Annotated in this window: 100 protein-coding genes and 1 pseudogene (1 of these 101 only partly in view); 48 read left to right on the top strand and 53 right to left on the bottom strand. The window is 58.1% G+C overall.

Annotation, left to right across the window (positions count from 1 at the left end; genetic code table 11):
* The first annotated feature begins 252 nt into the window (after positions 1–252).
* Positions 253–2,208 carry a choline BCCT transporter BetT gene (betT, locus tag KP808_RS24040; protein ID WP_206743391.1) on the top strand — a complete coding sequence of 652 codons (1,956 nt, stop codon included), beginning with the start codon at positions 253–255 and terminating at the stop codon, positions 2,206–2,208.
* A 167-nt stretch (positions 2,209–2,375) separates the two neighbouring features.
* Here the strand turns inward: betT and KP808_RS24035 are convergent, their stop codons facing one another.
* Entirely contained in the window at positions 2,376–3,422 is a 1,047-nt protein-coding gene (locus KP808_RS24035) for a LacI family DNA-binding transcriptional regulator (RefSeq protein WP_230017062.1), read from the bottom strand.
* Between the two features lie 173 nt (positions 3,423–3,595).
* Between KP808_RS24035 and KP808_RS24030 the strand changes: the two genes are divergently transcribed.
* The 4 genes from KP808_RS24030 to mgrA all read left to right on the top strand — a co-directional run bounded on the left by KP808_RS24030 (position 3,596) and on the right by mgrA (position 9,438).
* Complete coding sequence (locus KP808_RS24030; protein WP_230018966.1) at positions 3,596–5,911, top strand: TonB-dependent receptor; 2,316 nt, start codon at positions 3,596–3,598, stop codon at positions 5,909–5,911.
* Positions 5,912–5,946: 35 nt separating this feature from the next.
* A complete protein-coding gene (locus tag KP808_RS24025) occupies positions 5,947–7,272 on the top strand; it encodes an LLM class flavin-dependent oxidoreductase (protein ID WP_230017061.1) in 1,326 nt (441 codons plus the stop codon).
* A gap of 111 nt (positions 7,273–7,383) precedes the next feature.
* Complete coding sequence (locus KP808_RS24020) at positions 7,384–8,319, top strand: sulfonate ABC transporter substrate-binding protein (RefSeq protein WP_230017060.1); 936 nt, start codon at positions 7,384–7,386, stop codon at positions 8,317–8,319.
* 81 nt (positions 8,320–8,400) lie between these two features.
* The gene (mgrA, locus tag KP808_RS24015; RefSeq protein WP_058401835.1) at positions 8,401–9,438 is read left to right on the top strand and encodes an L-glyceraldehyde 3-phosphate reductase; all 1,038 of its coding nucleotides are present in this window, start codon (positions 8,401–8,403) and stop codon (positions 9,436–9,438) included.
* A 177-nt stretch (positions 9,439–9,615) separates the two neighbouring features.
* Here the strand turns inward: mgrA and ntrC are convergent, their stop codons facing one another.
* The 7 genes from ntrC to glnA all read right to left on the bottom strand — a co-directional run bounded on the left by ntrC (position 9,616) and on the right by glnA (position 16,336).
* Positions 9,616–11,052, bottom strand: coding sequence for a nitrogen regulation protein NR(I) (gene ntrC, locus KP808_RS24010; protein ID WP_002555721.1), 1,437 nt, complete (start codon positions 11,050–11,052; stop codon positions 9,616–9,618).
* Positions 11,049–12,134, bottom strand: a complete 1,086-nt coding sequence (gene glnL, locus KP808_RS24005; RefSeq protein WP_002555720.1) for a nitrogen regulation protein NR(II) — start codon at positions 12,132–12,134, stop codon at positions 11,049–11,051. Before glnL ends, ntrC begins: the two co-directional genes overlap by 4 nt.
* 283 nt (positions 12,135–12,417) lie before the next feature.
* Positions 12,418–13,035 carry a DUF4124 domain-containing protein gene (locus KP808_RS24000; protein WP_057402282.1) on the bottom strand — a complete coding sequence of 206 codons (618 nt, stop codon included), beginning with the start codon at positions 13,033–13,035 and terminating at the stop codon, positions 12,418–12,420.
* Between the two features lie 11 nt (positions 13,036–13,046).
* Positions 13,047–13,589, bottom strand: a complete 543-nt coding sequence (locus tag KP808_RS23995) for a DUF4124 domain-containing protein (protein WP_326839567.1) — start codon at positions 13,587–13,589, stop codon at positions 13,047–13,049.
* Between the two features lie 78 nt (positions 13,590–13,667).
* Positions 13,668–14,225, bottom strand: a complete 558-nt coding sequence (locus KP808_RS23990; protein WP_230017058.1) for a chorismate mutase — start codon at positions 14,223–14,225, stop codon at positions 13,668–13,670.
* 126 nt (positions 14,226–14,351) lie between these two features.
* Positions 14,352–14,765, bottom strand: coding sequence for a cupin domain-containing protein (locus KP808_RS23985; RefSeq protein ID WP_230017057.1), 414 nt, complete (start codon positions 14,763–14,765; stop codon positions 14,352–14,354).
* 164 nt (positions 14,766–14,929) lie between these two features.
* Positions 14,930–16,336, bottom strand: a complete 1,407-nt coding sequence (gene glnA, locus KP808_RS23980; protein WP_002555716.1) for a glutamate--ammonia ligase — start codon at positions 16,334–16,336, stop codon at positions 14,930–14,932.
* A 335-nt stretch (positions 16,337–16,671) separates the two neighbouring features.
* Between glnA and thiI the strand changes: the two genes are divergently transcribed.
* Both thiI and typA read left to right on the top strand, forming a co-directional pair.
* On the top strand, positions 16,672–18,126 hold the full coding sequence (thiI, locus tag KP808_RS23975; RefSeq protein WP_058409204.1) for a tRNA uracil 4-sulfurtransferase ThiI: 1,455 nt from the start codon (positions 16,672–16,674) through the stop codon (positions 18,124–18,126).
* A 144-nt stretch (positions 18,127–18,270) separates the two neighbouring features.
* Positions 18,271–20,091 (top strand): translational GTPase TypA, encoded by a 1,821-nt coding sequence (gene typA, locus KP808_RS23970; RefSeq protein ID WP_002555714.1) that lies wholly within the window; start codon positions 18,271–18,273, stop codon positions 20,089–20,091.
* Between the two features lie 112 nt (positions 20,092–20,203).
* Here typA and KP808_RS23965 read toward each other — a convergent pair whose 3' ends face one another.
* The 3 genes from KP808_RS23965 to KP808_RS23955 all read right to left on the bottom strand — a co-directional run bounded on the left by KP808_RS23965 (position 20,204) and on the right by KP808_RS23955 (position 23,278).
* On the bottom strand, positions 20,204–21,025 hold the full coding sequence (locus tag KP808_RS23965) for a DeoR/GlpR family DNA-binding transcription regulator (protein WP_002555713.1): 822 nt from the start codon (positions 21,023–21,025) through the stop codon (positions 20,204–20,206).
* A gap of 123 nt (positions 21,026–21,148) precedes the next feature.
* A complete protein-coding gene (locus KP808_RS23960; RefSeq protein ID WP_230017056.1) occupies positions 21,149–21,922 on the bottom strand; it encodes an L-iditol 2-dehydrogenase in 774 nt (257 codons plus the stop codon).
* Between the two features lie 39 nt (positions 21,923–21,961).
* On the bottom strand, positions 21,962–23,278 hold the full coding sequence (locus tag KP808_RS23955; RefSeq protein WP_058409201.1) for an ABC transporter substrate-binding protein: 1,317 nt from the start codon (positions 23,276–23,278) through the stop codon (positions 21,962–21,964).
* 281 nt (positions 23,279–23,559) lie between these two features.
* Between KP808_RS23955 and KP808_RS23950 the strand changes: the two genes are divergently transcribed.
* On the top strand, positions 23,560–24,459 hold the full coding sequence (locus tag KP808_RS23950) for an AraC family transcriptional regulator (protein ID WP_122258828.1): 900 nt from the start codon (positions 23,560–23,562) through the stop codon (positions 24,457–24,459).
* On the opposite strand, the gene KP808_RS23945 is transcribed toward KP808_RS23950, so the two are convergent.
* Both KP808_RS23945 and KP808_RS23940 read right to left on the bottom strand, forming a co-directional pair.
* Positions 24,460–25,719, bottom strand: coding sequence for a cation:proton antiporter (locus tag KP808_RS23945; RefSeq protein ID WP_005733888.1), 1,260 nt, complete (start codon positions 25,717–25,719; stop codon positions 24,460–24,462).
* A 279-nt stretch (positions 25,720–25,998) separates the two neighbouring features.
* Entirely contained in the window at positions 25,999–26,328 is a 330-nt protein-coding gene (locus KP808_RS23940) for a DUF2790 domain-containing protein (protein ID WP_004663292.1), read from the bottom strand.
* Between the two features lie 217 nt (positions 26,329–26,545).
* On the opposite strand from KP808_RS23940, the gene KP808_RS23935 reads away from it, so the two are divergent.
* Positions 26,546–26,770 carry a hypothetical protein gene (locus KP808_RS23935; protein WP_004663296.1) on the top strand — a complete coding sequence of 75 codons (225 nt, stop codon included), beginning with the start codon at positions 26,546–26,548 and terminating at the stop codon, positions 26,768–26,770.
* Between the two features lie 456 nt (positions 26,771–27,226).
* Positions 27,227–28,552: an OprD family porin gene (locus tag KP808_RS23930; protein ID WP_230017055.1), complete on the top strand. Its 1,326-nt coding sequence runs from the start codon at positions 27,227–27,229 to the stop codon at positions 28,550–28,552.
* Positions 28,553–28,805: 253 nt separating this feature from the next.
* On the opposite strand, the gene KP808_RS23925 is transcribed toward KP808_RS23930, so the two are convergent.
* The 11 genes and pseudogenes from KP808_RS23925 to KP808_RS23875 form a co-directional block, all read right to left on the bottom strand.
* The gene (locus KP808_RS23925) at positions 28,806–29,183 is read right to left on the bottom strand and encodes a hypothetical protein (protein WP_058401844.1); all 378 of its coding nucleotides are present in this window, start codon (positions 29,181–29,183) and stop codon (positions 28,806–28,808) included.
* A 1,388-nt stretch (positions 29,184–30,571) separates the two neighbouring features.
* The gene (locus KP808_RS23920) at positions 30,572–30,919 is read right to left on the bottom strand and encodes a hypothetical protein (protein ID WP_080396341.1); all 348 of its coding nucleotides are present in this window, start codon (positions 30,917–30,919) and stop codon (positions 30,572–30,574) included.
* A gap of 363 nt (positions 30,920–31,282) precedes the next feature.
* Positions 31,283–32,359, bottom strand: a pseudogene (locus KP808_RS26265) (RHS repeat domain-containing protein); the annotation flags it as partial.
* Between the two features lie 636 nt (positions 32,360–32,995).
* Entirely contained in the window at positions 32,996–33,409 is a 414-nt protein-coding gene (locus KP808_RS23910; RefSeq protein WP_230017054.1) for a hypothetical protein, read from the bottom strand.
* A gap of 156 nt (positions 33,410–33,565) precedes the next feature.
* Positions 33,566–34,036: an SMI1/KNR4 family protein gene (locus KP808_RS23905; RefSeq protein WP_230017053.1), complete on the bottom strand. Its 471-nt coding sequence runs from the start codon at positions 34,034–34,036 to the stop codon at positions 33,566–33,568.
* A gap of 157 nt (positions 34,037–34,193) precedes the next feature.
* A complete protein-coding gene (locus KP808_RS23900) occupies positions 34,194–34,844 on the bottom strand; it encodes a hypothetical protein (protein WP_058402570.1) in 651 nt (216 codons plus the stop codon).
* A gap of 92 nt (positions 34,845–34,936) precedes the next feature.
* Positions 34,937–39,067: an RHS repeat-associated core domain-containing protein gene (locus KP808_RS23895; RefSeq protein ID WP_230017052.1), complete on the bottom strand. Its 4,131-nt coding sequence runs from the start codon at positions 39,065–39,067 to the stop codon at positions 34,937–34,939.
* Between the two features lie 112 nt (positions 39,068–39,179).
* The gene (locus tag KP808_RS23890) at positions 39,180–39,767 is read right to left on the bottom strand and encodes a hypothetical protein (protein ID WP_230017051.1); all 588 of its coding nucleotides are present in this window, start codon (positions 39,765–39,767) and stop codon (positions 39,180–39,182) included.
* Positions 39,768–40,059: 292 nt separating this feature from the next.
* Entirely contained in the window at positions 40,060–43,209 is a 3,150-nt protein-coding gene (locus tag KP808_RS23885) for a CusA/CzcA family heavy metal efflux RND transporter (RefSeq protein WP_230017050.1), read from the bottom strand.
* Between the two features lie 24 nt (positions 43,210–43,233).
* Positions 43,234–44,490 carry an efflux RND transporter periplasmic adaptor subunit gene (locus tag KP808_RS23880; protein ID WP_122258835.1) on the bottom strand — a complete coding sequence of 419 codons (1,257 nt, stop codon included), beginning with the start codon at positions 44,488–44,490 and terminating at the stop codon, positions 43,234–43,236.
* A gap of 67 nt (positions 44,491–44,557) precedes the next feature.
* On the bottom strand, positions 44,558–45,784 hold the full coding sequence (locus KP808_RS23875; RefSeq protein ID WP_122258836.1) for a TolC family protein: 1,227 nt from the start codon (positions 45,782–45,784) through the stop codon (positions 44,558–44,560).
* Positions 45,785–46,050: 266 nt separating this feature from the next.
* Here KP808_RS23875 and KP808_RS23870 point away from each other — a divergent pair, with 266 nt between their 5' ends.
* The 3 genes from KP808_RS23870 to KP808_RS23860 all read left to right on the top strand — a co-directional run bounded on the left by KP808_RS23870 (position 46,051) and on the right by KP808_RS23860 (position 48,629).
* The gene (locus KP808_RS23870; RefSeq protein ID WP_004654919.1) at positions 46,051–46,725 is read left to right on the top strand and encodes a heavy metal response regulator transcription factor; all 675 of its coding nucleotides are present in this window, start codon (positions 46,051–46,053) and stop codon (positions 46,723–46,725) included.
* Positions 46,722–48,113: a heavy metal sensor histidine kinase gene (locus tag KP808_RS23865; RefSeq protein WP_219170488.1), complete on the top strand. Its 1,392-nt coding sequence runs from the start codon at positions 46,722–46,724 to the stop codon at positions 48,111–48,113. The genes KP808_RS23870 and KP808_RS23865 overlap by 4 nt, the downstream gene beginning before the upstream one ends.
* A gap of 114 nt (positions 48,114–48,227) precedes the next feature.
* Positions 48,228–48,629, top strand: a complete 402-nt coding sequence (locus KP808_RS23860; protein WP_058402397.1) for an MAPEG family protein — start codon at positions 48,228–48,230, stop codon at positions 48,627–48,629.
* 47 nt (positions 48,630–48,676) lie between these two features.
* Here the strand turns inward: KP808_RS23860 and KP808_RS23855 are convergent, their stop codons facing one another.
* A complete protein-coding gene (locus KP808_RS23855) occupies positions 48,677–49,087 on the bottom strand; it encodes a DUF1090 domain-containing protein (protein WP_005746924.1) in 411 nt (136 codons plus the stop codon).
* A 39-nt stretch (positions 49,088–49,126) separates the two neighbouring features.
* Positions 49,127–50,812: an NAD-dependent DNA ligase LigB gene (gene ligB, locus KP808_RS23850; RefSeq protein WP_230017049.1), complete on the bottom strand. Its 1,686-nt coding sequence runs from the start codon at positions 50,810–50,812 to the stop codon at positions 49,127–49,129.
* A 1,048-nt stretch (positions 50,813–51,860) separates the two neighbouring features.
* On the opposite strand from ligB, the gene KP808_RS23845 reads away from it, so the two are divergent.
* Positions 51,861–52,481, top strand: a complete 621-nt coding sequence (locus KP808_RS23845) for a LysE family translocator (protein WP_122259530.1) — start codon at positions 51,861–51,863, stop codon at positions 52,479–52,481.
* A gap of 81 nt (positions 52,482–52,562) precedes the next feature.
* Here the strand turns inward: KP808_RS23845 and metK are convergent, their stop codons facing one another.
* Together metK and KP808_RS23835 are read right to left on the bottom strand one after the other, a co-directional pair.
* Positions 52,563–53,753 (bottom strand): methionine adenosyltransferase, encoded by a 1,191-nt coding sequence (metK, locus tag KP808_RS23840; RefSeq protein ID WP_002555698.1) that lies wholly within the window; start codon positions 53,751–53,753, stop codon positions 52,563–52,565.
* A gap of 20 nt (positions 53,754–53,773) precedes the next feature.
* Positions 53,774–54,769 (bottom strand): ArsR/SmtB family transcription factor, encoded by a 996-nt coding sequence (locus KP808_RS23835; RefSeq protein WP_057454833.1) that lies wholly within the window; start codon positions 54,767–54,769, stop codon positions 53,774–53,776.
* 259 nt (positions 54,770–55,028) lie between these two features.
* Here KP808_RS23835 and tkt point away from each other — a divergent pair, with 259 nt between their 5' ends.
* The 7 genes from tkt to fba all read left to right on the top strand — a co-directional run bounded on the left by tkt (position 55,029) and on the right by fba (position 61,525).
* Positions 55,029–57,026, top strand: coding sequence for a transketolase (gene tkt, locus KP808_RS23830; protein WP_011169753.1), 1,998 nt, complete (start codon positions 55,029–55,031; stop codon positions 57,024–57,026).
* A 170-nt stretch (positions 57,027–57,196) separates the two neighbouring features.
* Positions 57,197–58,240, top strand: a complete 1,044-nt coding sequence (gene epd / locus KP808_RS23825; protein WP_122259531.1) for an erythrose-4-phosphate dehydrogenase — start codon at positions 57,197–57,199, stop codon at positions 58,238–58,240.
* A 22-nt stretch (positions 58,241–58,262) separates the two neighbouring features.
* Entirely contained in the window at positions 58,263–59,426 is a 1,164-nt protein-coding gene (locus KP808_RS23820; RefSeq protein WP_230017048.1) for a phosphoglycerate kinase, read from the top strand.
* A 27-nt stretch (positions 59,427–59,453) separates the two neighbouring features.
* Positions 59,454–59,684 carry a putative periplasmic lipoprotein gene (locus tag KP808_RS23815; RefSeq protein WP_044318367.1) on the top strand — a complete coding sequence of 77 codons (231 nt, stop codon included), beginning with the start codon at positions 59,454–59,456 and terminating at the stop codon, positions 59,682–59,684.
* Between the two features lie 85 nt (positions 59,685–59,769).
* Positions 59,770–59,967: a hypothetical protein gene (locus KP808_RS23810; protein WP_004654900.1), complete on the top strand. Its 198-nt coding sequence runs from the start codon at positions 59,770–59,772 to the stop codon at positions 59,965–59,967.
* Positions 59,968–60,019: 52 nt separating this feature from the next.
* On the top strand, positions 60,020–60,346 hold the full coding sequence (locus KP808_RS23805) for an MliC family protein (protein WP_058408337.1): 327 nt from the start codon (positions 60,020–60,022) through the stop codon (positions 60,344–60,346).
* Between the two features lie 114 nt (positions 60,347–60,460).
* Positions 60,461–61,525, top strand: coding sequence for a class II fructose-bisphosphate aldolase (gene fba, locus KP808_RS23800; RefSeq protein WP_004654897.1), 1,065 nt, complete (start codon positions 60,461–60,463; stop codon positions 61,523–61,525).
* Positions 61,526–62,361: 836 nt separating this feature from the next.
* Here fba and KP808_RS23795 read toward each other — a convergent pair.
* Both KP808_RS23795 and KP808_RS23790 read right to left on the bottom strand, forming a co-directional pair.
* Positions 62,362–62,781: a DUF3010 family protein gene (locus KP808_RS23795; RefSeq protein ID WP_002555669.1), complete on the bottom strand. Its 420-nt coding sequence runs from the start codon at positions 62,779–62,781 to the stop codon at positions 62,362–62,364.
* A 55-nt stretch (positions 62,782–62,836) separates the two neighbouring features.
* Positions 62,837–63,247 (bottom strand): lysozyme inhibitor LprI family protein, encoded by a 411-nt coding sequence (locus KP808_RS23790; RefSeq protein ID WP_058408336.1) that lies wholly within the window; start codon positions 63,245–63,247, stop codon positions 62,837–62,839.
* A gap of 228 nt (positions 63,248–63,475) precedes the next feature.
* Between KP808_RS23790 and KP808_RS23785 the strand changes: the two genes are divergently transcribed.
* From KP808_RS23785 to etfB, 6 genes are all read left to right on the top strand, one after another.
* Positions 63,476–64,453 (top strand): dipeptidase, encoded by a 978-nt coding sequence (locus tag KP808_RS23785; protein ID WP_004663330.1) that lies wholly within the window; start codon positions 63,476–63,478, stop codon positions 64,451–64,453.
* 84 nt (positions 64,454–64,537) lie between these two features.
* Positions 64,538–65,068: a DUF5943 domain-containing protein gene (locus KP808_RS23780; protein ID WP_005613912.1), complete on the top strand. Its 531-nt coding sequence runs from the start codon at positions 64,538–64,540 to the stop codon at positions 65,066–65,068.
* A 15-nt stretch (positions 65,069–65,083) separates the two neighbouring features.
* Complete coding sequence (gene dgcA, locus KP808_RS23775; protein WP_044320870.1) at positions 65,084–67,144, top strand: dimethylglycine demethylation protein DgcA; 2,061 nt, start codon at positions 65,084–65,086, stop codon at positions 67,142–67,144.
* A gap of 116 nt (positions 67,145–67,260) precedes the next feature.
* Complete coding sequence (gene dgcB / locus KP808_RS23770) at positions 67,261–69,222, top strand: dimethylglycine demethylation protein DgcB (protein ID WP_230017047.1); 1,962 nt, start codon at positions 67,261–67,263, stop codon at positions 69,220–69,222.
* A complete protein-coding gene (gene etfA / locus KP808_RS23765) occupies positions 69,222–70,442 on the top strand; it encodes an electron transfer flavoprotein subunit alpha (protein WP_230017046.1) in 1,221 nt (406 codons plus the stop codon). Before dgcB ends, etfA begins: the two co-directional genes overlap by 1 nt.
* Entirely contained in the window at positions 70,432–71,229 is a 798-nt protein-coding gene (gene etfB / locus KP808_RS23760) for an electron transfer flavoprotein subunit beta (protein WP_230018964.1), read from the top strand. The genes etfA and etfB overlap by 11 nt, the downstream gene beginning before the upstream one ends.
* 872 nt (positions 71,230–72,101) lie before the next feature.
* Here etfB and KP808_RS23755 read toward each other — a convergent pair.
* On the bottom strand, positions 72,102–74,510 hold the full coding sequence (locus KP808_RS23755; protein WP_230017045.1) for a fibronectin type III domain-containing protein: 2,409 nt from the start codon (positions 74,508–74,510) through the stop codon (positions 72,102–72,104).
* Positions 74,511–74,713: 203 nt separating this feature from the next.
* Positions 74,714–76,012, bottom strand: coding sequence for a glycine-betaine demethylase subunit GbcA (gbcA, locus tag KP808_RS23750; protein WP_002555658.1), 1,299 nt, complete (start codon positions 76,010–76,012; stop codon positions 74,714–74,716).
* 309 nt (positions 76,013–76,321) lie between these two features.
* Between gbcA and gbcB the strand changes: the two genes are divergently transcribed.
* From gbcB to KP808_RS23735, 3 genes are all read left to right on the top strand, one after another.
* Positions 76,322–77,422, top strand: a complete 1,101-nt coding sequence (gene gbcB / locus KP808_RS23745) for a glycine-betaine demethylase subunit GbcB (RefSeq protein WP_005758176.1) — start codon at positions 76,322–76,324, stop codon at positions 77,420–77,422.
* A gap of 137 nt (positions 77,423–77,559) precedes the next feature.
* Positions 77,560–77,754, top strand: a complete 195-nt coding sequence (locus KP808_RS23740) for a hypothetical protein (protein ID WP_058408330.1) — start codon at positions 77,560–77,562, stop codon at positions 77,752–77,754.
* A gap of 108 nt (positions 77,755–77,862) precedes the next feature.
* Positions 77,863–78,039 carry a hypothetical protein gene (locus KP808_RS23735; RefSeq protein ID WP_160329158.1) on the top strand — a complete coding sequence of 59 codons (177 nt, stop codon included), beginning with the start codon at positions 77,863–77,865 and terminating at the stop codon, positions 78,037–78,039.
* A gap of 224 nt (positions 78,040–78,263) precedes the next feature.
* Here the strand turns inward: KP808_RS23735 and KP808_RS23730 are convergent, their stop codons facing one another.
* Positions 78,264–78,530, bottom strand: coding sequence for a hypothetical protein (locus tag KP808_RS23730; RefSeq protein WP_058408329.1), 267 nt, complete (start codon positions 78,528–78,530; stop codon positions 78,264–78,266).
* Positions 78,531–78,652: 122 nt separating this feature from the next.
* The gene (locus KP808_RS23725) at positions 78,653–78,883 is read right to left on the bottom strand and encodes a DUF6124 family protein (protein WP_230017044.1); all 231 of its coding nucleotides are present in this window, start codon (positions 78,881–78,883) and stop codon (positions 78,653–78,655) included.
* A 380-nt stretch (positions 78,884–79,263) separates the two neighbouring features.
* On the opposite strand from KP808_RS23725, the gene KP808_RS23720 reads away from it, so the two are divergent.
* Entirely contained in the window at positions 79,264–80,100 is an 837-nt protein-coding gene (locus KP808_RS23720) for a 23S rRNA (adenine(2030)-N(6))-methyltransferase RlmJ (protein ID WP_230017043.1), read from the top strand.
* A 232-nt stretch (positions 80,101–80,332) separates the two neighbouring features.
* Here KP808_RS23720 and msrA read toward each other — a convergent pair whose 3' ends face one another.
* The 6 genes from msrA to KP808_RS23690 form a co-directional block, all read right to left on the bottom strand.
* Positions 80,333–80,980 carry a peptide-methionine (S)-S-oxide reductase MsrA gene (gene msrA / locus KP808_RS23715; RefSeq protein ID WP_230017042.1) on the bottom strand — a complete coding sequence of 216 codons (648 nt, stop codon included), beginning with the start codon at positions 80,978–80,980 and terminating at the stop codon, positions 80,333–80,335.
* Positions 80,981–81,127: 147 nt separating this feature from the next.
* The gene (locus tag KP808_RS23710; protein WP_230017041.1) at positions 81,128–83,821 is read right to left on the bottom strand and encodes a sensor domain-containing phosphodiesterase; all 2,694 of its coding nucleotides are present in this window, start codon (positions 83,819–83,821) and stop codon (positions 81,128–81,130) included.
* Positions 83,822–84,072: 251 nt separating this feature from the next.
* Positions 84,073–85,485, bottom strand: a complete 1,413-nt coding sequence (gene mdtD / locus KP808_RS23705; protein WP_058401179.1) for a multidrug transporter subunit MdtD — start codon at positions 85,483–85,485, stop codon at positions 84,073–84,075.
* 9 nt (positions 85,486–85,494) lie between these two features.
* The gene (locus KP808_RS23700; RefSeq protein WP_230017040.1) at positions 85,495–86,820 is read right to left on the bottom strand and encodes a TldD/PmbA family protein; all 1,326 of its coding nucleotides are present in this window, start codon (positions 86,818–86,820) and stop codon (positions 85,495–85,497) included.
* Positions 86,820–88,262, bottom strand: coding sequence for a TldD/PmbA family protein (locus tag KP808_RS23695; protein ID WP_230017039.1), 1,443 nt, complete (start codon positions 88,260–88,262; stop codon positions 86,820–86,822). Before KP808_RS23695 ends, KP808_RS23700 begins: the two co-directional genes overlap by 1 nt.
* A gap of 125 nt (positions 88,263–88,387) precedes the next feature.
* Positions 88,388–89,428 (bottom strand): threonine aldolase family protein, encoded by a 1,041-nt coding sequence (locus KP808_RS23690; protein ID WP_058408322.1) that lies wholly within the window; start codon positions 89,426–89,428, stop codon positions 88,388–88,390.
* Positions 89,429–89,527: 99 nt separating this feature from the next.
* On the opposite strand from KP808_RS23690, the gene KP808_RS23685 reads away from it, so the two are divergent.
* Entirely contained in the window at positions 89,528–90,274 is a 747-nt protein-coding gene (locus KP808_RS23685) for a TraX family protein (protein WP_230017038.1), read from the top strand.
* 108 nt (positions 90,275–90,382) lie between these two features.
* Here KP808_RS23685 and KP808_RS23680 read toward each other — a convergent pair whose 3' ends face one another.
* Complete coding sequence (locus KP808_RS23680; protein ID WP_005744093.1) at positions 90,383–91,579, bottom strand: class I SAM-dependent rRNA methyltransferase; 1,197 nt, start codon at positions 91,577–91,579, stop codon at positions 90,383–90,385.
* 81 nt (positions 91,580–91,660) lie between these two features.
* Positions 91,661–92,200, bottom strand: coding sequence for a type 1 glutamine amidotransferase domain-containing protein (locus KP808_RS23675; protein WP_005735018.1), 540 nt, complete (start codon positions 92,198–92,200; stop codon positions 91,661–91,663).
* Positions 92,201–92,438: 238 nt separating this feature from the next.
* On the opposite strand from KP808_RS23675, the gene KP808_RS23670 reads away from it, so the two are divergent.
* The 3 genes from KP808_RS23670 to KP808_RS23660 all read left to right on the top strand — a co-directional run bounded on the left by KP808_RS23670 (position 92,439) and on the right by KP808_RS23660 (position 94,543).
* Positions 92,439–93,251, top strand: a complete 813-nt coding sequence (locus KP808_RS23670; protein WP_172680529.1) for an HDOD domain-containing protein — start codon at positions 92,439–92,441, stop codon at positions 93,249–93,251.
* Between the two features lie 42 nt (positions 93,252–93,293).
* A complete protein-coding gene (gene mutM, locus KP808_RS23665) occupies positions 93,294–94,106 on the top strand; it encodes a bifunctional DNA-formamidopyrimidine glycosylase/DNA-(apurinic or apyrimidinic site) lyase (RefSeq protein ID WP_058408319.1) in 813 nt (270 codons plus the stop codon).
* A 98-nt stretch (positions 94,107–94,204) separates the two neighbouring features.
* The gene (locus KP808_RS23660; protein WP_004663352.1) at positions 94,205–94,543 is read left to right on the top strand and encodes a hypothetical protein; all 339 of its coding nucleotides are present in this window, start codon (positions 94,205–94,207) and stop codon (positions 94,541–94,543) included.
* An 8-nt stretch (positions 94,544–94,551) separates the two neighbouring features.
* On the opposite strand, the gene KP808_RS23655 is transcribed toward KP808_RS23660, so the two are convergent.
* Positions 94,552–94,803, bottom strand: coding sequence for a YfhL family 4Fe-4S dicluster ferredoxin (locus KP808_RS23655; protein ID WP_003316325.1), 252 nt, complete (start codon positions 94,801–94,803; stop codon positions 94,552–94,554).
* Positions 94,804–94,901: 98 nt separating this feature from the next.
* Complete coding sequence (gene coaD, locus KP808_RS23650; RefSeq protein ID WP_002555639.1) at positions 94,902–95,381, bottom strand: pantetheine-phosphate adenylyltransferase; 480 nt, start codon at positions 95,379–95,381, stop codon at positions 94,902–94,904.
* A 314-nt stretch (positions 95,382–95,695) separates the two neighbouring features.
* Here coaD and KP808_RS23645 point away from each other — a divergent pair, with 314 nt between their 5' ends.
* Together KP808_RS23645 and KP808_RS23640 are read left to right on the top strand one after the other, a co-directional pair.
* Positions 95,696–96,358, top strand: a complete 663-nt coding sequence (locus KP808_RS23645; RefSeq protein ID WP_005744091.1) for a TetR/AcrR family transcriptional regulator — start codon at positions 95,696–95,698, stop codon at positions 96,356–96,358.
* 54 nt (positions 96,359–96,412) lie between these two features.
* The gene (locus KP808_RS23640; RefSeq protein WP_058401185.1) at positions 96,413–97,270 is read left to right on the top strand and encodes a sulfurtransferase; all 858 of its coding nucleotides are present in this window, start codon (positions 96,413–96,415) and stop codon (positions 97,268–97,270) included.
* 16 nt (positions 97,271–97,286) lie between these two features.
* Here KP808_RS23640 and KP808_RS23635 read toward each other — a convergent pair whose 3' ends face one another.
* The 6 genes from KP808_RS23635 to KP808_RS23610 form a co-directional block, all read right to left on the bottom strand.
* The gene (locus KP808_RS23635) at positions 97,287–98,312 is read right to left on the bottom strand and encodes a hydrolase (protein ID WP_230017037.1); all 1,026 of its coding nucleotides are present in this window, start codon (positions 98,310–98,312) and stop codon (positions 97,287–97,289) included.
* Positions 98,313–98,422: 110 nt separating this feature from the next.
* Positions 98,423–98,716, bottom strand: coding sequence for a HigA family addiction module antitoxin (locus KP808_RS23630; protein ID WP_058401186.1), 294 nt, complete (start codon positions 98,714–98,716; stop codon positions 98,423–98,425).
* Between the two features lie 12 nt (positions 98,717–98,728).
* Entirely contained in the window at positions 98,729–99,007 is a 279-nt protein-coding gene (locus tag KP808_RS23625) for a type II toxin-antitoxin system RelE/ParE family toxin (RefSeq protein WP_058401209.1), read from the bottom strand.
* A gap of 264 nt (positions 99,008–99,271) precedes the next feature.
* A complete protein-coding gene (rsmD, locus tag KP808_RS23620) occupies positions 99,272–99,856 on the bottom strand; it encodes a 16S rRNA (guanine(966)-N(2))-methyltransferase RsmD (RefSeq protein ID WP_230017036.1) in 585 nt (194 codons plus the stop codon).
* Positions 99,856–101,349 (bottom strand): M16 family metallopeptidase, encoded by a 1,494-nt coding sequence (locus KP808_RS23615; protein WP_230017035.1) that lies wholly within the window; start codon positions 101,347–101,349, stop codon positions 99,856–99,858. Before KP808_RS23615 ends, rsmD begins: the two co-directional genes overlap by 1 nt.
* On the bottom strand, positions 101,346–102,698 hold the full coding sequence (locus KP808_RS23610; protein ID WP_002555633.1) for a M16 family metallopeptidase: 1,353 nt from the start codon (positions 102,696–102,698) through the stop codon (positions 101,346–101,348). Before KP808_RS23610 ends, KP808_RS23615 begins: the two co-directional genes overlap by 4 nt.
* 256 nt (positions 102,699–102,954) lie before the next feature.
* Between KP808_RS23610 and ftsY the strand changes: the two genes are divergently transcribed.
* From ftsY to rpoH, 4 genes are all read left to right on the top strand, one after another.
* Positions 102,955–104,451 carry a signal recognition particle-docking protein FtsY gene (ftsY, locus tag KP808_RS23605; RefSeq protein WP_230017034.1) on the top strand — a complete coding sequence of 499 codons (1,497 nt, stop codon included), beginning with the start codon at positions 102,955–102,957 and terminating at the stop codon, positions 104,449–104,451.
* Positions 104,448–105,119, top strand: a complete 672-nt coding sequence (gene ftsE, locus KP808_RS23600; protein WP_002555631.1) for a cell division ATP-binding protein FtsE — start codon at positions 104,448–104,450, stop codon at positions 105,117–105,119. Before ftsY ends, ftsE begins: the two co-directional genes overlap by 4 nt.
* Positions 105,116–106,150 carry a permease-like cell division protein FtsX gene (ftsX, locus tag KP808_RS23595; protein ID WP_122281760.1) on the top strand — a complete coding sequence of 345 codons (1,035 nt, stop codon included), beginning with the start codon at positions 105,116–105,118 and terminating at the stop codon, positions 106,148–106,150. The genes ftsE and ftsX overlap by 4 nt, the downstream gene beginning before the upstream one ends.
* A 118-nt stretch (positions 106,151–106,268) precedes the next feature.
* Complete coding sequence (rpoH, locus tag KP808_RS23590; protein ID WP_002555629.1) at positions 106,269–107,123, top strand: RNA polymerase sigma factor RpoH; 855 nt, start codon at positions 106,269–106,271, stop codon at positions 107,121–107,123.
* 136 nt (positions 107,124–107,259) lie between these two features.
* Here rpoH and mtgA read toward each other — a convergent pair whose 3' ends face one another.
* Complete coding sequence (mtgA, locus tag KP808_RS23585; protein WP_230017033.1) at positions 107,260–107,970, bottom strand: monofunctional biosynthetic peptidoglycan transglycosylase; 711 nt, start codon at positions 107,968–107,970, stop codon at positions 107,260–107,262.
* Between the two features lie 80 nt (positions 107,971–108,050).
* On the opposite strand from mtgA, the gene KP808_RS23580 reads away from it, so the two are divergent.
* The 4 genes from KP808_RS23580 (at position 108,051) to trmB (ending at position 110,339) form a co-directional block, all read left to right on the top strand.
* A complete protein-coding gene (locus KP808_RS23580) occupies positions 108,051–108,431 on the top strand; it encodes a DUF423 domain-containing protein (protein WP_230017032.1) in 381 nt (126 codons plus the stop codon).
* A 115-nt stretch (positions 108,432–108,546) separates the two neighbouring features.
* The gene (gene thiS / locus KP808_RS23575) at positions 108,547–108,747 is read left to right on the top strand and encodes a sulfur carrier protein ThiS (RefSeq protein ID WP_230017031.1); all 201 of its coding nucleotides are present in this window, start codon (positions 108,547–108,549) and stop codon (positions 108,745–108,747) included.
* Between the two features lie 52 nt (positions 108,748–108,799).
* Positions 108,800–109,594 (top strand): thiazole synthase, encoded by a 795-nt coding sequence (locus KP808_RS23570; protein WP_230017030.1) that lies wholly within the window; start codon positions 108,800–108,802, stop codon positions 109,592–109,594.
* 97 nt (positions 109,595–109,691) lie between these two features.
* Entirely contained in the window at positions 109,692–110,339 is a 648-nt protein-coding gene (gene trmB, locus KP808_RS23565) for a tRNA (guanosine(46)-N7)-methyltransferase TrmB (RefSeq protein WP_227447952.1), read from the top strand.
* 61 nt (positions 110,340–110,400) lie between these two features.
* On the opposite strand, the gene KP808_RS23560 is transcribed toward trmB, so the two are convergent.
* Both KP808_RS23560 and KP808_RS23555 read right to left on the bottom strand, forming a co-directional pair.
* Complete coding sequence (locus KP808_RS23560; protein ID WP_024661887.1) at positions 110,401–111,459, bottom strand: HAD family hydrolase; 1,059 nt, start codon at positions 111,457–111,459, stop codon at positions 110,401–110,403.
* A gap of 190 nt (positions 111,460–111,649) precedes the next feature.
* Positions 111,650–112,162, bottom strand: a complete 513-nt coding sequence (locus KP808_RS23555; RefSeq protein WP_054071412.1) for a dihydrofolate reductase — start codon at positions 112,160–112,162, stop codon at positions 111,650–111,652.
* Between the two features lie 109 nt (positions 112,163–112,271).
* Here KP808_RS23555 and KP808_RS23550 point away from each other — a divergent pair, with 109 nt between their 5' ends.
* The 3 genes from KP808_RS23550 to betI form a co-directional block, all read left to right on the top strand.
* Positions 112,272–113,651, top strand: coding sequence for a DUF2868 domain-containing protein (locus tag KP808_RS23550; protein ID WP_230017029.1), 1,380 nt, complete (start codon positions 112,272–112,274; stop codon positions 113,649–113,651).
* A complete protein-coding gene (locus KP808_RS23545; protein WP_230017028.1) occupies positions 113,644–115,032 on the top strand; it encodes a DUF3482 domain-containing protein in 1,389 nt (462 codons plus the stop codon). Before KP808_RS23550 ends, KP808_RS23545 begins: the two co-directional genes overlap by 8 nt.
* A 298-nt stretch (positions 115,033–115,330) precedes the next feature.
* Positions 115,331–115,343 carry the 5' end (the start) of a transcriptional regulator BetI gene (gene betI, locus KP808_RS23540; protein WP_057403222.1) on the top strand. Its footprint extends 581 nt past the window's final position, so only the first 13 of its 594 coding nucleotides appear in the window; its start codon is at positions 115,331–115,333; its stop codon lies beyond the right edge, outside the window.

The following is a 115,343-nucleotide window of genomic DNA, read 5'->3' as shown; positions in this document are numbered from 1 at the left end:
GAGGATGGGAACGATCCCGCTCAAGCATGCGTCATACCCAAGCCTGAGCGAGCATTCACTGGCCCCCGATTAGTCTTTACGGGCACTTTCATGTTTAAATTGAACGCTCGTTCAAGTTAAACCGGTGGTTCGCTGCCCGCTCACAACAGGAGGCTTACCCTTGCCGTATCCGCTTTTTGCAGTTGGTTTTATCAGTCCGGAGGCACGCAACCGATGAGTTCTCCGAGTACTTCTTCAAGCGGCAACGTCCGCATGAACGCTCCAGTGTTCTACTTCGCTGCGAGCTTTATTCTGATTTTCGGCATCGTTGTCATTGCCTTCCCGCAAGCCAGCGGAGAATGGCTGCTGGCGGCGCAAAACTGGGCGGCCAATACGGTCGGCTGGTACTACATGATGGTCATGACCCTGTATCTGGTCTTCGTGGTGGTCACCGCCTTGTCGGGCTTCGGCAAGATCAAGCTCGGTGCCGACCACGACGAACCCGAGTTCAGTTACCTGTCATGGGCCGGCATGCTGTTCGCCGCGGGGATCAGCATCACGCTGTTCTTCTTCTGCGTTTCAGAACCGCTGACACACCTTCTGCAACCGCCGCAGGGCGAAGGCGGTACGGCTGAGGCAGCGCGTCAGGGCATGCAGTTGCTGTTTCTGCACTGGGGCCTGCATGGCTGGGGCGTGTTCGCCTTTGTCGGCATGGCGCTGGCCTACTTCGCTTATCGCCACAACCTGCCGCTGGCCCTGCGTTCGGCGCTGTACCCGCTGATCGGCAAGCGCATCAATGGCCCTATAGGCTATGCAGTCGATGGCTTCGGCATCATTGCGACCATCTTCGGCTTGGGCGCAGACATGGGTTTCGGGGTACTGCACCTGAATTCCGGTCTGGATTACCTGTTTGGCGTGGCGCATACCCACTGGATTCAGGTCGGTCTGATTACCCTGATGATGGGCGCGGCGATTCTGGTCGCGATAGCCGGTGTAGACAAGGGCGTGCGCGTCATGTCCGACATCAACATGCTGCTGGCCTGTGCGCTGCTGCTGTTCGTGCTGTTTGCCGGCCCGACTCAGCACTTGCTCAACACGCTGGTGCAGAACATCGGGGACTACCTGGGTGCGTTGCCGAGCAAGAGCTTCGACGTCTACGCCTATAACGAGCCGAGTGACTGGCTGGGCGGCTGGACCGTGTTCTATTGGGCCTGGTGGATTGCCTGGGCGCCATTCGTGGGCCTGTTCATTGCGCGTATTTCCCGTGGCCGGACCATTCGCGAGTTCGTCTTCGGCGTGTTGTTGATTCCGCTGGGCTTCACCCTGGCGTGGATGTCGATCTTCGGCAACAGCGCCATCGATCAGGTGCTCAACCACGGCATGACTGCGCTGGGCCAGTCGGCTATCGATGATCCGTCTATGACCTTGTACCTGCTGCTGGAAACCTATCCGTGGAGCAAGACCGTCATTGCGGTCACGGTATTTATCAGCTTTGTGTTCTTCGTGACGTCGGCCGATTCGGGCACTGTGGTGCTGTCGACGCTGTCAGCCAAAGGCGGCAACCCTGACGAAGACGGTCCGAAATGGTTGCGGGTGTTCTGGGGTGTAGCGACTGCACTTATCACCAGCGGCCTGCTGTTCTCGGGCAGTATCGATGCGCTGAAATCGGCGGTGGTGCTGACGTCGCTGCCGTTCTCGCTGATCCTGCTACTGATGATGTGGGGCCTGCACAAAGCGTTCGTCATGGAATCCCAGCGCCAGATTGCGCAACTGTATTCGTTGGCGCCAGTGTCCGGTTCACGACGTGGCGGCTGGCGTCAGCGCCTGAGCCAGGCTGTGCATTACCCGTCGCGAGACGAGGTGTATCGCTTCCTTGACCAAACCGTGCGTCCGGCCATTGATGAAGTGACGGCAGTGTTTGTCGAGAAGGGCTTGAGCGTGGTCAACGTACCTGACCCGTCCAACGACTCGGTGACTCTGGAAATCGGTCACGGCGAAGAGCGTCCGTTCATCTATCAGGTGCAGATGAAAGGCTTCTTCACCCCTTCGTTCGCCCGTGGCGGCATGGGCTCCAAGCAATTGAACAACCGCCGCTACTACCGTGCTGAGGTTCACTTGAGCGAAGGCAGTCAGGACTACGACCTGGTGGGCTACACCAAGGAACAGGTCATCAACGACGTGCTCGACCAGTACGAGCGGCATATGCAGTTTCTGCATCTGGTGCGGTGATAGGGACGTGGGGGGCGATTATAACTATCGTCCCTCACGCTCTGCGCTGCGCCTCATGTTCAGGAGAGGACGCAGAGCGTCCAGAACGGCATGCGACGCGGAGCTTCGCACGATGGCTGACGTCATCGTTCTCCACGCTCCAGCGTAGGCGCGAGATTGTTTCGGGCTCATGTACTCTCCCGCTCCACCAATCTGCACTCCAGCAAATTCAGCCGTTGTATCTCTCCCTCCACCGGCAACACGCCAAGGCTTTCAAGCACACGCGTTGCGGCCAGTACGCCGATCTCCAGTGCTGGCGGTTTGATGGTGGTCAGGCTGGGTAGCATCATTTCTGCGAAGGCGTAATCGCCAAAGCCCATCACGGCACAATCCTTCGGTATATGCAGGCCTGCGCGCTGACTGGCGAGCAGGGCGCCGGCTGCCAGGTTGTCGTTGGCGAAGAAGATCGCGTCAGGGCGGGGCTCTTGGTTCATCAGGGTGTCCATCGCCTGTTTGCCTGCCTCGAATGGCGCTCGGTCCGCGTCCGGGACGAAGACCCACGGCGTGATACCGAGCCCTTCCAGAGTCGCAGCGTAGCCGTCACGCCGCTCCAGTGCGCTGAAGTCGCCTGCGATGCTGTTCTGCACGAACGCTATGCGGCGGTAGCCCTTGCCGTACAAATAGCGGGCTGCCGTGACGCCGACGTCATAGTGAGAAAAGCCAATCTGGATCGGGCTGCGTTCGGGCTGGTGGTCCCAGGTTTCGATCACCGGGACATCGGTCTGCTCGATCATTTTCTCGGTAGCCGGGCTGTGGAAACGACTGGTCAGCACCAGTGCTGCCGGTGACCAGCCCAGAAACGCCCGCACTGCGCTTTCTTCCTGTTCAGCGGAAAAGTAGCTGGAGGCCAGCAGCAACTGGAAACCGTGCTGGCTCAGGGTGTCGCTGAAACCCTGAATGGTGTTGGCGAAGATCGGCCCGGAGATGTTGGGAATCACCATCGCAACCACCCGGCTGCGCGCCGACGCCAGGCCGCCTGCCACTAGATTGGGCACATAGCCCAGCGCATTGACCACGGCTGCAATCCGCTCACGCAGTTCGGGCGAGACTTGCTCCGGCTGATTGAAATAGCGCGACACGGTAATGGCCGAGACACCGGCCTCACGCGCCACTACCGTGATCGTCACCCGGCCTGCGCCTCGGCGTTTGCGTGTCGCAGGTTTCTCGTCGGCCATGCTCGATCACTTCGTATAAAAGTAAAAAGAATATAAAACTAATTTTTCAGTATTGGACGATCTATTCGCCGTTTCCTGATACTGGCGATGTTAGCGCTAACAAAGATGGTTTGTCTGCTACTCGCCACCGCGAATGCCCGGACCCCGGTTTAGCCAGCAATCAACAGGCGCCAGTGCGTATCGCATTGTCGGATCAGGGCATATTTCAGGTAGGCACGCAGATGCACACAACACATGGGGATGGCGTCAAACACACAATTCTGGCGCAAGCCATCGATCAGGCTCATGCGGCGCGGGGGCGTCGTTATGGCTGGCTGTTGATGGGGCTTGCGGCGTTGCCGTGGGTTCCGGCGATGGCAGATAACGCAGCAACGCAGAGCACTGAAACGGTAGCGCTGGAGTCCGTCACCGTAACGGCCACGCGCCGTGAAGAGTCGCTGCAAAAAGTACCGGTCGCAGTTTCGGTGATTCAGGGCGAGCAACTGGAGCGGGACAATCGTAACGGCGTGGCCAGCATCGTGCAGCAAGTGCCTTCGCTGAATTTTCGTACCGGTGCGTCCAACAAGGACACCTCGCTGTTCATTCGCGGTGTCGGCACCATTTCCACCTCGCCGGGTGTCGAGCCTACAGTGGCGACAGTCATCGATGGCGTGGTGTACGCGCGTCCGGGCCAGGCCACGCTGGACCTGCTCGACCTTGAGCGCATCGAAGTGCTGCGCGGCCCGCAAGGTACGCTGTTCGGCAAGAACGCCTCGGCTGGCGTCCTGAACGTCACCACCAAGGCGCCGACCGAAGAGACCCACGGTTACATCGATCAGTCGTACTACAGCGGCAACGAAAGCCGCACCCGTTTCGGCATCGGCGGCAGTCTGATTCCGCAAACGCTCAAGGGCTCGATTACCACGCTGTTCGGCAGCTATGACGGCAACGTCGATAACAAGCTCAACGGTCAGGAGGTCAACGGTTACAACCGCAAGGGCGCACGCGGCAAGCTGGAATTCACGCCCAATGACGACATCACTTTCACCCTCGCAGCGGACTACATGCAGTCCCATGACGACGCGCCCAACGGCGTGGTGAGCAAGGCGCTGACCCCGGCGTTCGCCAGTGCGCTGTCACCGGTACGCGCCGACAGTGACAACCGCAACGTGCTCAGTGATTACCGCAGCCATGTCGAGGACGTCAACAAGGGCCTGTCCGGCCAGCTCGACTGGCAACTGGGCGATTACACCCTGACTTCCATTACCGCCTGGCGGGGCTGGGATAACACCCAGTATCAGGATGGCGACCGTCTTGGCACTGTCACCGCTGCCTTCCCCGGCACCGAAGATAAAGGCGATCTGGAGTTCAACCAGTATTCCCAAGAGCTACGTCTGGCGTCGCCGAAAGGCCAGTTTTTCGAATACGTGGGCGGTCTGTTTTACATGCACGGCAAGAGCGACGAGACCTATCAGCGCACGCTGATAACGCCGACGACTCAGGATCGCGGCATCGCCGACTACAGCACTACCACTGACAGCTACTCGGTATTCGGCGAAACCACCTTCAACTTCACCCCGGACTTCCGTGCGATTGCCGGGGCACGCTGGACCCACGACGATCTGGAATACGATCATCGCCGCGTATCGACATCGGCTACGACCGTCAGCGGTATTCAGCCTGCGACCAGCAGTTCCGGTTCGGTGGACGAGGACGGCAAGTCCGGTCGGCTGGGTCTGCAATATGACCTGAGCGACAGCGTGATGACCTACATCACCTACTCGCGCGGCTATAAAGGCCCGGCCTACAACGTGTTCTTCAACATGCAGCCGCGTGACACCGAGGCCTTGAAACCGGAGACCTCGAACACCTGGGAAGTCGGCGTCAAGGCCACCACCTGGAACAATCGCCTGACCACCAACCTGGCGGTGTTCCACAGCGATTACGACAACTATCAGGCGAACTTTTTCGACAGCGTTGCCGGGCAGGTTGTCACGCGCCTGATCAACGCAGGCAGTGTCAGCACTGAAGGCGTCGAGCTGGATTACGCCTTGCAGGCCACCCGTAACCTGAAGTTCTCTGGCGCGCTGTCCTACACCAAGGCGCGCATCGACAGCTTTGCCTGCCCGGCCGGTGCAGCGGCGTCGTGCAACGTCGATGGCAAAACCCTGCCGTATAGCCCTGACTGGAAAAGCTACGTTCGTGCCGACTACACCATCCCGCTGGACAACGGTCTGGATATCGAGCTGGGCACCGATTACAGCTGGCAGAGCGAAGTGCAGTACGACATCAGCCAGAACCCGGACACCAAGCAAGGCGCTTACGGCATCTGGAATGCCAGCGTGGCATTGGCCGATTACAACAGTGGCTGGCGCGTGGCGCTGCTCGGCAAGAATCTGGCAGACAAGTCCTATTCGCCGATGCTGGCCACCGGTGGTAGCTATGTTTACCGGTCTGTACCGCGTGATGACGAGCGTTATTTCGGCGTACAGCTACGCAAGGATTTTTGAGTCGTGGCACGCGGTAACACAGTAAGGAGTGAAGAATGAGCACGACTGCTCGACAGATGAAACTCGGCGCTTTTCTGATGGCCACCGGGCACCACGTTGCGGCTTGGCGTCACCCTGATGTGCCTGCCGATGCAGGGCTGGATTTCAAGCACTATCGGCACGTGGCCAAGGTCGCGGAAGCGGCAAAATTCGACACGTTGTTCGTGGCCGACAGCGTGGCTGCCGCCACCGGCGATATCGCCAGCCGCATGGCCCGCTCTGATCATTTCGAGCCGCTGACCCTGCTCTCGGCGTTGAGCGCGGTGACCGATCACATCGGTCTGATCGCGACGGCGACCACCACCTACAACGAGCCGTATCACGTTGCTCGCAAGTTCGCCTCGCTGGATCACTTGTCCGGTGGGCGAGCGGGCTGGAATCTGGTGACCTCCGATGCCGCCGCCGAAGCGCAGAACTTCGGTCGCGCCGAGCATGTGGGGCATGCCGAGCGTTATAGCCGCGCACGGGAGTTTCATCAGGTGGTGACCGGTCTGTGGGACAGCTGGGCAGATGACGCGTTTACCCGCGACAAGACCAGCGGTGAATATTACGACCCGGCCAAATTACATGTGCTCAATCATCACGGTGAGCACTTCAGTGTCAAAGGCCCGCTGAACGTGGCGCGTTCGCCGCAAGGGCAGCCCGTGGTCGTGCAGGCGGGTTCCTCTGAAGTCGGCCGCGATCTGGCGGCGCAGACCGCGGAAGTGGTGTTCACCGCACAGACCTCGCTGGCCAGTGCCCAAGCGTTTTATGCGGACATCAAGGGCCGCCTTGGCGCCTACGGACGTGACGCAGATTCGCTGAAAGTCATGCCCGGCGTGTTCATTGTCGTGGCCGAAACCGAGGCGTTGGCGAAAGCGAAATTCGAGTCGTTTCAGGAGCTGGTCGAACCTCAGGTTGGTGTCGCGCTGTTAGGCCGTATGCTGGGCAATTTCGACCTGTCGGGCTACCCGCTGGACGGCCCGTTGCCAGAACTGCCGCTGACTGATAGCGGCCAGCGCAGCCGGCAGAAACTGCTCACCGAACTGGCCGATCAGGAAAACCTGACCCTGGCGCAACTGGGACGGCGGATTGCCGGTGGGCGAGGGCATTACAGCCTGATCGGTACGCCCGAGCAGATCGCTGATGAGCTGCAAACCTGGTTCGAACACGGCGCGGCAGACGGCTTCAACGTGCTCGTGCCGCATTTGCCGGGAGGCCTGGAAGACGTCGCGCAATTGCTGGTGCCGGAGCTGCAGCGGCGCGGGCTGTTTCGTACTGAATATGAAGGCACAACGTTGCGCGAAAACCTGGGGCTGCAGCGGCCTGCTTATGGATTTTGATAATTCCCGTACCAGATACCGAGCCTGGCTGCAGAGAGGTGACGCGCAGCGTCACAGGATGCATGCCAACGCGGAGCATTGGCACGAGAGTCGACCGAGAAAGGATTACCCATGAAACCATTCACCTTCATCGCCGCCATTCTGGCTTTCAGCGGCTTGCTCAACACAGCTTCTGCCGACGAACCTGACGCGCTACGCATCGGCTATCAGAAGGGCTCGATCACGCTGGTGCTGGCCAAGGAACATGGCCTTCTGGAGAAGCGCTTTGCTGCTACAAAGGTCAAATGGATCGAATTCCCGGCCGGGCCGCAGATGCTTGAGGCTTTGAATATTGGCAGTCTGGACATTGCGTCCACCGGTGACATCCCGCCGATCTTTGCTCAGGTCGCAGGCGCAGACCTGGTCTACATCGGCGCAGAACCGGCCAAGCCACAGGCGGAAACCATACTGGTGCGCAACGAAAGCCCGCTGCACAGCGTGGCAGAGCTGAAAGGCCGCAAGGTCGCACTTCAGAAAGGCTCCAGCTCGCATAACGTGGTGTTGCGCTTGTTGAACAAGGCAGGGTTGACGTTCAAGGATATTCAGCCGATTTACCTGACCCCCGCCGATGCCCGCGCCGCCTTTGAAAACGGCAGTGTCGATGCCTGGGCAATCTGGGACCCGTACTACTCCATCGCCCTGAACGAAGGCCATAGCCGCCTCTTGGCCAATGGAGAAGGACTTGGACTGTCCGGGCCGTTCTATACCGCACGCCGGGCTTTTGCCGAGAAAAATGCGGCGTTTGTGCAGCAGGTTCTCGACGAACTGACGGTGGCCGATGGGCTGACTCGCTCGCAACGCAACGAAAGCATTCAGATCCTGGCGCGCAGCATGGGCTTGTCCGAAGCGGTCATCACTCAGTATCTTGACCATCGGCCTGTATCACCCAGCCTGCCGATCACGCCGGAGATCGTAAGTGCGCAGCAGGCGACCGCTGATCTGTTTTACGACAACCACTTGATACCCAAGCGGGTCGACATTCAGCAGGTTGTCTGGCAAAAGCCATGATTCCGGCGTTGCGAACAGGCGTCGCCTGTTCGCAAACGCAATCAAGACGCCTCGAATATCCCCCAGACAAGAGAGGATTCAATGACCTACATCGCTGCCGAAAATCGTTACGAAGACATGCCTTATCGCCGTACCGGCCGCAGCGGGCTGGTGCTTCCGGCACTGTCTTTGGGCTTGTGGCACAACTTCGGTGACAGCACGCCGATCGACACCCAGCGTGCCATGCTGCGCACGGCGTTCGATCTGGGCATCAACCATTTCGACCTGGCCAACAACTATGGCCCGCCGTACGGCAGCGCCGAGATCAACTTCGGCCGTCTGCTGCGCGAAGACTTCAAGCACTACCGTGATGAACTGATCATCTCCAGCAAGGCTGGCTGGGACATGTGGCCAGGGCCGTACGGGCAGGGCGGTGGTTCGCGCAAATACGTGCTCGCCAGCCTCGATCAGAGCCTGCAGCGCATGGGCCTGGATTACGTCGATATTTTTTACTCGCACCGCTTCGACCCGGACACCCCGCTGGAAGAAACCGCCAGCGCGCTGGCTACGGCAGTGCAGCAGGGCAAGGCGTTGTATATCGGCATCTCGTCGTATTCCGGGGCCAAGACCCGCGAAATAGCGGCGTTGCTCAAAGAGTGGAAAGTGCCGTTGCTGATTCACCAGCCGGCTTACAACCTGCTCAACCGTTGGGTTGAGAAAGACCTGCTCGACGCTACCGAAGAGCTGGGCGCGGGCGTGATCGCCTTTACCGCGTTGGCCCAAGGGCTGCTGTCGGACAAGTACCTGAACGGCGTGCCCAAGGATGCGCGGGTCAATCGTCCGGGCGGCGGCTCGTTGCAGGCTTCGCACCTGTCCGAGCAGAACATCGCCCACGTGCGTGCGCTCAACGAAATCGCCCAGCGTCGTGGTCAGAGCCTGGCACAAATGGCCCTGGCCTGGACGCTGCGTGACCCGCGCGTGACGTCAGCGTTGATTGGTGCGAGCCGTCCCGAGCAGATCATCGAAAACGTCGGCGCACTGAAGAACCTGGCGTTCAGCCCGGAAGAACTGGCCGAGATCGACAGCTTTGCGGTGGAAGGCGGAATCAACCTTTGGGAAAAACCATCACTGGCTGAGTGATGCGGTGCTGAGCTGCGCGTTACACGCAATTCCTGAGATGACTATCGTTCCCATGCTCCGCGTGGGAACGCAGTTCTGGACGCTCTGCGTCCTGCCTTGAATAGTAGGCGTGGCGCAGAGTGTTTCGAAATGCATGCCAATGCGGAGCATTGGCACCAATGACCATCATATAACCACTCAGCCCTCATCAGCCTCGTCGTCATCCCCGCCATCGACCTTCATGCCCAGTTCCTTGATCTTGCGGGTCAAGGTGTTGCGGCCCCAGCCCAGCAGCACGGCGGCGTCGCGGCGGCGGCCGGCGGTGTGCTTGAGGGCGGTTTCGATCATGATCCGCTCGAAAGTCGGTACAGCGCTGTCCAGCAGGCTGGACTGACCGCGAGACAAGGCCTGGTCGGCCCACTGACGCAGCGCCTGTTCCCAGTTGGTGACCGGGGCGGCGTCCTGCGGCAGGCTCAGCAGCTCCGGTGGCAGATCGCTGATGTGCACTTCACGACCCGAGGCCATGACCGTGATCCAGCGGCAGGTGTTTTCCAGCTGACGCACGTTGCCAGGCCACGGCAGATGCTTGAGGTATTCCTCGGTCTCGGCCTTGAGCAGCTTGGGTTCGACTGCCAGTTCCTGTGCGGCACGGCTGAGGAAGTGCTTGGCCAGGGTCGGGATGTCTTCGCGACGGTCCGACATGCGCGGAATGTGGATGCGGATCACGTTCAGGCGATGGAACAAGTCCTCACGGAACTTGCCGGCCTGCACCAGGGTTTCCAGGTTCTGGTGTGTCGCGGCAATGATCCGCACATCGACCTTGACCGGCGTGTGCCCGCCTACCCGGTAGAACTCGCCATCGGCCAGCACGCGCAGCAGACGGGTCTGGGTGTCGGCTGGCATATCGCCGATTTCATCGAGAAACAGCGTGCCGCCGTCGGCCTGTTCAAAACGACCGCGACGCAGGTTGGCCGCGCCGGTGAATGCGCCTTTTTCGTGGCCGAACAGCTCTGACTCCATCAAGTCCTTGGGAATCGCCGCCATGTTCAGTGCAATGAACGGCGAGGCCGAACGCGGGCTGTGGCGGTGCAGTGCATGAGCGACCAACTCTTTACCGGTCCCCGACTCACCGTTAATCAGAACAGTGATGTTGGAGTGGCTCAGGCGCCCGATAGCGCGAAACACTTCCTGCATCGCTGGCGCTTCGCCAATGATTTCAGGGGTGCGGGTCAGGGTCGGTGCGACGTCCAGGCCTTGCTGTTCCTGGGCGTGCTGATTGGCGCGTTTGACCAGCGAGACGGCTTCATCGACGTCGAACGGCTTGGGCAGGTACTCGAAAGCGCCACCCTGATAAGACGCCACGGCGCTGTCCAGGTCCGAATGGGCGGTCATGATGATCACCGGCAGACGTGGATGCTGCTCGCGAATCCGCGCCAGCAGGTCCAGACCACTGGCACCGGGCATTCGGATGTCGGAAATGATCACGTCCGGCTGCTGACGGGCCAGACGGCTCATCACCCCGTCGGCGCTGTCGAAGCTCTGCGTGGTCATGCCTTCCTGTTGCAAGGCCTTTTCCAGTACCCAGCGGATAGAACGATCGTCGTCTACGATCCAGACAGTTTCACTACGGCTCATGTCGAAGCTGCTCCTTGTTCCAGCGGCAGGAAGATCGAGAACGTGGTGTGGCCGGGATGGCTGTCACACTCGATCAGGCCCTGGTGCTGGCTGATGATGTTCTGGGTAATGGCAAGACCTAGCCCTGTGCCATCCGGGCGGCCACTGACCATCGGGTAAAAAATGGTTTCCTGAAGTTCGGCCGGAATACCGGGGCCGTTGTCGATGATTTCGATCTTGCTGACCAGCCGATGGCGAACGTGGCCGATAGTGAACTGGCGCATGGCGCGGGTGCGCAGGGTGATTCGTCCCAGGCGCAATTCGTTCTGGCCGCTGATGGCCTGCATGGCGTTGCGCACGATATTGAGCACGGCCTGGATCATTTGCTCGCGGTCGATCAAGACGTCGGGAATGCTTGGGTCATAGTCGCGCACCAGCGTGATGCAGCCCTGACTTTCGGCCTCGACCAGGCTGCACACTCGTTCAAGCACTTCGTGCACGTTGGTCATCGCCAGCGACGGCAGCTTGTTGGAGCCCAGCATACGGTCGACCAGATTACGCAAACGGTCGGCCTCTTCGATGATGACGTTGGTGTAATCCTTGAGGCTTTCTTCAGGCAGCTCGCGGGCCAGCAGCTGTGCGGCGCCGCGAATGCCGCCCAGCGGGTTCTTTATTTCGTGAGCCAGGCCACGCACCAGCATCTTGGTGGTTTCCTGCTTGGACAACTGGGCTTCTTCCTTGGTAATGCGCAGCAACCTGTCACGTGGGTGCACTTCAAGCAGCAGCAGGGTATCGCCCTTGCTGAGAATCGGCGTCACGGCATAGTCAACCGTCAGTGTCTGACCGGTCAGTGCGGTGAGCATCGCTTCGCGCTTGGTGAAAGGATGAGCCTGTTCCACTGCCTGACGCAGCGAACTCAGTGCCTCAGCCGACTCGGTGAACAGCTCGCTGATGAATTGCCCATGGCTGCGCTGCCCGCTAATGGCGAGCAGCATTTCCGCTGCCGGGTTCATGTACTCAAGTCGCAGGTCGGCGTTGAGCAGAATGGTGGCAGTGGTCAGGTTATCCAGTAACAGTCTGTGCAGCGCGTCGCTGATAGTCATGAATCGTGTTGACCTCTTTTGGCACATTGCAGTTGCGCAATGCTGGTGCTGGTTGGTCTGCGCCAGCAGGAGCAAGGCCACCAATACGGTGCTGTCTCAGTGAAGTTGCAAAAACCAAACCAAGGCTCCGAAAAGAAGCGCTTTATCTGCAAAATCGGGCCGTTTTTCGAGCGAGTGCCCGCATACGGCGCTACTTTCAGTGCGTTCCTGAACCAAATTGGACTGTATTGTTGCGCAGGCGTGCAGGTGGCGCACCAAAAAGGTGCTTCTGCGTTGTCGAGGATCAGAAGAAAGGCAGGATGCTGCTTTTAGGCTCGGGCTTGTCCTTGAGCGGACACTCCGGGCGCACGCCGTAGTCATCATCCTTGCAGGGATGAATCGCGCGCTTTTGCGCGAGGGAAATGCGCTGCACGTGAAACGGCTGGTTCGGCGTTTTTTCCAGGACACGGCCAAGTTCGTCGAAAATCTCTACCGATAATTGATGCGTGCCCCGATCCACATTGCTCAGCGGGAAGACAGGGCTGCGTCCGGCCTCGCCGACGGCAACGCCATCCAGCAATAGCCGGTAGCTGTGACCCGGCTGTAAAACCGGTTCGCTGGTGACGGTAACGATCAGATCGCCACTGGGATTGACCAGCGTGGCGTCCGGCTCGGGCACCAGAATTCTCAGCAGCTGATAATGAAACATTGGCTGCACGGCGGGTTTGGCAGGGTGTGCTTTCAAGGTTCGGGTTGGCGGGGTGCCGGTCATGTTGTTGCTGGGTGGAACATCAACGCGTGTGGCGTTCTTGCGCGGCTGGTCGGTAAACACCCGATTGCCTTGCGCGTCGATGTAGGTATAGACGTCGGCAGCGGCTGGCAGCGCTATCAGCAGCAGCAAGCAGATCAGCGCGCTGTGCATTGTGTGTCTGTTCATGGTTTGCCGAGGTGCACGCGTTGAATGGTCAGCGTAATGGTCTCGCTCTGCTGAATAATCCGCTCGCCGTCTTTCACCACTACCGCGAAACTGTGCTCGCCACGATCGATGTTGACCACCTGAAAGCGCGGCAGGTTGGAGGGCTGCCCATACAGATTGCCGTCCAGCAACAATTGCAGGCGATGGTTCTGTTGCAGGCGTGGCTGAATCTTCACGCCGATAATGAACGTACCGTTGTTGGCACGTAATGCTTCATCGGCTGGCAGGTCCGTCAGTTCCAGCACGTCATAGGCCGTCTGTGGCTGTGATTGTGGCTGAGGTTGTGCAGGGGCCGGTTGCGGCGTGCTGTTGACGACCGGCCTGGCGGGTGTCTGCCTTTCGATGCTGTTGAGCGGCGGCAGCTCGACCACTTCGGTTTTGGTGCCGTTGGGTGGCTGATTGCTGAACGCAGTGTTGCCGTTCGCGTCGGTGTACTTATAGATCTGCGCCAAGGCAGGCAGGCTGATCAACAGCAGCAGGCAAATCAGGCTTTGACGCATGAGACTCTCGACAGCAATGGCACAATTGGCCGTCAGCATAGAACACATCGCCCTATGCTGCGCTATCCGCCTGATGTGTCAGAGGTTTGCCGAGCAAAGATCGGCGGTGGCCAGTACCAGTGCCTGATCATGAATCGGGTCGGTCTGATAGCGCTTGAGCGCCATATCCAGCTTGATCCTGCAGTCTTCGGTCTTGCGCAGTGGCTGGAAGTCGGCATATGCCTGCAGCAGCTGGGTTTGCAGCCGGTCGAGTTTCGGGCGGATATCGTCCACCAGGCTCAGCCTGGTCGTATCAGGGGCTTTGCCCGCTGCATGCCATTGGGCAAGCAGTGCATTCTGTATTTGCTTGTTGGCTTCGATCTGCGCCTTGAATAAGCGTTGAACGTCGTCAGGGTTCAGCTTGAACTCGGCAGCGCGGGCCTGCGCTGCGCTGATGACTTGCAGCTCGCGCGGCGGGTCCTCGACGGCTTTGCCGCTGTCCCATTTGCTCAGGGCAACCTGATCGGCGATGGACAGGCGCTCGCTGATGGCTTGCAACAGCGGCTCGATAGAAGAGGGCTTCTGCTCGGCGGCGAAGGCGAAGCAGGAAGACATGCACGTCAGGGTCAGCAGGGAAGTGGCCAGAAGCAGGCGCATATTCAACTCCATATTGATCGGGGCGGGTTCAGAGTTAAGCCCGATTCTTGGGTATGCAGCCAGTGCCCGGTGGTGAAAAGAATTTCACGTTGCAAGGCTGCATTCCGCGTACGTGCTGGTGAGAGCTTATTGCGACAACGGCGTTGCTTCTGTCGCGGCGTAGAAGACGATAAGTTCGACCGGTGTGTCGCCCGTCTTGCCGCGGTGCACGATATCAACCATCTCTGCGAGTGCGTCGCCTTTTTTCAGGCGGATTTCCTTGTTGCTGTCCCGTTTTTCGACGGTGATTTCTCCTGAGGCCACGTAGGCGGCGTTGGGGATCGGATGGCTATGCCATTTCAGCGCGGTGTTTGCAGGAATGTTGATTTTCAGAACGGTCAGCTCGGGCTGGCCTTTGGGGTAGGCAATGTAAGGCGTGCCATCCCAGGAAGTTTTGCTTTTCAGCAGAACACGGGATTCGACGGTGGGGCTTGCCTGTTGGGCAACGGCGTTGTCTGTCAGTGCTATCAGGGCAGCTGTGATCAGAAGTCTGTAGGGCATGTCGGGATGGCCTTGCTGGCTGAAATTCGAGCCAGAAGTTTGCCCGGTATTTTTTTTCTGATGCGGTATCCCGTTATTGCACAAAATAAAAAATCGGTCCTCAGAAACAAAGAAACCTCCCGAAGGAGGTCTCTTGTTACGCCATCAACGCTGGCGCGGCTGGATTAGCAGCTGTAATACAGCTCGTATTCCAGTGGGTGTACGAAGGTACGAACGCGGATTTCTTCTTCGCTTTTCAGTGCGATGTAAGCGTCGATGAAGTCGTCGCTGAACACGCCGCCTTTGGTCAGGAACGCACGGCCCTTGTCCAGTTCTTCCAGCGCTTCTTTCAGGCTGCCGCAAACTTGTGGGATCTCTTTGGCCTCTTCAGGTGGCAGGTCATACAGGTTCTTGTCAGCTGCGTCGCCAGGGTGGATCTTGTTCTGGATGCCGTCCAGGCCAGCCATCAACAGAGCCGCGAAGGCCAGGTACGGGTTGGCCGAAGGATCCGGGAAGCGTGCTTCGATACGGCGGCCGCGTGGGCTGTTGACGTAAGGAATACGGATCGAAGCGGAACGGTTACGCGCCGAGTAGGCCAGCATGACCGGTGCTTCGAAGCCTGGAACCAGACGCTTGTACGAGTTGGTGGACGGGTTGGTGAAGCCGTTCAGCGCCTTGCCGTGCTTGATGATGCCGCCGATGAAGTACAGAGCGAGGTCGGACAGACCGGCATAGCCTTCACCTGCGAAGGTGTTCTTGCCATCTTTGGCGATGGACATGTGCACGTGCATGCCTGAACCGTTATCACCGTACAGAGGCTTTGGCATGAAGGTCGCGGTGCGGCCGTAAGCGTCAGCAACGTTGTGAACAACGTATTTCAGGGTCTGAACTTCGTCAGCCTTTTTAACCAGCGTGTTGAATTTCACGCCGATTTCGTTCTGGCCAGCGGTCGCCACTTCGTGGTGGTGAACTTCAACGGTCTGGCCCATTTCTTCCAGAGCGTTGCACATGGCGGTACGGATTTCGTGGTCATGGTCGAACGGCGGAACCGGGAAATAACCGCCTTTGACGCCTGGGCGGTGGCCTTTGTTGCCGCCTTCCACGTCCTGGTCGGACATCCACGAACCTTGCTCAGAGAAGATCTTGAACATGGAGCCCGAGATGTCGGACTTGAATTTCACTTCGTCGAAGATGAAGAATTCTGGCTCAGGGCCTGCGAATACGGTGTCACCGATACCGGTGGACTTCAGGTATTCCTCGGCGCGACGAGCGATGGCGCGTGGGTCACGATCGTAACCTTGCATGGTCGACGGTTCGATGATGTCGCACACCAGGATCAGGGTCGGTTCTTCGGTGAACGGGTCCAGAACAGCGGTTTCGTCGTCCGGCAGCAGGATCATGTCGGAAGCTTCGATGCCTTTCCAGCCAGAGATGGAGGAGCCGTCGAACATCTTGCCGACTTCGAAGAAGTCATCTTCCAGCGCATCGCGAGCTGGCATGGTCACGTGGTGCTGCGTACCTTTAGTGTCCGTGAAGCGCAGATCAATCCACTTAACGTCATGATCTTTGATGAGTTGAACCGACTTCGACATGGTGTCCTCCGGGTGGCTAAGAACCGCCTTCTATAGGCTGGGTCCCTTGAATTTGGGTGATGCCGGCGCGAATATTCTGCCAAGGCAACCTGCCTCACAAGGGAGCAATTTGCATGCCAGTGCCCCGTGTTGGGTTTTTTGCTTCAAAAGCTGGCTTTCAGGGGATTTAAACGCGTCTGCCGAGAAAAGTACGCACCGTTATGGCGCTGCAATTTGGTGCGCCGACTCTTTTTGGTGCGTTGATGGTCGGGTGTACGATAACTGGTTAAACGTTGAGCAATTTCCGCTATAATCCGCGCCCCCCTTTTTCAGTCGGCACCTCACGCGCTGTTTCCATGAAACTAATCGTTAAAGTTTTTCCAGAAATCACCATTAAAAGCCCGCCGGTGCGCAAGAAATTCATCCGGCAACTGGGCAAGAACATTCGTACCGTGCTCCGTGAACTGGACGCGGACATTGTCGTGGGTGGCGTATGGGACAACCTTGAGGTGGAGACCCGCAAGACCGACCCCAAAGTGCTGCAGGGCATCAGGGACCGGCTGAGTTGCATGCCTGGCATTGCCAACTTTCTGCAGGTGGCCGAGTACCCGTTGGGCGACATGGATGACATCGTCGCCAAGTGCAAACTGCACTACGCCGACCTGCTGCCCGGCAAGATGTTTTCAGTGCGTTGCAAACGCGCCGGTCGTCACGATTTCAGCTCGATGGATGTCGAGAAATACGTCGGTAGCAAGTTGCGCATGCAATGCGGCGCCGCCGGAATCGAGCTGAAAAAGCCCGATCTGGTCGTGCGGATGGAAATTCGCGACCAACGGTTGTTTGTCGTTCATGACCAGCATCAGGGCATGGGCGGCTACCCGCTGGGTGCGCTGGAGCAGACCCTGGTATTGATGTCCGGCGGGTTCGACTCGACCGTTGCGGCCTACCAGATCATGCGCCGCGGCCTTATGGCGCACTTCTGCTTCTTCAATCTGGGCGGACGTGCCCATGAACTGGGCGTGATGGAAGTCGCTCACTTCATCTGGAAGAAGTACGGCAGTTCGCAGCGGGTGCTGTTTGTCAGCGTGCCATTCGAGGAAGTTCTCGGAGAAATTCTGCAGAAAGTCGATAACAGTCATATGGGTGTAGTTTTGAAGCGTATGATGTTACGCGCTGCATCCGCCGTGGCTGATCGTCTCGAAATCGACGTGCTGGTAACTGGCGAAGCGATTTCACAGGTTGCCAGCCAGACGCTGCCAAACCTGTCGCTGATCGACGCGGCTACAGACAAGCTGGTCCTGCGACCGCTGGTTGCGAGCCACAAGCAGGACATCGTGGACCTGGCGACTGAAATCGGCACTGCCGATTTTGCCCGGCACATGCCTGAGTATTGCGGGGTGATTTCGGTCAACCCGAAGACCAACGCCAAGCGAAATCGCGTTGAGTACGAAGAAAAACAGTTCGACATGGCGATTCTCGAGCAAGCGCTTGAACGCGCGAAGCTGATTTCGATCGATCGGGTCATCGACGATCTGAGCCGCAATGTCGACATAGAAGAAGTCAGCCAGGCGCTGGCCGGTCAGGTCATCATCGACATCCGTCACCCGGATGCTCAGGAGGACCAGCCGCTGCAAGTGCCTGGCGTGGAGATACAGACGTTGCCGTTCTACGCATTGAACAGCCGTTTCAAGGCACTGGATGACACGCGCCAGTACCTTTTGTATTGCGACAAAGGCGTCATGAGTCGCCTGCATGCTCACCATTTGCTCAGTGAGGGGCATGCCAATGTGCGCGTTTATCGACCGAGCTAAGTGCCCGGGGCTGTTTGCCTGTGGCTTGCGTCACCGGCCCCCCGACACCAGTCGTCATGCCGTAACGGCTTTTGCCGACTCGAAATAGTTAATCGCTGCCTTATAAACAGTCAGCAGACCGAATCCTCTGATCGAGATACACAAGTGATCGAAAATCTACGCAACATCGCCATCATTGCTCACGTTGACCATGGTAAGACCACCCTGGTAGACAAACTCCTGCGCCAGTCCGGCACCCTTGAGCGCAACGAGCTCAACGACGAGCGCGTGATGGACTCCAACGACCAGGAAAAAGAGCGCGGTATTACCATTCTCGCGAAGAACACCGCGATCAACTGGAATGGCTACCACATCAACATCGTGGACACCCCGGGCCACGCCGACTTCGGTGGTGAAGTAGAGCGCGTGATGTCGATGGTCGACTCCGTACTGCTGCTGGTCGATGCCCAGGACGGCCCTATGCCGCAAACCCGTTTTGTGACCAAGAAGGCTTTCGAAGCCGGCCTGCGTCCAATCGTGGTCATCAACAAGGTTGACCGTCCAGGCGCGCGTCCGGACTGGGTTCTGGACCAGATCTTCGACCTGTTCGACAACCTCGGTGCTACCGAAGAACAGCTGGACTTCAAAGTCGTCTACGCCTCGGCCCTGAACGGTATTGCCGGTCTGGAACACACCGACATGGCTGAAGACATGACTCCGCTGTATCAGTCGATCGTCGACCACGTTCCTGCTCCAAAGGTTGACCGTGACGGCCCGTTCCAGATGCAGATCTCGGCTCTGGACTACAACAGCTTCCTGGGCGTCATCGGTGTTGGCCGTATCGCTCGCGGTCGCGTCAAGCCAAACACCCCGGTTGTTGCTATCGATGCCGAAGGCAAGAAGCGCAACGGTCGTATCCTGAAGCTGATGGGTCACCACGGTCTGCACCGTGTGGACGTTGAAGAAGCAGCTGCCGGCGACATCGTCTGCATCAGCGGCTTCGACCAGCTGTTCATCTCCGACACCCTGTGCGATCCGCTGAATGTTGAAGCGATGAAGCCGCTGACCGTCGACGAGCCAACCGTTTCGATGACCTTCCAGGTTAACGACTCGCCGTTCTGCGGTAAGGAAGGCAAGTTCGTCACCAGCCGTAACATCAAGGAACGTCTGGACAAGGAACTGCTGTACAACGTTGCCCTGCGCGTTGAAGAAGGCGACACCGCCGACAAGTTCAAGGTCTCCGGCCGTGGTGAGCTGCACCTCTCGGTACTGATCGAAACCATGCGTCGCGAAGGCTTCGAAATGGGTGTAGGTCGTCCGGAAGTGATCATCCGTCGCGTAGGTGACGTGAAGCACGAACCGTACGAAAACGTGACCATCGACCTGCCGGAAGAATCCCAGGGCGCGATCATGGAGCAAATGGGGCTGCGTAAAGGCGACCTGACCAACATGGTTCCGGATGGCAAGGGCCGTGTTCGCCTTGAGTACAACATCCCGGCCCGTGGCCTGATCGGTTTCCGTAACGAGTTCCTGACCCTCACCTCCGGTGCTGGCATCCTGACCTCGATCTTCGACCGTTACGACGTGATGAAGTCCGGCGACATGTCCGGCCGTCAGAACGGCGTTCTGGTTTCGGTTGAAACCGGCAAGGCGTTGACCTACTCCCTGGAAACCCTGCAGGCGCGCGGCAAGCTGTTCGTCGAGCACGGTCAGGAAATCTACGGTGGTCAGATCGTTGGTCTGAACAGCCGCGACAACGACCTGGGTGTGAACCCTACCAAAGGCAAGAAGCTCGACAACATGCGTGCTTCGGGCAAAGACGAAACCATCGCTCTGGTTCCACCTGTCAAGTTCACCCTTGAACAGGCTCTGGAATTCATCCAGGACGACGAGCTGTGCGAAGTAACGCCGAAATCCATCCGTCTTCGCAAGAAGATCCTGGACGAAAGCGAGCGTACCCGCGCTGCCAAGAAAGCCAAGGCTTGATACTTAGCCCGCGCTGAATAAAAAACCCCGGTCGAGAGACCGGGGTTTTTTTTATGCCTGATGGATTATCGGGACACGCAGCCGGCTGAAGCTCAGGGCGGGTATCAAGTGTCTAGCGCTTGCCACCCACCGGGGCCAGCAACAATTCGATACGCTGCTTACGGATACCATCCGCTGCCGCTTCAGCCAGTGCGGCATCGGTGATGATGGTGTCGAACTGCTCGAGCCCTGCCACCTTGTACATGCCGAAGGTGCCGTATTTCGAGCTGGTCGCGACCAATACGGTTTGCGAGGCTGACTGCATGGCGGCCTGTTTGACCTCGACTTTCAGCGCCGACGGCGTAGTCGTGCCGCGTTGCAGGTCCCACGAGCTGGTCGACATGAAGGCCACATCGGTCGCCAGTTGCCGCAACGTCGCTGCCGCCAGCCCGCCTACGCTGGAGCGGTTCGGATGATCGAGCAGCCCGCCGGTGTGAATCACATCCACATGCGCAGCATCGGCCAGTGCGTTGACTACGCCGAAATCATTGGTCACCACGGTCATGCCTGACAACGCAATGATATGCGGCACGATTTCCAGTGTGCTGGTGCCCGCGTCCAGGTAAATCGTCATGTCCGGATGCAGCAAACCCGCCGCGAGCCTCGCCATGCCCTGTTTGTGCGGCAGCTCTATAACCGCCTTGGACTGATGGCTGGGCTCGCTGTGCACCTGGCTGGCGATACGCACGCCCCCGGTAACCGAGTAGGCGCGGCCTTCCTGTTCCAGCTGGGCGATATCGCGGCGGATGGTCATGTGCGAGCAGTCGAACATCTCCATCAACTGATGAACGCTGAGCACCTGATGCTTGCGCAATTGACGCAGCATCAGCTCCCGGCGCTGATCGGGGATCATAGGTGTACCGCCGGAAATGGCGATCTCCTCTTCAGTGGACATTCGTGCTCCTTGATGAGCCGCCAAGACAACAGGCGGTCCGCGCATCTTAGCCAATCGCTCCGGCAATGGAAGCAGCGACGGGCCTTTTTGCACGGACTTGCTCATCTTTGAAGCCGACACACCTCAGTTCATCCAGTTGCCGCCATCGACGTTATAGGTCTGCGCAACCACGTATTCACTGTCCGGCGAAGCAAGGAAAATCGCCATGCCGGTCAGGTCGTCCGCCGTGCCCATACGTCCGTATGGCACCTGCTCGCCGACCAGTTTCTTCTTCTCGCCCAGCGGGCGGTTTTCATAGCGGGCGAACATCGCATCCACGCCATCCCAGTGTTCGCCATCGACCACGCCCGGTGCGATAGCGTTGACGTTGATGCCATGCCTGATGAGGTCCAGTCCGGCCGATTGGGTCAGGCTGATCACCGCAGCCTTGGTCGCGCAGTACACCGCCACCAGCGCCTCGCCACGCCGTCCGGCCTGGCTGGCCATGTTGATGATCTTGCCGCCGTGTCCCTGGGCAATCATTTGCCTGGCTGCAGCCTGCAAAGTGAACAGGGTGCCCGCGACGTTGATCGAAAACAGCCGTTCGTAACTGTCGCGGGTGATATCGACAATTGGTGCCAGATCAAACAGCGCGGCGTTGTTGATCAGGATATCCAGCTTGCCGGTCTGTGTGACCACAGCGGCGATGGCCTGATCGATGGACGTCTGATCCGTCACGTCCATGCTGACCGCGTAGGCGTTGGGCCCCAGCTCGTTCGCCGTGGCTTGTGCGCGTTGCAGATTGATATCGGCAATGGCTACGCGAGCACCTTCCTGGATATACGCCTGGGCAAAAGCCCGTCCTATACCCCGCGCCGATCCGGTGATCAGCGCGCTTTTACCTTCAAGTCGTTTCATGGGTTCATCATCCGTCCAATACAGTTGAGGGCCGCAGCTTTACTTCGGATAACCGGCGCGTTTCATCTCGCGTTCGGTGACGGCCTGTGCAGCGCTGAGCGCCTGTTCAGTGGTGGTCTGGCCGGTCACGGCGGCGGAGAACAGCTTGCCGACCGAGGTGCCGATGGCCTGGAACTCGGGAATGGTCACGTACTGGATGCCGACGTAAGGCACAGGTTTGGCCGAGGGGTGCGCGGGGTCGGCGTGTTGCATCATCTGCAGCGTGACGCTGGCAAACGGCGCAGCCTTGAGATAGGCCTCGCTGTAGGTAGAAGTTCGAGTGCCTGGCGGTACATTACTGATGCCGTCTTTCTCGGCGACCAGCTGGATATACGCTTTGGACGTCGCCCAGGTGATGAACGTCTTGGCCGCGTCCTTGTGCTTTGAGGTGGCCGGTATCGCCAGCGACCAGGCGTAGAGCCACGAAGAGCCCTTGTCGGTCACTTCAACCGGCGCAGGCGCAAAGCCGACGCTGTCGACCACCTTGCTCTGTTCCTTGTCCGTCGTGAAGGAGCCGGCCACGCTGGCGTCGACCCACAAGGCGCATTTGCCGCTGTTGAACAGCGCGAGGGTTTCGTTGAAACCATTGCTCGACACGCCCGGCGGGCCATACTTTTTCAGCGTATCGACGTAGAAATTCGCAGCCTTGCTCCATTCCGGGCTGCTCAGTTCGGGCTTCCATTGCTCATCGAACCAGCGCGCGCCAAACGCGTTGGCCATGGTGCTCAGCAGCGCGATGTTCTCGCCCCAACCGGCCTTGCCCCGCAGGCACATGCCGTAAATACCTTTGTCGGGCTGATGCAGCTTCGCCGCGAACTCACCCAGTTGGGTCCAGGTTGGCTGCTGCGGCATGATCAGACCTGCCTGCTTGAACAGGTCGGTGCGGTAATAGGTGATCGTGCTTTCGCCATAAAAGGGCAGGGCATAGAGCGTGTCCTTGACCGACAAACCCTGCCGCACCGAGGGGAAGATATCTTCCAGCTCATACTCGGGCGCAAGGCCGGTGATCGGCTCCAGCCACTGCTTGGCGCCCCACAGTGGCGTTTCGTAGGTGCCGATGGTCAGCACGTCGAACTGGCCGCCCTGGGTGGCAATGTCGGTGGTCAGGCGCTGGCGCAGGACGTTTTCTTCCAGCACCACCCAATTGATTTTGATATCAGGATGCTGCTGTTCGAAGATTTTCGACAGGCGCTGCATGCGGATCATGTCGCCGTTGTTGACGGTGGCGATGGTCACGGTCTCGGCGGCCTGCGCGGCCATGCTGCTGAGGGCGACAGACACGCCCGCTGACAGGAAAAGCGCTTTGCGGATCTTCATCTCAGGGCACTCCATCCCGCGCCTTGGCTGGCGGGAGTCATTGTTTTTGTTGTTGGCCACGGCTGAATCACCATGGTGGACGGCTTGATTACAGCAGCCTGTTGCGGCCTGAACAAACGCACGGCGAACGATCGGCTGATACTTTTTTAACCGCTTGCCATGCGGCGCTCTGAAAGCAAAAAAGTACCGGTGGCGGATTAATTGTGAGCTAGCACTGGCCGAGCCGTAGGGCGTATGTTTAGGTGTCCATAGAGCATTTATAACGATAAAAGGGGCATCCAGTGCCTGATAGCCGAGCGGCCTTGTTCGAGCAGCGTCCCGCCGAGCTTGAGGTTATTCTCCCGCAACCAGACCACTGCTTTCGCTGGTACGAGCACGACTATCCCTACTCGCTGGCCCGCTGGAACCACCATCCAGAATTTGAAATCCACCTGATCCGCCAGGGCAGTGGCAAGCTGGTGGCCGGTGATTACATCGGTGAGTTCGGTGCCGGTCATGTGGCCCTGATCGGTCCCGATCTGCCCCACGACTGGATCGGCGATCTTGCCCCCGGCGAGCACCTGGCCGGGCGTGACGTGGTGTTGCAGTTCGATGGCGCGGCGTTGCTGGCGCTACGTGGCACGCTGCCGGAACTGGGCGATTTGCAGCGTCTGTTCGAACAGGCACGTCGCGGGTTGGAGTTCACCGGCGAAACGGCCATGCAGGCTGCGCAACTGCTGGAGCAGATCGGCCCGGCACAAGGCCTGGAACGGCTGATTCTGTTTCTACAACTGGTCAATACACTGATGAAGGCACCTGCGCAGGAGGCTCGTCTGCTGGCCAGCGCCTGGTATGCCCCGACCCTGGATGCGCGCAGTTCCGAGCGGATCAACAAGGCGTTCGATTATCTGCTGACTGAATTGACCAGCGATATTCGCCTGTCCGTCATCGCGCAGCGGCTGGACATGAGCGATCCGGGTTTTTCACGCTTCTTCAAGCGCACCACGGGCCATTGTTTTATCGATCTGATGCGCAAGCTGCGGGTTCAGCGGGCTTGCCGGTTGCTGCTGCACAGCGAGATGTCGGTGTCGGACATCTGCTTTGAAGTGGGTTACGCCAACCTGTCCAACTTCAACCGGCATTTCCGCGTGGAGATGCAGCAGACGCCCAGTGAGTACCGGCGAGCCGCTGCATCACTCTGATCAATGCTCTGCCGGCTCTTTCGCCTGTGGCGAGCGGGTGACGGCATGCACCAGCTTGCCGATCGTCAGGCCCTGCAAGAGGATCGACAGCAACACCACGATATAGGTGATGCTCAGCAGCAGGTCACGCTCCGGCCCGGTGGGCAAGGCCAGCGCCAGTGCCACCGAAACACCGCCGCGCAAGCCGCCCCAGGTCAGGATGCGGATCGTACCGTGTGGCACCTTGCGCCAGCGCCGCAGCAGCAGAATCGCAGGGGCCACGGTGACAAAGCGCGACAGCAGAATTGCCACGGCCAACAGGCTGGCGGCAATCAGGTGCTGCCAAGAGAACGGCAGCAGCAACAGCTCCATGCCGATCAACGCAAACAGCAACGCGTTGAGCATGTCATCCAGCAATTCCCAGAAACCGTCCATGTAACGACGGGTCATGTCGTTCATTGCCAGATTACGCCCCAGGTTGCCGATGATCAGCCCGGCCACGACCATCGCGATAGGGCCTGACACATGCAGCTCGGAGGCCATTGCCGAGCCGCCGATCACCAGTGCGAGAGTCAGCATGACTTCGATCTGATACTGCTCGATGCTTTTGATCATTAGGTACACGGCATAGCCAATCAGGCCGCCGAACAGCACACCGCCGACTGCTTCGTGGACGAACAGCAGGGCGGTTTCGCCAACCGTCGGCGTTTCGCCCAGCTGCGCGATACCCAGCAGAACGGTGAACACCACCACCGCCGTGCCATCGTTGAACAGGCTTTCACCAACGATGGTGGTTTTCAGCGGTTTCGAGGCGTTGGCGGTACGCAACACACCGAGCACGGCAATCGGGTCTGTGGGCGAGATCAGCGCACCAAACAGCAGGCAGTACAACGGGCTGACGTGCCAGCCGAACAGGGCAAAGATCCAGTAGGCCAGCGCGCCGATCACGGTGGTGGCAATCAGTACACCGAAGGTTGCCAGCAGGCCGATGGGCCAGCGATAGCTTCTCAGGTCGGCAAGGTTGACGTGCAGCGCGCCGGCGAACAGCAGGAAGGACAGCATCCAGTTCATCAGCAGGTCGCCGAAGTCGATCTGACCGATCAGCTGCTGGACGCGATCTTCCAGACCGGGATAGCCCAGAAAACTCAGCCCTTGCAGCAGCAAAGAGAACATCAGCGCGGTGACCATGACACCGATGGTGGGCGGCAGACCGATAAAGCGATAGTTCACATAGGTCAGCAGCGCAGTGAGGCAGATAAAACCAGCAGCAAGTTCAAGCATCCGTCATTCCAGAATCCGTAAGTGCAGTGTCTCGATCACCGTAACCGAGCCTGTGTTTGATGGACCGGATCCATGTCCAGACACATCGCGACACGACACAGTGGGGTTTGCGTTGACCACGCAGATGCGGTGATGTTGCAAAAAAGGCAGGAATCAGTGCATGAAGCAGGCTTGAAAGCGCAAGAAGCGGGGCATTGCAGACACAAAAAAGTCAGCCCGGATAACGGTCCGGGCTGACGGGGGATGTAACGGTGGGTGGCCTCCCTGGCAGGTTCAGAATCACTGGCTGTTTCTGCACCCGCTCAGGACCTGGTACTGCACGGTGTTCAGCTTGCCTTTGGAGTCCTCGTAGGTCATCAGTTTCGGCATCACGCTACAGGTTTGCAGATCCGGGGATTTGCGAATGACCTTGGCAACGTCGAGCTTCATTCCGTATTTGTACTCCTTGATCTCCGGCATCGGCTTGTTATGGATAGCCGCGTATTTCTGCACGCTGGCCTGGTGTTCCTTGATCACTGTGGTGGCTTTGACTTCATCAGTGGTGTAAGCGTAAGCACTCAGTGGCGAAAGAATGACCAGAGCAAGTAACAACGATTTGGCGGTGCGCATTTTCTTTTGTCTCCGTTTGAATGTGGTTCAACCTTACCAAGTGCGCACTAACCGGAAAGTGGCTGAAACATTACAAATCGGTAATCTCGCAGATGTCAGCTTTCTAACAGTATTGTCATTCTCTGCTCACCTTCCTGTTAGCTACCCGGACGTAAGCTTGTTTCATCCCTGACGAGCACTGCGCTTTTAAGGAACTCCTTACACACCGAAAGAGGTAATGATGATGAAACTGATCAAGTCGATGGTTTTCGCCGTAGCTGCCTTGTCCGCCACTGCAGCCTTCGCCGACGACGGCAACGAGTACGCAAGCACAGCGGCTGACAAGATGCGTCTTGCACAGGAACTGCGCTTCAAGGAACAGAACAGCAGCAACAAAGCCGAGCGCTACGTCAACACAGACGACAACGCCAAGGCCGAGCGGTCGACCAAGTCCGAAGGCTGATGCCTTTGATGCCCGACCCGCTGCACCCCCATTCGCCCTTGGTAGCTCCCTGCTCCTTTGGTCGGGGCGAATCTTTAAGCGTCCTTCGGGGCGCTTTTTTTATTCCCGTATCTACACAAATCGTTATCACTCCCATGCTCCAGCGCCCGTGGGAGCGAGCTTGCTCGCGAAAAGGCCGGTACAGCCGCCAGAAGGAGCGCACTTGAACCATGGAATGCCGTTCTGGACGCTCTGCGTCCTATCTTGAATGTCTGATTACACCGGTCAAAGCGTATTTTATTTTATTTTATTGAGCAACGGCGTGCTGTAATGCACTTCCTTTCATATTTGTAATCTTCCCGTCACCTCGGCGTTATCTTCGCCACTTCAAGATTGTGCCCCACTGGCAGCGCTCGGGTTAATAAAAACAGCCAGATCGACATGTTTATAACAATCTGCCGATTAGACGGAGCGCACATGACTCAACTTAAAACTCTATCACTGGCCCTGTGTTCGACCCTCGCCGGTGTCGCACCGGCTGCCGTATTCGCCGAAGAACAGAAAGAAGGCTTTATCGAAGGCAGCACACTGACGGTGCTCAACCGCAACTTCTACATGAACCGCGACCACCGCAACGGCGAATCCAGCCCTACCGGCAATGGTTACTCCGAAGCGTGGGCGCAAGGCATCATCGGGCGATTCCAGTCAGGTTTCACTCAAGGCACCTTCGGCGTCGGGGTCGATGCATTTGCCATGATCGGTATCAAGCTCGACACCGGTGACGGACGCAACGGCGGCCGCAGCGCGTTCGACGTGCTGCCGGTCGATGGGGAAGGCCGCGCCCGTGACGAATACACCAAGGTAGGTGGCTCGCTGAAGGCCAGAGCCTTCGACACCGTCGTCAACGTGGGCGATGTGTTTCCCTCCACCCCGGTGGTTGCCTTCGGCGACTCCCGACTGCTGCCGGAAAGCTTTCGCGGCGTTACCGCCGTCAACAACAGCATCAGCGGCCTGACCCTGCAAGGCGGTCGCCTGCACGCCATGAGCCAGCCCGTTTCCAGCAACATGCGCGACGGTTTCGTCACCTTCTACGGCGGTGCCGTGGACTCTCCATGGGTTGCCTACTTCGGCGGTGACTATCAGGCCTCCGACAGGCTGAGCCTTGGCCTCTACACCAGCCGACTCAAAGACGCCTGGGATCAGAAATACGCTTCAGCGTCCTACGTGCTGCCGCTCTCTGATGACCTGTCGCTGACCAGCAGCCTGAACTATTACAACGCCACCGACGAAGGCAAAAAGCTGCTCGGCGAATTCGACAACGACATCTGGAGCGCAAAACTCGCCCTGCAATACGGCGCACACACCCTGTCGCTTTCGCACCAGCGCAATGAAGGTGATGACGATTTCGACTACCTCCGGCAGTCCGACTCCATCTACCTGGCCAACTCCATCCAGTACAGCGACTTCAACTCACCCAAAGAACGCTCGTGGATGGTCACCTACAACCTCGACATGTCCACCTTCGGCGTGCCCGGCCTGTCGTTCATGACCCGCTACGGCAAAGGCACCGACGCCGACTACTCCAACGCCAACAGCACCTACATGCGCCGCGACGCACAAGGCAACCCGCTGACCGATCAAAAACGCTGGGAGCGCGATATAGAAGCGAAATACATCGTGCAGACCGGATCACTCAAAGACCTTTCGCTGCGCGTGCGTCAGGCAACGACTCGTGCCACAGCGTTCGAATCGGATCTGGATGAGGTGAGGGTGATTGTGGAGTATCCGTTGAGTGTGCTTTGAGGGGGGATGATTGAGTGAGGCGTCCTTTGGGGCGCTTCACAATTGGACTGGCTAGAAAGTAGACGACTGATGGCAAGGGAATCAGAGATCTACCTCATCTTCATTTTTCAACCCGCTGATGAACTCACCAAATGATGAGGCGAGCTTTCTTTGTGCATTGATATAATTCAAGGCCATGGGGCGTCCACGCTATGCCAACTTTAATTCAGTAGCTGCTTAGGCAAAGTCGTAATTGTGCTCTACATACCTAGTATTAGGTCGTTTTAGCCGTGGTCGACATTGCATGTATAACGCCGTTAGATTTGCGGTCAATTATTAAAACTAAGACGTTGTTTTCCATCTTTTTAGCGATCCAGCTAACTGGGTGGTCTGGTGCCAATCTTCCTAATTTGAGTGTGCATTCCTTTGCTCCGTGGAAGGTCCTGCCGCTTTTCTCGAGAGTGTTTATTCTGTAATCTACAATTTGTCTCATGCTTAAGCTTCCATTTATGTTGTAGATTTCAAGGTTTAACCCGTGTATAAATTCAGCATGTGCCTTAGCCTGTTCTAGGACTTTGGCTGTGTGGATATCTATGTTGTCAGCTTTTAATATGTTTTCAATGGTTTCTTGGTTGATTATTTTAGAGTTCATTTGGATTGAACACCTCAAGCTTTGCACGATTGCTTTTTCCTCATTACCCGTAATCTCTAAGACTTTACCAGTCTTTTCGATGTGAAAGTAATAAAGTCCTATACTTCAACTTTCTGTTGATCAGCATGGGCTGCTGGCACAGCTGCCGGACCCGTAAATATACAGGTTGTTTGCTTGTTGGATATTTTGAGCAACATTCGAAAGGATTGATGCTGGACCTTGCTTTTGATCATGCTGTTTTCTTAGATGGTCCGATTGCCCCTATGACTCATACTCCCGACGGCAGTAGACAAAACCTTCAAAATGCTCAAGACTTCCGATTGGGCTCAAGTCAAACTTACACTCCAGGTCTATTTGGAGGATTTTGTCTTGACCAATTGATGCTGAAATATTTGTAGAGACGACCTCTAAGCTTTCCCAGTCAAAGTCTGTGGGTGGCCTGTCAAGATAGTAACAAATAAATAGTGTTCGATCATCCGTTAGAGAAATGGCGATTGCTCTTATTTCAGGATATATCTCACCAATTAGAGCGCGCCATACGCACAAAATCAAACAGTCAGGCAAGGTTTTCATGGCTTCGATCCGAAATTTTAGCTTGTAAGTGCTCTTTTTTATTAGTAAGATTTACATTGTTGCTAATTGACTTATAATGGTGCGCGTCGCGATTTTTCATCATGGCTTAAGATTTCCTTTTTCGTTATCAATCATTCATTGTTTTGGAGTTTTAATGTTATTTTCGATAAGGTTTCTGTTCTAATCGTTTACTGGGCTATTATAGTAACAAGATTTTTTCATTAGCGATTTTTCCAATATATCGCTTTTGGGGTGGTATGTGGGTGGATTCGTATAGCCTGAGCCTATTAGTCTGCAGAAGTTGCTTTTGTCTTCTATTGCATATTTTTAGTATTGCTTCTAGTTTGCTTCTGTAAGCTTTCTTTAGAGGTAAATTGTCTTTACCCTCTATTAGCTCTTTTTTCTTAGCCTGAACAGCTCGACTTCCCAAGTGTTCATTTCTTGCATGAACTTTTCGATAGTTTACAGGGCTTGGTTTGAAGAATCTTTATCTTTCATATGTATTCTCAAGTATACCTTCTAGTATTTTCTTGTCTTGACGATAGGCATTATTGATATATAGTTTGTGCGCCGCCGCTGTCATATATTAAGTCAAGCTCAATGTCTACTGCCCTCTATTATTTACAGTGCTGGCAGTAACCGCTTCAAAAGCTCTAAATTGACAACGATTTACATCTTTTAACTACGGGAGCAACCCGTCTTTGTTACCCAATGCTGCCCCAAGAAGCTTAGAGGGCAGCTTCTATAATGGGGGGACTTGGTTGATCATCTTAATAATGAAAGTAAATTGAAAAGCATATGGAATTCTAAGGTGCTCATGCGTTCCGTAATGTCCACCAACGACAGCTCAGTTCAGGTTCAATTAAAATCTGAGCTTCTGAAATGGTTTCGCATATATCAAATATTACGCGAATTCCTGTTCCGGAACTAGTGCGCATAAATTCAATGGATTCTACATTTTCTGATGATACTATGGCAGTTTCCTTCGCTGAAACATAAAGTGCTATTTGAAAAGATCGCATTACGGCACTGAAGGATATATCAGCTTCAATCTCACTGTTTTTCGATTTTATATTATAACGAAATAGAGCTGAGCTGGTATCCATCTCGACAGGCTCAATGCCAAATTCTTCTAAGAAATCATCGGGGCTCGGAAATTTCATAGTCACTCCTTAGTGAACGGGTATTAAGGTTATAAGTTTACGAGTTCCATTATCAAGTATTTGGAAAGTACTTTTGAAGTTGGCTGCTCGACCCGATGGGCCTATGAATAGGGATTCTCTGACCTCAAACATCCCATACTGATTGGAAAAAGTACTCATAACGTTGCCTTGGGTTTTTGTGGATGACGCCAAATGCTCAGTTAGCATCTGACGGCCAGAAGTAGTATCAGGAACACCAAGTCTCTTCATTTCGAGAGCAAGCTGGTTCGATCTGGCTGCATTATGAGCGTTACTAGCTGCGCGGCCAAATAGGTAGTCAAATTTGCCCGGTGCAATTTCTAGTGAGCCATTTCCGGAACCGTTGCAAAGACCTAAAGGATCAACCCACCCATAAGGATCAGGCGCATACAGATAGAGATTATCCCCACCACTCAACCCAATCGGATCCTGCGTTATAAACCGCCCAATCTCAGGATCGTAATACCGAAACGTGTTGTAGTGAAGCCCTGTCTCGACATCGAAATACTGTCCTTGAAACCTCAGGTGCTGCTCGACCTCGTTCACCACCAGCTTCTCAATCGCTCCCCACGGCCGGTATTTGGCCTGCCAGACGATCTGCCCTTCGGCGTCGGTCATCTCCAGCGGTGTACCAATCTGGTCGGTGTGGAAGTAGTAGATCTTGTTCTCTAACTCGCCCTCTTTCTCATCAACACGGGCGAGCGGGGCATAGCTGCCAGGCTCATAGAGATACAAGCTGCTGTGCTCGGGACCCTCTTCACGCAGCATCCTGAGACCTTGCCAAAGAAAGCGCTTCTCGTCGCTCTGGCCTTTGATCTCCGACTTTTTAGCGACCCGCCTACCCAGGCTGTCGTACTGGTAGCGGCTGGTGCTTTCCACCTGGCTGTTGGCCATGGTCTCGGTTTTGACCAGGCGGTTTTCGCTGTCGTATGTGAAGGTTTGCCAGCGGACGATGCCGACGATTTTCTCGACCAGGTTGCCCCACGCGTCGTACTTGTATTCGTGGTTGCTCCATTGTTTGAGGCGGTTGTCTTTGACGCGGTCGAAGCGGCTGGTGTTGAAGTTGAGGCGGTTGCCAGCGGCGTCGTAGCGAAAGGCTTCGCCTTCGAAGCGTTTTTCGGGGTTGTGTTCAAGCAGGCGGCCGTTGGCTTCGTATTCGTAGGTGACCTCGCCGCGCAGTTTGTCGAGGGTGCGGCTCAGTTCGCCAGCCGGGTCGTACTCGTAGCGGCGGTGGATCGGGTTGTAGGCGTGTTCGACGTAGAGCTCTGGTTTTATGAGCGGGTTCTGGATCTGTGACAGTTTTTCAGCGGGCAGGGTGGTTGCGTACTGCCAGGTCTTGCGCCCCAGTGCGTCATAGCCGAAGCAACTTGTGAGTTTGCCCTGCGTGCGATAGATCTCGCGGTGCAGGTCGTCGCGCTCCATGTCGCTGATCAGTTGGCCATCGAGATTCAGTTGATGCAGGTGACCGCTGCCGTAATACAGATGGTTCAGGTGCTGGCCGGTAGGAAGGGTCAGCGTGGTCAGGTTGCTGAGTGGATCGTAGTCGTAGGTCAGTGCGCCTTGGGGCGACGTCTCCTGCGTTAAACGCCCCAGAATATCGTAGGAAAATTCCAGTTTTTCGGCACTGACACCGAGCTTTCTGCCGCCGTCAGTGGGTGTGCGTTGAATGGACAGTAGGCGGTCGCTGTCGTCGTAGGTGAAATCCTGACGGGCGTCGTCGTTGAGTCTGGCCAGCAGGCGACCAATCGGGTCGCGCTCGAAATACGTGCTGCGCTGTGGCCGTTCGCCTTTTTCGCTGTAGCCGGTTTCTTCGACCTGAGTCAGATTGTTCTACCATATGTATTTGAATTTGTGGGTTGCATCAATGAAACAGAAAAGAGACTAACTCGATGTTAGTAGTCCCATCTGCCAATCTGGTTTTTAAAGAGCTTTTAAGTATAAAGAAGAGTGTTGTCTTTTAATGCTTCTAAGGTTTTTTACTGGGCGGCTTTGGTCTCTAAATTATCACTAGTTTGTCTTTTTTAAAGCCGACAGGCCAATGTCCGTTATAATAAATATCTACGATTTTCTTCCAGTGATCGCCAAGGTCATAATTGCATTCAGATATATACTGTCGAAAAGCAAAACAGATCCCATTTCTGGCAGCAATACTGAAATCATGCGGCCCACATAAAAAAGGCCTTTCTCCAAATTTCTTGTGACTGCCATAACAGATTTATTTACTTTTACTCTGAGCTCGGTTAGTTCTGCTGACGGTTTAGGTAGTTTATAAAATGGGGCGTCTTGGGTTGGCGATATGGGGAGCCATTCAACCTCCGCATAACATCCTTTGAATTCTAGTTCCGAAGGCTCAAGAAAAACCTTTCGCACGTTCTCTATGCAGATAATACTCCCTTCACTAGAAAATAACTCCCCCATGTTAGAGAAGAAATGGCTTTCTTCTATTTTCTCAAACTCCGCATCGATGTTCATGGTTATAGTCTTATGTCAGTTATGGTGCATAAGGAAAAAGTTTTCCGACGTTGTTAAGTTTTGCTCTTGAGTACGCCGCACTATAACTGCCGCCCTGCGGAACCTCAAGTGATATTCGAGCTGCGCACGTATCTAAAGTATTAACCCAGACTGGTATCATAGCTCTTCGATTGCTTTTCTAATCGTAGATAGTAAGAATAGTTCGTAGTTTTCAAATATTATTTTTTTGTTGGGTTCTCTTTTGAATGATAGTTCTGTTTCTATTATTGGATTCTCATGGGGGGCACTATTGATAGAAGTGTCAATAGAATATATAGGACCGTATCCGGAAGACTGGATAACAACCATTTTTGAATCCGCATCGCCTTGTGAGCGTGCTTTCATTGTTGCAAAAAATACGCTGGGAATCGAAGTGGCTGCTAATCCGCTTTTGGTTGCGCCATAATATGTGTCCCCGGCGAATGATAATGCGCCAAATTTTTTAAGGAATAGTTTGTATGAGTATGGGAGCTTTATACCCATTTCTTTCTCGAATTCTAGAATTAAGCTATCACTTGCACTTCCTGCAAATGTCAGCTCTTCTCTACTTGCATTCATTTCGGATTCAATAATTTCTAAATAATTCATAGGTGCGTTTCAAAAGTTAAGTGATCTCTTTTCCCAATAGATCTCTTGGTGGAGAGCGCCCGCTTGTTCAGGTGGCTAGGTGAGTCTTAGTCGTAGGTCAGCGCGCCTTGGGCGCAATGTTCTTGGCCAGCCGCCCCAATTAACCTATGGTGTAATGTTAATCAGTTAGCTGGCCATCAAGATAGCTTTCTAATAGCTCTAAATCAAAGTTATTGTCTTTAATTATTTTCTTGTTAGAGAGTATTTCCTTAAGTAAATCTTTTTTGGAGATTTTTGGGTTTTGCATAATAGCGCAATGTATAAAAATAGCAGGATATGCATAAATATTTGGGGCGTTATTTACGTCTTGAATTGTGCGTTCGCTTGCAATTATGCAACCTGCGATTTTTGGTATGTAATCTTCTTCGATAATTTGTCTGATATGCTTGCTTATAGCGACGGCATCTTCAGGAGTCGGTGTTTTTAATACGCCACCGCTCACCAGTGTGAGTTTTTTATCTTCTATTTTTAATGTGGTATAAGAGCTGCACGCTTTGTTCAGTAAGTTGCTTTTATAGGGGGCGATAAAATTTGCGGTGCATTCGAAAATAGGCCCGCCGAAAACGTGCCAGCCGAGATAGTAGCCATTGGCGTTGGTAAGGTGTTCCAAATAAAGCTCGGCAACATATGCTTTTTCAAACTTAAACTTTAGTTTGTTTTTAGATGCTAAGATTTTTATTTTGTCTGTGCCGATTGACTTGGAGGTGTTGATGGCTTTAAGCTCTTTTAATAGTTCGTTTTCAAATATTTTTCTATTTTCCAGGCTCATAAAATTACCTATATTTTAATATGCTAAAGATCGCATTGTGAGTGGCTCCTTTGCCGCCCAGTTCAATGCCGCGCTGCCCTTTAGTGTCAACTTTAAAAGTCCCTGCAATTCCTTTTGATTGCTTGATCACCCCCCCCGCCTAAGTGAATAGTGGTATTGGCAGGTGTGGACATGTTGTATATGCCTGCTGCTTTTTGGTTTTTTGTGAGTCCGCCTGATCTGTGCTTTACTTCAAATACGTGAATTACACCATTTTTATCTTTGGCCACGAAGTCCGCACGTATTCTGATACCATTAACCTTCATTGTCAGTTCTTCTGCAAGTACCTCGTAATTATTGCGCTCAAGATCACGCTTGGCTTTAAGTCGTCCTTTTTCACCACTTGCAGCACTCTTGCACAGACCCCAAGGATCAACCCACCCATAAGGATTAGGTGCATACAGATAGAGATTATCCCCCCCACTCAACCCAATCGGATCCTGCGTAATAAACCGTCCAATCTCCGGATCGTAATACCGAAACGTGTTGTAGTGAAGCCCTGTCTCGACATCGAAATACTGCCCCTGAAACCTCAGGTTCTGCTCGACCTCGTTCACCACCAGCTTTTCAATCGCTCCCCACGGCCGGTATTTGGCCTGCCAGACGATCTGCCCTTCGGCATCAGTCATCTCCAGCGGTGTACCAATCTGGTCTGTGTGGAAGTAGTAAACCTTGTTCTCTAACTCGCCCTTTTTCTCATCAACACGGGCTAAAGGCGCGTAGCTGCCAGGCTCATACAGATACAAGCTGCTTTGTTCCGGGCTTTCTTCACGCAGCAAGCGAAGGCCTTGCCAGAGAAATAGTCGATGGTCTTTCTGCCCCTTGATCTCCGACTGTTTGCCAACGCGCCTACCCAGACTGTCGTATTGATAGCTGCTGGTGCTTTCCACCTGACTGTTAGCCATGGTCTCGGTTTTGACCAGGCGGTTTTCGCTGTCGTAGGTGAAGGTTTGCCAACGGACGATGCCGACGATTTTCTCGACCAGGTTGCCCCACGCGTCGTATTTGTATTCGTGGTTGCTCCATTGCTTGAGGCGGTTGTCTTTGACGCGGTCGAAGCGGCTGGTGTTGAAGTTGAGGCGGTTGCCAGCGGCGTCGTAGCGAAAGGCTTCGCCTTCGAAGCGTTTTTCGGGGTTGTGTTCAAGCAGGCGGCCGTTGGCTTCGTATTCGTAGGTGACCTCGCCGCGCAGTTTGTCGAGGGTGCGGCTCAGTTCGCCAGCCGGGTCGTACTCGTAGCGGCGGTGGATCGGGTTGTAGGCGTGTTCGACGTAGCGCTCTGGTTTTATGAGCGGGTTCTGGATCTGTGAGAGTTTTTCAGCGGGCAGTGTGGTTGCGTACTGCCAGGTCTTGCGGCCAAGGGCGTCGTAGCCGAAGCAACTGGTGAGTTTTCCCTGCGTGCGGTAGATCTCGCGGTGCAGGTCGTCGCGCTCCATGTCGCTGATCAGTTGGCCATCGAGATTCAGTTGATGCAGGTGACCGCTGCCGTAATACAGATGGTTCAGGTGCTGGCCGGTAGGAAGGGTCAGCGTGGTCAGGTTGCTGAGTGGATCGTAGTCGTAGGCCAGCGTGCCCTGGGGCGACGATTCCTGTGTCAGGCGGCCCAGAATGTCGTAGGCGAATTCCAGTTTTTCGGCCGTGACACCGAGTTTTCTGCCACCGTCGGTGGGTGTGCGCTGAATGGACAGCAGGCGGTCGCTGTCGTCGTAGGTGAAATCCTGACGGGCGTCGTCGTTGAGTCTGGCCAGCAGGCGACCAATCGGGTCGCGCTCGAAATACGTGCTGCGCTGTGGTCGTTCGCCTTTTTCGCTGTAGCCGGTTTCTTCGACCTGAGTCAGATGCCCGCCAAGGTTGTAGCTGAAACGGCGGGTCAACTGGTCGATGCGTTTTTCTTCGATCAGCCGATCGGAGTGATCGTAGGCGAACGTGTAAGTGGCGTCGTTTTCATTGCTCAGCGCCACGAGGCGCAGGGCTCTGTCGTACTGGTAGGCGACCATCAGCCCTTTAGGGTCCTGACGTCTGGTCGGCAGGCCGCGTGCGTTGCGGGCCAGATGGGTGGTCTGGTCCTTGCCGTCAGTGTGTGTCATGACCTGACCGTGGGCGTTGTAGGTGAAGCTCTCGCGGGTGCCGTCCGGATGGTTGATGCTCAGCACTTCGCCGCCAGGTTTGCGTTCCAGTGTGGTGGTGTTGTTCAGGGCATCAGTGACGGCCACCAGTTGATCGCGCTCGTCGTAACGGTACCAGGTGCTCTTGCCCGAGCAGTCCTGGAAGCGCTCGACCTGCGCCAGGTTGTTCCACCACAGGTATTTGGATTTATAGGTCGCATCGATGATGGTGTGCGGCAGGCCATCTTCGCTGTTGAGGTATTCGGTCTTTTGACCCAGCGCATCAATCTCGGCAACCAGATTGCCTTTCGAATCGTAGCGGGCCGTCCAGATGGCGCCGTCAGGGTAAGTGATCTGTTTGACCAGTGTGGTCTTGTAGTGATGCTGATAACGCGTGGTTCGGCCCAGCGGGTCGGCTTCTGCGGTCAGGCGTGACAGATCGTCGTACTCGAAGCCCAGCTGGTTGCCATCGGGCAGCGTCAGGCCGGTGATATTGCCAGTGTTGTCCAGCGCGATACGGTACTGCTCACCACCGAAATCAGTGCTGGCGACGACGCGACGGTCCTTGTTCCAGGTCACCTCGGCGCGACGTCCCAGCACATCGGTTACGCGCGTCCGGCGCGCCTCGAAATCATAATCGAAATGAAAGTGCTCGCCGTCGCTGGTCCAGTGCTCGACCACGCGCGGCTTGCCGTCAAGAACCTCCCAGCGGTATTCGCAACTGAGCCCCAGCGCATTGGCGTGGCGGGTCATCAGGCCATCGGTGTAGCTGAAGTTACGCACCGAGTCGCCATTGCGGTTGTACACACTGTTCAACTGGCCATTGTTGTCGTAGCCATAGCGCACCAGTGTCTCGACGGCCTGGTCGCCGACGATTCGCTTGACGGTGCTCAGACGGTTGGTCACCTCGTCGTAGTGCAGGTGCACGCGATGCCCGCCGGTGGAGCAAATGTCGGTCAGAACGCCGTCTTCGCTGCGTACGAAATGCAGAAAATGACCGAGGGCGTTTTCGACGCGTTGCAGGGGAACTGGCTGGTTGTCGTCGGGCACTTCACCGAAGTAGTAAAAGACGTTATCCAGTGTTTGCAGCAGGTAATGACCACCCTCGGTACGCACCAGGTACAGCTGTTCCTGTGCGTTGTAGATGCGCTGGTTGTAGTCCAGTGTCACGAAGGGCACGCTGCGGCCCTGATTGTCGCTGAGGTACAGAAAGCTGCCCTTGCGCCGCAGGCTTTGTTCCCAGGGCAGCACCCAGCCCTTGCCCAGCGCGCTGTCGACATCAAGGTCGCTGGCGTAGAAGCGTGTCCACTCGATTGGCATCAGGCCGGGCAGGCTGAAATCGGACTCGTCGATCAGCAGCTTGCGCCCGGTGGTGGTGTCGACCGGATTGCCGTGCAGGCCGCCCAGCACTTTTTCGGCCACGGGGGCGACGCCGAAGCGAAAAATGGCGTCCCCGAGAAAGACACCGCCCATGAACTGCAGGGCGCAAGGGCCTGCCGCTTTCAGACCGGCCTGCATGCCCAGCTTGGCAATGCTGAGCACGGCCTTGGCGCCGCCGGCTACGACCAACAGAATGTCCACGGTGTAGCGGGCCATCGCCGAGACTTCGTCGTCCACCGGAAGGTAGCGTTGGGTACCGCCGCCGATGAAGACGTTGGGCGAGCCGGTGCCGATCTTCGCGCCGCAGGTCAGCTTGTCGCCCTTGCGCGCAGCGGGCTGGCCGTTGATGAAGACGTTGCTGGAGCCTTCGGCCACCTTGACGATCGGCGAGTGCTTGTCACACACGGCGGTGCTTTCGATGGCAAAGGCAGCGGGGCGGCCATTGATGAACACGTTGGGCGAGGCAGATTCGATCTGCCCCGCGGGAGAGCTGAAGGCGCTGCCGATACTCTCCCCGATACTGGCGATGGCATTACCGGCCAGGCCGACTGCCATGGCCAGTAAAAAACCGCCGAACCCGCACGTGGCAAAGGTGAGCGAGACATACGCCACTGCCGCGATGCCCACGATCGCTCCGAGCACAAAGCCCGCCATTGCACCGGTGTGTTCGATCTCATCCAGTAACCGCGCTGCCTCGAACATCGCCGTTACTCCTGCGGGCTGCGAGTAGTTGAGGTGCGATCACCTGGCGTGACACTGATATTCTGCAACGGATAGTCCATTAAAGCGTGTCCTGTCAGCGATGAAATAGAGTTCAGGGGGCGGTCAGGCCTTCAAGCATGCTGTCAAAATCCAGCAACCAGGTTTTCAGCGCGGTCTTTTCGGAGTCAATCACGCAGCCCACGCTCAGCCATTGGCGTTCGTTGTGATCGGCACACGGCACGATGGAACCGATCAGGCGTCCATGCCGCTCTTCAAGGCCTGCGTGAAAATGAAAATCCAGCGCCAGCGCGGCATTACCCGCCAACAGCGTTTCATAGTGGCGAATGACCTGGACTTCGCCATGCAGTGGCTGCAGCGCCTTGACGGCTTCGGCGAACGCTTCGGCAAGCGTTGCCTCTTCAGGTACATCGCGACGCTGAATGGAGACGACGACAGGCTCTCCGCCCACTTGAACGGAGGCTTCAATCGCGTTGCACTGGAAATCTTCCGGGAAGCCGAAGTGGAACCCGCCGAAATTGAAACTGCAGGTTGCGTCGCGCAAGGCTTGTGGGACGGGGATAGCCGCTTGAATGATGTCGAGCGCCTGTTGCGCGGCAGCCCGCTCGGCTTCCTCGCGCGCCAGTGCTTCGTCAGCCAGTCGGCGTTCAGAGATACGGTCGTAGAGACTGGTGCGCGTCATGCGGCTTGAACCTTGTTCATCAACTGCTACATCTCCTTATGCAGGCAACGTACTGCCCCGTGGCCCATTTGTAACTGGACGATAAGCACATTAACGGGACCGGCCTATATCTCTGAGCCGACTGATGAGCAGGAAAACCCTGAAAATCCTGTGGGACAAAAGCTACGGACGAACTCTACTTTCAATGGCGAGTGTTTCGACCTTCCTTTAACTGGAAGTTCACTGCGGGCAGGTGAAAGCTTCAGGATGCTCTAGCACTAGCCTCCTGAAGCTTTGGCGGTTACTTGAAACCCTATTTCAACGCCTCGACCTCATCCTCCCGCCGATGCGCCCACTGATACAACGCCGGTAACACCAGCAACGTCAGCGCTGTCGACGACAGAATCCCGCCAATCACCACCGTCGCCAGTGGTCGCTGCACTTCGGCACCAGTCCCAGTAGCGAGGGCCATGGGGATGAAGCCCAGGGAAGCGACCAGCGCGGTCATCAGCACCGGGCGCAGGCGGGTGAGGGCTCCTTCGGTGATGGCGTCGTGCAGCGAGCGGCCTTCTTCGCGCAGGCTGCGGATGAAGGCGATCATCACCAGGCCGTTCAGCACCGCCACACCCGACAGGGCGATGAAGCCCACGCCTGCGGAGATCGACAGGGGAATATCGCGCAGCCACAGGGCCATGACGCCGCCGGTGAGGGCGAACGGTATGCCGGTGAACACCAGCAGGCCGTCCTTGAGGTTGTTGAACATCATGAACAGCAGCGCCAGTACCAGCAGCAGCGCCACCGGCACGACAATCTGCAGGCGTTTGGTGGCCGATTGCAGTTGCTCGAACTGGCCGCCCCAATTGGTCCAGTAGCCGGCCGGGATCTGCACGCCGTTATCGATAGTGGTGCCTGCTTCTTCGACAAACGAGCCAAGGTCTCGGCCGCGCACGTTGGCGCTGACGATGACCACACGTTTGCCGTTCTCGCGGCTGATCTGATTCGGGCCGAGCACCAGGTCAAGGCTGGCGACCTGGGACAGCGAGATAAAGCTGATCTGCTGGTTGCTGTTGGCGCTCGCAGGCACCGGAATGAGCAGGCTGGAGAGCCCGTTCACATCGGTGCGCAGTTGCTCGGACAGGCGCACCACCATGTCGAAGCGGCGATCACCTTCATACAACGTTCCCGCCTGACGACCGCCCAGCGCAATGGCGATGGCGTCCTGCACATCGGCCACGTTGAGGCCGTAACGCGCGGCCTTGTCGCGATCGATGTTGATGGTCAGTACCGGCAGGCCGGTGGTCTGTTCCACTTTCACTTCTGAAGCGCCTGGCACTTTTTGCAGGGTGGCGGCAATTTTTGCGGCGGTCTGGTTGAGCACGTTCATGTCGTCGCCGAACACTTTCACCGCGACGTCACTGCGTACACCGGAAACCAGCTCGTTGAAGCGCAACTGGATCGGCTGGGACAGTTCGTAGTTGCTGCCCGGCACACTGGCGGCGGCCTTTTGCAGGTCGGCTATCAGTGCCTCACGGGACTTGTCCGGGTCCGGCCATTCGCTTTGTGGTTTGAGCATCACGTAGCTGTCGGAGATGTTGGGCGGCATCGGGTCGGCGGCGATCTCGGCGGTGCCGGTGCGGGCGAACACGCGCTGCACTTCCGGTACTTTTTCGATGATGGCTTTTTCCAGACGCTGCTGCATGTCCACCGACTGGGTCAGGCTGGTGCCGGGAACCCGTAGCGCCTGCAGGGCGAAGTCGCCTTCGCTCAGGCTCGGGATGAACTCGCTGCCCATGCGGCTGGCGGTGAAGCCCGACAAGACAATCAGCACCAAGGCCATTCTGAATGCGATGGCGCGATGCCCCAGCACCCAGCTCAGGATCGGCGCGTAACGGTGGCGAGCGGTGCGCATCACCAGGCCTTCTTCTTCCTTGACCTTGCCGGTGACGAACATGGCGATGGCGGCAGGCACGAAGGTCACCGAGAGGATCATGGCACCGAGCAGGGCGATGACCACAGTGAACGCCATAGGGTGGAACATTTTGCCTTCCACACCGGTGAGGGCGAAGATCGGCAGGTACACGACCATGATGATCAACTGGCCGAAAATCAGCGGCCGACGGGCTTCTCTGGCGGCGGCGAAGACCTCGTGGAAACGCTCGGAGCGGGTCAGCATGCGGCCGTATTTCTTCTGGGCATGCGCCAGCCTGCGGATCGCGTTTTCGACGATCACCACCGCGCCGTCGACGATAATGCCGAAGTCCAGCGCGCCCAGGCTCATCAGGTTGGCGCTGACCTTGTTGGTGAACATGCCGGTAAAGGTGAACAGCATGGCCAGCGGAATCACCATGGCGGTGATCAGCGCAGCACGGATATTGCCCAGAAACAGGAACAGAATCACGATGACCAGAATCGCGCCTTCGATCAGGTTCTTTTTCACTGTTGCGATGGCTTTTTCGACCAGGTTGGTGCGGTCGTAAACCGTTACCGCTTCGACGCCTTCGGGCAGTGTGCGATTGATGTCGGCGAGTTTGGCGGCCACGGCCTGTGACACCGTCCGGCTGTTTTCACCGATCAGCATGAACACCGTACCAAGCACCACTTCACGGCCGTTTTCGGTGGCTGCGCCGGAGCGCATTTCCTTGCCGATACCGACCTCGGCCACGCTGCTGATTCTGATAGGCGTGCCCTGCACATTGGCGATGACGATGTTGGCGATGTCGTCCACGGTGCCCAGCTGACCCGGTGCGCGTATCAGCAGTTGCTCACCGCCGCGCTCGATGTAGCCTGCGCCGACGTTGGCGTTGTTGCGCTCAAGCGCAGCCACCAGATCGTTCAGTGTCAGTTTGTAGGCCGCCAGCTTCTTCGGATCCGGCGCAATCTGATACTGCTTGGCAAAACCGCCGATGGTGTTGATCTCGGCCACGCCCGGCACGTTGCGCAGTTGCGGCTTGATGATCCAGTCCTGAATCACTCGCAGGTCGGTCGGCGTGTAAGGCGTGCCGTCTTCTTTCAGTGCGCCCTCTCGGGCCTCGACCGTCCACAGAAATATCTCGCCAAGGCCGGTGGAAATCGGCCCCATCATCGCGTCGACGCCTTCAGGCAACTGGTCCTTGGCAATCTGCAGGCGCTCGCCCACCAACTGCCTGGCAAAGAACAGGTCAGTGCCGTCTTCGAAAATCACCGTGACCTGAGACAGGCCCGAGCGCGACAGCGAGCGCGTCTGTTGCAGACCGGGCAGGCCTGCCATGTTGGTCTCGATGGCGAACGTGATGCGCTGTTCGGTTTCCAGCGGCGAGAAGCCGGGTGCCGACGTGTTGATCTGCACCTGTACGTTGGTGATGTCGGGGACGGCATCGATAGGCAGTTTCTGGTAACTGGCAATGCCTAGCCCAGCCATGAGCAGCACAGCAAGCATCACGACGATGCGCTGTTCAATCGCGAATTGAATCAACCGTTCAAACATGGAGGTGTACTCGTGTGACGCAGATCAATGGGCGTGCTCGGCGGAGCCTTTGCCCAGCTCCGACTTGAGGATGAAACTGCCCGCGGCAGCCACTTGTGTACCGCCAGCCAGGCCTTTGACGATTTCCACATGGCCGCCATCGCGGCGACCGAGCGTTACCGGTGTCAGTTGAAAGCCTTCAGCGTTGCGTACGAAGACCGAGGGTTTGTCCTCAATCGACTGAATCGCAGACTCGGGAATGCTGACCGCCACGCTGGTCTGCTCGGCGGCGACTTCCACCGACACGAACAGGCCGGGACGCCAGGCACCCTGCGGGTTGGCAAGGGTCACGCGCACGGCGGCGGCGCGGGTCTGCTCGCCCAGCAGGCTGCCGACGTAACCAATCTTGCCTTCGACCCGCGCATTCAGATCGGGCGCGCTGACGATGACCGGACGACCGACCACCACCTTGTCCAGATCCTTGGGCGCTACGCCGAAGGTGGCCCAGACACGCGACAGGTCGGACAGCGTGAAGGCATTGCTCGCTTCGCTGACCATCTCGCCGATGCCGAGGTGTTTCTCCACGACCATGGCGTCAAATGGCGCGATCAATTCGTAGCGATTGCCCGCGGATGGGTTCAGGCTGGCACCGATGGCGCTGATCTTCTGTCGGGCGTTGGCCAGGTTGATGTCGGCCTCCTGAAACTCCTGGCGCGCTTGCAAGTAGTCCTGCTCGGCGGAAATCTTGTCTTCCCAGAGTTTTTTCTCGCGCTGTAGCGTCAGGCGTGCCAGTTCCTGGCGGCGTTGTGCGGCGTTCAGTTCGCTGCGTTGATCGGAGATCTGCTGGCTGGCAATCACCGCCAGCACCTGGCCCTTTTTCACGGCTTGACCCAGATCGACCTTCACTGATTCGACCACACCGCTGACCCGAGGCACGACATGCGCGGTGCGGTCCTCATCAAAGCGGATTTCGCCGGGGAAGGTCACAGTGGTGCTCATCTGTCGAGGTTCTGCGCTTGCCAGCTCGATGCCGGCAGTCTTGATCTGCTCGGCGCTCAGTTCGATGTGTCCTTCTTCCTCTTCTTTATGGGAAGACTCGGAGGCTGCGGCGTCCGGTTTTTTCGCCTCGTTGCCGTGGTCTGGCTCTTCAGCATGGCCCTGCTCGGATTCATGCGCGTGCCCATCGGCTGACGGCTCTGTTTCAGTTGCGAATGGCAGCATCTGCGGGTTCAGCGTCAGACTGCCCAGACCAATGATGGCCACCACCGCCAGCGTGATGGCAATGCTTCGTTTGTTGTTCATAAAGGCTCCCGGCGATCAGGTGCTTGCGGCACCTTGCGATACGCTCGATACAGGCGGAAAAGGAAAGTCAGGGGTTGAAGCTGAACCGGTTGAGATCACCGTGAATTCGCTCGACAGCCACTCGGGCTTCGGTGGCAGTCGCCAGTGATTCCAGGTACTGGCTGCGCGCTGAAATCAGCGTTCGTTGCGCATCCAGCACTTCCAGAAAACCGAACTTGCCCATTTCGAAACCGCGCGTTGCGGTGTCGACGGCGCGCTGCGCGGCGGGCAGGATGACCTGATTGAAGGACTCGACTTCCTGCGCCGCGGTGCTCCACTGATCGAGGGCGGACTGGGTCTGGGTACGCAGCTTGAGCTCAACGGCATTGCGCAGGTCGCGTGACTGGTCGGCCCGGCGGGATGCTGCGAGCACGTTGCCCTGGTTTCGATCGAATAGCGGCAGTGGCATCGACAGGCCCACGACATTGACCCGTTCGCGCTCTTCGCGGCTGTACTGGCTGCCGACGCTGACGGTCAGGTCCGGGATGCGCTTGGCGCGTTCTGAACCCAGCGCGGCTTCGCGCTGTTCTATTTGCGCCTGAGCGAGGCGTAGCTCTGCGGACTGGTTGATGGCGCTCAGTAGCTTTGCGCTCGGTGGCAGCTTGCCCGGCGACAGATCGGTGTATTCCAGACGCTCGAAAGAGGCGACCGGCGAACCTGTGGTGCGCGCCAGTTCACGGTTGCTGTTGATCTTCAGGGTCTCGGCGCGCCGTACCAGCAGGTCGGTTTCAGCCAGTTGCACCTGGGCGCGCGTGCCCTCCACCGGTGACACCTTGCCCGCCCGAACACGCCCTTCGGCAACCTGCAGGCCGCGTTCGGCCAGTGTTCTGGACTGGCGCGCCAGGTCCAGACCTGCCTGCGCCCGCGCCGCTGCGTAGAACGCCTGAACCACTTCGGCCCGCAGTTCGTTGCCGCGTCGCTCAAGCTCCAGCCGGGCGGCGTCCTGGCCCTTGCTGGCGGCTTCGATGCGTGCTCCGCGCTTGCCGCCCAGTTCCAGTGCCTGGCTGAGCATCACGGTGGTGGTGCTGGTCTCGCGGCGTGTGTCTTCAACCTCCCACGACACCACCGGGTTGGGAATCAGCCCGGCCTGCTGGCGATCACCTTCGGCAACGCCGATCTCCCATTGCGCGGCGGCGAGTTCCGGGTTGCGCGCAAAGGCTGCGTCCAGCGCCTGAGCCAGGCTGATGCCCTGGGCTGCTGCGATGCCGGGAGCAGCAAACGGCAACAGCAGCAGGCAAAGTGCAGCGACTTTCATGCCGGGCACCCTGTTACCAGACCGGTACGCCGAGTGCGTACGTTGTTCTTCAGTCGCATGAATTACCCTGTCCATGAAGCACCCCATCAAAACAAAAAACAAACAGGCACCTTGGCGCTGAAGTTGGCTGTGGGGACTTTATGTAACCGGAGCTATCAGAGGGATTGCTGGAAAATTACGATTTTGTTATCCAGCAAGATAAGCGTTTCTTTTCAGTACACTGCACGGCATCGTCATCATCCGTTCATCAAACAGGAAGCCTGGTTATGCGAATCCTTGTCGTAGAGGACGAGCCGAAAACTGCCGAGTACATGCATCAGGGTCTGACCGAAAGTGGCTATATCGTCGATATCGCTGCAACCGGGCTCGATGGCCTCTATCTCGCGCAGCATCAGGCTTACGATGTGGTGATACTGGATGTGAACCTGCCGGAAATGGACGGCTGGGAGGTATTGAGTCGCCTGAGGAAGACGGTCAGTACGCGCGTCATGATGGTCACTGCACGAGGGCGCCTGGAAGAGAAGGTCAAGGGTCTGGAATTGGGCGCGGATGACTATCTGGTCAAGCCGTTCGAGTTTCCCGAGCTATTGGCAAGGGTCCGCACGTTGATGCGGCGCAGCGAGCAGACCACCACCTCCAAGGTGTTGCAGGTTGGCGATCTGGAGCTTGATCAAGGGCGGCACCGGGCGTTTCGCGGCAGCCAGCGCATCGACCTGACCACCAAGGAGTTCGCGCTGCTGCACTTGCTGATGCGTCACAGCGGTGAAGTCATGTCGCGTACCCAGATCATTTCTCTGGTCTGGGACATGAACTTCGATTGCGACACCAATGTGGTGGAAGTGTCGATCCGTCGCCTGCGCGCGAAGATCGACGATCCTTTCGAGACCAAGCTGATCCACACGTTGCGCGGCGTGGGCTATGTGCTGGAAGTGCGTGAATGAAACCGACGCGTCTGTCGACGCGCCTGGGGCTGACCGTCACTGCGCTGATTGCGTGCCTGGTGCTGGTAATGGAAATGCTCGCTTATGCGGCTATTTCCCGTCAGCTCGATCTGCGCGCCGAAGACAGCCTGAACGAGAAGTTCGCGCAGATCGAACACAGCATGAGCGAGGGATTTCTCGGCATCGAAGACATTGTTCAATACCCTCATACCCTGCGTGACCAGATCATCGGACACGACAGCTATTCGTTGATGGTGCTCGACGCGGGCAACCCTCGGCAGCAATTGATGATGGTCGGTAACGAGGAAGGCCGGAACCTGCCTGTCCCCGAGGCAGATCACATACCTCAAGGCTTTCAGGAGTTGCAGTCGGTACACGGCCACAAGATTCTGATGGGTTACAGGGAAATACACCTCAAGACAGGGCAGGACATTCTCGTCAGGCTGTCGATGGATCGGGAAAGTGACAGCACGCTGCTGCACGCTTATTTGAAATCGACTTTCCTGATACTGCCGGTGATCTTGCTGCTGGTCGGCTTCGGTGCCTGGTGGGTGGTGCGTCGTGGTCTCAGGCCGTTGGGCGCTTTCAGAAAAGTAACGGCGCTGATCTCGGCTCGCGATCTGTCTCATCGCATGAAAGTGAAGGGCCTGCCTGATGAATTGCGCGACCTGGCGCATGCGGTCAATTTCATGCTGCACCGGCTGGACGGCGATGTGCAGCAGCTGGCGCAGTTCTCGGACGACCTCGCGCATGAGTTGCGCTCGCCCATGAACAACCTGATGGGCAAGGCGCAGGTCACGCTTTCCAGGCCGCGCCCTTCGGAAGAGTACAAGCAGGCGCTGGAATCGTGCACCGAGGAACTGGAACGCATGTCGCGCATGATCAGCCAGATGCTGTTTCTGGCCAGTGTCAGCCAGCCTGCCGCGCCGTTGCCGGTTGAGGTCATCGACCTGCGCGAAGAGGCCGACAAGGTCGCCGAGCTGTTTTCATCTTCGGCGGAAGAGCGCGACATCACCTTGCAGGTTCAGGGCAACGCGAAGGCAACAGGCGACCGGCTGATGATTCAGCGAGCGATTTCGAACCTGCTGTCCAACGCTATTCGCCACGGTCTGTCCGGCAGTCTCATTACTATCACCCTTGCCACGCATGCAGATGAAGTGTCACTGGCGGTGCGCAATGCGGGCGAGGGGATCGATGCCGAACACCTGCCGCGGCTGTTCGATCGCTTCTATCGGGTTCATGTCAGCCGCGCGCGACAGCAGGGCGGGACGGGGCTTGGGCTGGCGATTGTGCGTTCCATCATGAGCCTGCATGAAGGGCAGGTGACGGTCGAGAGCGAGCCCGGACACTTCACTACGTTCAGCCTGATCTTTCCTAAACTGGTGTAATGCGTCAGGTTGCTGGTCGTTCTTCAAGAACCTTTCGCTGCCCCCCGGCTCATAGCTTGTGAGCGGGTATTGCCCGGATGCTTCAGATGAAGCTGAACCTATAAGGATGGACGTATGACAGTTGCTTTCTGGTGCGTGCTGGTCGCGATCCTGCTGCCGATTATGTGTGCCGGTATCGCCAAGTTCGGCAGCGGCAAATTCGGCAGTGGGCACAATCATGACCCGCGCGCCTTTCTCGACAAGCTGGAGGGTTTCCCGCGCCGTGCGCATGCTGCTCAACTGAACAGCTTTGAAGTGACCCCGGCGTTCGCCGCAGCGGTCATCATTGCGCACATTGCCGGCAATGCGCAGTTGGTGACCATCGATGTACTGGCCGTGCTGTTCATCACCAGTCGTCTGCTTTACATCATCTTCTATCTGGCTGACCTCGCCGCACTGCGTTCGATAGTCTGGCTGGTGGGCATGGGGCTCATCGTCGCGCTGTTCGGCGTGTCGGCTTTCCCGGCCGTATCCTGACAGCCAGGTTGCGGCGCTGCCGATAAGCAGCAGCGCCGCGACCTTGATCAATCGTCCGGCTGGACTTTCTCAAGGTCGGTCTGGGCTTCTTGCAACTCTTTGCGCGACTCGGCCAGCTTGTCCTTGCGCTTGTTGATCTTCTCCGGATCACCCTTGTCCATGGCCTTGTTCAAGTCGGTCTGGCGGCGGCTGACTTCCTGCTTGGCGTCCAGCACCTTCTGCTTTCTCTGCTTGATCAATGAGGTCTCGGTGCAGTTGGCATTGACCTCGGCGAGGGCCTTCTCAAGCCCGGTCTGCTCGGCCTTGTTACCCTCAGTTTTGGCGTCCTGAATCTTGCTGCTGATTTCCTGGCTTTTGATCTGGCACTCGGAAGGTGCGGGTGCCTGCTCATCTGCCAGCAGCGTTGTAGCCAGCAGCGTGCAACTGGTGAAAAGGATCAGTGGTGATAAAAACTGCATATGAACTCCGTTTGAACACGGACAAAAAATGGACGTCCGCTACTTAAAACCTGAAATACCCTGAGCCTGCAATTGATGGCTCAATGCCTGCACCTCTGGGGCCTGAAAAAAAGACCTCAGTTTCGCTGCCCGGCCAGGCCCTATGCCCGGCTCTGCTTGCCATTGCTCAACGCTACGCCCGGCCAGTTCCTGCCAATTGTCAGGAAGTGTTGCGCTTCCTGTAGGCGGCAGTCCGATGGCCTTGAGCCACGTCTGAAACGGCCGTTCACGCGCTGTTTGCAGGCTGGCGAGCAGTTTAGCGCTGCTGCGCTCTGCGAAGCCGGGAATGTTAGCAAGCTCAGCATGATTCAGGGTCATCCAATCGAGCAGGCTCTCTATTTGGCCGTTTTCAATGAGTTTGTCCCAGGTCCCCGGACCGACGCCGGGCAGCGCAAGGCCTTTCTTGCCGCTGAGCCAGATCAGTCTGGCGCGGAACTGGCTTTCACAGCCTGGTGTGGCTTGCCAGCAGCTCAACTCATGAAAGTCATCGGCTTGCGGAATGATCATTTCAACTCGCTCGGCCGCGCGGGATATCACGCCGTCGAGTCTCGGAATCGTCAGCCCGGCCAGGCTTACGGCAACTTGATCGCCAGGCCTTATATCCAGCGTTTGCCAGCGTTGCAGTGAGCCGGTGCTGATGCGGCTGACGGTACGGTCGTCGAGACGTACCGGGGTCAGCTCCAGCACAGGGGTAATCCTGCCGCTGCGACCGATATTGAAGCTGACCTTGCGCACCTCGGCCAGTGCCTGTGCGTAAGGGTGCTTCCAGGCCGCAATCCAGTAAGGCGCACTGGCTTGCCAGCGTTGCATCGGTGGGCGCTGGCCCTGACGCATGATCACGCCATCTGTCGCGAATGGCAGAGGATTGCGGTACCAGTGCTCGCGCCATTTCGCAGCCTGAACATGATTTTCCAATGGGTGCGTGTACGCCTCGCTGTCCTCAAAGCCCATGGCTTGCAGGCCTGCGAGTCGTTGAGCCATATCGGCAGGCCCGTTCGGCCAGTCCCAGACGAATAGCCCGATGGCATCAGCCTGCTGCGGGCTGATTGTCTGTCGCGCCAATAGCCCTGCAACCTTGCTGCGCGCGTTGACGCTGCCGGATATTGCCTGAATATGATCGGTCAACCGCCAGTACAGCTCGCCTTGCAGGATCAGGGAGTCATGTTGGGGTAGACGCTGAGGAATGGCCTTTATCAGTCGTGCCTGCGAAGTCCAGTCCTGGCCCTTGCGCCCATCGCCGCGACTGATCGCCTGCACCAGCTGACCTTTTTCGTAAACGAGTGTGACTGCCACGCCGTCGATCTTGGGCTGAATCCACAGGTCGTTGCGGCCTTTCAGCCAGGCCTCGACACTGCTTTCGTCCGCCAGCTTGTTAACGCCCGTATGCGGTACGGGATGAGGCAGCGGGCCAACAGCTGTCGTTAGCGGATCGGACTCGGGTGTGGAAACGGCAAAGCACGAGCGCCACACGCTCAGCTTCTGCCGCGCCTGATCGTAAAGCTCGTCCGGGATTTGCGAGAGGCCCTGGCGATGGTAGCTGTCGTCCCACGCGGCAACCTGCTGTTGCAAGGCCGTGACCTCGCTGCGTGCCTTGGCTGCAGACCAGCCAGGGCATTGGCTGGCATGGCCGAGGCCGGGCAGAAGAAACACAAGAGCGAACGTCATCAGGCGAATGGTGGGCAGCATCGAAGCATCCTTGCGTTAGGAATGGGCTCGATGAGGCTAGTCGTTGTCGTATGGTGAAGGGGTAAGGCTTGGTTACCGGGTTTTGCGATAGCGCAGGGCGGCACGCCCACGCGGAGTGCTCAGCGGCTGCACCGGCCTCTTCGTGAGCAAGCGCACACGCCCTTCAGGCAGAAGCGCAGAGCATCGGGCACGATAGTTGAGGTTATCGTTCCTCACGCTCCAGCGTGGGAACGCAGTTCTCGACGCTCTGCGTCGTCAAGAGTACGCGGAGCGTCCAGAAAGGCATGCGACGCAGAGCGCCGCACGATAGTCGCGCCGGCACCGGCGTCTTCGTGAGCAAGCTCGCACGCCCTTCGGGCAGAAGCGCAGAGCATCGGGCACGATAGTTGAGGTTATCGTTCCTCACGCTCCCGCGTGGGAACGCAGTTCTCGACGCTCTGCGTCGTCAAGAGGACGCGGAGCGTCCAGAAAGGCATGCGACGCAGAGCGCCGCACGATAGTCGCGACTGCACCTGCCCCTTTGTGAGCAAGCTCGCACGCCCTTCGGGCAGAAGCGCAGAGCATCGGGCACGATAGTTGAGGTTATCGTTCCTCACGCTCCCGCGTGGGAACGCAGTTCTCGACGCTCTGCGTCGTCAAGAGGACGCGGAGCGTCCAGAAAGGCATGCGACGCAGAGCGCCGCACGATAGTCGCGACTGCACCTGCCCCTTCGTGAGCAAGCTCGCACGCCCTTCGGGCAGAAGCGCAGAGCATCGGGCACGATAGTTGAGGTTATCGTTCCTCACGCTCCCGCGTGGGAACGCAGTTCTCGACGCTCTGCGTCGTCAAGAGGACGCGGAGCGTCCAGAAAGGCATATGACGCAGAGCGCCGCACGATAGTCGCGACTGCACCTGCCCCTTCCCCTTCGTGAGCAAGCTCCCACAAAGGCTGGGTACGCATGACTCTTGCCAATACAGCCCGGCCGCATTTCACGGCGAAACTGTGTCTTGACCACTCATTAAAAAAAGCCAGACTGAGTAGTTGATTCAACTCAGGGATTGGAGCCAATGGACATCTCGACTCTTGCTGTATTCATTCCGGCCTGCTTTGCGCTGAACATGGCGCCCGGTCCGAACAATCTTCTGTCGATCAGTAATGCTACGTGCTATGGCTTCACCAGCTCTTGCGTCGGCGGAGCGGGGCGCTTGTTGGCGTTTGTCATCATGATCGCCTTGGCTGGTGCAGGACTGACTGCCGTGTTGCATACGTCCGAATGGTTGTTTCATGTGATCAAGGTCGTTGGTGCGGCGTATCTGTTTTATCTCGCGGTGCAGTTGTGGCGCGCTGCTCCGTCCATACAGGACCAGGCAGCGGTCACAACAGCCAACGCTGGCAGCCTTGCGCGGCAAGAGTTTCTGGTGGCTATTGGTAATCCGAAAGCGATCCTGCTGTTTACTGCTTTTCTTCCGCAGTTTGTGGATCACCAGAGTGATGTGTCAGGTCAGTTCGCGGTGCTGGGTAGTTTGTTTCTGGTATTGGAGTGCGTAGCGATCGCGTTGTATGCCGCGATGGGGATACATGCTCGTCGCCTGTTGGCGAAACCCAGTGGCAAGCGGTTGTTCAACAGGGTGTGCGCAGGGTTGTTGGCGGGCGCTGCATCGGTACTGCTGGTGTCGCGGCGTGCTTGAAGTGTGAACGCGGAATAACTGCCGCGCAGACGAAAAAAAGCCCCGAAACGACTAGGTCGTACGGGGCTTTTTTCTGGGTTTTTACAGACCGGCAGCGGCGCGCAGGGCGTCGGCGCGGTCGGTTTTTTCCCAGGTGAAGGCGGTGAAGGTGTCATCGCCAACGGTCATTTCGACCGGGGTACGACCGAAGTGGCCGTAGGCCGCAGTGGCCTGGTACATCGGGTGCAGCAGGTCGAGCATGGTGGTGATGGCGTATGGGCGCAGGTCGAAGTTGTCGCGGACCAGCTTGATGATCTTGTCATCGGACAGCTTGCCGGTGCCGAAGGTGTTCAGCGAGATCGACGTCGGCTGTGCCACGCCGATAGCGTAGGACACCTGAATTTCGCAACGCTCGGCCAGACCGGCAGCCACGATATTCTTGGCAACGTAACGACCGGCGTAAGCGGCCGAACGGTCAACCTTCGATGGGTCCTTGCCGGAGAATGCACCGCCACCGTGACGGGCCATGCCGCCGTAGGTGTCGACGATGATTTTGCGGCCGGTCAGACCACAGTCGCCTACCGGGCCACCGATGATGAAGTTGCCGGTCGGGTTGATGTGGAACTGAGTGTCCTTGTGCAGCAGGTGCGCAGGGATGACGTGCTTGACGATCAGCTCCATCACGCCTTCGCGCAGGTCCTTGTACGACACATCCGGGTTGTGCTGAGTCGACAGCACGATGGCGTCGACACCGACAACCTTGCCGTTTTCATAACGGCAGGTAACCTGGGATTTGGCATCCGGGCGCAACCACGGCAGCAGGCCGGATTTACGCGCTTCAGCCTGACGCTGCACCAGTTGGTGAGAGAAAGTGATCGGCGCGGGCATCAGCACGTCGGTTTCGTTGCTGGCGTAGCCGAACATCAGGCCCTGGTCGCCAGCGCCCTGATCTTCAGGCTTGCTGCGGTCAACGCCTTGGGCGATGTCTACCGACTGTTTGCCGATGATGTTCATCACGCCGCAAGTCGCGCCGTCGAAACCGACGTCGGAGCTGTTGTAGCCGATGTCGAGGATGACGTTACGCACAATGTCTTCCAGATCGACCCAGGCCGAAGTCGACACTTCGCCAGCGATGATTGCCACACCGGTCTTGACCAGTGTTTCGCACGCTACGCGGGCGTATTTGTCTTCAGCGATGATAGCGTCCAGAACCGCGTCGGAAATCTGGTCGGCGATCTTGTCCGGATGCCCTTCGGACACGGACTCGGAGGTGAAAAGTGAATATTCGCTCATCTCTACGGGTTTCCTTCATTTTACCGATGGTGAGTGTCGCCAGCCGGTCGCTGAAAATGGCGAACCTGGATCTGGAAACCATTACGTAAGCCTACATAGAGGCTTTCCCCGGGAACTAGCCCCGCAGCGATGGCCCAACGGGCCAGGTCTTCCTGCTCGAAACCTAACCAGAGATCGCCACAGGCCTCCCTGGCCCAGCTCTGGTCATGACTACACAATTCTGTTACCAGCAAACTACCGCCGGGTTTTACGTGTTCGGCCAGTTGCCTGAGGGCTTGGGCCGGGACTGCGAAATGATGCAGCACCATGTTGAGGACGACGCAGTCGGCACTGACTTTAGCGTCCGTCAGTGCATCGGCCAGCCTCAGCTCAACGTTAGCCAGCGCCTTGCGCTCGCAGACGCCACGCGCCAGGTCCAGCATCACCGGGCTGTTGTCCATCGCGATAACCTGGCGGAAGCGCCGGGCCAGCTCTGGCAGAAAGCCGCCGTCGCCGGGGCCTACTTCCAGCGCCGTTGCCTGCGCGCCGAAGCTCAGTTTGTCGAGCAATGTCAGCAGGCTTTCGCTGTACTGCGCCAGACCGGCGATAAGGTCTTGCTGGGCACGAAACTTTTCGGCAGTACGGGCAAAGAAATCCTGACTGGCCAATGCACGTTGCCGATGCACCAGACCTATGCGGCTCTGTACGTCTTCCGGCAGGTTCAGCGTGTCCACTTCATCAAGCAGCGCCGCATGTAGCCTGCCGCCCGGCAATTCAGTGTGGGGCAGGGCGCGACGGTAGAAAATCGCGTTGCCTTCACGCCGCGTTGCAACCAGATCCGCCTGCGCCAGCACCTTGAGGTGGTGACTCATGCCAGACTGGCCAATGGCAAAAATCTGCGCCAGCTCAAGCACGCCGAACGAATCGTTGGTCAGCACACGCAGTACGTTAAGCCGCAAGGGATCGCCGCCGGCCTTGCACAATGCAGAGAGGTCGTCGCATGCATCATGGCGAATGGCAGGTACACGCAGGTTCATAGCTGCGCAGTCTAGAGAGCGATCCGGAGCGCTGCAAGGGCAATATCAAAAAGTTTTGATATTGCTGGATGGGTGGCACCGGTCAGGCCTAGTGAACTTGTTGCGCTGACGGGTAATCCAGTCTTTACAGGGCAAATAATGTCCGTAACCCCGGAAAAAAGCCTATGGTCGACTATCTGTGATTGCCCCCGGCCTGTCCCTGAGGGAAAATGGCCGTCTTTTTTCCGATCCTAATTTTACAATTCCCAGGAGATCAGCGATGCCAAGCCGTCGTGAGCGTGCCAATGCTATTCGTGCCCTAAGCATGGATGCCGTGCAAAAAGCCAACAGCGGCCATCCGGGTGCCCCGATGGGCATGGCGGATATCGCCGAGGTTCTGTGGCGTGATTATCTCAAGCACAACCCGGCAAACCCCGCGTTCGCTGACCGTGACCGTTTCATCATGTCCAACGGCCATGGTTCGATGCTGGTCTATTCGTTGCTGCACCTGACCGGCTACGACCTGTCCATCGACGACCTGAAAAACTTCCGTCAACTGCACAGCCGCACACCGGGTCACCCCGAGTTTGGCTATACCCCAGGCGTTGAAACCACCACTGGCCCATTGGGTCAGGGTTTTGCCAACGCCGTCGGTTTTGCCGCTGCCGAGAAAACCCTCGCCGCACAGTTCAACCGTCCAGGCCATTCCATCGTTGATCACCATACCTACGTGTTTATGGGTGATGGCTGCATGATGGAAGGTATTTCCCATGAAGTCGCTTCCCTGGCCGGCACGTTGCAGCTGAAAAAGCTGATCGCGTTCTACGACGACAACGGCATCTCCATTGATGGCGAAGTCGAAGGCTGGTTTACCGACGATACGCCTAAGCGCTTCGAGTCCTACGGCTGGTTGGTTATCCGCAATGTCGACGGTCATGACCCTGAAGAAATCAAGACCGCCATCGACACCGCGCGCAAGAGCGACAAGCCGACGCTGATCTGCTGCAAGACCACCATCGGCTTTGGCTCGCCGAACAAGCAGGGCAAGGAAGAATCCCACGGTGCGCCGCTGGGTGCGGACGAAATCGCCCTGACTCGCGCGGCCCTGAAATGGAACCACGGTCCTTTCGAAATTCCGGCTGATATCTACGCCGAGTGGAATGCGAAAGAAAAAGGTCTGGCTGCCGAAGCCGAGTGGGATCAGCGCTTTGCTGCCTATTCCGCCGCTTTCCCTGAACTGGCCAACGACTTCATCCGTCGCATGAGCGGCGAGTTGCCTGCTGACTTTGCGGAAAAATCCGCTGCTTATGTCGCCGAAGTCAACGCCAAAGGCGAAACCATCGCCAGCCGTAAGGCCAGTCAGAACGCCCTGAGCGCACTGGGCCCGTTGCTGCCGGAAATTCTCGGTGGTTCGGCCGACCTGGCCGGCTCCAACCTGACCATCTGGAAAGGCTGCAAGAGCATCACTGGCGAAGACCCTAACGGCAACTACCTGCACTACGGTGTTCGTGAGTTCGGCATGGGCGCCATGATGAACGGTATCGCCCTGCACGGCGGCTTCGTGCCGTACGGCGCAACCTTCCTGATCTTCATGGAATACGCTCGCAACGCGGTGCGTATGGCCTCGTTGATGAAGAAGCGCGTGATCTACGTATTCACCCACGACTCCATCGGTCTGGGCGAAGACGGCCCGACTCACCAGCCGATCGAGCAACTGACCAGCCTGCGTACCACGCCGAACCTGGACACCTGGCGTCCGGCAGATGCCGTGGAATCGGCCGTGGCCTGGAAACACGCCATCGAGCGCAATGACGGTCCATCCGCGTTGATTTTCTCGCGTCAGAACCTGACCCACCAAGCGCGTGAACAGCAGCAGATAGATGCCATTGCCCGTGGCGGGTATGTGCTGCGTGACTGCGCTGCAGAGCCTGAGCTGATTCTGATCGCGACCGGTTCGGAAGTCGGTCTGGCTGTGCAGGCGTATGACAAGCTGACCGAGCAGGGTCGCAACGTTCGTGTGGTCTCCATGCCATGCACCAGCATCTTCGAAGCTCAGGATGCGGCCTACAAGCAGGCTGTTCTGCCACTGCAGGTCAGTGCACGTATTGCTATCGAAGCGGCTCACGCCGACTACTGGTACAAATACGTGGGTCTGGAAGGTCGCGTGATCGGCATGACCACGTTCGGCGAGTCGGCCCCTGCGTCAGCCTTGTTCGAAGAGTTCGGCTTTACGCTGGAAAACGTCCTGAGCACGGCTGAAGAGCTGCTCGAAGACTGATCAGCTATGTAATGTTGTGTTGTGTGGGAGCGAGCTTGCTCGCGAAGAAAGCGCCTCGGTGAGTCTGGCAAACCGGGTGCTCTCATTCGCGAGCAAGGCGGATCGCGCCCCGGTCGCTCCCACAGGTTTTATCGTTTACGCAATCAGATCCATCCTCTGGCGAAAACTTCATGCCCCAGCCCCGCCCTTACAAAGTTGCTCTGAACGGTTACGGCCGTATTGGTCGTTGCGTCGTTCGCGCGCTGTGCGAGCGGGGGGCCAAGGCCGGGTTTGAAGTGGTTGCCATCAATGATCTGGCCGACATGGCCAGTCTCGAATACCTCACGCGCTTTGACTCCACACACGGCCGGTTTCCCGGCGAAGTGCGGGTCGAAGGGCAATACCTGCATATCAATGATCACCGCATCAAGGTCCTGCGCAGCGCGACACCGGAAGGCATCGACTGGGCCGGTCTGGAAGTCGATCTGGTGCTTGAGTGCTCCGGTGTCTACAACACTCGCGAAGACGGCCAGCGCTTTCTGGATGCCGGTGCGCCGCGGGTGCTGTTTTCCCAGCCGATGGCCAGCGAACGGGATGTCGACGCCACCGTGGTGTTCGGCATTAACCAGCACAAGCTGACCGGCCGCGAGTTGTTGGTCTCTGCCGCGTCGTGTACCACCAATTGCAGTGTGCCGCTGCTGCGTCTGCTGGATCAGGCCATCGGCCTTGAGTACATCACCATCACGACCATCCATTCGGCAATGAATGATCAGCCGGTGATCGACGCCTATCACCACGAAGATCTGCGCCGTACCCGCTCGGCGTTTCAGTCGATCATTCCGGTGTCCACCGGTCTGGCGCGAGGAATCGAACGGCTGCTTCCGGAACTTGCCGGCCGAATTCAGGCCAAAGCTGTTCGTGTTCCGACCGTCAATGTGTCTTGCCTGGACATTACGCTGCAAATGTCGCAAGACACCGACGCTGTCGAGATCAACCGTATTTTGCGTGAGGCCGCCACCAGCGGCCCGCTCAAGGGACTGCTGGCCTACACTGAGTTGCCGCACGCCAGCTGCGATTTCAACCATGACCCGCATTCGGCGATTGTCGATGCGAGTCAGACCCGCGTTTCCGGTCCCAGGCTGGTCAATCTGCTGGCCTGGTTCGATAACGAATGGGGTTTTGCCAACCGAATGCTCGACGTCGCCGATCACTTTCTGCGCGTCGCTGACCAATAACAGTAAAAAAACAGGAATGCTCATGACCGTCTTGAAGATGACCGACCTCGATCTGCAAGGTAAACGTGTACTGATCCGCGAAGACCTCAATGTCCCGGTAAAGGACGGCGTTGTCAGCAGTGATGCACGTATTCTTGCCTCGCTGCCGACCATCAGGCTGGCGTTGGAAAAAGGCGCGGCCGTCATGGTCTGCTCGCACCTGGGTCGTCCGACCGAGGGCGAGTTCTCTGCTGAAAACAGCCTCAAGCCGGTTGCCGAGTACCTGAGCAAGGCATTGGGTCGTGATGTTCCGCTGGTTGCCGATTATCTGGACGGCGTTGACGTCAAGGCCGGCGATGTCGTGCTGTTCGAGAACGTTCGCTTCAACAAGGGCGAGAAAAAGAACGCCGACGAGCTGGCGCAGCAATACGCAGCACTGTGCGACGTGTTCGTGATGGATGCCTTTGGCACCGCCCACCGTGCCGAGGGTTCTACTCACGGCGTGGCAAAATTCGCCAAGGTGGCAGCGGCAGGTCCGTTGCTGGCCGCCGAGCTTGAAGCACTGGGCAAGGCCCTGGGCGCTCCGGCTCAGCCGATGACTGCCATCGTTGCGGGCTCCAAGGTGTCCACCAAGCTGGACGTACTCAACAGCCTGAGCGGCATCTGCAATCAGTTGATCGTCGGCGGCGGCATTGCCAACACCTTCCTGGCTGCAGCGGGTCACAAGGTCGGTAAATCGCTGTACGAACCTGACCTGCTCGATACCGCGCGTGCCATTGCCGCCAAGGTCAGCGTGCCATTGCCGAAGGACGTGGTGGTTGCCAAGGAGTTCGCCGAGAGTGCTGCCGCTACCGTAAAACTGATCGCTGACGTCGCCGATGACGACATGATTCTTGATATTGGCCCGCAAACTGCTGCGCATTTCGCCGAATTACTGAAATCTTCCGGGACTATCCTGTGGAACGGTCCAGTCGGCGTGTTTGAATTCGATCAGTTTGGTGAAGGCACCAAAACGCTGGCCAAGGCCATTGGCGAAAGCCAAGCGTTCTCCATCGCGGGCGGTGGCGACACATTGGCGGCCATCGACAAGTATGGTGTTGCAGAACAGATTTCCTACATTTCGACCGGTGGCGGTGCATTCCTCGAGTTCGTGGAAGGCAAGGTTCTGCCAGCGGTAGAAGTGCTCGAACAACGCGCCAAGGCTTGAATGAAAGCTTTGGACAAGGAGTGGTCAATGGTCAGGGCGTTACCGTGGTTTCTCATCGCAGGTTTGCTGGCCGGTTGCGCGGGCAAACCTGCGGTTGAAGAGGTGGAGAGCGACTCCCCGAGCCAACCGCTCCAGTTAAGCTGCTATCAGGCGGGCTGGCAGGCTGAAACAGTGCCGGTCATCTACAAGCGTGGCGGTCCGCAGGTATGGGATCGTTACGAGTTCATGCCCAGAACAGGCAATGTAGGATGTTTGTGAGCCAGGTCTGAAATCCGTTTGGCAACATTGACGGGCTTGGGCGGTCTTTAAAGAGTGGATATTTTTCCGGCAAAGGCGTTTCGCCATGAAGATCGCTGCCCTGGCTCTGATGAGCTGCGTTGTATTGGCTGGTTGTACCGGTTCTGGCTCGCATGCCAAGACCTGTCAGATATTCAGCCCGGCCTCTGTGAATGTGCCGACGACTGAAAACAGTCAACGGGTCGAGGCACATGTAACGGGTGAGCCGGCCGATGACCGTAAACAGGAACAGAACTGCCCCTGACAGTTGAAACGACCGGCATACACCGCGTTTCGCAGGGCAGCCAGGAGATGTAATGAGACGCGTGATTGCCTTTGGGGTTTTGGCAGTGCTTGGCGGTTGTTCGAGCATGAGCACATCGCAGCACAATGACCCCTGGAACCGTTGGGTGTGTGACAGCAATGCAGAGGTCAACTGGCGCTACATCGATTCGGCCAAAAAGGAAGTCGATGTTCGCCTGAATCAGAGCGATCAGGTGTTCAGGCTCAAGGCTGAACCCGGCGCTGCCAGCGGAACGCTTTACAGCAACAACGTGTTGGCATTCGTCAACAAGGGTAGCGAGGGCCTGATCTACTGGGACGCTACCAACGATCTGATCGGTCGCGGCTGCAAGGCCAGATAAGTCGGATCTCGGGCACACACGCACAGCCTTTATGGCTGAGCTTATAACTTGAATGGCAGCCGCCACTACGGCAGGCTTGCTCGATTAACGACCCTACCGGGAGAGAGACAGACAATGGCACTTATCAGCATGCGCCAGATGTTGGACCACGCAGCCGAATTCGGCTACGGCGTTCCAGCTTTCAACGTAAACAACCTGGAACAGATGCGCGCCATTATGGAAGCGGCCGACAAGACCGACTCCCCGGTGATCGTCCAGGCTTCTGCCGGTGCCCGCAAATACGCCGGTGCGCCGTTCCTGCGTCACCTGATCCTCGCCGCGATTGAAGAATTCCCGCACATCCCGGTGGTCATGCACCAGGACCACGGCACCAGCCCTGACATCTGCCAGCGCTCGATCCAGCTGGGCTTCAGCTCGGTGATGATGGACGGCTCGCTGCGTGAAGACGGCAAGTCCCCAGCCGATTACGACTACAACGTCGACGTTACCCGTCGCGTAGTGTCCTTCGCTCACGCCTGTGGCGTTTCCGTGGAAGGTGAGCTGGGCGTGCTGGGTTCGCTGGAAACCGGTATGGCCGGTGAAGAAGACGGCGTTGGCGCGGAAGGCGTTCTGGACCACAGCCAGATGCTGACCGACCCTGAGGAAGCGGCTGACTTCGTCAAGCGTACCCAGGTCGATGCCCTGGCCATTGCCATCGGTACCAGCCACGGCGCGTACAAGTTCACCAAGCCGCCTACTGGCGACATCCTGGCGATCGAGCGCATCAAAGAGATTCACAAGCGCATCCCGAACACTCACCTGGTGATGCACGGTTCTTCGTCCGTTCCACAGGAATGGCTGAAGATCATCAACGAGTTCGGCGGCGACATCAAAGAAACCTACGGTGTACCGGTCGAAGAAATCGTTGAAGGCATCAAGCACGGCGTGCGCAAGGTCAACATTGATACCGACCTGCGTCTGGCCTCTACCGGTGCAATCCGCGAATTCATGGCTAAAAACCCAAGCGAGTTCGACCCGCGCAAGTATCTGGCCAAAACCGTCTCGGCCATGCGTGACGTGTGCATCGCGCGCTACGAAGCCTTCGGCACCGCTGGCAACGCCTCGAAGATCAAACCGATCTCTCTGGACGCCATGTTCGAACGCTACGCGCGTGGCGAGCTGGATGCCAAGATCAACTGAGTTGATTGCGCATTGAAAAAACCCGCAGAAATGCGGGTTTTTTATGTCGGTTCAAAAGTACCTGCGCGGCGCAGATTTGTGACGCAGAGCGTCACGACAGGCATTCCCACGCTGGAGCGTGAGGAACGATCGGCGTCCGGGAGAACACCTACAACTATCGTGCGACGCTCCGCGTCGCATGCCGTTCTGTACGCTCTGCGTCCGCTTTTTAGTATGCAGCGCGGCGCAGATTTGTGACGCAGAGCGTCACGACAGGCATTCCCACGCTGGAGCGTGAGGAACGATCGGCGTCCGGGAGAACACCTACAACTATCGTGCGACGCTCCGCGCCGCATGCCGTTCTGTACGCTCTGCGTCCGCTTTTTAGTATGCAGCGCGGCGCAGATTTGTGACGCGGAGCGTCACGACAGGCATTCCCACGCTGGAGCGTGAGGAATGATCGGCGTCCGGGAGAGCACCTACAACTATCGTGCGACGCTCCGCGTCGCATGCCGTTCTGTACGCTCTGCGTCCGCTTTTTAGTATGCAGCGCGGCGCAGATTTGTGACGCAGAGCGTCACGACAGGCATTCCCACGCTGGAGCGTGAGGAACGATCGGCGTCCGGGAGAACACCTACAACTATCGTGCGACGCTCCGCGTCGCATGCCGTTCTGTACGCTCTGCGTCCGCTTTTTAGTATGCAGCGCGGCGCAGATTTGTGACGCGGAGCGTCACGACAGGCATTCCCACGCTGGAGCGTGAGGAACGATCGGCGTCCGGGAGAGCACCTACAACTATCGTGCGACGCTCCGCGTCGCATGCCTTTCTGGACGCTCTGCGTCCTCTCTTAAAGTGCTTAAACGCTCTTCATCAACCCCGCACACGCTGCCTTGTAAGCCTCGTGCTGATACTTGTTAAGCGTATCAGGCAGGGCGAAAGCGTGTTTCTTGTTCTGCGCATTAATGGTCTGCGGCGAGATAAGCGCTACATCGCAATCGGACATCAGTTGAAAGATGGTTTCGATCTTGAATGTGGTCGGGCCGCCGGCGAATTCGCCTTTCTTGCTGCGTTTTTTGATGGCGATGTGGCTGACGCCGTGTTCGCGTACGAAGCTGGCGAGCTGCGTAGCGAAAGCCTTGACGTTGGCAGGCTCTTCATCGTCCTCCAGCGCGATCTTTTTCGTGGCCAGCGGCAGATGAGCGAGCCCGCTGCTCTGCCGAGTGGCAAGGGCGAATATGGCTTCGCTGCCTTTGATTTCTACACCGCAAATAATCATGAGAAAACCTGATGAGCTCGTTCATATAAAGAAGCAGGTTATCTCATCGTAGACGTTATTCCTGTGCAATCGACTCCAGGTACTCCGAGCGCTCGTCGCTCATGCGCGCAATGCAGTCGTTTTCACTGATGGTGAATGCTTTGCTGCCTGCCGCAGAAGGGAATACCTCAACGGCACAATCTGCGTCACGCAGCTTCTCCCAGGCTTGCTGGGCGGTCTTGAGTTTGCTGGTAAAGTCGTTGAACTGCGTCTTGTTGGCAACGAACTGCGACTGAACACGCTTGAGCAGGTTGTTGAAATTTTCCTTGAGCAATTCTTCTGCAGTCGTGCGGCTGTAAGCCGAGCACTCCAGAGTCTGCTTGTCATCGTCGACACCGTCGCAAGGCGAGACATCCGGGTTCTGAGCAGCCTGTACGCCTGTCACAGCCGTTGCCATCAGGGCCAGGGTCAGCAAAAACGTTTTCATCGAGTCGCTCCGATCCATTGATACGCTGGATTCTGTCTCAAGCGCGAGACAATGAACAGGTTTACGACATCGTGGGGCGACACGCCGTCACCCTTTGTCGCATCTTGACGCTTTCGGCAAACCCCCTGTCGTTTTTGCACCCGGTTCACGCGACCCTCCGGCATATGCTGACCCCATTAGCGCCGACAGCCGATTCGGCGCGCCGGAATCAAAAAAGGGGACAGCCTGATGAGCCCAGCCGAATTGCACGCCGACAGCATCGTTATTGACGGGCTGATCATCGCCAAGTGGAACCGCGAGCTGTTTGAAGACATGCGCAAGGGCGGCCTGACCATGGCCAACTGCACGGTGTCGGTATGGGAAGGCTTCCAGGCCACTATCAACAGCATCTGCAGCAGCCAGAAACTGATGCGCGAGAACAGCGACCTGGTCATGCCGGTGCACACCACCGCCGACATTCGCAAGGCCAAGGAACTGGGCAAGACCGGCATCCTCTTCGGCTTCCAGAATGCGCATGCCTATGAAGACCAGATCGGTTACGTCGAGATCTTCAAGCAACTGGGCGTCGGCATCGTGCAGATGTGCTACAACACCCAGAACCTGGTCGGCACCGGCTGCTACGAACGCGACGGCGGGCTGTCGGGTTTCGGACGTGAGATCGTCGCTGAAATGAACCGGGTCGGAGTAATGTGCGACCTGTCCCACGTCGGCTCGAAAACCTCGGAAGAGGTCATACTCGAATCGAAAAAGCCGGTCTGCTATTCCCACTGCCTGCCGTCCGGCCTCAAGGAACACCCGCGCAACAAGTCCGACGCTGAACTGAAGTTTATCGCCGACCACGGCGGCTTCGTAGGCGTGACCATGTTCGCGCCGTTTCTGGCCAAGGGCATCGATTCGACCATCGACGATTACGCCGAAGCCATCGAATACGTGATGAACATCGTGGGTGAAGATGCCATCGGCATTGGTACTGACTTTACCCAGGGGCACGGTCAGGAGTTTTTCGAATACCTGACCCACGACAAGGGCTACGCCCGCCGCCTGACCAGCTTCGGCAAGATCATCAACCCGCTGGGCATCCGCACCGTGGGCGAGTTTCCCAATCTGACTGAAACGTTGCTCAAGCGCGGTCACTCCGAACGCGTGGTGCGCAAGATCATGGGCGAGAACTGGGTCAACGTACTGGCCGACGTCTGGGGCGAGTAATCCGCCAGCCACACCTTATCGAATTGAACCCCCGCGGCCTTTCAGGCGGTGGGTGTAACCCGAATCATCTGGAGTTTGACCCCCATGGCTAAAATCGCCCCGCAACTGCCTATCGAAGTCGACAGCGAAACCGGCGTCTGGACCTCCGATGCGTTGCCGATGCTCTATGTGCCCCGGCACTTTTTCGTCAACAACCACATGGGCATCGAAGAAGTGCTGGGTGCCGATGCCTACGCTGACATTCTCTACAAAGCCGGTTACAAGTCCGCCTGGCACTGGTGTGAAAAGGAAGCCGAATGCCACGGCCTGCAAGGTGTTGCCGTGTTCGAGCACTACATGAAGCGTCTGTCGCAACGCGGCTGGGGACTGTTCAAGATTCAGGACATCGATATCGAAAAAGGCACCGCCAGCGTGAAGCTTGAGCACTCCTGTTTCGTGTATGTCTACGGCAAGGTCGGGCGCAAGGTCGACTACATGTTCACCGGCTGGTTTGCCGGGGCGATGGACCAGATACTCGCCGCCAGCGGCAGCTCGATCCGTACCGTAGCCGAGCAGGTTTACGGTGGCTCCGAAGAAGGTCACGACGACGGACTGTTTGTCGTCAAGCCGCTGTAAATCGAGGATCGCGTTATGGCTTTCGAAGCGATGTTCCAGCCGATCCAGATTGGCAAACTGACAATCCGTAACCGTGTGCTGAGTACCGCGCACGCTGAGGTTTATGCCACAGACGGCGGCATGACCACCGACCGTTATGTGAAGTACTACGAAGAGAAGGCCAAGGGCGGTATCGGTCTGGCCATCTGCGGCGGTTCATCAAGTGTCGCCATCGACAGCCCGCAAGGCTGGTGGAAATCGGTCAATCTGGCCACCGACAGAATCATCCCGCACTTCCAGAACCTCGCCGACGCCATGCACAAGCACGGTGCCAAGATCATGATCCAGATTACTCACATGGGCCGTCGCTCGCGCTGGGATGGTGATCACTGGCCGACCCTGATGTCGCCGTCAGGCATTCGCGAGCCGGTACACCGTGCGACTTGCAAGACCATTGAACCGGAAGAGATCTGGCGGGTGATCGGCAACTACGCCAGCGCAGCGGCGCGTGCCAAGGCCGGTGGGCTGGACGGGGTCGAGTTGTCGGCGGTGCACCAGCACATGATCGACCAGTTCTGGAGCCCGCGGGTCAACAAGCGCACGGATGAATGGGGCGGCAGTTTCGAGAACCGCATGCGCTTTGGTCTGGAAGTCATCAAGGCGGTGCGCAAGGAGGTCGGCCCCGACTTTTGTGTGGGCCTGCGCATCTGTGGCGACGAGTTCCACCCCGATGGCCTCAGTCACGAGGACATGAAACAGATTGCCAAGTATTACGACGACACCGGCATGATCGATTTCATCGGCGTGGTGGGCTCGGGTTGCGACACCCACAACACCCTGGCCAACGTCATTCCGAACATGAGTTATCCACCGGAGCCGTTTTTGCACCTGGCTGCCGGGATCAAGGAAGTGGTCAAGGCCCCGGTGCTGCACGCGCAGAACATCAAGGACCCGAACCAGGCAACGCGCATTCTGGAAGGCGGCTATGTGGACATGGTCGGCATGACCCGCGCGCACATTGCCGACCCGCACCTGATCGCCAAGATCAAGATGGGCCAGATCGATCAGATCAAGCAATGCGTCGGTGCCAACTACTGCATCGACCGCCAGTATCAGGGGCTGGATGTGCTGTGCATTCAGAACGCTGCGACGTCCCGCGAATACATGGGCGTGCCGCACATCATCGAAAAATCAGCCGGGCCAAAACGCAAGGTCGTGGTGGTCGGTGCCGGTCCTGCCGGTATGGAAGCGGCTCGGGTATCTGCCGAGCGTGGCCATGACGTAACGCTGTTCGAGAAAAAGGAGTTCATCGGCGGGCAGATCACTACCGCGTCCAAGGCACCGCAGCGCGACCAGATTGCCGGTATTACGCGCTGGTTCCAGCTGGAGCTGGCGCGCCTGAAAGTAGATTTGCGTCTAGGCGTTGCGGCCGATGCAGCAACCATCCTCGACCTGCGCCCAGACATCGTGGTGCTGGCGGTGGGCGGTCATCCGTTTCTGGAGCAGAACGAACACTGGGGCGCTGCCGAGGGGTTGGTGGTCAGCAGCTGGGACGTGCTGGATGGTAAAGTTGCGCCGGGCAAGAACGTGCTGGTCTACGACACCATCTGCGAGTTCACCGGCATGTCGGTAGCCGACTATCTGGCCGACAAGGGTAGCCAGGTCGAAATCGTCACCGATGACATCAAGCCGGGCGTGGCAATTGGCGGAACCTCGTTCCCGACCTACTACCGCAGCATGTACCCCAAGGAAGTGATCATGACCGGCGACATGATGCTGGAAAAGGTCTATCGCGAGGGCGACAAGCTGGTGGCGGTGCTGGAGAACGAATACACCGGTGCCAAGGAAGAGCGAGTGGTCGATCAAGTGGTTGTGGAAAACGGCGTGCGTCCGGACGAAGCGATCTATTACGCGCTCAAGGAAGGCTCGCGCAACAAGGGCCAGATCGACATCGATGCGCTGTTCGCCATTCAGCCACAGCCTTCATTGAGCCAGCCGGGCGACGGTTACCTGTTGTTCCGTATCGGCGACTGCGTGGCGCAGCGCAATACTCATGCAGCGATCTATGACGGCTTGCGCCTGTGCAAGGATTTTTGAGAACAGCTACAAGTTGCAAGCGGCAAGCTGCAAGTAGAAGCCTTTGCTCGGTGCTTTTTCTTGAAGCTTGCAGCTTGAGGCTTCCAGCTTAAAGCTTGCACCTTGAGGGCAACGTGATGCTAGACACCCTTCTTCCCATCCTGCTGTTCAGCGCCTTGGCCCTTGCGGCGCTGGGTGCGTGGCGGCGGGTGAGCATGTGGCGCAACGGACGGCCCTCGAAAGTCGACTTGCTCGGCGGGCTGCTGGCCATGCCCAAGCGCTACATGGTTGACCTGCACCACGTAGTCGCACGCGATAAATACATCGCCAACACCCATGTTGCCACTGCAGGCGGGGCGGTTGCCTCAATCGTGCTGGCGATTCTGGTGCACGGCTTCGGCCTGCATAACCGCGTTCTTGGCTACGCGCTATTGCTAATGACGGCGGTGATGTTTGTCGGCGCGGTATTTGTATATAAGCGTCGTCTCAATCCGCCCGCGCGTTTGTCGAAAGGGCCTTGGATGCGTCTGCCGAAAAGCCTCATGGCGTTTTCAGCGAGTTTCTTTCTGGTCACGCTGCCGGTGGCGGGCATTCTTCCCGAGCATTTTGGTGGCTGGGTGCTGGTTGTGATCCTCGGGTTGGGCGTGTTGTGGGGCGTTAGCGAGCTGTTCTTCGGCATGACTTGGGGCGGCCCGATGAAGCATGCCTTTGCCGGGGCGCTGCACCTGGCCTGGCACCGGCGTGCCGAGCGTTTTGGTGGTGGACGTTCCACGGGCCTGAAACCTTTGGACCTGAACGATCGAACCGCACCGCTGGGTGTGGAGAAACCTCAGGACTTCACCTGGAATCAACTGCTGGGCTTCGACGCCTGCGTGCAGTGCGGCAAGTGCGAAGCGGCCTGCCCGGCGTTTGCGGCAGGCCAGCCACTCAACCCGAAAAAGTTGATTCAGGACATGGTGGTCGGCCTTGCCGGTGGCACCGACGCAAAATTTGCGGGCAGTCCATATCCGTCGCTGGATGGCAAAGGCAAGCCGCTGGGCGAGCATGGCGGCAATCCACATCAGCCCATCGTCAACGGGCTGGTGGACGCCGAAACGCTGTGGTCCTGCACCACGTGCCGAGCCTGCGTCGAAGAGTGCCCGATGATGATCGAGCACGTCGATGCCATCGTCGACATGCGCCGTCACCTGACCCTCGAAAAGGGCGCGACGCCAAACAAGGGTGCCGAGGTGCTGGATAACCTGATCGCCACCGATAACCCCGGCGGTTTTGCACCGGGTGGTCGGATGAACTGGGCAGCGGATCTGAACCTGAGTCTGCTCAGCGAGAGAAAGAGTGTGGACGTGCTGTTCTGGGTGGGGGACGGCGCGTTCGACATGCGCAATCAGCGCACGCTGCGCGCCTTCGTCAAAGTGCTTAAAGCGGCCAGGATCGATTTCGCCGTGCTGGGCCTCGAAGAGCGCGACAGCGGTGACGTGGCACGGCGTCTGGGCGATGAGGCAACCTTTCAGGTACTTGCCCGACGCAACATTCAGACCCTGGCCAATTACAGCTTCAAGCGTATCGTGACCTGCGACCCGCACAGCTTTCATGTGCTGAAAAACGAATATGGCGCTTTTGGTGGCGACTATCAGGTGCAGCATCACAGCACCTTCATGGCTGAACTGGTGCGCAATGGTGCCTTGAATCTGGGCCAGCACAAAGGCGCCAGCGTGACCTATCACGACCCGTGTTACCTGGGCCGTTACAACGGTGAATACGAGGCTCCGCGTGAAGTGCTGCGCGCATTGGGTATCGAGATCAGGGAAATGCAGCGCTCGGGCTTTCGTTCCCGCTGCTGTGGCGGTGGTGGCGGCGCGCCGATTACCGATATCCCCGGCAAACAGCGAATTCCCGACATGCGCATGGACGACATTCGTGAAACCGCTGCCGAGGTGGTAGCAGTCGGTTGTCCACAGTGCACAGCCATGCTTGAAGGCGTGGTTGAACCGCGCCCGCTGATCAAGGATATCGCCGAGCTGGTGGCCGACGCGCTGATTGAAGAAGTTATCCCCAGCCCGTCTGTTGCCAGCAAACGTGAACCCGCGGAGGTGCACTGATGAGCGACATTATCCGCCGCGACCCTCGTGCCGAATGGATCGCTCGCAATCGACTGCATCCGCTGCATGCCGCCATGCAGCCTGCGCAGAGCAGTTGGATGGGACCAAAAGGTTTGCTGCGCAAGAACGTGCATGGCCAGGGTTTTATCGGTCCCAACGGTATAAAGCGCATCGACCGTAGCGGCGCTCAGCAGGGTGGCGCGGTCAAGCGTTCAGCCGTCGCCGACGTGCAGTTGCCACTGCATACCATCGTCGAGCCAGCGTTCTATATCACGGTGGTGCCCGATATGGTCGGCGGCCGCCTGAGCAGCCACGACCGCGATCTATTGGGGCTGGCGCGTCAGCTTGCGGGAGCCGACGGTGCCGTGCTGGCAGTGGTGTTCGGCGAACACAAGGAAACTGCGTTCGACGTTGCTGGCGTGGATCGGTTATTGATTATCGACGGTGCCGGGTTCGACGGTTATTCACCGGAACAGCGCGTGCAGGTATTGCGAGCTGTGGATAACCAGTTCACCCCGCGCCACTGGCTGCTGCCGGATAGCCGCACCGGCGGTGGCGAACTGGGAAGACGTTTTGCCGCCAGCATCGGCGAGCGACCTGCAACGCGGGTCTGGCAGGTCAAGGACCAGCTGTGCATAAGTCGGGCAGGAGCCGGGCGCGAAGACCTGGTTCGGCCTTTGGCCCGTCTGATTCTGGCCGCCGTAGAGTGTGCCGAACCGGTGAGCGAAACCCGCCACGAGGTAGTGCCGGTCGAGTTGTCCACAGGCATAGCACGCAGCCTGCCGCGTATCGAAGACCTGGGAGCGGTTGCCGTCGATCCCGGAGTTATCCCCATGGCTGAAGCCGAATTCATTCTGTCTGGCGGCAATGGTGTCAAAGACTGGGACCTGTTTCATCACGCCGCTTCGGCACTCGGGGCCACCGAAGGGGCGTCGCGGGTGGCGGTGGACGATGGTTTCATGGGCCGCGAGCGTCAGGTAGGCGCGAGTGGCACCTGGGTGACCGCAAGGGTGTATGTTGCCGTTGGTATTTCCGGGGCCATCCAGCATCTGCAGGGCATCGGCGCCTGTGACAAGGTCATTGCGATCAATCTGGATGCGGGGTGCGACATGGTCAAACGCGCTGATCTATCGGTCATCGGCGAGAGCGCCGAAGTGCTCACGGCATTGATCGCTGCGGTGGCAGCCTGGCGCAGCGGAGGTAAGCGTGATGCAGCCTGAAGTGTCTGTGGATAAGCATGCGGTACAGATCATCAGTCTGGTGTCAATCGGGGCCCACCCGACATCGGGTCGTGCGCGCCGCGCCGAACAGGATGCGCGGGCCGTCGAGCTTGGCTTGCAGCTGGCTGGGGATAACTTGCAGGTACTGCACGCCGGCAATGCCGAAGAACCGGCGCTGCGCGCTTACCTTGGCATGGGGCTCAACGAGCTACATGTGCTGGAGCAACCCGAGGGCGCCGATGCGCTGGTCGCTCTGACTGACTACCTCCGCGATTCTGCCGCACAGGTGGTGTTGGCTGGCAGTCAGGCTGAAACCGGTGAAGGGTCGGGCATGCTGCCCTTTCTGTTGGCTGAAAGGCTGGGCTGGCCATTGGTGACCGGTCTGGCTGAAGTCGAGTCGCTGAACAACGGTACCGCAGTGGTGTTGCAGGCTCTGCCTCGCGGCCAGCGTCGTCGGCTGAAGGTCCGCCTGCCGTTTCTGGCCACTGTGGATAACGCGGCTCCCAAACCTCGACAGAGCGCATTCGGGCCCTCACAGCGTGGCACGCTGGACACCGAAAGAGTTCAGGTCGTTGCCGATGAGTTATTGACCAACCAATCGCTGCAGCCAGCCAGACCGCGGCCTAAACGCCTGAAAGTGATCAAGGCCAAGAGCGGCGCTGATCGCATGAAAGCCGCCACTGCCAAGGCCAGCGGCGGCGCAGGCCAAGTGCTGAAGGGGCTGTGCCCGGAAGAGGGCGCAGCCGCGATTCTGAAGCTGTTGATCGATGAGGGCGTCGTAAAGTAAGGCTATGGTCTTGTGCTGCCCTCTTTGATGGGCGGTTTGCCTTTCTGCTCGGAGAGAGGCCGGGAGTAGGCATAGGAAATACTCCCGTCTAGACCATCGCCATTACTGACCTCGACTTTTACATCCGCGTTTTCGTAACTGCGGTTGAAACTCGAAATGGTGATGGGTAGCAAAATGGCTCGTTTGAACGTCACGCCTGTACGGCCTTGACCAATATTCTTTTCGGGAAGACTTACGCACAATCCCTGTGCGTGTGCCTGTGGATAATGTGTTCGTGAACGTCTGAAGGGCCTGTAGAACGTGGCTTTTGGAGTGGTGTTCAAAAAACGATCAATCTAACTCTTTATTTTCATTGCATTTTTTTTGTGGATAAATGCGCACTGCCATCTGCCAGCCACTGGGTTTGCCCACAATCTCTGTGAGCGTGCTTGTGGACAAGTTGTTTGTGATTACCTGCAAGCCTTGTAAGTAAAGGCTTTGGAGGTTTTGTATAAAAAATGATCAAAGCAGGGTTTTGTGTGCGGCGTTGGTTCATTCGGGTGGTTTTTCAGCCATTTCATACGTTGTCCACAGCAGGCCGGGTGATTGGGACGAAGTTGTACCCAAAGTCTGTTGGCGCTTCTGTGGATAAGGTGTTTGCGCTCCTCTGTAACCCAGTGAAACTGCGGGCTACAAGGTTTTGAGCAAAAAATGTACAGGTGCCATGTTTGCAAGTTGATCTGGATAAGTGATTGTTATCCAGTGCATTCCTGCGTCAGCGCAACGACTCACCCACATGAACGCTTTGAAGGCTGTGTGGATAAGTCATTTCGTCGCTATATTTTCAAGCCCGTCTCATCGGCTATGGCAGCAGGTACCTGACGCCACGAGGATCACAGCCATTTTTTCGGCAAACCGGGATAAAGTTTGCCGCCTGCTTGCTCCACCCAAAGCGCCCACAACGTTGGTGCACTCCCTGGCTTCCAGTCTATTTGTGAGGTGTGAGGATTGAGACAGATATAGGTGTCGCCGCCATACGTCACTTTATCCCCCTCCAAATAGGATTGAGCTGTTTTCCACTCAGGAATCGCTGCGCTGGTCGAAGCGTGTACAACATTGCTTGGGCCAGACAGGTTTTTCTCTGTATCGAGCGCGCCGGCAAGACACTGATACGTTTTAGCCGCTGTTAGTCCTTCCACAGTGTACTTGAGTGTTGTGGCGTCGAGACTCACTGTCTCCCCGCCAAAGGTTATGAGGCGGTAGGACGCGACACCCAGTGCACTGAAAGACGCGTCCCACTCTAATGAAACACTGGTCATTGTTGCGGCGGTCTGGCGTAAGTTGCCTGGTGGCGTAGGGCGATCGTCAGAGGGCTCGGACTTTGTAGTGACCAAGAGCGTTTCAGAGCGCTCAGAGCTGTTTCCCACGCTGTCAATCGCCTGGATCTGATAACCATAAAGACGGCTTTGCAAGACACTTGCGTCAGTAAGGGGTGCGCTTTCAACGCGCTGTAAAAAAACATTATCCCTGAAGAGGTCATATTGGACGTGAGCAACTTTCGCCTTGCTCCAGTCGAGCGTTACCGACGTTGTGGTCTGTTCGGTGGATTTGAAGTCGAGAGGCAGTGACGGGTTACCGGGCACAGGTGTTTCGCCAGCGGTCTTGACCTTTAATACATTACTGACCTCTGACCACTGAAGTTCGGTATCTTGTGCAACGACGTAGTATTCATACTGAGTATCGGCAGTGACGTCGCTATCGGTATACGCGGTCGTTACGCTTGCGATCGTTTGAAAAGGCCAGCCATTGCGGCCAATTTGATACCTGACGATTTGGCTATCGCTGGTAGACGGTGTCCACGTTAGCGACACGCTGCTCTCGGTGACCTCCGCGAGGCTCAATACAGGTGTCGTCGGTTTTGCATCGCCTCCGCCTTCACTCTGTGTACGCACGGTGAGTGCGGCCGAGAATTCGGATGTGTTGCCCATGACATCAATTGCACGCACCTGGTAACTGTAAGCAGTACCGGGCTGAAGGCCGGTATTGTTATAAACAGGGTTGTCTACAAGAAAGGAGTCCGCACCGTTACGACGCAATTCATATTGCAAGACCGGTTGCGGGCCTTCCGAGAGTGACCAGTTCAGTTTCACCGACGTTGCAGTTTTTTCGGTTGATCTGAGATCAGCAGGTACTGATGGTTTTTCCGGTACAGGTGTTTCGCCTCCGGTGAGATAACCGTAGCGGTTCACGAACTCCCAGTTGTACTCCTCGCCGCTTTTGTCCTTGCCGGCGTCCCAGTTGACTGACCAGGTCATCAGCCCGCGAATCGGATTGCCGGCGTCTTCCAGCTCTTGCAGTGCATCCTTGACGTCCTGCGGATCAACCACGTAACCGGTGGCGGCGGCGTCATTGTTGGTCGGTAGACCAATGGCCAGCCTGTCGGCCGGAATTTTAGTGAAGCCACGCGTGCCGTGGATCAAGCTGTCGGTCAGGTAGTAAATAAACTCTTTCTTATGGGCGTCGTTGTTTTGAGTGACCCACAGGTTCAGCTCATCAACCCATATACCATCGCCGCCCTGGTTATAATACTGTGGCGCGATAAAGTCATAGATGTCTTCCAGTGCGTTGATGTAGGCCAGGTAAGCGCCGCCGCTTCTCAACGATTCCAGAAACGTCACGACGTCTTTTAGGAACGGAAAGTACGCAGTGATTTCTTTCAATAAAGGCAGTTTTTTGCTGACTCTAAGGTAAGGAAATTCCGGGGCCATGCTGATGATGAAGTGCTTCCCTTCTGTCTCGTAATACTCGCGCACCATCCTCAACGCAGCCGGTAATACGGTCTGGTTATCGGCAAAGGTAATAGCAGCTTGTTCAAGGTCGATATCCAGGCCGTCAAAGCCATAGGTTTCAACCAGACGAATAATTTCATAGGCCAGTGCATCTTCCTGACCGGCATGCAACTCAATATGCGCGTCAGCCCCGCCAAGAGAAATCAGCACTGCACGGCCTTGTGCATTCAGTGCTGCCACCTGAGCGCGAAACGCATCATCACTCAGGTTATAAGGTTTGAAGGTGGGAATGCCGGCACCTTTCATAAAGGCCACGGCCACGACGTTATACGCTTCGGGTATGTCGGTCAGCGCCATCTCTTTGAAGAGGCCTTGCTGGTAACCTTGACCGGGTTCGGAAGGCCAGTTATGCCAGAACCCCATGAGAATATTTTTGCCCCTTATATCCGGCATGGCCGAGGCGGCATCGGTTGTTTTGTTTTTATATTGATTAATGATTTTTGGCTTGAGCATAGTCCGTGTCTCCTTCCGTTGGATTGACTTCAACGAGAGTTGATCACGAGAGGGGTTTTCAGGTAACTGTCAGAAATGACGGTATCGGCGGAGGAGTTGTTGTGCGGGGGAAACGGGAAATTCGTCAGTCGACGATCGTTTGAGCAGGCTCACCTCGCTGGAGAGTGAGCCGTACTCAGTATTGCCAAGGGCAGGTGTGCCCTCTACTCGTGATTCACCGCCACGCCCTTCAGATAGGGTGCAGGCTCTGCCCCGAGGTTTTCCAGCATGCGCGAGCTGTACCAGTCGACGAAGTTGACCACGCCGAACTCATAGGTTTTCGAATAAGGCCCGGGTTGATAGGCGGTAGAGTTAATGCCGCGCTGGTTTTCTTCGGCAAGACGGCGGTCCTGATCATTGGTGGCATCCCAGACCTGGCGCATGCGTTCCACGTCGTAGTCCACACCCTCGACTGCATCCTTGTGGACAATCCACTTGGTGGTGACCATGGTTTCCTGCGCACTGATCGGCCACACCGTGAATACGATGATGTGATCGCCCATGCAGTGGTTCCAGGAGTGCGGCAAATGCAGAATGCGCATCGAGCCGAGGTCCGGGTTCTGGATGCGGCCCATCAGTTTCTTGCAGCCAACCTTGCCGTCCAGAGTCATCGACACCGTGCCTTTGAGCAGCGGCATGCGCACGATACGGTTACGCAGGCCGAAACTGGCGTGGGCGTAGGGGATTTTCTCGGCGTCCCAGGCGGCGGCGGATGCGGCTACATGGTCCTTGAAGGCCTGATCGGCGCGCGGGTCTGTGACATCGTCCCATTCCAGCAGGGTTTTGAGCAGCTCAGGGTGCGAGCCACCGCAGTGATAGCACTCGCGGTTGTTCTCCAGCACCAGCTTCCAGTTGGCCTTTTCCATCAAGGTGGTTTGCACCGCCACCTTGGTGTTCTCCATATCATAGGGTTCCATGTAGTGCCGCAGCGTCGACAGGAACTCGTCGATGGCAGGCGGGTTCTCCGCCAGGCTGATGAAAATGTAACCGCCTGCGGTCTTGACGTGCACCGGCTTGAGGCCGAACTGCTTCATGTCGAAGTCGTCGCCCATTTCAGTGCCCGCATACAGCAGGCGGCCATCCAGCTCATAGGTCCACTGGTGGTAGTGGCAAACCAGTTTGGCGACCTTGCCTTTCTCGGCGGTGCACAGGCGCGAGCCGCGATGGCGGCATACGTTGTGGAACGCGTTGACTGCACCGTCCGGACCACGCACCACCAGGATCGGGTTCTTGCCGATCTGCAGCGTCAGGTAATTGCCCTTGGTCGGGATCTCGCACGTCATCCCGGCAATCAGCCACTCCTTGTGAAAGATTTCCTGCATGTCGATTTCAAACAGTCGGTCATCACTGTAAAAAGGCTGCGGCAGCGAGTAGGTGCGCTCGCGATTCTGCAGCATCTCGGCAGTGGCCTTGCGTGCAGGTTCCAGCGGATCGCCCAGGCTCAAGGTTGCGGTGACGTCCATCGATTAAATCCCTCATGACCGCGGCATGGGCGGCCTGCGAATGTGGCTGATACGGGTGTGATCGCGTTGCACGCATGACGATAGATCAGTCAATTATGCTCATGACCCTTGGTGGCGAGTGTGGAGCCGGGCGCTGAGTGAACCTTATCCATGGGCGACATGGCCGCATCCGTTCCCGACGCGACAGCCCTTGTTGTCCGGGGCTGGTCGCGGTAAGTACGTGAATGTCGTTGATAGGTAAATGGCCGCCTCGCGCGTTACGCAGAATCCGCAGCATGAGAGGCCGACAGTCGGCCGTGGAGATCGAGTATGTCGCAAAGTTTCCTGAGCCCGGTCACGACCCAGACATGGGCCAACGGTCGCCACCTGGTACGTGTCGTCAAAGTCATCCAGGAAACCTGGGATGTGCGCACTTTCTGCTTCATGGCCGACCAGCCGATCATGTTCTTTTTCAAGCCAGGGCAGTTCGTGACCCTGGAGCTGGAGATCGATGGTCTGCCGATCATGCGCTCTTACACCATCTCCAGCTCACCGTCGGTGCCCTACAGCTTTTCGATCACCGTCAAACGCGTACCGGGCGGCAAGGTCTCCAACTACCTGCACGACACACTCAGTGAGGGTCAGGAACTGGCCGTGCACGGGCCGGTCGGGCTGTTCAATGCCATCGATTTCCCCAACCCGAAGATTCTCTACCTTAGCGGTGGCGTCGGCATCACGCCGGTGATGTCCATGGCGCGCTGGTTCTATGACACCAACGCCAATGTCGACATGGTGTTTGTGCACAGCGCCCGCTCGCCCAAGGACATCATCTATCACCGTGAGCTGGAGCACATGGCATCGCGGATCGATAACTTCAGCCTGCATCTGGTCTGCGAAAAGCATGGGCTGGGTGAACCGTGGGCCGGTTATCGCGGCTACCTTAACCAGAAAATGCTTGAACTGATGGCCCCGGACTTCATGGACCGCGAGGTGTTCTGCTGCGGGCCGACGCCGTACATGGCGGCGGTCAAGCGACTGCTGCTGGAAAACGGCTTCAACATGGCGCAATACCATGAAGAGTCGTTCGGCGCGACACCGCCTGAGGCGCGGGCCGATGCAGTCGAGCAGGCTGAAATCGCAGCCGACGCGCCGGATGTCGACGCCGCCGACCTGCATCAGGTGGAATTCACCGACACCGGCAAGAGCATTCGCGTGGCCCCGGGCGAAACCGTCCACGCCGCCGCCGCCAAACTCGGCCTGATGATCCCCAAAGCCTGTGGTATGGGCATTTGCGGCACCTGCAAGGTCATGAAGCTGAGCGGCGAAGTGGAAATGGAGCACAACGGCGGTATCACCGACGAGGATGTTGCAGAGGGCTACATTCTGTCCTGCTGCAGCGTACCGAAGGGGGATGTGCGGATTGAGTATTGAGGCATTCGTCTCGTGTCTTTAGATTTAATGTGTTTCTGTATCATAAAGATGATTTACACAATGACCTCGAAGGGTAATCATCGGTTTTCTGTTTAGGGCATTGCGAGCTGCAATGCCGGTATTCCACAGGACGTGTGATGTTACAAAATAATCGTCACAATCTTGAGCTTGAGAAGCTGCAATTGGAATGTCGCAAGCTCGTTGCAGAAACGCGAAAGCTGTTGTCTGAAGACAAAAAACTGAAACGAGAGGCTTTCTGGTATCCGTTTCTGGTGGGCGCGGGACTTATAACTGCAGGTAGCGCAGTCCTCAAGCTGCTTGCTCCAAGCTGACCGACCGACGAGGAGTCCAGGCGATCTCTTGAAATTTGCGGGTGAACGGTTCAGATTGCTTTCATAGGGCTCGCGATAGGCCTGCACTATATTTTTACAGGACGAATCATGGATACCTTAACTTCAAAAGTTGATTCACCCGTAAGTCGTGAAATAGCCGATCTGGACGCACGCATGAATGCAAAGGAGTCGTTTGCATCGCGCATAGGCCTTTTGCCGTTCGCCACAGGAGCCCTGGCCGCGCTTGCCACATTGATTGCAGTGCAAGTCATTAGCCGCCTGTAGCGTTTCTTCCTTACTTCCCTCCTTCCTTCATCAGCAGCAGCCCTTGTATCCGGGCTGTTGCCTGTTCAAGACCGGACGCAGAGCGCCCGGAAGTGCATTCCGACGCTGAGCTTCGCACGATAGTCGAGATTATCGTTGCGCACGCTCCGGTGTCGGAATGCCTGTCGTGGCGCTCTGCGTCATACATCTGCGTCGCGCTGCGTAGTCAGGATTTAGCCGGGACTTCATGACCCACTGTGACTCTGCTTATAAGCCGCCAGCGCTGGCAGCAGTTGCTGGTCGATGGCCTGGCGGACGGCGGGGAGGAGGGTGGCACTGCCGGTCAGGAGTTGCTCTACCAGACGTCGCAGGGCTGTAGCGCGTTCGACGTTCAGGCCGCAAACGGCTTGCGCGCAGGCTTGTTCAGCGGTTGCGCCGCCGGGTGCTTCGAAGCCCAGGGCTCTGAGTTGGCCGAGCAGGTCTTCCTGGTCAATCAAATCTGCGTGCATCATGGCTTCTGTTCCTTTGATCGGGCTTTTTTCCGATTCTGGTAGGGCAGACTGCCAAGGGCAAGTCCTGTGCGTCGCACATGGCAGGATTGACTACAGGTACGTCGTTTTCAGTTCAGGTCATGCTATTCGATTTGCAGGTTTTCTATTGTGTCGTCGACCATGACCTTTGCCATGTCCACCAGGTGCATGATGGTGAGCGTCATGTCTCGCTGCGCGCCGGTCATGCTGTCGCTGAATTCAAAGGCGCTGGTTGCAGCACAGCGCAGCAGGTCGCTGGCATACATCAGCGCATCTTCATGGCTGACTTTGGGGCGGGCGTTGAAGAGGGATGGGTCGGGGACGATTTTCAGCATGTGATGTATCTCCTGGAGTTTTAGAAGACCATCACCGTCGGCTACTAAGCGAGGGTGGTGATCATGCGCAGGTAGTAGCCCGGTCCAGGAACCCCGGTGCATCCGAAGATGCCCCACGCACGACCACCATAAAAAATGCAGGCCGTGAAAGGGCACCTGCACAAGGTGGCGCAATGCGCCTGGATTTAACGAGGGCTACTAATCCTCATCGCTGAATATGCAGCGACGGGCGCAGAGTAGTGATCGAAATCGGCAGGCACAAGGGGGCGGGAGTTTCTCGGAAATTTCCTTCAAACGAAAGAGACGAGTCCCGCAAATTCGTTACAAATTCTTGTTCATTGCTCAGGTTTGCTAAACTGCGCAGCTTGCCAGGAGCTGCCATGAATTACCGTCACGCCTACCATGCCGGCAACCACGCCGACGTGTTCAAACACCTGACTCTGACTCGCTTGATCGCCCTCATGGCGCGCAAGGAGCAGCCGTTCGCCTATCTCGACACCCACGCGGGGTTGGGGTTATACGACCTCAAGGGCGATCAGGCCACCCGCACCGGAGAGTGGCTGGAAGGCATCGGCCGTCTTTGGGATGCACCGGATTTGCCCGCGCTGGCCTCCGATTACTTGCAAGTGCTGCACGACATGAACCCCGACGGCGAGCTGCGCTACTACCCCGGCTCGCCGGAGCTGGCCCGTCGCCTGACCCGCGAGCGCGAGCGTGTGCTGCTCAACGAGAAGCACCCCGAAGACGGGCGTCTGCTCAAGGAAAACATGAAGGGCGACCGCCGCGTGGCGGTGCATCTGGGGGAGGGCTGGCATGTGCCACGCGCCTTGCTGCCGGTGGCTGAAAAGCGTGCCGTGATGCTCATCGACCCGCCGTTCGAGCAGCTCGATGAAATGAAACGCTGCGCTGTAGCGCTCAAGGAAACCATCGGACGCATGCGTCAGACGGTGGCTGCTATCTGGTACCCGATCAAGGATACCCGCCTGCTGCGCCGCTTCTATCAGGACCTGGCCGAGACTGGCGCACCCAAGTTGTTGCGCGTCGAGCTGTTCGTCCACCCGCTGGACACCCCGGCCAGCCTCAACGGTTCAGGCCTGGCCATCGCCAACCCGCCGTGGGGCCTGGAAGAAGAGCTGCGTGAGCTGATGCCTTATCTGGCAGACAAACTGGGCCAGACCCAGGGCGGCTGGAAGATGGACTGGTTGATCGCCGAGTAATTGAACCAGTCGTGACCACTCTGAAGCCCGAAGGGTGCGAGAGGTTCAGGAGATAGCTCTTGTATTCCCAAACGCAGCAATGAATGAGCTTTTGTGGGAGCGAGCTTGCTCGCGAAAGGGCCAGTGCAGTCCTCGAAAACAGGGCGTTTGAACCATTGCCTTCGCGAGCAAGCTCGCTCCCACTTATCCTGCTAACAAGGCATCAGTCCCCTTTTCCTGCCAATCAGCCAGCTCAAGCTGGCAGACAAACTCCGGTACCACCAAGGCCGCAATAACCCTGAGGGTTCTTGGCCAGATATTGCTGGTGGTATGCCTCGGCAAAGTAGACCGTCGGAGCTTCTTCTATTTCAGTGGTAATTGCGCCTAGCCCGGCCTTGCTCAGTTCCGCCTGGAATTTTGCAGCGCTGGTCTTGGCGGCGTCGAGCTGTTCGGGAGTGGTGCAGTAGATCACCGAGCGGTACTGAGTACCGATGTCGTTACCCTGACGCATACCCTGGGTCGGGTTGTGCGCTTCCCAGAACACCTTGAGCAAAGACTTGTAGCTGATTTTCTCGGGCTCGTAGACAACCAGCACCACTTCAGTGTGGCCAGTCAGACCGGAGCAGACTTCTTCGTAAGTCGGGTTCGGGGTAAATCCGCCCGCATACCCCACGGCGGTGCTCACCACACCTTCCTGTTGCCACAGGCGGCGTTCTGCGCCCCAGAAGCAACCCAGGCCGAAGATGGCGAATTCCACATTGCTCGAAAACGGTCCCAGCAGCGGGTTGCCGTTGACGAAATGAGTTTCCGGAAGCGCCATAGGCGTTTCACGACCCGGCAGTGCTTGTTCGGCGGTGGGCAGTACGTTTTTGTTCACTAGAATTTCCGAGCGCAGAGTCATGAACCATATCCTCTCGTTTAGAGACAGGCAGCAGGGGCCAGGACAGATGAGCAGAGTTACATAGGTCCCGTTACACGCACAAACAAGTGCTGCCGTGTAATAACAGCCTGACAGTGTGCCCGAGAGAGCAGGGTGCAGGGAAGGTTGTCAGGCGGACGGACGACGCGGGTAGCGCTTCAGTTTCTCGATCAGCTCTTCGCCAGGGATAGGCTTGTCGAACAGATAGCCCTGGCCCACATCGCAACGATGACGGCGCAGGAACGCCAGCTGTGCAGCGGTTTCAATGCCTTCGGCGACCACTTTGAGCTTGAGGTTGTGGGCCATCGCGATGACCGCAGAGGTGATTTCCATGTCGTCTTCATCATCCGGAATATCGCGGATGAAGCTGCGATCGATCTTGATCACATCAATGGGGAATTTCTTCAGGTAGCTGAATGAGGAGTAACCGGTGCCGAAGTCATCCATGGCCAACGACAGGCCAAGCTTCTTCAGCGAGTCCAGCTGCTGGCGCGTGTCTTCGGTGGCTTCCAACAGCAGGCCTTCGGTCAGTTCCAGTTCCAGCAGCGAAGGATCCAGCTCTTCTTCTCTGAGGATAGCGGCAATCGATGACACCAGTTCGGGGTCGGAAAACTGCTTGGGTGACACGTTGATCGCCACCTGCAAATTGCCGAAACCAGCGGCGGTGAGGTCCTTGCTCATGCGGCAGGACTGGCGAGCGACCCACTTGCCGATGGGGATGATCAGGCCGGTTTCTTCCGCCACGCTGATGAACTGATCGGGGCGGATCATGCCTTTTTCAGGATGATTCCAGCGCAGCAGCGCTTCCATGCCCAGCAGACGACCGGTCAGCAGACACAGCTTGGGCTGGTAGAACACCTCCAGTTCGTTCTGGGTCAGGGCGCGGCGCAGGTTGTTTTCCACAAACAGCTTGTAACTGGCCTCGGCATTCAATGCTTCGGTAAACACCTGAACCTGATGTTTGCCGTTGGCTTTGGCCTTGTGCAGGGCCAGACCTGCGTTTTTCATCAGGGTCTGCGGGTCACGACCGTGCAGCGGCGCGCAGGCAAGGCCCACCGAGCCGGTGACGCTGATCAGCTGATTATCGACGAACATCGGCTTGTCCAGCGTGGCCAGTACCTGACTGGCGGTGGCCTGTCCGGCTTCCTGATCCGTGTTGTCGAGCAGAACGGCGAATTCGTTACTGGCAAAGCGCGCCAGCACGTCGGTCGGGCTCAGGGTGTTACGCAGGCGGCGCGCCAGACTGATCAGCAGTTTGTCGCCGGTCTGGTGGCCGAGGCTGTCGTTGATGCGCTTGAAGTTGTCGATGTCGACCAGCAACAGGCTCATCGGCGTGTCGGTGTCACGGGCAAAACGTTCGTCCAGGTTGCGGATGAAGGCCGGACGGTTGCCCAGATTGGTCAGGTTGTCAGTGTAGGCCAGGCGCTCGATACGCTGCTGGGCCAGCTTGCTCTGAGTGATGTCTTCATAGATGCCGATGTAGTGCGTCAGCTCGCGATTATCGCCATACACCTTGGAAATCGACAGCTGGCCCCAGTAGGGTTCGAGGTTCTTGCGTCGGCTTTTGAACTCGCCCTGCCAGCTGTTGCTGTTGGTCAGGCTGGAGTTGGCTTCCAGCAACAACTGGTTGAGGTTTTCCAGCGCAGGCAGTTCCGAGAGCTTGTGCCCGGAGACCTCATCGGAACTGTACTGCGTGATCGCCGTGAAGCTTGGGTTGACGTATTCGACCACGCCGTTGCAGTTGACCAGAAGAAAGGCGTTGGCGCTTTGTTCGACCGCACGCTGGAACAGGTGCAGCGCATTGGTCGCGGCCCGACGGTTGTGGTTGTTGATGACCTGGGCGAACTGGTCGGCCAACTCGCCAGCGAAGGCGATCTCGTCGGACTGCCACTCGCGTATCGAGCCGGACTGTTCCAGGCAGAGCACGCCAATGACCTGGCCATCGATACGAATACTCGCATCGAGGACCGCCTTGTCTTCTCCAGGCGTCAGGCTTTCGGCCATTTCGCGGGTGCGCGGGTCGGTCTGGATATTGCTGGCGTCAATCGCCCTGCTGGTATTAAGCGCTTGCAGATAGGTGGGGTAGGCGCTGATATCAATCGGAGTACGCGACTGATAGTCGCCGCTTTCGCGACGATAGTCGGTGATCGGCTCCAGACGCTTGTCGGTGAGGTTCCAGATACTGACATGATCGACGTCATAAATGTCGCAAGCGCTTTTGGTGATCAGCTTTGCCGCTTCCAGCAGGGTATTGGCTGTGGTGTAACGATGCCGGGTCAGGCGCAGGATCAGGTCCTGCTGGGCGCGCACGCGTTCCAGATGCGCAAACTGGTCACGCTGGGCGCGCTGGTTGAGTTCAAGGGCAATCTGCAGGCGCAGGTTGCGGGTTTCGAGATCGGAGTCAGTGGCGATCTCGCTTTCTGTGACAAGGCCATCGACGATCAGAAAATAACCACGCAGCAGATGACGATTGTGCTGCTTGTAGGCTTCGCCGATCTCCAGCAAACCAAGCGTACCCTTGGGGCTGTGCAGGGTGTAGCGAATCAGGTAATTCGGAGAAGAAGCCAGTTGCTGCTGGATGTCGTCATGCAGTTGATAACGTGCTTGCGGCTCCATGAGGCTGGCATAAGGGGATCCAATCAAGGCGCAAAGGTCGACGGCAGGCAGGCCGAACTGCTTTTCGCAATTCGGATCGAGAAACAATAGCGCCCAATTGGCTTCATTCAGCCGCTCGAAACGCAGCATGCCCAGGCGCGAAGGCACTGGCAATTGCGTCACTACCTCGGCTGCGGATCTACCGGCAGCATCGGTTTGGCTTTTCATGAACAAACTCGCTTCCGAAATACTAGTCGCGACGGGCGTAAACCCCACTTTCGCGTATGGCAAGGTTGCATGATGCGGCTCGTGCTTACAAGAGACCACAGTGGCTTAGTGCTATAAAAGTGTCGGCCGGTTGCCCAGGTTCTTCAATGTATCTGGTCGGATACTTGAAACTGCTCGTTTTTCGGGCAAAGTCCCTGTTTTAAAGGGGGATTTCGCCATGCAGGTTTGCTCTTGTCCAGAAGGGTTGTCAATCAGGTTGTCGCGGCCTTGGCCTCCTTCGCTGGCAACTGCAGGAAAATCCCGGCGGCAAACATGGCCAGAACTCCGACGCTCAGGAACGTCAGCTGGAAAGCCTCCAGCACGCTGCTGAGCTCGCCGGTGGCAACTTCTTCGCTGAAACCGCCCAGCAAGGCCGCAGCGCTTGCGACCCCAAGGCTCAGTGAGAGTTGGGCCACCACCGAGAGCAGGCTGTTGCCGCTTGCCGCGCTGGCATCGTCCAGATCGATCAGGGTGACGGTATTCATCGCTGTGAACTGCAAGGAGTTGACCGCGCCGAGCAGGCCCAGATGCACCAGCAAAACCCAGTACGGCGTCTGCACATCGACCAGTGCCAGGCTTGCCAGCAGGATGCCCAGCAGCAATGTGTTACCGGTCAGAATGAGGCGATAGCCCATATGCTCGATCAGCCAACGCGCTACCGTCTTGGCGAACATTCCTGCAGCTGCCAGCGGCAACATGCTCATGCCCGCCTCGGAGGGCGAATACCCCAGCGCCACTTGCAGCAGCAGCGGGATCAGGAACGGCAAGGCTCCGCTGCCCAGACGGGCGAACAGATTGCCCAGAATGCCAACGGCAAACGTGCGGGTGCGAAAAAGCGAAGGGGCAAACAATGGCGATTCAATGTGCCCGGCGCGTAGCCAGTAGGCTGCCAGGCAGCCCATCCCGACAAACAGCAGAAGCACCACGCGCATGTGTGGCAGGTTCAGCTCGCCCAGCCCCTCAAGGGCAATGGTGATCAGCACCATTGCCGCGCCAAACAGGATGAACCCGATACCGTCAAAACGCGTTCGACCGCCTCCGGGAAGGTCGGGGATGAAGTGTTTGACGGCATAGCAGCCGAGAATCCCGACCGGAATATTGAGCAGGAAAATCCAGTGCCAGCTCAGGTACTCGACCATCCAGCCGCCAAGCGTTGGCCCCAGCAACGGTCCCAGAAGACCGGGCACGGTGATAAAGCCCATGATCCGTACCAGCTCCGACCGCGGATACGCACGCAAGACGATCAGGCGTCCGATGGGCAGCATCAGCGCGCCACCCAGCCCCTGAATCACCCGCGCCGCCACCAGCACATTGAGCGACCAGGACAGCGCGCACAGCAGCGAGCCGAAGCTGAACAGCAAAATGGCGCTGAAGAAGATGCGCTTGATCCCGAAACGATCGGCAATCCAGCCCGAGGCCGGGATCAGCAGTGCGATGGTCAGCATGTAGGCGATAACCACCGACTGCATGCGCAGGGGGTCTTGAGCCAGCGAGCTGGCCATGGACGGCAGGGCGGTGTTGAGGATCGTGCCGTCCAGGCTTTGCATGAAGAACGCAATGGCGATGACCCAGGGCATCCAGCGCAGGGTCTTTTCATCCATGATTGGCGCTGCTGAGTTCGACATAAGCTCCTGCTACAAGGTTAGGGTGAGTCGGCTTATCAGAGCGCCGGGCAGTTGAATCGACCCCGTCTGGCGCTGAGTGTAGGTACTCGATTGAAGAATCAGTTCCCGCTCGCGAGTCAGGTCCTCCAGTGCGCTACCCAACAGGCTGTAGGCGCTGTCATCGAAACGCATGGTGCTGACCGGTGCGACGATCTTGCCGTCTTCGACCCAGAATGTTGCGAAACGTGTCATCCCGGTCAGACGTGCGGCAGCGCGATCCGAAAAGTTCAGGTACCACAGGTTGCTGATGTAAAGGCCTGTGCCTAGCTTTTCAAGGATCTGGTCCAGCTCCAGCGAGCCGCCGGCAATGCTCAACGCGCTTGGACCTTCGCCATAATCCGCGCCGTTGGCAGGCAGGTCGTACTCAGCGGCGCTGCTTGAGTCCACCAGTCGCTCGCGGGCCTGCCCGTTGACGATCAGCTTCAGGTCCTTGCGCGGGTAGCCTTCGCGCGAGAAGGCTGGCGAGAGCGAGCCACTGACTTGCTCGTCGAAGCTGATCAGCGGGCTGAAATGAGTCTCGCCGTCATACAGCCTTTGCAACGGGCTGCGCTTGCTGGCCACCGCTTGCGCGGAAAAGCCGCCCCAGCTGAGCATGCCAATGACTTCGTCCAGCGCCGCCGGAGCCAGATAGGCTCGGTATTGACCGGGCTTGAGGGTGTGCAGTGGGCGGCCGAGAAATTCGAGCTGCTCACGGGCCTGCTGAAAGCGTTGCACGAACGCTTCGTTGTTCCAGTCGTGACCTGCGTAATTGGCTTTCACCGCCTGGCCGTTTTCATGAAACAGGCTCCAGTCGAAATTGAAGCTGTTGGCCTGATGCCAGCCCAGCGCGCCCCACGAACTGGCGAAACCGCGGTACAGCGGGCCAGCCGCGTAAAAACCCACCAGATCGAGGTCGCCTGACAGTTGGCTGATCTGCTCGACCACTTTTGCACTGTCCGGCAGCGGTAAGTCCTGCACATTGCTGCTCTGCCAGGCCTGTATGTTAGGCAACAGATACGGGTCTTTCGCCAGCGAAGGCAGGGTTTCGCGCAACTGCTGCAAGGCGTTGGAAAGGCGTCGAGTGTCGGTCTCCTGATCTCCGGACAGGGTCACTTCCAGGTTGGCATGACGCCCGTTGTCGATCAGTTTGAAGGTCGCAATGACCTGCTGCACGCTCCCGGCCTGCCGAACATGGCCGTGGTTGAAACGAATGAAATCGGACGCTTCGGCGTCGTAGGCCAGGGTGAAGTGTTCCGTCGGGCTGATGGCAGCCTTGAGCACGGCGACCAGCGCCTCGAATTGCTGTTGGTGCGACATCAGGCATCCCCTCCAAACACATCGACATTGGCAAACACACACGCCGGAGAGGCATGGCCTACACGGATCACCTGATTGGGTTCGCCCTTGCCGCAGTTGGGCGTGCCCAGCACTTTGAAGGTGCTGGCGTCACCGACTGCGCTGAGGTTTTTCCAGAACTGTGCAGAAATCGCCCGATAGTTGGGGTTCTTCACCACGCCCTTGAGTTCACCGTTTTCAATCAATTGGCCCCATTCGCAGCCGAACTGGAACTTGTTGCGCGCGTCGTCGATGGACCAGGAGCGATTGCTCGACATCAGAATGCCGTGCTCGATGTTACCGATCAGGCCGTCCAGTGACTGGTCGCCCGGTTCGATGTTCAGGTTGGCCATGCGATCGATGGGCGCACGGTTCCAGCCGCAGGCGCGGCTGTTGGCGACCCCGTCCAGGCCGCTGCGGTATTGCGACAGTGCGCCGCCGAGCGGGCGTTGCAACAGGCCGTCACGAATCAGGAACTGTTTACTGGCGGCCGTGCCATCGTCGTCGTGCGCGTAGCTGGCCAGTTGTTCAGGAATGTCCGGGTCAAACGTCACGTTCAGCAGGCTGGAGCCGTATTGCAGGGTGCCGAAATCGGTCGTCTTGACGAAGCTGGTACCTGCGTAATTACGCTCGTCGCCGAGAATCCGGTCCAGTTCCAGCGGATGGCCGATGGACTCGTGAATCTGCAGCACCATCTGATCCGGCATCAGCAGCAGGTCGCGTGGGCCTGACGGTGTGTTGGGTGCGAGGATAAGCTGCAAGGCCTCATCGGCGACGTTGGCCGCAGAGCCGATCAGACCGCAACTGCTCAGCACTTCAAGACCGCCCTGTTGGCCGAAGTTGTCGCCGCCCAGGTTACGCGTCTGGCTGTCACGGCCATCGTAGGCGGTGACGCTCAGGCCCGGAAAAACGAAGCGCTGCGCCTGACGAAGCTCTGCGCCCGCGGTGTTCAGGTAAATCTGCTCAACCGTTTCCAGCCCCAGTACGGCCTGCCAGTTGACCAGCCGTTCGTCTTTCGGGACGGCGCTGGACTCGGCCATCAGCAGGCCGATGCAGTCGCTCAGTGGCGGGAAGGCTTGATCCATGTGCGGCGACAGATAGTCAGCCTTGGCGGTCGAGACAGCTTGATCGCTCAGGTTCAGCAACGCGTGTGGTGCCAGGCGACGTGCCAGCGCTTCGGCCTGCTGCAAGGCGGCTTGCAAACCCCGAAGGGAAATGTCGTTGGTGGCGGCGTAGGCTTCAACACCGTTCAGGCGCACGGTCAGCATTGCGCCCTCGTCGCTGCTCAGCGACGGTGGCTCGGCCACATTCTTGCGCACGCACAGGCGCTGGCCGGTGCGGTGCACGTAACGTACGGAAAAAAATTGCGCTTCACTCTGCAGAGCAGCGAAATGCTGCTTGAGCCGGGCGGAGAAATCGAACATGCAGACAAGCTCCTTCTTGAGGGTGGTCAGTGAAGTCCGGGCGGCCTTTTGAGCCGATTACCGTTGAGAGGGAGATTACCCTCCACGATTGCCAGGCTGCACCTGCAAGCTTTGAGCCAGACGCTTCAGCCCTGCATCACCAGCTTGATATCGGCGGCCAGTTCACGCACGCGCTCTTCTTCGGTGTCCCACGAGCACATAAAGCGTGCGCCGCCGTTGCCGATGAAGGTATAGAAACGCCAGCCCCTGGCGGTCAATGCTGCAATGGCCGGTTCCGACAATTGCAGAAACACGCCATTGGCCTGTACCGGAAACATCAGCTCCACGCCGGGAATATCCTTGACCAGTTCGGCCAGCAGTTGTGCGCAATGGTTGGCGTGGCGGGCGTGTTTGAGCCAGGCGTCGTTTTCCAGCAGCCCGACCCACGGCGCAGACAGAAAGCGCATTTTCGACGCCAGTTGCCCGGCCTGTTTGCAGCGGTAATCGAAGTCTTCAGCCAGGTCATGGTTGAAAAACAGGATGGCTTCACCCACCGCCATGCCGTTTTTCGTACCGCCGAAGCACAGCACATCGACACCGGATTTCCAGGTCAGTTCTGCCGGTGAGGCTTCCAGAAAGGCGCAGGCATTGGAGAAGCGGGCACCGTCCATGTGCAGATGCAGGCCCAGCTCCTTGCAGGTCGCACTGATTGCCTTGAGTTCTTCGGGCTGATAAACGCCGCCTACCTCGGTGGCCTGGGTCAGCGTCACGACGCGCGGTTTGGGGTAGTGAATATCCTGACGCTTGAGCGCCACTTCGCGAATCGACTCCGGGGTCAGCTTGCCGCCTGCGCTGCGTGCTGTCAGCAGTTTGGAGCCGTTGGAGAAAAACTCCGGCGCGCCGCATTCATCGGTTTCAACGTGAGCCGTTTCCGAACAGATGACACTGTGGTAACTCTGGCACAGCGATGACAGCGCCAGCGAGTTGGCCGCTGTGCCGTTGAAGGCAAAAAACACTTCGCAGTCGGTTTCGAACAGACGGCGGAAATCATCTGATGCGCGTGCAGTCCATTGATCGTCACCATAGGCACGTTGATGCCCCTTGTTCGCCTGCTCCATGGCTGCCCAGGCTTCAGGGCAGATACCGGAATAGTTGTCGCTGGCGAACTGTTGGCTTTGGTCTGTCATGGCCGATTCCTTATGGGCGATTATGGTGCGCACTGTAGCGACAATATAAGGTTCGGTCATGTATTGACTGCATGACGCAATTCCCCATTCAGGAGCGATATGGATCTGTCCAACCCGCCTTTTCTGCCCGGACGCAACAAGGCGCTGGACCTGCTCAAGTGGCTGGCGATGCTGAGCATGGTGCTCGATCATCTTCGCTATGTGGGCTGGTCAGTTGATTTTCTTTACGTGCCGGGGCGTTTCGCCTTTCCCTGGTTCTGTCTGGCAATTGCCGTAAACCTTTCCCGGCGCAGCGCAGCCATTCTGGCCCCGCGGGTGCAATGGCGCTATCTGGGCTGGCTGCTGGTATTCGCAGCGCTAGCAGAAATACCGTATCGGCTGTTCATGGCGGACGTGACCGTGCTGAACGTGATGCCGACCCTGTTGCTGGGGCTGCTGATTGCTCAAGGCTGGCAGCATCGCAACGTGACGACGCGGATCATGGCCATCGTGGCCCTGCTGTTTGGGGCGGTTTTTCAGCAACAATTGATGTTTGGTTTTGCTGGCGTGCTGCTGCCGCTGGTTTTTCTGTTGGTGCTGCAAAAGCGTCTTTGGTATTCGGTGTTTCCGGCAGTTTTCTGTCTCGCAGCCAATGCCTGGCCGCAGATGATTGCCGGCGCGAGCTGGGGCGACCCGATTTCCATTGGCTCGATAGCCGCCTGCCTGGTGGCACCTGCGCTGGGCATAGCGCTACTGCGCACCAAACCGAAGTTCGCAGTGATCCCGATGCGGCGCTGGGCCTATGCGATTTACCCGCTGCACTTTCTGGTATTGCTGGGTTTGCGGACGGCGTTGGAGCGTGGCTGAACGATAACTTCAACTATCGTGCGACGCTCCGCGTCGCATGCCGTTCCGGACGCTCTGCGCCCTCTTGCGAGGCAGAGCGTCACGAGCTGCATTCCGACGCTGGAGGTATCAGCTATTAGGCAGCAACCGGCAGGTAATGCTCTTGATGTAGCGCGTCTCGGCAATTGCCGGGTGTACCGGATGGTCCGGGCCCTGGCCGCCGCGTTCCAGTAGCTGGATGTTGCGGTCCAGATGGCGGGCGCTGGTCAGGAGGATGTTTTGCAGGTCGTCTTCCGGCAGGTGCATGGAGCAGGAAGCGCTGACCAGAATGCCGTCCTTGCTGAGCAGGCGCATAGCTTGCTCGTTCAGGCGGCGGTAAGCGCCTTCGCCGTTTTTCATGTCTTTCTTGCGTTTGATGAACGCAGGCGGGTCGGCAACGATCACGTCGAAACGCTCTTCACCGGCCTTCAGCTCTTTCAGCGCTTCAAAGACATCGCCTTCGATGCAGGTCATTTTTTCTGCGAAGCCATTCAGGGCTGCGTTGCGCTCTACGCCATCAAGGGCGAAGGACGATGCGTCGACGCAGGTCACGTCGCTGGCACCGAAGGCTGCTGCCTGAATTCCCCAGCCACCGATGTAGCTGTACAGGTCCAGCACACGCTTGCCTTTGACGTAGGGGGCAATGCGCGCGCGGTTCATGCGATGGTCGTAGAACCAGCCGGTCTTCTGCCCGGCCATCACCGGTGCTTCGAACTTCACGCCGTTTTCTTCCAGCGCAACCCATTCGGGAACCAGGCCGAACACGGTTTCGACGTAACGATTCAGGCCTTCCGCATCGCGCGCGGCTGAGTCGTTCTTGAACAGGATGCCGCTTGGCTTGATGACCTGAACCAGCGCGGCAATGATGTCTTCCTTGTGGTTTTCCATGGTGGCCGAGGCCAGCTGGACAACCAGAATGTCACCGAACCGATCCACCACCAGACCCGGCATCAGGTCTGAATCGCCGTAGACCAGGCGGTAGAAAGGCTTGTCGAACAGGCGCTCGCGCAGCGACAGCGCCACGTTCAGGCGATGGACCAGCAGAGACTTATCGAGCGGCAGCTTGATATCGCGCGACAGCAAGCGTGCGCAGATCAGGTTGTTGGGGCTCATGGCGACAATGCCCAGCGGCTTGCCGCCAGCAGCTTCGAGGATTGCCTGATCACCGGCTGCAAAACCATGCAGCGGGGTGGCGGCTACGTCGATTTCGTTGCTGTAGACCCACAAGTGACCGGCGCGCAGGCGGCGGTCGGCGTTGGCTTTGAGGCGCAAGCTAGGCAGGGACATGACGTCGCTCCTGAAAAAAGAGCGGGATTATAGCGCGTCATCCCGGTAGTGCGCCGGGATGACTACAATAATCGCAACCTGTTACGCCGACAGCGCTTCAATCAATTTGCTGTTGAAGGCCGGGATGTCATCAGGCTGACGACTGCTGATCAGCGTGCCGTCGGTGACAACTTCCTGATCAACCCACTTGGCGCCAGCGTTGACCAGGTCATCTTTCAGCGTCTTGAAGCTGGTCAGGGTCTTACCCTTCACCAGGCCTGCCGATATCAACAGCCAGCCGCCATGGCAGATAACCGCCACTGGTTTGCCGGAACCCTCAATATCCTTGACGAGCTTCTGGGCGTCAGTGTCTATGCGGATGGTGTCGGAGTTCTGTACGCCGCCTGGCAGAACTACGCCGTGGTAGTCGCTGGCGTTGGCCGCCTTGAATGTGCGATCAATCTTGAAATCATCGGCAGGCTTGTCGTGATTCCAGCCTTTGACCTGGCCTTCTTCGGTGGAAAGGATTTCCACGGTGGCACCTGCTTGCTCCAGCGCTTCTTTCGGACCGGTCAGTTCGACCTGTTCGAAACCGTCGGTTACAAGAATTGCGATGCGTTTGCCAGTCAGTGCTTTAGACATGGGATCCTCCAGTGTCGGGCTTTCAGGGTGGCGTCTGGCGGCCGTTTTGAGGCCGCTATATACGCCGTCAACACAAGGTCCGAAGCCTGGCATGTGGCAAAGTTCCGAGAATATCTTCGTCTCGGGTGATGGACCGTTTCCCCGCAAGGGGTCAGAATCCAGTCATTACGGTGAGTAAATTCCTATGTCCGAAGAGCTAAGCCCAGAACAGATCCAGCAAGCGTTGCAGGGCATCAGTGTGCCTCCGCAGCCGCAGATCATGGTGGATCTGCAGATGGAGCAGTACATGCCCGATCCGGACCTGGGTGTAATTGCGCGGTTGATTGCGCAAGATCCGGGGTTGTCCGGGGCGCTGCTGAAGATCGTCAACTCTGCGCACTATGGCCTGTCCAACAAGATCGCCTCGATTGACAAGGCTGTGAATCTGCTGGGCAGCCGTACCGTGATCAATCTGATCAACGCGCAGTCGATCAGGGGCGAGATGACCGATGAGACCATCGTCGCGCTCAACCGCTTCTGGGATACCGCGCAGGATGTCGCAATGACCAGTCTGACCCTGGCCAAGCGCATCGGCTCGCAGACTGTGGATGAATCCTACGCATTGGGCCTGTTCCATGACTGCGGTATTCCGCTGATGCTCAAGCGTTTCCCGAATTACATGCCGGTCCTTGAAGAAGCCTACGCCAACGCAGGGCCTGATTGTCGCATCGTCGATACTGAAAACGCCGCGTTCGATACCAACCACTCGGTGGTCGGCTATTACACGGCCAAGTCATGGCGCTTGCCTGCGCACGTGACTGACGCGATCGCCAATCATCACAACGCGTTGGCGATTTTTCAGGACGATACCAGTCGCAATGCCCCGCTCAAGAACCTCCTGGCGCCCCTGAAAATGGCTGAGCACATCTGCCAGTCCTACCAGGTACTGGGCAATCAGGACGAAGATCACGAATGGGAATGCATTGGTGCGCTGGTGCTGGACTACGTGGGCTTGTCCGAATATGACTTTGAATACCTGAGGGAAAGCATCCGCGAGCTGGGCGCACGTTGAGTCTGTGCGCTGGCTTGTCATCCCTGTAAAACCGAGTTATCCATGCCTGAATTACCCGAAGTAGAAACCACCCGTCGCGGCATTGCGCCCCATCTTGAAGGTCAGCGTGTCAGCCGCGTTATCGTGCGCGACAGCCGTTTGCGCTGGCCCATTCCCGAAGATTTGGACATCCGACTTTCCGGACAGCGCATTGTGCAGGTGGACCGGCGCGCCAAGTACCTACTGATTCAGGCCGAAGTGGGTACGCTGATCAGCCACTTGGGCATGTCGGGCAATCTGCGCCTCGTCGAGGCCGGGCTTCCGGCGCTCAAGCACGAGCATGTCGATATCGAACTGGAGTCCGGGCTGGCCTTGCGCTATACCGACCCGCGTCGATTCGGGGCGATGCTCTGGAGCCTTGATCCGCATAACCACGAATTGTTGATTCGTCTGGGGCCGGAGCCGCTGACCGATCTGTTCGACGGTGAGCGCCTTTACGAGCGCTCGCGCGGCAAGTCGATTGCGGTCAAACCGTTTGTCATGGACAACGCCGTGGTGGTCGGGGTGGGCAATATCTACGCGACCGAAGCGCTGTTCGCGGCAGGTATAGACCCGCGACGCGAAGCCAGAGGAATTTCACGGGCGCGTTATCTCAAGCTCGCCATCGAGATCAAGCGCATTCTGGCCTACGCTATAGAACGCGGCGGCACCACGCTGCGTGACTTCATCGGCGGCGACGGCAAGCCGGGGTATTTCCAGCAGGAATTGTTTGTCTACGGGCGTGGCGGCCAGCCATGCAAGGTCTGCGGTACAACGTTGCGTGAAATCAAGCTGGGGCAGCGCGCCAGTGTTTATTGTCCAAAATGCCAGCGCTGAAATACGAGAGGCGCAGAGCATAAGGCCACTTGCTTAAGCTGCACCCCTGTTTATAGTGATGGCACCTTAATTATTTGCTACGCCTGAAGGACCAAGCCATGAGCCCGTTTCGTATTCTTGCTGCCACGCTGGCGCTGTTTGTCGGCCTGCAGGCACTGCCTGCGATTGCCGCCGATGTCTCCACCGGCAGCGGCGATCCGGTCTACACCATTCAGAACCCGCCAGCGTTCGCGATGATCGGCGATCTGCTGATCGCCCGACCGCTGTTGATCGCGGCCACGGTCATCGGTACAGGGCTGTTCGTGATTGCTGCGCCTTTTGCAGCGGCAGGCGGCAACCTCGGCGCAACGGGCAAGGCGCTGGTGGTCGATCCGGGCAAGGCAGCTTTTGTGCGTTGCCTGGGTTGCACCGGTGACGGGTATGGCAAGCAGCAGTAAAGGCTGTATCAGGCTTTGCTGGTGATGATCCGGTACTTGTCCATCAGCTGTTCTTTGCTCTCGACGTGATTTTCATCCAGGGGGATGCAGTCGACCGGGCAAACCTGCTGGCATTGAGGCTCGTCGTAGTGACCCACACATTCGGTGCACAGGTTCGGGTTGATCACGTAGATCTCCTCGCCTTGTGAAATCGCCTCGTTTGGGCACTCGGGTTCGCAGACGTCGCAGTTGATGCAATCGTCAGTGATGATAAGGGACATGAATTGCTCCTGCCGCAGCCGACGCCGGGGCACATTAAAACCAATGCGGCGAATTGTGCCGCATTAGGCTTCGGGATGCACCTTCACATGCAGTGCGTCTAGCGCTTGAAGCGTTCGGTCAGCGCCTGAGCGACAGCAGGATGAACGAATTTGGTGATATCACCGCCCAACGCCGCGATTTCACGCACCAACGTCGAGGAAATGAACGAGTAGCGCTCTGAAGGTGTGAGGAACAGGCTTTCGACGTCCGGTGCCAGCTGACGATTCATGTTGGCCAACTGAAACTCGTACTCGAAGTCTGATACCGCGCGAAGGCCGCGCAGAAAGACGTTGGCATTCTGTTCCTTGGCAAAATGCGCGAGCAGCGTCGAGAAGCCGACGACTTCCACGTTGGGCAGGTGTTTGGTGACTTCGCGGGCCAGTTCGACGCGTTGTTCCAGAGGAAACAGCGGGTTTTTCTTCGGGCTGGCGGCAACCGCAATGACCACGTGGTCGAACAGGCGCGAGGCGCGCTCGACCAAATCTCCATGGCCCTTGGTAATCGGGTCGAAGGTGCCTGGGTACAACACTCGGTTCATCGCGTCGTCCTGGTCGGAGTCCGTTGTGGGACTCGGATGGTATCGCAGCCTTCCCGATGGGCCAAGCTGCGTAATAAGCGCCAAGCGTCGTATTGCGCCGATTATCGGCCATGTTTCAGCCCAAACCCCCGATTTTGGGGCTATTTACTGTGGTGCGGATGATGCTCGACGCGCAGCAATTGGCTAAGACACCTTGTGTTCAGCTTGCCTGCGTCGACTCGTCACTGGTGCTGCTTCGATTCTGCCACCATTGCGGCATCTGCCTGCGTTAAGATTGCCATCATCTGATTAGCACTTAGAGTGGCCTTGTCCGCATGGCAACCCGTACCAAAACCCGTGAACGCATCGTGCAAACCAGTCTGGAGCTGTTCAATCAGCAGGGCGAACGAAGCGTGACCACCAATCATATTGCTGCGCACATGGAAATCTCGCCCGGCAATCTCTATTACCACTTCGCCAACAAGCAGGTGATCATCGCCGAGCTGTTCACCGAGTATGAAACGCTGGTGGGCAGTTTTCTGACCCTGCCTGCCGACCGCCCGCCGACCATCGAAGACAAGCGCGATTATTTTCTGGCGATAATGGACGCCATGTGGCGCTACCGTTTTCTGCACCGCGACCTTGAGCATCTACTGACGTCGGATGCAGAGCTGGCGAGGCGTTACCGGCGCTTTTCGTATCGCTGCCTGATGCAGGCGATGACTATCTATCGGGGGTTTATCAAGGCTGGCATCCTGAAAATGGATGAATCGCAGATCGAATGGACCAGTCTCAACACCTGGATCGTTCTGACGTCGTGGGTGCGTTTTCTGTGCACCAACCGGGAAAACGCTACAGAGTTGAACGAATCAGCGATTCGACGTGGCGTCTATCAGGTACTTATGCTCGAATCTGTATTTGTCGCGCCTCAGGCTCGCGAAGCGTTCGACGCGCTATGCGAAACGTTTCACTCGACGTTGCCTGAGGTTCTGATGTGAATTTCAGAGCCGATGAGCGGCCCGCTTGTCGGTTCTCTGCCACAGGAGTGTGTCATGTCCATTGCGCAACTGATCAGCCCCGAGCAACTGGCTGCACGACAGAAAACCCCAGGTCTGGTGATTCTCGATTGCCGTTATGCGCTCGAAGATTCCGATTACGGTCAGCGCAGTTACGCCCAGGGGCGTATTGAGGGCGCGTCCTTTGCCGATCTGAAGCGCGACCTCAGCGGGCCAGCGATCAAAGGCAAAACAGGCCGCCACCCGCTGCCGGACCCGGAAGTCTTGTTACAGTGTTTTCAGGCATGGGGCATCAGCGCTGACAGCGATATCGTGCTGTATGACGACGGACCTGGAATGTATGCCGCGCGCGCCTGGTGGTTGCTGGCCTGGATGGGCAAGCGCGAAGGCGTGTACCTGCTCGATGGCGGGCTGAAAGCCTGGCACGCTGCCGGATTGCCGTTGAGCCTCGACGCGCCGAATCGTGAGCCAGGCAGTTTCAGCGGTGAGCCGGACATGTCGATGGTGCTCAGCGGCAGTCGCTTGCATGGCCGCCTCGGTCGCCCGGAAATGACCTTGATCGACGCCCGTGCCGAAGCGCGCTTCCGAGGTGACGTAGAGCCTCTTGACCCCGTCGCCGGGCATATTCCCGGTGCTCAGTGTGCGGCCTGCACCGATAACCTCGGCCCGGATGGACGCTTTTTGCCACCTGAGCAGCTCAGGCAGCGTTTTGCCGAAAAACTGCAGGGTCGTCCGCCGGAAAGTCTGGTGTCTTATTGCGGATCAGGCGTCACGGCCTGCCATAACCTGTTCGCCCTTTGTCTGGCCGGATACCCGCTGGCAACGCTTTATGCGGGCTCGTGGAGCGAGTGGATCAACGATCCTGAGCATGAAATCGCCACGGGCGCCGCTTGATCCGTCGTCAGCCTGATCAGGCGTTTTCGCGCTGATGTGCAGCGCTTAGCCAAAGCGGGATGCGGCGCTCAAGGTAATAGCCCGGATTGCGCAGCGAGCCGTCGACGAAACCGACATGCCCGCCTTTGGCGTGTAGCTCGAACTCGGTGCAGGACGACAGCTCGCTCGGTTCGGGGAGGCTGTGGGGGAACACGAACGGGTCGTCGCTGGACTGGATGATCAGCGTCGGCGTCTGAATCTGCCCCAGATAGTAGCGGCTGGATGCCCTGCGGTAGTAATCCGTGGCGTCGGAAAAACCATGCAGCGGTGCAGTCACCCGTCCATCGAAGTCCCAGAACGTTCGCATGTTCTCCAGTGAGCCCAGCGCGGCGAGTTCGGCCAGCCCCTCGCTGATGCCTTCATGCTGGAAGCGATGCTGCTTGTCACGGATATACGCCAGCATTTCGCGCATGAAGTGCCGTTGATAAACCCTGGAGAACCCTTGGCCGATGCGGTTGGCGCATTCGTCCAGCCGAAACGGCACTGACACCGCCACCGCTCCCCGAAGATCACTGCTAGCGCCGGATTCACCCAAGTACTTGAGCAACACATTGCCGCCCAGCGAATACCCCGCCGCATAAATCGGAGCCAGTGGCCGCAGCGAACGCAAATGAGCGATCACCTCGGCCAGATCCTCGCTGGCTCCCGAGTGATAGCTGCGCGACAGCAGGTTCGGCTCTCCCGAGCACCCGCGCCAGTTCAGCGCCACACTGGGCCAGCCCTGCGCCGCCATGGCCTTTTGCAGACCGGCTACATACGGCGAATTGGACGACCCGGTCAGGCCGTGCAGTACAAGAACCAGGGGTTTATCGGGCTCATCCGGACCATGCCAGTCCATGTCCAGAAAATCCCCATCCTTCAACCACAACCGCTCGCGAGTGCGCGCCAGCAACGTCGGCCTGCGCAGCAGCGGCCCCCACAGCGTCTGCAAATGCGGATTGCCCATGCCGACGGCCGGGATGAATGGATTGGCATGGGACAGAAAGGTAGGGCGTGTGGACACGTGCTTGCTCAACGATCGGTGCAGTGACTGAAGCTGTACGTTGCCATTAAGTGGACCGGGATGTAAGGGGAGATTCAAGTAGCGTGGTGGCGTGTCCCCGTGATGCGTTGCTAACCTTGACCCGCTCTGACGTAAGGCTCGATTGGCGGCTGCTCGCGACGCTCGGCCTGCCACAGGTCGTGATCAGCCTGAATGCTCAGCCAAAGACGCGCGCTGCTGATGCCCGCCCGCTCAAGCCTTACTGCCAGGTCAGGACTCACAGGTGCAAGCCCATTCAGTATTTCTGAAAGGGTCTCTTTGGCAAAGCCCAGATGACTGGCGAACTCCGAAACGGTGGTCTGCAGACCAGGAATCACCTCTTCAAGCAGGATTTCACCCGGATGTGGGGGGTTATGCATTTCCACAGGGACCTCCGCTCAGTGGTAATCCAGATAATCGACCAGCTCGACATCTGTCTCTAGGAAACGAAAAATAATACGCCAGTTGGCGTTTACAGTTATTGACCAGAACCCTTCCAGTTCTCCCCTGAGGGGGTGAAGCCGCCAGCCGGGTATATTGATGTTAGCTGGCACTTTCGCTCGATTCAGAACCATCAGGACATGTGCGATACGTCTTGAATGATCTGCCCTGATTCCGCTTGTAGAGCCGGTTTCAAAAAAAATCCTGAGACCTTTGTGTCTCCAGCTGACGATCAAGCTGTGATTGTGATGCGGCACATCACACTCCGCAATCGCCATTTTGCTGTCCTGTTTTCTTTGTTCATAACTTTCCTTCATGCACGCAGAGGCCATGCAGAACGTGTAAATGTCGTGAGCAAATGGGACTATTTTTGCGATTACGGGTCAACGAGTGCGACGTAGGATGGGTCTTTAATTCAAGTAGGTCGCATGATCTGAGAGGGATATTGAGGCAAGAATGGAGCGCGCCATGCGCTCCACCCAGTAGCGTATGAAAGCGGCCTAGCCCCGCTGCCACAACGCGTAATACACCTGACCAGCCTTTTTCTCGCGGTGCAATCGCCAGCTTCCCGGCAAGCCGGTGGTCGATGGCGGGGTTTCGCTTTCGGTGTAGATCCAGGCGGTGTCGGCCAGCCAGCCGTGGCTTTCCAGCAGGTTGCAGGCTGAAGCCAGCAGGCCTTGATGGAAGGGCGGGTCGAGGAACACCACGTCAAAGGGCGATGCCGTGGCGGTTTCCAGATGGCGCAGGGCGTCGGTCTGGGAGACCTGGCCGTTGGTGCAGTTCAGTGCGTTGAGGTTCTGGCGCAGGCTGGCGATGGCCGCCGCGTTGCTGTCCAGCGCCAGGCCCATGCTGGCGCCACGGGACAGGGCTTCGAAATACAGTGCGCCGCTGCCAGTGAAAACGTCCAGCACCCTGGCACCAGCGATGTAGGGTGCCAGCCAATTGAACAGGGTTTCGCGCACCCGATCAGGCGTCGGGCGCAGGCCGGGGGCGTCGGGGAAGGTCAGGCGACGGCTGCCCCATTCTCCGCCGATGATACGAAGCTGACCCAGGCCGTTGTGGCCCTTCGGACGTGGATTGGCCATCAGTGTTCCGGGACCCCTACAGGTTGGCGGGTGGGTTTGTCGGTCGGCGCTGGCAATGGCTTTTGCTCCACGGTCGGGCCAACGGTAACAATGACCATCTTGTCGGCGCTCAGGTGCTTGCTCATCGCAGCTTTCACCTGTTCGACGGTCACGCTCTGGGCGGCGGCCATGTAGTCCTCAAGGTAGGTCAGCGGCAGGTTGTAGAAGCCGATTGCACCTAGCTGACCCACGATGGCCGAATTGCTGGCTGCGGTAAGCGGGAAGCTGCCGGTCAGTTCGCGCTTCACATCGTCGACTTCTTTCTGGGTCGGGCCGTTGGCGAGGAAGTCGCGAACGATGTCCTGCACCAGCTTGAGGGTGTTTTCGCTCATTTCCGCACGCGTTTGCAGGCCGATCATGAACGGTCCGGCAACCTGCATGGCGGTGAAGCCAGATGACACGCCGTAGGTCAGGCCGCGTTTTTCCCGCACTTCGGTCATCAGTCGGCTGCCGAAGCCGCCACCACCCAATACCGAGTTACCCACGGTCAGCGCCGCGTAGTCCGGGTCGTTACGGTCGATGCCCAGTTGCGCGAGCATCAGGTGGGTCTGGTTGGACGCGAATTCGATATGCGTGGTGCCTGCCTTCGGCTCAACCGGATCAGCGACCTTCGCCAGTGCCGGGCCTTTGGGCAGCGAGGCGGAAACCTGCGCCGCGACGGCTTGCGCTTCGTCCCGCGACAGATCGCCTACCAAAGCAATCACCGCATTGCCTGCCGCATAACCTTTGGCGTGGAAAGCCTTGAGCTGAGCCAGGGTAATGGCATCGATGCTTTTTGCGTCGCCTTCGCTCGGGTGAGCGTAGGGATGGTCGCCGTAGAGACGGTTGAACAGTTCCTTGCTGGCGATAGCGCCGGGGTTCTGTTTCTGATTCTCGAAACTGGCGATCAACTGGTTTTTGATACGGGCCAGAGAGTCGGCAGGGAAGGTGGGCTTGCCCACGACTTCGCTGAACAGCTTCAGGGCCGGGTCGCGCTTGTCGGCAGCACTCAGGCTGCGCAAGGACGTGACCGCCATGTCACGGTAGGAACCGTTGCTGAAATCCGCTCCCAGGCCTTCGAAGCCCTGAGCGATGGCGTTGACGTCCTTGCCTTTGACGCCCTCATTGAGCATGGCGTTGGTCAACAGGGCAATGCCGGGCGATTTCTGGTCCTGGCTGCTGCCTGCGGCGAATGTCAGGCGCATGTCGAACATCGGCAATTCGCGCGATTCCACGAACAGCACCCTGGCACCCTCGGCGGTATTCCAGGTCTGGATGTTCAGGGCGCGACGGGCCGGTGCCTTGCCGTCCAGCTCCTTGAGGGTTTGCAGGTTACTGCCCAGTGCCGGAGCAGCCTGGCCCTGCTCGGCAGGGGCGGCGTTGTCGGCCACGGCTGGCAGTGCGACAAAGGTGCCGAGCGAACCGGCCAGGATCAGGCCAAGCAGCGCATGACGTGGAGCGTTGCGCGTGATCATTTGGCTTTCTCCTCAGGCAGAACGTGCGCAACGCTGAGGCGCTCACGGGTGAAATAGGTGTTGGCTGCTTTCTGGATGTCCTGCGGGGTCACGCTCTGCAGGGCTTCCAGCTCATTGTCCATCAGCTTCCAGGACAGGCCGACGGTTTCAAGCTCGCCGATCATGGTCGCCTGGCTGGTAATCGAGTCGCGCTCGTAGACCACACCGGCAATGACCTGAGCCCGAACGCGCTCCAGTTCTTCGGCGGACGGTGCCTTGGTTTTCAGCTCGTCGAGCAGACGCCAGATGCCGGCTTCCACATCGGCCAGGGTCTTTTTCTTTTGCAGGTTGGGTGTGGCGCTGATCATGAACAGGCTGTCGCCGCGAGCAAATGCGTCGTAGCGCGACGATGCGCCGGAGACCAGTTCTTCGCCACGTTCCAGGCGTGAGGAAATGCGTGCGCTGTAACCACCGTCGAGCAGTGCCGCAATCAGGCGCAGGGCATTCGCCGAACGTGGGTCTTCAGCGGTCGCAACGCTTGGCACGTTGAAGCCGTAAATCAGGCTCGGCAACTGGGTTTTGACGTGCAGAGTGATCTTGCGCTCGCCCGGCTCGGCCAGTTCCAGCGGTTTTTTCGAGGGCGGCACGTCGCGGCGCGGGATCGGGCCGAAGAAACGCTCTGCCAGGGCTTTGACCTCGTCCGGTTGCACATCGCCAACCACCACCAGCGTGGCGTTGTTCGGTGCGTACCAGGATTCGTACCAGTGGCGCAGCTCTTCAACCTTCATGCGCTCCAGATCCGCCATCCAGCCAATGGTCGGCGTGTGGTAGCCGCTGGCAGGGTAGGCCATCGCCTTGAAACGTTCGAATGCCTTGCCCATCGGCTTGTCATCGGTGCGCAGGCGACGCTCTTCCTTGATGACTTCGATCTCGCGGCTGAACTCATCGGCGGGCAATTTCAGGGTTGCCATGCGATCGGCTTCCAGTTCCAGGGCGACGCTCAGACGATCGCGGGCCAGGACCTGATAGTAGGCGGTATAGTCATCGCTGGTGAACGCATTCTCTTCAGCGCCCAGATCGCGCAGAATCAGTGAAGACTCACCCGGCCCGGTCTTGCTGCTGCCCTTGAACATCATGTGTTCAAGGGCATGGGACAGGCCGGTCTGGCCGGGTGTTTCGTAGCTGGAGCCGACCTTGTACCAGATTTGGGAAACCACCACCGGAGCGCGGTGATCTTCGCGGACGACAACCTTCAGGCCATTGTCCAGGGTAAATTCATGGGTCGGTTGCGAATCAGCAGCCAATGCTGTCAAAGGCAGACAAATAGTGCTGAGCAGCAGGCCTGCGGCGCGGCGGGCTAGAGCATTCATTCGTAGTTTGAACCTGTAGGACGGCCCGCGTGAACTTAGCGTCGGCGGGCGCGGGGGTGTTAGGATACTGATCCGTTTGCTTCAGAGACAGCCTTCACTGGCCGATTGCGAGTGAAACCTGTCTGAAACGCAGGTAAAGGTAGCGCTTCACGCGGCCGTTGAGTGAACAAGAAGTCCTAAACGCAGTCTGTTTTGCATGTCAGAATTTTTCCGGGTCGCCCTCTGGCGCCCCGCAACCTTGAGATAGCCGTCCTCCATGTTTGGTTCCAACGACGACAAGAAGACCCCAGCCGAGGCTGGAGAGAAGAAAGGCCTGTTCGGATGGCTGCGCAAGAAACCGCAGCAAGCCGAGCCAGCGCCACAAGAATCATCCCCGACGCAACCCGATCCGGTCCACGACCCGGTTGTGACCACGCCGCAGGTTGAGCCTCCTGTTGCCTCGCAATCTGTACCCGAGAGCATCGTCGAACCGGTTGCGCATTCGCAGCAAGGCCACGTCGAGCCGGGTGCGCCGTCGCCTCAGCCGTGGCTGACCTTGCCGGTAACCGAAGAGCCAGTGGCACTGAGTGACGAGCGCGAGCCGCACATCACCCCGCCAATCCCGGAGCAAAGTCAGGCTCAGGCCGTGCCCGAGCCGGTCGCGGCGGAACCTGTGGCCGATATCGTGCCGCTGAGTGTTCCCGAGCCGCTGCTGGTTCAGCCTGTTCCAGAACCAGAACCAGAACCCGTCGTCGCGCAGGCTGTGCCACAACCGGTAGCGCCTGTTCCGCAAGTGGTTCCTGCTCTGGCCTCTGCTCCGGTACAAGAGCCCGAAACCGGCAAGGTCGGCTTTTTTGCTCGTCTGAAGCAGGGGCTGTCGAAAACCAGCGCCAGCATCGGCGAAGGCATGGCCAGCCTGTTTCTGGGCAAGAAGGCCATCGATGATGATCTGCTGGAAGAAATCGAAACCCGTCTGCTGACCGCCGATGTCGGCGTTGAAGCCACCTCAGTCATCATCAAGAGCCTGACCCAGAAAGTCGCGCGCAAGCAGTTGACCGACGCCCAGGCGTTGTACACCTCGTTGCAGGGTGAACTGGCCGCGATGCTCAAGCCTGTCGAGCAACCGCTGGTGATCAAGGTCGAGCACAAGCCGTTCGTGATTCTGGTGGTCGGCGTCAATGGCGCGGGCAAGACCACGACCATCGGCAAGCTGGCCAAGAAGCTGCAACTGGAAGGCAAGAAAGTCATGCTGGCAGCGGGCGACACCTTCCGCGCTGCGGCCGTCGAGCAGTTGCAGGTCTGGGGTGAGCGCAATCACATTCCGGTGATCGCCCAGCACACCGGTGCCGATTCCGCCTCGGTGATTTTCGATGCCGTGCAGGCCGCCAAGGCCCGTGGCGTTGATGTGTTGATCGCCGACACCGCAGGTCGCCTGCACACCAAGGACAACCTGATGGAGGAGTTGAAGAAGGTTCGCCGCGTGATCGGCAAGCTGGACGCAGATGCTCCTCACGAAGTCCTGCTGGTCCTCGATGCAGGCACCGGGCAGAACGCTATCAATCAGGCCAAGCAATTCAACCAGACGGTTACGTTGACCGGGCTGGCGCTGACCAAGCTGGATGGCACAGCCAAAGGCGGCGTGATTTTCGCCCTGGCCAAGCAGTTCGGCTTGCCGATTCGCTATATCGGCGTCGGTGAAGGTATCGATGACTTGCGTACCTTCGAGGCCGAACCCTTTGTTCAGGCACTGTTTGCGGAGCGGGAGCGTCCATGATTCGATTCGAGCAGGTCGGTAAGCGCTACCCGAATGGACATGTCGGGTTGCATGAACTGAGCTTTCGAGTACGTCGCGGCGAGTTTTTGTTCGTCACTGGTCATTCCGGTGCCGGCAAAAGCACGCTGTTACGCCTGTTGCTGGCCATGGAGCGTCCGACCACCGGCAAACTGATGCTGGCCGGCCAGGACCTTGGGCAAATCAGCAACGCACAAATCCCGTTTCTGCGTCGTCAGATCGGCGTGGTATTCCAGAATCACCAGTTGCTGTTCGATCGCACGGTGTTCAATAACATTGCGTTGCCCTTGCAGATCCTTGGTCTGTCCAAGCCCGAGATTGCCAAACGGGTCGATTCGGCCCTTGAGCGTGTGGCGCTATCCGATAAGGCCGAGCTGTACCCCGGCGACCTGTCCACCGGTCAGCAACAGCGTGTCGGGATTGCCCGCGCCATTGTCCATCGCCCGGCCTTGCTGCTGGCCGATGAACCTACCGGTAACCTCGACCCACGTCTGGCGGCGGAAATCATGGGCGTGTTTGAAGATATCAACCGACTGGGGACCAGCGTGCTGATTGCCAGTCACGACCTTGCATTGATTGCCCGCATGCGCCATCGCATGCTGACCCTGCAACGCGGGCGTCTGATCGGTGACGGGGAGGCCGGAGTATGAGTGCTACACGCAGCCCCAAGGTTTCCGAACGCGTTGCGCCCAAGGCCGCCGATCCAGTGCCGCCGAAAAAGAAAAAGCAGCGTCACGACCATGATGATGACGGCCCGGATTTCAGTGCGTTGTTGTCGGCGTGGCTGGAAAGCCATCGCTCCAGTCTGCTGGACAGCCTGCGACGTCTGGGAAAACAACCGATTGGCAGTTTCTTTACCTGTCTGGTGATGGCGATTGCCTTGAGCTTGCCGATGGGCCTGTCATTGCTACTGAGCAATGTCGAGCGTCTGGGTGGTTCGTGGCAGCGCGCTGCGCAGATTTCGATCTACCTGAAGCTGGATGCCAGCACCGCTGATGGCACTCGCCTGCGTGATGAAATCAAGTCGATGCCCGGCGTGGCAGATGCCGAGTACATAAGCAGCGAACAGGCATTGGGTGAGTTCAAGCAGCAGTCCGGTCTTGGCGAGGCGCTCAAGGAATTGCCAGAGAACCCGCTTCCGGGTGTGGTGCTGGTAACGCCGGATGAAGTGGACAAACCTGCGCTGGAAGCCTTGCGCACGCGCTTGGCAGAACTGCCTAAAGTCGAGCAGGCGCAGCTGGACCTGGTCTGGGTCGAAAGGCTGGCCGCGATCCTCAAACTGGGGGACCGCTTCGTTTTCGGCTTGACGGTTTTGCTTGTCTCAGCTTTGCTGTTAGTAATTGGTAACACAATTCGTCTACATATTGAAAACCGCCGTATCGAAATCGAAGTCATCAAGCTGGTGGGCGGTACTGACAGCTACGTGCGCAGACCCTTCCTTTATATGGGCGCGCTGTACGGTTTCGGGGCAGGTATCCTGTCCTGGGGCGTTCTGGCTTATGGCCTGAACTGGCTGAACGGTGCGGTCGTCGGGCTGGCAGGTCTCTATGGAAGCGACTTTGCGCTGGCAGGTGTTCCGATGGGTGATGGTCTTTCGCTCTTGCTTGGAGCGGTTCTGTTAGGGTATATCGGTGCCTGGATTGCGGTCGCTCGTCACTTGCGTGAACTGGCGCCCCGTTAGAGGCAAATTTTTCGTTCACCAGACTGGCTTCTGAAAATCAAGGAACTTGGTTAGCGGTTCCGGGTCAATCTGGCTATTGCTGAACTGCACATAACCTGTGCGCTGGAGGTTTTTTCGTATGACCACTTCTTTGCAACCTGCTTATGCTTTAGTCCCGGGTGCGAACCTTGAGGCCTATGTGCACACGGTCAACAGCATTCCCTTGCTGACGCCCGAGCAGGAGCGTGAACTGGCTGAGAGTCTCTACTATGAGCAGGATCTGGACGCGGCCCGACAAATGGTCCTCGCCCACCTGCGCTTCGTCGTGCACATCGCGCGCAGTTATTCGGGTTACGGTCTGGCTCAGGCTGACCTGATTCAGGAAGGTAACGTCGGTCTGATGAAGGCCGTGAAGCGCTTCAACCCTGAAATGGGCGTGCGTCTGGTGTCCTTTGCCGTGCACTGGATCAAGGCCGAAATTCACGAGTTCATCCTGCGTAACTGGCGCATCGTCAAGGTCGCCACCACCAAGGCGCAGCGCAAGCTGTTCTTCAATCTGCGCAGCCAGAAGAAGCGTCTGGCCTGGCTGAACAACGACGAGGTGCATCGCGTCGCGGAAAGCCTGGGTGTCGAGCCGCGTGAAGTGCGTGAGATGGAAAGCCGACTGACCGGCCATGACATGGCCTTTGACCCGGCAGCCGAAGCGGATGACGACAGTGCGTTCCAGTCGCCAGCCAACTATCTGGAAGACCACCGCTACGACCCGGCGCGTCAACTGGAAGATTCCGACTGGACCGACAACTCCACCGCCAACCTGCATCAGGCGCTGGACGTGCTGGACGAACGCAGCCGCGACATCCTCTACCAGCGCTGGCTGGCAGAAGAAAAAGCCACGCTGCACGACCTGGCGCAGAAGTACAACGTCTCCGCCGAGCGTATTCGTCAGCTGGAAAAAAGCGCGATGAACAAGCTCAAGACGTCGATAGCTGCGTAAGGCTACCCGGCAACGAAAAACGCCCCGAGATGATCGGGGCGTTTTTGTTAGTGGGATTGGCTATCGTGCCCATGCTCTGCGTCGGCATGCCGTTCTGGACGCTCTGCGTCCTCTGCTCCGAACTAGCGCCAGCCCATCACCAGCGACGACTGCTGTTCAACCCCAGCAAATACTCATCCCCACCCAATTGACGCATTTGCTGACGAATCCAGCCAGCGCGGCGTGAGACGTAGCTGCTCGGGTGGCTGGCGCTCCATTCGCGCGGGTTGGGGAGGACGGCGGCGAGGTAGCTGGCCTGTTGTACGGAAAGCGCGCTGGCGTTGGTGCGGAAGTGGTGTTGCGCTGCGGCCTGCGCGCCGAATACGCCTTCGTCCCATTCGACGCTGTTCAGGTACACCTCAAGGATGCGCTCCTTGGACCACAGCAGCTCGATGAGCATAGTGAACCACGCCTCCAGCCCTTTGCGCAGGTAGCTGCGACCGGACCACAGGAACAGGTTTTTCGACACCTGCTGGCTAAGCGTACTGGCGCCACGGATCGAGCCGCCGCGCTCGTTATGCAGGATGGCCGCTTGAATGGCGTCGACGTCGAAACCCCAATGCTCGGCGAATTTCTGATCCTCGCCGGCAATGACCGCAATTTTAAGGTTGTCGGAGATCCTGTCCCACGGTTCCCAGTCGCGTTGCAGGTCGATAGGCTCGCCGTCGACCCAGGATTCGACCTTGCGCTCGACCATCAGCGCGGTGCCTGGTGGCGGCACCCAGCGCAGAACCAGAACCACGAGAACACTGCCTGCGGCGAACCATAGCAGGGCTTTGACGATGCGACGAAGAATAGACTGCAGCATAGAGATGGCTTGGCCGAACCCGTTGAGCGGGCCATTATACAGACCGTGCGCCTTTCGACGATTTTTCACTGGAGTTCCTGATGCTTCGTAGCTTTTTGATGCTTGCTGCCTTCTTCGGCTTCACGGGTGTGGCGTTGGGCGCATTTGCCGCCCACGGCCTCAAGGAGCGCCTGAGTGCCGAGTACCTGGCGGTGTTCCATACGGGTGTGCTTTACCAACTGATCCACGCGCTGGCCTTGCTCGGTGTGGCGATACTGGCGACGCACATCCCCGGGCGCCTCGTCACCTGGGCCGGGTTCTCGTTCGCTATCGGCATACTGTTGTTCTCCGGCAGCCTGTACGCGCTGACCCTGACCGGTTTCAGCAAGCTGGGCATCATCACCCCGTTCGGTGGTCTGGCATTTCTGTTCGGCTGGTCGATGCTGGGGCTGGCGGCCTGGAGGCTGGGGTCGCCTCCGTGAGCATCTGCTCCCCTGGAAGCCGGCCGCGCTTGAGACGAATGGCGTGGCTTTGCCTTGGTCATACCGGCTGATCGGGCTAGAATGCTGGCCCCCCAAAAATGATGGCTGCTCTCGCATGCACATTCAGTTGAACGGTGAACCCTTTGAATTGCCCGATGGCGAAACCGTCGCGGCATTACTGACCCGCCTGGACCTTGCCGGACGCCGGGTTGCGGTGGAACTGAACCTGGATATCGTGCCGCGCAGTCAGCATGTGATGACCGTCCTGCGCGAAGGCGATCAGGTCGAAGTGGTTCATGCCATTGGCGGTGGCTAGTTCGCAACCCGCACCTGGCCCAACCCCCATCTGCACGTTATGAGGATTTCCGATGAGCAATGTTCGCAGCGACAAGCCCTTCGTCCTGGCCGGTCGGACTTTCGAGTCGCGTCTTTTGGTCGGCACCGGCAAGTACATTGATATGGAACAGACCCGTCTGGCCATCGAAGCCTCGGGTGCCGAGATCGTGACCGTTGCCGTGCGTCGCACCAACCTCGGCCAGAACCCCGGCGAGCCGAACCTGCTGGACGTGCTGCCGCCTGATCGCTACACCATCTTGCCGAACACCGCTGGCTGCTTCGATGCGACCGAGGCCGTGCGCACCTGCCGCCTGTCCCGCGAACTGCTCGACGGTCGCAATCTGGTCAAGCTCGAAGTGCTGGCCGACCAGAAAACCCTGTTTCCGAATGTGATCGAAACCCTCAAGGCCGCCGAGATACTGGTCAAGGACGGTTTCGATGTGATGGTCTACACCAGCGATGACCCGATCATCGCCCGCCAGCTGGCCGAAATCGGCTGCATCGCGATCATGCCGCTGGCAGGGCTGATCGGCAGTGGTCTGGGGATCTGCAACCCATACAACCTGCAGATCATTCTTGAAGAAACCAGGGTCCCGGTATTGGTCGATGCCGGTGTCGGCACTGCCTCCGACGCCACCATCGCAATGGAGCTGGGCTGTGAAGCCGTATTGATGAACTCGGCCATCGCCCATGCCCAGCAGCCGGTGATGATGGCCGAAGCCATGAAGCACGCTGTAATTGCCGGTCGTTTGGCGTACCTCGCCGGCCGCATGCCACGAAAACTCTATGCCAGCGCGTCTTCGCCGCTGGATGGCCTGATCAAGTAAGAGCCCGTTGATGACTGATTCGCACGTTCCGCACCCAGAGTCGCCTGCTGTCGAAGAAGGCGAAGAGCGCCCGCACCGCCGCATCAAGAGTTTCGTGATGCGTGCCGGTCGCATGACCGAAGGTCAGCAGCGCGGCCTTGATCAAGGTCTCCCTTTGTACGGCCTGTCGCTGACCGATGCGCCGGTGGATTTCGATCAGGTGTTCGGTCGCGCCGCGCCGCGCACGCTGGAAATCGGCTTCGGCATGGGCCACTCGTTGCTGGAAATGGCGGCAGCGGCTCCCGAGCACGATTTCATCGGTGTCGAGGTGCATTCCCCAGGCGTAGGCGCGCTGCTCAACGGTGTGCTGACCCAAGGGCTGACCAATGTGCGCGTCTACGATTGCGACGCCATTGAAGTGCTGAACCGCTGCGTCGCCGATAACAGCCTTGATCGCCTGATGCTGTTCTTCCCGGATCCGTGGCACAAGAGCCGTCACCACAAGCGCCGCATCGTGCAGCCTGAATTCGCCGCACTGGTGCGCAGCAAGCTGAAGGCAGGCGGCGTGTTCCACATGGCCACTGATTGGGGCCCGTACGCGGAATACATGCTGGAAGTGATGAGCGTGGCGCCCGGTTATCGCAACCAGGCCGAAGACAACCAGTACGTTCCGCGCCCTGCGGAACGGCCGATCACCAAGTTCGAACGCCGTGGCGAGAAGCTTGGGCACGGCGTCTGGGATCTGAAGTTCGAAAAGCTCGACTGAGTATGCTGATCGTGCCCGGTCACCTGGGCACGATCACGCAGCATGAAGCTTGTCCGGCGGCTTACTGAATCTCGTCCGGCTTGACGATCACCCAGTTCTTGTCCGCCGTGACCGGCAGCTTCTCCTTGGCCTGAGCTTCGGCATTGTCCTTGATCATGCCGTTCAGCTGGGTCATGTACTTGTCCTTGCGGTTGATCCACAAGTGCACGCCGCCCTTGCTCACGTCGACGCTGTGAAACAGCATGTAGCCGTCGCTGGTCGGGGTATCGCCGCCGACCAGGACCGGTTTTTTCCACTGGTCGATGTAGGTCAGAATGGCCGCCTGCTTGCCCGCCATCCAGGTTGCCGGTGTCCACAGGTATGGCGTCAGCTCCAGACCCATGTTGCTTTTCGGATCGTATTTACCCGCCGTGATCTGCTTGCGTGCCGTGGTCAGCTCGCCTGTCTTGCGGTCCTTGAGCAGCGTGCTCACGCCGATCACATTCTGCGGTTTGACGTTGTAGCCGTACTTCGGATCGGCAGCGACCATACGCACCAGCTCTTCGGACGCGGCGGTCATCACATACACCTCGATGCCGTTTTCCATCAGCTTGTTGTACAGCTCGGTCTGCCCGGTGAATACCCGCGGCGGCTCGACATTGAGCTGCTTGACGGTATCGCCTTCGTAGTAGGTCGCAGGGATCGGCTTTTTCAGGGCCATCAGCTCATCGACATAGCCTTTGAGCTCCTGCAGCGTAAAGCCGGAAAACACCTGCGCGACCCACGGGTAGCAGACCATGTCGTCTATTTCGCAAAGGCGATAGTAGTAGCTGAACAGGCTTTCCTTGTGCTCGGCGGTGTCTTTGAAGGGGATCAGCTTGAGCGAGGGATCGAGTTTTTCGCGGGTGATCAGGCCTTTGTTTTCCATGTACGGCAGCAGCGACTCTTCGAGGTCGAAGCGGTAGCTGGTGTTGTCCATGTCGAAGACTGCGTAATTGCCCTTGTTGGCATTCGCCGCAATCATCGCGTCGAGCGCCTTGGCGGCAGGCTCGGGCCAATGCTTCAATTCGGTGGCTGCGATAGCCTGGCTGGCAAGCCCGAAGCAGACGGCAGCAGCCAACAGTTTTGGCACGAGTTTCATAGGCGATTTCCCCTTGTCGAAAAAACGAAGGGGCAGACCGTAACAAATTATTGTGAAGGCAAAAGTACGTCAGCGACCCGAAAAAGGCCAAAAGACGCCGTTTGCCCCTTTATTTGCGACAGTTAAACCAAAAGCGACACTTTTATTGCAGTTTTTCGTCAGCGACCTCAAATGCGCCGAAAAACGCTTATCAGACGCGTTCCCAGACTTCAAAGTTGTAAGCAGGCTTGTCATCGACAGCCGCGTTCTCGGTATCGGACACCAGCGCCCATTGCGCCGTATCGATTTCTGGAAACCACGCGTCGCCATCAGGGCTAAGCGCTACGCGAGTCAGGTACAGGCGATCCGCCTGTGCAAGGCCTTGGGCGTACAGCTGCGCGCCGCCGATCAGCATCACTTCATCGACACCCTGTTCTTGCGCCCATTGCTCGGCGCGCACGACTGCGGCGTCCAGCGAAGGGAAGACTTCCGCGCCCTCAAGCTGCAAATCAGTCTGGCGGCTGACCACCAGGTTGAGGCGACCGGGCAGCGGGCGGCCCAGCGAATCCCAGGTCTTGCGACCCATGATGATCGGCTTGCCGAGCGTCGTGGCCTTGAAGTATTTGAAATCCCCCGGCAAATGCCAGGGCATGGAATTGTCGACGCCAATCACTCGGTTTTCACCAAGGGCGGCAATCAGGCTGAGGGGGAGATGAGTTTTCATGCGCCGAGGATATCAGAGGTCGCGGGGCAGGCGAATGAACTGACATGCGCCGTGCTCAGTCCCATGACTGCGGTTATGCTCACCGCTGAATTCAACCAAGAGACACTGTGTGACTGCACTGACCCCACTCGATACCATCTGGCTGACCGAAGCCGTGCGCCTGCGTGAACAACAGGCTGGCGTGCTGGATGATCAGGAAGCCAATCGCCGCGCCCGGGCCGCTGGAGGCGACCTGACTGCCCGTATTACCCATCGCGCCCTTGGGCTGGCACAGCGTGACGGCATGCTCGGCGCATTGCACCACTGGAAGCAGGGCGCGCGGTTGGCGTTGGTTGCGCTGGCGGTGTTCGCTGTCATCAGTGGCGCGGGCCTGGCCTTCGCCGCAATGGGCGACGGGCAGGCACCGGTCAATGTGTTCTGGGCACTGGGCAGTCTGCTTGGGCTTAATCTGGTGCTGCTGGCTGCGTGGGCGCTGGGCTTGATCTTCGCTGGCCGCAGCAACAGTGGGCTGGGCCGGTTATGGCTGTGGTTGAGTGAAAAGCTTGCCCGTGACGCCCAGGCTGCGCAGCTCGCCCCCGCGCTGGTTCTGCTGCTGCAACGCAAGCGCCTGAATCGCTGGGTGCTCGGCCTGGTGGTTCACAGCCTGTGGCTGCTGGCGCTGGTCAGTGCGCTGGTGGTGCTGTTGATGCTGATGGCGACCCGACGCTACGGGTTTGTCTGGGAAACCACCATTTTGAGCAGCGACACTTTTGTCAGCATGACCCAGACACTCAGTACCGTCCCGGCGTGGCTGGGCTTCAGTGTGCCGGACGAAGCCATGATTCGCGCCAGCGGCAATGGCGCTTTGAGTATCGAGAATGCGCGTCAGGCCTGGGCTGCGTGGCTGGTGGGCGTGCTGCTGGTCTACGGCATTGTGCCGCGTCTGTTGCTGGCAGCGTTCTGCCTGTGGCGCTGGAAGCAGGGGCGGGCGGGGCTGCGTCTCGATCTTGAATTGCCCGAGTACCTTGAACTGCGTGAACGTTTGATGCCCAGCAGCGAGCGATTGGGCGTCAATGACGTCGAACCCGCCGCGTTGCATCAGGTTCAGCCCGGCGTAGGTGCGTCCGACAGCAATGGCGCGTTGCTGGTGGCCATCGAGCTGGATGATCAACACGTCTGGCCGCCAGAACTGCCGTCCGGCGTGGTCGATGCGGGCATTCTCGACAGCCGCGAGTCGCGACACAAGCTGCTGGAACAACTGACTCACTATCCGCCTGCGCGCATGGTGGTCGCCTGTGATCCTCGCCGTTCACCGGATCGCGGCAGTCTGGCGCTGATGGCCGAACTGGCGCGCAGCGCGGGGGCGACACGCGTCTGGCTGCTGCCCGCGCCTGCCGGGCAGGTGCTCGATCTGGAGCGTCTGGGCGACTGGCACGCCGCTCTGGATGGGTTGCAGTTGCCGCGCACCGACAGCGCGCCCTTGAACTGGCTGGAGACAGGCCATGACTGAAGCAGACAATGCCCGTGCCATCAAGCTGGCGGTGGTCGGCCACACCAATGTCGGCAAGACGTCGCTGCTGCGCACCCTGACCGGCGATGTCAGCTTCGGTGAAGTGTCTCACCGGCCCAGCACCACCCGTCATGTGGAAGGCGCGCGCCTTTCTGTGGACGGCGAGGCCTTGGTCGAGCTGTACGACACGCCTGGCCTGGAAGACGCTATCGCACTGCTCGATTATCTGGAGCGCCTGGACCGTCCCGGCGAGCGTCTGGACGGGCCGGCGCGACTGGCGCGCTTTCTGGAGGGCAGCGAGGCACGCCAACGCTTTGAGCAAGAGGCCAAGGTCATGCGCCAGTTGCTCGGCTCGGACGCCGGGCTGTATGTGATCGATGCACGCGAACCGGTGCTCGCCAAGTACCGTGACGAGCTGGCGGTGCTGGCCAGTTGTGGCAAGCCGTTGCTGCCTGTGCTCAATTTCGTCAGTGCGCGCGAGCACCGCGAGCCGGAATGGCGAGAGGCACTTTCACGCCTGGGGCTGCATGCATTGGTGCGCTTCGACAGCGTCGCACCGCCGGAAGATGGCGGCCGTCGTCTGTATGAAAGCCTGGCGCTGCTGCTGGAAAGCGCGCGGCCTCGGCTTGAACGTTTGATTGAGGATCAGGAGAAACAACGTCGAGCCAGAAAACACAGCGCGGCGCGGCTTATCGCCGAACTGTTGATTGACTGTGCAGCGTGTCGGCGTAGCGTCGAGACCAGTGCCGAGCAGGAACAGCAGGCTGTGGAAGCGTTGCGCAAGGCTGTTCGTCAGCGTGAGCAGCAATGTGTCGAGGCGCTGCTCAAGCTGTATGCCTTTCGCAAGGACGACGTGTCTACCAGCGATTTGCCGTTGATGGACGGCCGTTGGGGCGATGATCTGTTCAATCCGGAAACCCTCAGGTTGATGGGCGTGCGGGTTGGTGGCGGCGTGGCAGCCGGTGCGGCGGCCGGGGCAGGGGTCGACCTGATGGTCGGCGGCGTAACGCTTGGCGCGGCGGCTTTGGTCGGTGCGATTGCAGGCGGTGCCCTGTTGACGGCGCGCAGCTACGGCGGACGCTTGCTGGGCAAGTTGAAGGGCCGCAGGGAGTTGACGGTGGACGATGCAGTGTTGCGCCTGCTTGCTCTGCGACAGGGGCACTTGTTGCTGGCGTTGGGAGTGAGAGGCCATGCGGCCATTCACAGCATGGAATTGACCACGCCGCAGGACAAAACCTGGCGCAAAGGCAAAATCCCCGAGCCGCTCACCCGCGCCCGTGCCCACCCGCAATGGTCAACACTTAACCCGCACGCCAAACCGAATCAGGCTGAGCGGCAGGAAGCGATTGATCAACTGGCGGATGTGGTTTTGCAGGATTGACTGTTCCGGCGCTGAAGACCGGACGCAGAGCGTCCAGAACTGCATGCGACGCGGAGCGTCGCACGATAGTTGAGATATCGCTCCAGCGTGGGAATGCCGTGGGTGACGCTCCGCGTCACGTATCTGCGCCTTGACGCATCCTCCAGAACCCCCGCATTCAGGCGCTTTTCAGCTTGCCGTTTACCGGCGAAAACCTGCCGATTATTTTTTATTGATTGATCGTTCAATAAAAAATCTTTAGACTGGCCTCACCGTTTTGGTACAACGATCATTGCAGACACCCGGGAGAATCGCGCCAATGCCCAAGGTCG

Origin of the sequence: Pseudomonas savastanoi, from assembly GCF_020917325.1 — a bacterium.
Taxonomy (GTDB): Bacteria; Pseudomonadota; Gammaproteobacteria; order Pseudomonadales; family Pseudomonadaceae; genus Aquipseudomonas; species Aquipseudomonas amygdali.
This window is presented reverse-complemented; position numbering and strand designations above follow the sequence as displayed.

Bases quoted from the DNA above. Each gene is read 5' to 3' on its own strand.
- KP808_RS23820 (WP_230017048.1), top strand. From the start codon at position 58,263: ATGACCGTCTTGAAGATGACCGACCTCGATCTGCAAGGTAAACGTGTA.
- betT (WP_206743391.1), top strand. From the start codon at position 253: ATGAACGCTCCAGTGTTCTACTTCGCTGCGAGCTTTATTCTGATTTTC.
- KP808_RS23660 (WP_004663352.1), top strand. From the start codon at position 94,205: ATGAGCCCGTTTCGTATTCTTGCTGCCACGCTGGCGCTGTTTGTCGGC.
- KP808_RS23730 (WP_058408329.1), bottom strand. From the start codon at position 78,530: ATGATGCACGCAGATTTGATTGACCAGGAAGACCTGCTCGGCCAACTC.
- ftsY (WP_230017034.1), top strand. From the start codon at position 102,955: ATGTTTGGTTCCAACGACGACAAGAAGACCCCAGCCGAGGCTGGAGAG.
- KP808_RS23885 (WP_230017050.1), bottom strand. From the start codon at position 43,209: ATGTTTGAACGGTTGATTCAATTCGCGATTGAACAGCGCATCGTCGTG.
- KP808_RS23865 (WP_219170488.1), top strand. From the start codon at position 46,722: ATGAAACCGACGCGTCTGTCGACGCGCCTGGGGCTGACCGTCACTGCG.
- KP808_RS23990 (WP_230017058.1), bottom strand. From the start codon at position 14,225: ATGCGCCTGCTTCTGGCCACTTCCCTGCTGACCCTGACGTGCATGTCT.
- KP808_RS23925 (WP_058401844.1), bottom strand. From the start codon at position 29,183: ATGAACTCTAAAATAATCAACCAAGAAACCATTGAAAACATATTAAAA.
- KP808_RS23890 (WP_230017051.1), bottom strand. From the start codon at position 39,767: ATGACGCGCACCAGTCTCTACGACCGTATCTCTGAACGCCGACTGGCT.
- KP808_RS23710 (WP_230017041.1), bottom strand. From the start codon at position 83,821: ATGAAAAGCCAAACCGATGCTGCCGGTAGATCCGCAGCCGAGGTAGTG.
- KP808_RS23740 (WP_058408330.1), top strand. From the start codon at position 77,560: ATGTTACAAAATAATCGTCACAATCTTGAGCTTGAGAAGCTGCAATTG.
- ftsE (WP_002555631.1), top strand. From the start codon at position 104,448: ATGATTCGATTCGAGCAGGTCGGTAAGCGCTACCCGAATGGACATGTC.
- tkt (WP_011169753.1), top strand. From the start codon at position 55,029: ATGCCAAGCCGTCGTGAGCGTGCCAATGCTATTCGTGCCCTAAGCATG.
- fba (WP_004654897.1), top strand. From the start codon at position 60,461: ATGGCACTTATCAGCATGCGCCAGATGTTGGACCACGCAGCCGAATTC.
- KP808_RS23725 (WP_230017044.1), bottom strand. From the start codon at position 78,883: ATGCTGAAAATCGTCCCCGACCCATCCCTCTTCAACGCCCGCCCCAAA.
- KP808_RS23955 (WP_058409201.1), bottom strand. From the start codon at position 23,278: ATGAAGATCCGCAAAGCGCTTTTCCTGTCAGCGGGCGTGTCTGTCGCC.
- KP808_RS23640 (WP_058401185.1), top strand. From the start codon at position 96,413: ATGTCCATTGCGCAACTGATCAGCCCCGAGCAACTGGCTGCACGACAG.
- KP808_RS23805 (WP_058408337.1), top strand. From the start codon at position 60,020: ATGAGACGCGTGATTGCCTTTGGGGTTTTGGCAGTGCTTGGCGGTTGT.
- KP808_RS23845 (WP_122259530.1), top strand. From the start codon at position 51,861: ATGGACATCTCGACTCTTGCTGTATTCATTCCGGCCTGCTTTGCGCTG.
- KP808_RS23720 (WP_230017043.1), top strand. From the start codon at position 79,264: ATGAATTACCGTCACGCCTACCATGCCGGCAACCACGCCGACGTGTTC.
- rpoH (WP_002555629.1), top strand. From the start codon at position 106,269: ATGACCACTTCTTTGCAACCTGCTTATGCTTTAGTCCCGGGTGCGAAC.
- KP808_RS23910 (WP_230017054.1), bottom strand. From the start codon at position 33,409: ATGAACATCGATGCGGAGTTTGAGAAAATAGAAGAAAGCCATTTCTTC.
- ligB (WP_230017049.1), bottom strand. From the start codon at position 50,812: ATGCTGCCCACCATTCGCCTGATGACGTTCGCTCTTGTGTTTCTTCTG.
- ftsX (WP_122281760.1), top strand. From the start codon at position 105,116: ATGAGTGCTACACGCAGCCCCAAGGTTTCCGAACGCGTTGCGCCCAAG.
- KP808_RS23655 (WP_003316325.1), bottom strand. From the start codon at position 94,803: ATGTCCCTTATCATCACTGACGATTGCATCAACTGCGACGTCTGCGAA.
- KP808_RS23785 (WP_004663330.1), top strand. From the start codon at position 63,476: ATGAGCCCAGCCGAATTGCACGCCGACAGCATCGTTATTGACGGGCTG.
- gbcA (WP_002555658.1), bottom strand. From the start codon at position 76,012: ATGGACGTCACCGCAACCTTGAGCCTGGGCGATCCGCTGGAACCTGCA.
- etfA (WP_230017046.1), top strand. From the start codon at position 69,222: ATGAGCGACATTATCCGCCGCGACCCTCGTGCCGAATGGATCGCTCGC.
- mgrA (WP_058401835.1), top strand. From the start codon at position 8,401: ATGACCTACATCGCTGCCGAAAATCGTTACGAAGACATGCCTTATCGC.
- KP808_RS23780 (WP_005613912.1), top strand. From the start codon at position 64,538: ATGGCTAAAATCGCCCCGCAACTGCCTATCGAAGTCGACAGCGAAACC.
- thiS (WP_230017031.1), top strand. From the start codon at position 108,547: ATGCACATTCAGTTGAACGGTGAACCCTTTGAATTGCCCGATGGCGAA.
- epd (WP_122259531.1), top strand. From the start codon at position 57,197: ATGCCCCAGCCCCGCCCTTACAAAGTTGCTCTGAACGGTTACGGCCGT.
- KP808_RS23610 (WP_002555633.1), bottom strand. From the start codon at position 102,698: ATGAATGCTCTAGCCCGCCGCGCCGCAGGCCTGCTGCTCAGCACTATT.
- KP808_RS23815 (WP_044318367.1), top strand. From the start codon at position 59,454: ATGGTCAGGGCGTTACCGTGGTTTCTCATCGCAGGTTTGCTGGCCGGT.
- ntrC (WP_002555721.1), bottom strand. From the start codon at position 11,052: ATGAGCCGTAGTGAAACTGTCTGGATCGTAGACGACGATCGTTCTATC.
- metK (WP_002555698.1), bottom strand. From the start codon at position 53,753: ATGAGCGAATATTCACTTTTCACCTCCGAGTCCGTGTCCGAAGGGCAT.
- trmB (WP_227447952.1), top strand. From the start codon at position 109,692: ATGCGTGCCGGTCGCATGACCGAAGGTCAGCAGCGCGGCCTTGATCAA.
- KP808_RS23545 (WP_230017028.1), top strand. From the start codon at position 113,644: ATGACTGAAGCAGACAATGCCCGTGCCATCAAGCTGGCGGTGGTCGGC.
- KP808_RS23790 (WP_058408336.1), bottom strand. From the start codon at position 63,247: ATGAAAACGTTTTTGCTGACCCTGGCCCTGATGGCAACGGCTGTGACA.
- KP808_RS23945 (WP_005733888.1), bottom strand. From the start codon at position 25,719: ATGCTTGAACTTGCTGCTGGTTTTATCTGCCTCACTGCGCTGCTGACC.
- gbcB (WP_005758176.1), top strand. From the start codon at position 76,322: ATGTCGCAAAGTTTCCTGAGCCCGGTCACGACCCAGACATGGGCCAAC.
- mdtD (WP_058401179.1), bottom strand. From the start codon at position 85,485: ATGTCGAACTCAGCAGCGCCAATCATGGATGAAAAGACCCTGCGCTGG.
- KP808_RS23795 (WP_002555669.1), bottom strand. From the start codon at position 62,781: ATGATTATTTGCGGTGTAGAAATCAAAGGCAGCGAAGCCATATTCGCC.
- KP808_RS23900 (WP_058402570.1), bottom strand. From the start codon at position 34,844: ATGAGCCTGGAAAATAGAAAAATATTTGAAAACGAACTATTAAAAGAG.
- KP808_RS23870 (WP_004654919.1), top strand. From the start codon at position 46,051: ATGCGAATCCTTGTCGTAGAGGACGAGCCGAAAACTGCCGAGTACATG.
- KP808_RS23935 (WP_004663296.1), top strand. From the start codon at position 26,546: ATGATGATGAAACTGATCAAGTCGATGGTTTTCGCCGTAGCTGCCTTG.
- KP808_RS23985 (WP_230017057.1), bottom strand. From the start codon at position 14,765: ATGCCCTACAGACTTCTGATCACAGCTGCCCTGATAGCACTGACAGAC.
- etfB (WP_230018964.1), top strand. From the start codon at position 70,432: ATGCAGCCTGAAGTGTCTGTGGATAAGCATGCGGTACAGATCATCAGT.
- KP808_RS23995 (WP_326839567.1), bottom strand. From the start codon at position 13,589: ATGCGTCAAAGCCTGATTTGCCTGCTGCTGTTGATCAGCCTGCCTGCC.
- KP808_RS23905 (WP_230017053.1), bottom strand. From the start codon at position 34,036: ATGAATTATTTAGAAATTATTGAATCCGAAATGAATGCAAGTAGAGAA.
- KP808_RS23560 (WP_024661887.1), bottom strand. From the start codon at position 111,459: ATGAAACTCGTGCCAAAACTGTTGGCTGCTGCCGTCTGCTTCGGGCTT.
- mtgA (WP_230017033.1), bottom strand. From the start codon at position 107,970: ATGCTGCAGTCTATTCTTCGTCGCATCGTCAAAGCCCTGCTATGGTTC.
- KP808_RS23695 (WP_230017039.1), bottom strand. From the start codon at position 88,262: ATGTTCGATTTCTCCGCCCGGCTCAAGCAGCATTTCGCTGCTCTGCAG.
- KP808_RS23875 (WP_122258836.1), bottom strand. From the start codon at position 45,784: ATGAAAGTCGCTGCACTTTGCCTGCTGCTGTTGCCGTTTGCTGCTCCC.
- KP808_RS23895 (WP_230017052.1), bottom strand. From the start codon at position 39,067: ATGTTCGAGGCAGCGCGGTTACTGGATGAGATCGAACACACCGGTGCA.
- thiI (WP_058409204.1), top strand. From the start codon at position 16,672: ATGAAACTAATCGTTAAAGTTTTTCCAGAAATCACCATTAAAAGCCCG.
- KP808_RS23645 (WP_005744091.1), top strand. From the start codon at position 95,696: ATGGCAACCCGTACCAAAACCCGTGAACGCATCGTGCAAACCAGTCTG.
- KP808_RS23755 (WP_230017045.1), bottom strand. From the start codon at position 74,510: ATGCTCAAGCCAAAAATCATTAATCAATATAAAAACAAAACAACCGAT.
- coaD (WP_002555639.1), bottom strand. From the start codon at position 95,381: ATGAACCGAGTGTTGTACCCAGGCACCTTCGACCCGATTACCAAGGGC.
- KP808_RS23855 (WP_005746924.1), bottom strand. From the start codon at position 49,087: ATGCAGTTTTTATCACCACTGATCCTTTTCACCAGTTGCACGCTGCTG.
- KP808_RS23965 (WP_002555713.1), bottom strand. From the start codon at position 21,025: ATGTCCACTGAAGAGGAGATCGCCATTTCCGGCGGTACACCTATGATC.
- KP808_RS23810 (WP_004654900.1), top strand. From the start codon at position 59,770: ATGAAGATCGCTGCCCTGGCTCTGATGAGCTGCGTTGTATTGGCTGGT.
- KP808_RS23860 (WP_058402397.1), top strand. From the start codon at position 48,228: ATGACAGTTGCTTTCTGGTGCGTGCTGGTCGCGATCCTGCTGCCGATT.
- KP808_RS23680 (WP_005744093.1), bottom strand. From the start codon at position 91,579: ATGTCCCTGCCTAGCTTGCGCCTCAAAGCCAACGCCGACCGCCGCCTG.
- KP808_RS24020 (WP_230017060.1), top strand. From the start codon at position 7,384: ATGAAACCATTCACCTTCATCGCCGCCATTCTGGCTTTCAGCGGCTTG.
- KP808_RS23690 (WP_058408322.1), bottom strand. From the start codon at position 89,428: ATGACAGACCAAAGCCAACAGTTCGCCAGCGACAACTATTCCGGTATC.
- KP808_RS23580 (WP_230017032.1), top strand. From the start codon at position 108,051: ATGCTTCGTAGCTTTTTGATGCTTGCTGCCTTCTTCGGCTTCACGGGT.
- KP808_RS24025 (WP_230017061.1), top strand. From the start codon at position 5,947: ATGAGCACGACTGCTCGACAGATGAAACTCGGCGCTTTTCTGATGGCC.
- KP808_RS24035 (WP_230017062.1), bottom strand. From the start codon at position 3,422: ATGGCCGACGAGAAACCTGCGACACGCAAACGCCGAGGCGCAGGCCGG.
- KP808_RS23835 (WP_057454833.1), bottom strand. From the start codon at position 54,769: ATGAACCTGCGTGTACCTGCCATTCGCCATGATGCATGCGACGACCTC.
- rsmD (WP_230017036.1), bottom strand. From the start codon at position 99,856: ATGGCCAATCCACGTCCGAAGGGCCACAACGGCCTGGGTCAGCTTCGT.
- KP808_RS23615 (WP_230017035.1), bottom strand. From the start codon at position 101,349: ATGATCACGCGCAACGCTCCACGTCATGCGCTGCTTGGCCTGATCCTG.
- mutM (WP_058408319.1), top strand. From the start codon at position 93,294: ATGCCTGAATTACCCGAAGTAGAAACCACCCGTCGCGGCATTGCGCCC.
- KP808_RS23930 (WP_230017055.1), top strand. From the start codon at position 27,227: ATGACTCAACTTAAAACTCTATCACTGGCCCTGTGTTCGACCCTCGCC.
- KP808_RS23940 (WP_004663292.1), bottom strand. From the start codon at position 26,328: ATGCGCACCGCCAAATCGTTGTTACTTGCTCTGGTCATTCTTTCGCCA.
- glnL (WP_002555720.1), bottom strand. From the start codon at position 12,134: ATGACTATCAGCGACGCGCTGCACAGACTGTTACTGGATAACCTGACC.
- KP808_RS23570 (WP_230017030.1), top strand. From the start codon at position 108,800: ATGAGCAATGTTCGCAGCGACAAGCCCTTCGTCCTGGCCGGTCGGACT.
- glnA (WP_002555716.1), bottom strand. From the start codon at position 16,336: ATGTCGAAGTCGGTTCAACTCATCAAAGATCATGACGTTAAGTGGATT.
- KP808_RS23685 (WP_230017038.1), top strand. From the start codon at position 89,528: ATGGATCTGTCCAACCCGCCTTTTCTGCCCGGACGCAACAAGGCGCTG.
- KP808_RS24000 (WP_057402282.1), bottom strand. From the start codon at position 13,035: ATGCACAGCGCGCTGATCTGCTTGCTGCTGCTGATAGCGCTGCCAGCC.
- KP808_RS23880 (WP_122258835.1), bottom strand. From the start codon at position 44,490: ATGAACAACAAACGAAGCATTGCCATCACGCTGGCGGTGGTGGCCATC.
- KP808_RS23920 (WP_080396341.1), bottom strand. From the start codon at position 30,919: ATGAAATTTCCGAGCCCCGATGATTTCTTAGAAGAATTTGGCATTGAG.
- KP808_RS23555 (WP_054071412.1), bottom strand. From the start codon at position 112,162: ATGAAAACTCATCTCCCCCTCAGCCTGATTGCCGCCCTTGGTGAAAAC.
- KP808_RS23700 (WP_230017040.1), bottom strand. From the start codon at position 86,820: ATGTCGCACCAACAGCAATTCGAGGCGCTGGTCGCCGTGCTCAAGGCT.
- KP808_RS23675 (WP_005735018.1), bottom strand. From the start codon at position 92,200: ATGTCTAAAGCACTGACTGGCAAACGCATCGCAATTCTTGTAACCGAC.
- KP808_RS23960 (WP_230017056.1), bottom strand. From the start codon at position 21,922: ATGAAACGACTTGAAGGTAAAAGCGCGCTGATCACCGGATCGGCGCGG.
- msrA (WP_230017042.1), bottom strand. From the start codon at position 80,980: ATGACTCTGCGCTCGGAAATTCTAGTGAACAAAAACGTACTGCCCACC.
- dgcB (WP_230017047.1), top strand. From the start codon at position 67,261: ATGCTAGACACCCTTCTTCCCATCCTGCTGTTCAGCGCCTTGGCCCTT.
- dgcA (WP_044320870.1), top strand. From the start codon at position 65,084: ATGGCTTTCGAAGCGATGTTCCAGCCGATCCAGATTGGCAAACTGACA.
- KP808_RS23735 (WP_160329158.1), top strand. From the start codon at position 77,863: ATGGATACCTTAACTTCAAAAGTTGATTCACCCGTAAGTCGTGAAATA.